This is a genomic window from Ruegeria sp. MALMAid1280 (assembly GCF_049195285.1).
Taxonomy (GTDB): Bacteria; Pseudomonadota; Alphaproteobacteria; order Rhodobacterales; family Rhodobacteraceae; genus Ruegeria.
The window spans coordinates 278,377-389,795 of sequence record NZ_JBMIRT010000049.1 but is presented as its reverse complement, the minus strand read 5'-3'; the positions used below and the strand labels follow the sequence as shown (position 1 = coordinate 389,795).

Here is a 111,419-nt window from a genome sequence, read left to right as displayed (position 1 = left end):
ACGCGCCCCTCGAACGGTCCCCGCCATCAGCCCCCCCCGCTGTGGCGGGGTTCTTCATTTATAGTTCTGGAAACACGAATATTCCCGGGCTGTTCCTCTTTCGGTCAGCCCGGCCATCCACTAATCTTGCTGAAATCGAAAATGGATCGGGATTAAAGGCCACAAATGGGTTTCGTTTTTCGCTGGCTGTTGCGCCTTACAACGGGTCTGATCCTGCTGGCCCTGGCCGCTGTGGGGCTGGTGTATTTCCTGGCCAGCCAATCCCTGCCGGATTATGACCAGACCGTTGAAGTCAACGGACCAACCGCCCCGGTCGAGATCATCCGCGACACCGCCAACGTCCCCCATATTCTGGCCGAAACCGACCCGGACGTGTTCTTTGGCCTCGGCTATGCCCACGCGCAGGACCGCCTGTGGCAGATGACCGTGATGCGCCGCACCGCTCAGGGCCGCCTGTCCGAAGTGTTCGGCACCCGCACCGTCCATATCGACAAGCTGCTGCGCCGGCTGGATCTGTACGGGCTGGCCCACCGCTCGGTCGAGGTGCAGGATGATTACACCAAGGCTGCGCTACGGGCGTATGCCGCCGGAGTGAATGCAAGGCTGGATGAGATCAACGAGGCCGCCCTGGGCCGTGGCGCACCCGAGATGTTTCTGTTCAACGCGCCGGTGTCCCCGTGGCAGCCCGGCGACAGCATCGCCGTCATAAAACTGATGAGCCTGCAACTGTCCGGCCATCTGGAGGACGAGGTGCTGCGGGCCCGCACATCGCTTATGCTGAACGATACCGCACGCCTGGCCGACATCCTGCCAAACGTTCCGGGTGCTGGCATCGCGGCTCTGCCCGAATACGCCTTACTGTTTCCCGGACTGCCCCGCTATGCCCGCGGTACGCCGATGCCCGACAATCCGCTGTCACCCTTCCCCAAACGCGGGCTCGCCGGGGCATCGAACGCATGGACTGCTGCGCCTTCACGCTCGGCCAGCGGCGGCACCTTGCTGGCCAATGATCCACATCTGGGCCTCACAGCACCGGGTGTCTGGTATCTGGCCCGGCTGGAACTGGCAAAGGGCGGCGTGATCGGTGCGACCATTCCCGGCATTCCGGCCATCATGGCCGGACGCAGTGACCGGCTGGGCTGGGGTCTGACCTCCTCGTATCTGGACGATCAGGACGTGCATATCGAGCAGCTGAACCCCGAAAACCCCGAGGAATACCTGACGCCGGACGGCTACAGAGAATTCCGCTCCCGCCCCTCGATCATCGAGATCAAGGATGAAGCCCCGATCACCCTGACCCTGCGCTGGACGGAAAACGGCCCGGTCCTGCCTGGCAGTCACTATGATCTGGAAACGATCACTCCACCGGGTCATGTCGCGTCACTTTCCTGGACGGCGCTCAGCCCGAGGGATACGTCGATGACGGCCTCGATGGCATTGATGAACGCCGACACTGTCCGACAAGGCATCGACGCGGCCGAACTCTTCATCGCACCCTCGCAAAACCTGTCACTTGTGGACAAGGACACGATCGGCCTCAAACTGATCGGAGCCATGCCGAAACGCGACCTGCGCAACCAAAGCCGGGGCCGCATCCCGACACCCGGCTGGCTGGCCGAAAACCTTTGGCAGGGTCGCCTGCCTTATACCGACAACCCGGAATTCGTTGCCCCTGCGGGTGGCATTCTGGGCAACACCAACAACAAGATCATCGACCGCCCCTTCCCTGAACATGTGTCCTATGAATGGGGTGACACCCAGCGCGTGCACCGCTGGGAGCGTCTGATGCAATCGCGCGAGGTGCACACCCGCGACAGCTTTATCGAGGCACAGCTGGATACGGTCAGCTTCACCGCCCGCTCACTGTTGCCGCTGATCGGGGCCGACCTTTGGTTTACCGGAGCCTCCGCCCCCGAGGGCACGCCCGAACGCCAACGCCAAATCGCTTTGTCCCTTCTGGCCGAGTGGAATGGTGAGATGAACGAACACCTTCCGGAACCGCTGATCTACGCCGCATGGCTGCGGGCGTTGCAGATCCGTCTGATCTCGGACGACCTCGGACCGCTGGCAGCCGAATACAAACATGTTCAGCCCTTGTTCATCGAGCGCGTCTACCGCGATATCGAAGGTGCCTCGGTCTGGTGTGACGTGCGCCAGAGCGCCCCGACCGAGACCTGCACCGACATGGCGCGGCTGGCGCTGGACGATGCAATCATCTGGATTTCCGAGAACTACGGCAGCGCGCTGGAATCCCTGCGCTGGGGCGATGCGCATCAGGCCACCCATGACCACCCCGTTTTGGGCACGGTCCCGGTGCTGCGGTTCTTTGTCAACATCCGCCAATCGACCAGCGGCGGCGACAACACCCTGCTGCGCGGGCGTACCGCTGGCGAAGGCAGGAACCCGTTCCGAAACGTGCACGGCGCGGGTTATCGCGGGGTCTATGATTTTGCCGACCCGGACAGCTCGGTCTTTATCACCGCCACCGGTCAGTCCGGCCATTTCCTGTCGCGCTACTACGACGATCAGGCGCAGCTGTGGCGACGCGGAGAGTATATTCCGATGTCTCTGGACCTCGACCTGGCGCGCGCCGCTGCCGTCGGTGTGACGCACCTGATCCCGCGCTGATTTCGCTTGTTTCGGCAAGACCTTGCCCCTTTTTTGGCCGGTCGTGGACGCCGACCCGCCTTTTCGCCTACGATCTGGACACCAACAAGTTGGGACCGGGGGCACAAATGGCAAGTATACGGGATAGGCTGAACAATCTCGCACGCGATTACGCAATCGCCTGGAGTTCGGGCGACCCGAACGCGGTGGCCGATTTCTTTGCGCGTGACGGGCAGATTTCGATCAACCGGGATGAGCCCATGGTCGGTCGCGCGGCGGTTACCGACGTTGCGCGCGGGTTCTTTTCCGACTTTCCCGATCTGGAACTCAGATGCGATATGCTGCGATGGGCCGGCGCGCACGCAATCTTTGTCTGGACGCTGGAAGGCCATCACGCAAAAACCGGCAATCTTGTGGTCACCCGTGGTTGGGCCGAGTGGGAGCTGACCCCGGACCACAAAATCCAGTCCTCGTCCGAGTGGTTCGACGCAGACGATCACCAAAGACAGATAGACGGAGCCTGACCGCTAAAGCGCCGCGAACTGCGCCGCCTGTTTGTCGGTCCACAGCACGATGATCTCGAACCCGTCCTCGGTCTGCTTTTCGGACCGCACCACATCCTGCCGGAACAGCCAAGCGCGCTTGTTGCCCTCGGCAAAGCCCAGCGTCAGCGTCTGTTCGTGGCGCGCGCCCTGCAGTATTGTGGCGATCTCGGCCAAAAGGGGCTCGACCCCTTCACCCGTCACTGCCGAAATGGCAAAGATCGACGGGTCACGGTCTGCGCGTTTGAAGGCGGCTTCGCGCTCTCCCTCGTTCAGCAGGTCGATCTTATTCCAGACCTCAAGCCGGGGCCGTTCGTCATCGACACCCAGCGAGGTCAGGATCGTCTCGACATCCTGCGCCTGTGCGTCGGTTTCTTCGTGGCTGATGTCCCGGACGTGAACCACGATATCGGCGCCCAGAACTTCTTCCAGCGTTGCCCGGAAGGCCGCGACAAGTTCCGTCGGCAGGTTCGAGATGAACCCCACCGTATCCGACAGGATCACCTCGGGTCCATCGGGCAGCTCGACCCGGCGCATGGTCGGGTCCAGCGTGGCGAACAGCATGTCCTTGGCCATCACCTCGGCCCCGGTCAGGCGATTGAACAGCGTCGACTTGCCCGCGTTGGTGTACCCAACCAAGGCAACAATCGGATAGGGCACCTTGGCCCGTGCCGCGCGGTGCAGCGTGCGGGTCTTCACCACTTTTTGCAACTGACGCCGCAGACGCACCAGTTGTTCGTCGATGGCACGGCGGTCGGCCTCGATCTGGGTTTCACCAGGACCACCGACAAAACCCAAACCGCCCCGCTGACGTTCAAGGTGGGTCCAGGCCCGGACCAGACGAGTACGCTGATAACTGAGCGCGGCCATCTCAACCTGCAGCACACCTTCGCGGGTGCGGGCGCGGTCGCTGAAAATCTCGAGGATCAATCCAGTTCGGTCGAGGATCTTGACCTTCCACGCCTTCTCGAGGTTGCGCTGCTGAACGGGCGATACCGGGCCGTCGATCAGCACAAGTTCAATCTCGTTGTCGTGCAGACGTTCGGCCAGTTCCTCAATCTTGCCGCTGCCGAACAACAGGCCGGGCTGGGCGCGTTGCAGGCGCACGATCTCGGACCCGATCACGTCAAGATCGGGCAATGCGGCGGCCAGTGCCACCGCCTCTGCCAGCGCCGGTTCAGGGACACGGCGCTGTTCGTCTGATTTGATTTCCGGATGCAGCACCCAAGCGCGGGTGCGCATCCTGTCATGTTCCATCAAGAGGCGTCTTCGCCCTCATACAGGCTGATCGGCTGCGACGGCATGATGGTCGAAATCGCGTGCTTGTAGACCAGCTGCGACTGTCCGTCGCGGCGCAGCAGCACGCAGAAGTTATCGAACCAGGTAATCACGCCCTGCAATTTCACACCGTTGATCAGGAAAATTGTGACCGGTACCTTTGCTTTCCGTACATTGTTCAGGAACGCGTCCTGAAGATTCTGTCTGTCCGAAGCCATATTTTTTTATCTCGCCATTGTTCTTGCTACGCGCTGCGGACCAACGCGCTCCCTCCGGCTGAGTATGGAGTGGAGTTAACCGAGTTTCCAGATCAAAAATCAGTCATTGCGCGACTGTTTAATCTTAATCCCGCCAGAGGCTTGGCGTAATCAACGCGATGATCGCCAGCGTTTCCAGCCGCCCGATCACCATTGCCGCACACATGGTCAGCTTGGCCCCCGCAGAAAGGTCAACGATCCGGATCGGTATATCCGTGGCAAGTTCGATCAGCGGACCCGTGGTGCTGAGCGACGCGACGGTCAGCACCATGGCCTGTTCGAACCCCGCCCCCATCAACCCAAGCAGCAGGTTGAACAAAGCCGCCGTCAGCGCGAACATCATCAGGAAGATCCACGCGATGAAGGCACCATCGCTTTGGATGCGCCGGTTGCCGCCGCCCTCGCCGCTGACCGACGAGGGATAGATCAGGCGGTCGATCTCGCGCGCACCGTTCAGGTAAAGCGCGAACACCCGCAGCAATTTAACCCCGCCTGCGGTGGTTGCGACGCCGCCGCCGATCAGGGCCAGCCCCATCAGGATCAGCCCGGGCGTACCCAGCCCTGAAAGCTGCTGCGCGTCGTTCCAGTTGGCGCTTTCAAACCCGGCGGTGGTCAGGAAAGACAGCGCCGTGAACGTCATCCCCCAGAATACCCGAACGGCGTCAAAAGGGTTCAGCGTGCCGCCGATTTCGTTGACTCCGGCCCAGGCGCGGAAAAACAGCAGGGTGGCAACGGCGATCACGATCATAAGGCCGATCCGAAACTCCGGGTCCTTGTCCAGCCGCGAATACCCCGTTGTGGCGGTATCGGTCGAAAAGGTCAGCCGCGACAGCGCGAAAAACAGAAACAGGAAGAGGATCGCCTCACCGGTGAAACCGGCCTGGGCGCCCTCCAGTCCGCCGACCGGCGAAATACCGGACGTGGCCATCGTGGACATGGCATGGCAAATGGCGGTCAGCCCCTGCTCGCCCGCGATCAGCAGCAGCAGCCAGATCACCGCTGTCAGCCCCGCATAAACCGGTGTCAGAGTCTGTGTCACCCGGATCAGGCGCCCGCGCGGGTCGACCTTTTCACTTTGCGCCACGCCCGAGACCGGCCGGCCGGGCTGTCCGCGCGCGGTTACCTCAAACCCACCCAGCGACAGTGGCGCCAGGATCGCCGCCGCCGAAATCCACATCAGCAGACCACCCATCCAGCCCACCAGCGCCCGCCACAGATGTAGAGGCGCGGTCAGGCGGTCGGGATCGGGGAAAATGTCGGCGCCCGTGGTCGTCAGCGCGCTGACCATATCGAAATAGGCGTTCGGGAACGTCGTGTTTCCCAGCGCATCATGCAGCGGGATGGCAAGGAACACCGGCAAAACGGTGAAACATCCCAACAGAACCGCCAACTGTCCCAGTGTCCCGCGACGCGGCACCCGGCTAGACGACGCCATCGCAATCGTCCCCACCACGAACAGGCCCAACAGGCCCGAGTAGAAAAACGACCGCGAAGCGTCGTGGTTATCCAGCGCCAGCGCATAGATCGCTGGTATCCACATGGACAGGGAAACAACACCCCAAATCAGCAGAAACAGCGGCAAGCGCCGCACCAGCCCGATCCGTTGTGTCCTTGCCCGCATCATCAGAAGAAATCGATCGAAACCTGCATCAGCCGCTCGACCTCGGGGACGTCCTTGGCCATGGCGAAGATCGCCAACACGTCCTTTTCCTCGATCCGCAAACTGCCGGTGGGGCGCAGCAATTCGTCACCCTTGCGGACCGCGCCCACCAGAACGCCCTCGGGAAAGTCGATGTCGCGCAGTTTCTGACCGGCCATGGGAGAGGTCGACAGTACCTCGGCCTCGATCACCTCGGCCTCGGCATCGCCGATTGAATAGACCTGACGCACCCGCCCGTGCCGGATGTGGCGCAGGATCGAGCTGACCGTGGTGGCGCGCGGGTTGATATAGGCGTCGATCCCAAGCGGGCCCATCAAAGCCACCATGCTGGGATCATTGATCAGCGCAATCGCCAGCGCACAGCCCTCGGCCTTGGCGCGCACGGCGGCCAGCATGTTGGCGCGGTCGTCATCGGTAACCGCCAGCATCGCATCCGCGCGCTCAATCCCGGCCTCGCGCAGCAGGGCGGCATCCAGACCGTCGCCGTTCAGAACAATGGTGCGCTCCAGCGCTTCGGCAGCCAGTTCGGCACTGTGGCGGTCACGCTCGATGATCTTGGCGCGTACCCGGCTTTCGCGTTCCTCAAGCGTCCGCGCGACCTCGAGCCCGACATTGCCGCCGCCTACGATCACGACACGATCCTGTTTCTTTTGCGTCTTGCCAAAGACCTCCATCGTGCGATCCACGTCTTTGACATTGGTAAAGACATAGCATTCGTCGCCGACAAATAGCTGGTCCTCGGATTCCGGGGCAAACAGACTGCCGTCGCGCCGGACACCCACGACAATCGAACTGAGCGTTGAAAACAGATCCGTCAACTGGCGCAGCGGCGTGTTTATGATGGGGCAGTCTTCATCGATACGGATGCCCAGCAACTGTGCCTTGCCATCCATGAAGGTCTCGGTATCGAAGGCTGAAGGCGCGGACAGGCGGCGCATGGCGGCGGCAGCAACCTCGCGCTCGGGGCTGATCACCACATCGATAGGCAGGTGGTCGCGGCGGTACAGGTCCGAATGGATCGCCTCAAGATAGGATTTCGACCGCAGGCGGGCGATCTTGCGCTGAATCGAAAAGACCGAGTGCGCCATCTGGCAGGTGACCATGTTCACCTCGTCCGAATGGGTCGCGGCGATGATCATGTCGGCATCGCGGGCCCCTGCCCGGTTCAGCACGTCCGGATAACTGGCGAACCCGGCGATCCCCTGCACATCCAGCGTCTCGGTCGCGCGGCGCACCAGGTCGGGGTTGTTGTCCACCACCGTTACGTCGTTAAGTTCGCCCGACAGGTGCCGTGCAATCTGCCAGCCAACCTGACCGGCACCGCAAATTATGACCTTCATGTTTTTGGCCCTTCTGCCTGAAATCTTTGAATGACAGATGCCCTCATAGCGGTCAATTGAATTGTCATACTCACAAAGCTAAGGCAGGATTAGCCCATGAAATCAGTGCTTCGATTGCTACTTCCAGTGATGTTTCTGTCCGCGTGCAGCGGCCCGCTTTCGCTGTATTACCGCGAGGGCGAAAGCGTATCGCGCGTGCAGTCCGAAACCACCCAATGTCAGGTTCTGGCGCTTGAGGACGTGCCGGTGGCCAATCAGGTGCGGCAAAGCCCGCCCACCTACTGGCCCGGTCGCACCTATTGCGATGGCCGAGGCCGGTGCTATCGCTCGCCCGGCTGGTGGCAACCCGGACGGGTCTATACCGTTGACGTTAATCAGGGGCTGCGCAACCAGGTGGAACAACAGTGCATGGCCCAAAAAGGCTTTCGCCCGGTCAGTCTGCCGCCATGCAAACAGAACGTAAAGTCACGGGTCGCCGCGGTGCCCACGACAAAACTGCCGTCGCTGAGCACCCAGTCCTGCTACGTGAAATTCGACAACGGGTCGTTCCAGATCATCACGCCCGGTCAGGCCGGGTAACGGCCCGGCGGATTATTCCGCCGGTTCCGGTTCGTCCAGTTGCGCCACCCGTGCGCCGGATTTGTTCGAGGTCACCACACCCAAGGATTTCAGCTTGCGATGCAGCGCACTGCGCTCCATCCCGACAAAGCTGGCGGTGCGGCTGATATTGCCGCCAAATCGGTTGATCTGGGTCAGCAGGTATTCCCGCTCGAACGCCTCGCGTGCTTCGCGCAGCGGCAGCGTCGCCAAGGCACCCGACAGCACGACGCGGCCTGAATCGTCGGTCTTTTCCTCTTCGGTCGGCAGTTCCTTGGCCTCGATCGGGCCAGAGCCATCGCCCAGGATCAACACCCGCTCGACCAGGTTCTTGAGCTGACGTACGTTGCCCGGCCAGGTCATGGTCTGCAGCAAAGCGACCGCCTCTTCCGAGATTTCACGCAGGGCCAACCCCTGAGATTCGTTGCACATTTCGATGAAGTGTTGCGCCAGAACCGGGATATCCTCGCGCCGTTCTTCCAGCGACGGAACCGCAATCGGCACCACGTTCAGGCGGTGGTACAGCTCTTCGCGGAAACGGTCGGCGACGATTTCATCTTCAAGATCGCGGTTGGTCGACGAGATCACCCGCAGATCAACACGCACCTTGTCAGATCCACCAACGCGTTGGAATTGTTGATCGACCAGCACCCGCAGGATCTTGGATTGCGTGCCCAGCGGCATATCCGCGACCTCATCGAAATAGACCACACCGCCGTGGGCTTCTTCCAGCAGGCCCGATTCAATCCCGCGTTCCGAGGACTCACGCCCAAACAGGACCTCTTCGACCCGTTCCGGTTCAATCCCCGCACAGTTCACCGTCACGAAAGGCGCGTTAGCGCGGTTGGAATGGGCGTGAATGTACCGCGCGGCAATCTCCTTGCCCGACCCGGCCGGACCGCTCAGCATCACACGGCCGTTGGATTTGGTCACCTTGTCCAGCTGGCTCTGCATCGCGCGGAAGGCGGCGGATTTGCCTATCATGTCCGAACTGGTGACCTCTTTGCGTTTCAGCGAGGCATTCTCGCGGCGCAGGCGAGAGGTTTCCATCGCCCGCCGGATCACCACCATCAACTGATCGATGTTGAAGGGCTTTTCGATAAAGTCGTAAGCCCCCTGCTTAATTGCCGCCACCGCAATTTCGATGTTGCCGTGGCCGGAAATGATCACAACCGGCACATCCGGGTTGTCGCGCTTCACCGATTTCAGGATGTCGATCCCGTCCATGCGGCTGTCCTTCAGCCAAATATCCAGAATCAACAATCCCGGCGGTTCGGAATTGATTTCAGCCATGCACTCGTCCGAGTTGCCGGCCAGCCGGGTTGAATAGCCTTCGTCCTCCAGAATGTCGGACACCAGTTCGCGAATATCGCGTTCGTCATCTACGATCAGAATGTCACTCATCTTTGGCCTGCTTTCAGTTTATTGGTTTGAATTGCCTGCTTTTGTGGCGCTGCGGTCGGAGAGAACTTGCCCCCCGGCAAACGGATTACGGCCATCGCACCGAAATGGTCCTGTCCGTCAAAGACGGGCGCATCTTCAAGTGTGAGCGCTCCGCCGTGTTCTTCGATGATCTTCTTGACGATGGGCAGGCCCAAACCTGTGCCCTCGTCCCGTGTGGTCACGTACGGCTCGAACAAGCGCGCCCGATCTTCGGGCAGGCCGATGCCGTTATCCGCAATGGTAATGACCGTCCCCGCATCGTCGCTGATCACGTCCACTTTGATCTGTGGCTTCAGATTGTCTGGCGGGCCTTTTTTCTTGAGGGTCTCAATGGCCTCACCTGCATTCTTGATCAGGTTCGTCAGTGCCTGATTCAGCATCGTCGCGTCCAGATCCGCCAAAATCGGGTGATCCGGCAAAGAGGCGTCGATCTGAACATCCGGCTGCCCGGCCTGTTGCAACAACACCGCTTCTCGCACCAGCCCGACAACGTCTTCTTCGCGCCGATCCGGTTCCGGCATCCGCGCGAATTTCGAGAATTCATCCACAATCCGCCGAAGGTCGTTGGTTTGCCGTACGATCACGTCGGTCATGGATTCGAGGCTGTCGCAATCCTCTTCATTCAGCTTGCGTGAGAATTTGCGCTTGATTCGCTCGGCGCTCAGCTGGATTGGTGTCAGCGGGTTCTTGATCTCATGCGCGATCCGCCGGGCCACATCGCCCCACGCAGCCATCCGTTGCGCGCTGACCAGATCGGTAACGTCGTCAAAGGCGACCACGTATCCTTCCAACCCGCCATCTTCGCCGCGTCGCGTGGCCATGCGTACCAGCAGGTTTTCCAACTGCCCCTTGCGGGTGACCTTGATCTCACCCTGAACTGCCTCCTGCCCGCTGTCCTTGAGGCTTTCGAACAGCGGCAGGAACTCGGGCACTGCGATACCGATCGACAGCTTCTCGTCCACATGCGCCCAGTCCAGCAGCCTTTCGGCCGAGCGGTTTACAAAGGTCACGCAACCATCCGGGTCTACCCCGACCACGCCAGAGGTTACCGAGCTGAGCACCGAATCAAACAAGCGCCGACGACGTTCAATCTGGCGGGTGTTCTCAAGCAGAGTATCACGCTGCCCTTTAAGTTGTCGGGTCATCTGGTTGAAATAACGGCCTAACATGGCGATCTCGTCATCGCTGGCCTCTTCGATCACCTGCACGCTCAGGTCGCCCGCTCCAACGCGCTGCGCCGCAGTGGTCAGCCGTCCGACCGGCCGCGACAGGCGCTCGGCGAACCACATGCCCAGCGACATAGCCGCCAGAATTAGAATCACCGCGAATCCCAGATAGAGCAGGCCAAACTCGAACAGCACCCGCCCCCTGTCGTTTTCAAGCTGTTGGTAGAACTGCACCGTTTCCTTGGTGTCATCCAGCAGCGTCAGCAACTGGCCATCCACCTCGCGGCTGACATAGAGATACCGGTCCAGATAGGCCTGTAACGGAACCAGCGCGCGGAACTCGCTATTTTGCCAGTCGGCGATGATCAACAAGCCAGTATCCGTGGCTTCGACCATCTGCTCGGGCGTGGGCTCTTCGTAGTTGAACAGATAGGACCGATCCCCGCGTGACCGGATTTCTCCGCTGCCATCAATGACATAGGCTTCGCGCAGGCCGCGCTGAATCTGAGCCTGGCCCTGCGCCAGAACCTCGCGCAGTTCCGCATCCGAGATGTAATAATCCCGCGCACGGGCGTTATCCAGAAACCGCGCCAACACAACGGCATCCTGCTTCAGGCCTTCGCGGTGCTCCTGCTCATAGGCCTCGGCCGCAGTCAGGGACGAGCCCACAACCTGCCGCACACGATCCGAGAACCACCCCTCAAGCCCGATATTCACTGTCAGGCCCGCAAAGATCGCAACGGTCACGGTCGGCACCAGCGCCAACAGCGTAAATGCGCCGATCAGGCGAAGGTGCAGACGCGATCCGGCAGATTTCGCCCTGCGCGCGGCGATCAGACTGCCGACCTGCCCCAGAACAAGCGCGGCAACGACAAGCACATAAACCAAGTCTGCAAGAAGGATCAGGCGCAGCGTGGGGGCCGTTGCCCCAAGATCAAACGGACCAATGACAAGATAGGTGGCCAGCGCCAAGGCAGGGCCTAGAAGAACCAGCCCCAAAGTGCCGATATTGCGCAGTTTTCGGGATTTCCGCCACCGATTGATCGCTGGAATCGGCCCGCTCTGTGCCCGGGTTGCCACCGTCTGCCCTCATCCTGATGTGTCGCTTGCGCGACGTACCGCCATATGTCGTGGTCCTTGCCGGGCGCAAACCCGGATGCCACAATTTGTGTGGCGATATTACATCAGTTTGCGTCGACGTGTCACCTGAATATCGAGATCTGTGATTTTTTTCCGCAGCGTATTTCGGTTGATCCCCAGAAGATCGGCACATTTCGCCTGATTTCCGCCGGTTGCGTCCAGCGCCAGCTCAATGAGCGGCGCCTCAACCTCGCGCAGAATGCGTTGATACAGGCCCGGAGGGGGCAACAAATTGCCGTGCAGGTCGAAATACCGCCGCAGATGGCGCGCCACCGAGGCCGACAATTTCTCGCGCTCAGCGTCGCCCAGAATCGGTTCGGCCTCGGGCTGGCTGCCCAACACCATCTCGACCTCGGCCTTGGAGATTTCGTCGACGCGGCTGGTCAGGCTTAGACGGCGAATGGCGTTTTCCAGCTGCCGCACGTTGCCCGGCCAGGAATAGCGCCGCACCAGTTCCACCGCTTCAGGGCTGAGCCAGCGCTTGGCGCCATGCTCGCGTTCCTCCCGCGCCAGAAAATGATCGGCAAGCAGCGTGATATCGTCCACCCGTTCCCGCAGGGCCGGCACATGCACGGTCGCGCCGCACAAACGATAGTAGAGGTCCTGACGCACCCGTCCGCTCTCCATCGCTTCGGTCAGGTCCGACTGGCTGGTGGCCATGAAACGCGGCACGTGATCGCCCGGCGTGTCCATCATGCGGACGATGCGAGCCTGCAACTCGTCGTCAATATCCGCGATCTCATCGATCAGCAGCGTACCGCCACGCACCCGCGCCATCACCCGCGCGGGGCCTTCCAGATCGCGCAGATCCGCCGCCGTCGCCGTCACAAACGGCAATGTGCGACGATCTGAAAAATCGTGAATAGCGCGGGAGATCAGAGACTTACCAGTTCCACTTTCACCAGAAATCATCACCGACAGATCGGTATTCATCACCCGCGCGACCAACCGATACAAAGCCTGCATTACCGGCGTTCGGCCGACCAAAGGCAGTTCCTCAGGGCTATCTTGGGTTGTTTCAACCGCTTCGGTCTGCACACGCTGTTTCTGCTCTAACGCCCGCGCGGTGCGCTTCATCAGGTCGGGCAGATCGAACGGTTTGGGCAGATAATCATAAGCATCCGCCTCAGCCGCCTGAATCGCCGTCATGATCGTGTTCTGGGCCGAGATCACAATGACCGGCAAACCGGGCCGATCCTGCGCGATCTTGGGCAGCATCTCCAACCCGTTGCCATCCGGCATGACCACGTCCGAGATCACCACGTCCCCCTTGCCTTCGCCGACCCAGCGCATCAGCGTGGTCAGAGAGGATGTCGCGTGCACCTTGCACCCCGCGCGCGTCAGGGCCTGAGTCAGAACGGTGCGGATCGTGCGGTCGTCATCTGCGACCAGTACTGTGCCATCCATCGGGTGCTCTCCTTATATTTCTGCTCTTACCGGCTGTTTCAGGTTGCGTCTTTCGGTGCTCGCCTCAGCGAGATGCGGAACACCGTGCGGCCCGGCACCGAGTCGGCGGAAATCCAGCCGTCATGGTCCGAGATGATCTTGCTCACCAGCGCCAGCCCAAGGCCGGTGCCGTTTTCCTTGCCCGAAACGAACGGATCGAAAATATCGCCGCGGATTTTCTCGGGCAGCCCCGGCCCGTCGTCGATGATCTCAATCTGCAGCGGCAGGGAATGACCGGAGCCGTCACTGCGCCGCAGCCGGAAGGAATGTTCGAAATAGGTGCGCAGGCGAATGGTTCCGCCTTTGGGATCGGCGGCTTCCGAGGCATTCTTGAGCAGGTTCAGCACCACCTGCAGAAACTGATCCGGGTCTCCATAGGCCAGCGGTAGCGAGGGGTCGTAATCCTCGATAATTGTCATATGCGCGCCAAACCCCAGCAGCGCCGAGCGGCGCGCGCGGTCCAGAACGTCGTGAATGTTGACCGGCTTGAAATCGGGCTGCGACAGGTTGCCGAACTGCTCGACCTGCTCCAGTAACTTCACGATGCGGCGGCTCTCAGCTACGATAAGGTCAGTCAGTTCAAGGTCTTGTTGAGAGATATTCATGCTCAGCAACTGCGCCGCCCCGGTGATCCCAGCCAACGGGTTCTTGATCTCATGCGCCAGCATCTCGGCCATTCCGATGGCCGATTGCGCGGCGGATTTCACCGTATTGCCCCGCGTCATCCGCCCCGCCAGTTCGCGTGGCGAGATGATCATGATCATCGACCCCAGTTGCCCCACCAAAGGCGCGATCTGCAATGCACATTGCAGCGGTGCACGGTTGCCCGACCCGGCATCCACGTCGTTGACGAACAGCGGCGTACCATGGGCACGCGCGCGCTCAAAAGCTTCTTCCAATGGCGCGTCCACGGCGATCTGATCCCAGACCGGATGCCCGATCACCGATTTGCGCGAGGCGTTCAGAAATCCCTCACCGGCCGAGTTCACATCGGCAATCCGATCTTCGGCGTCGATGATGAAGGCCGGAACCGGCAGCGAGGTCCAGATGTTTTGATCCGAGGTCATGCTGCGGCCTCCGCATCGGTACTCAGTGCATCGCCCAGCAGACGCATCACCTCCTCCGTATCGCGCGAGGTCAGAACGGCGCGGCGCAGGGCGGCGGGGGTTCCGGCCTCATCCATGTACCAGCCCAGATGCTTGCGCGCGACACGCAGACCCAGATCGGTGCCGTAGAATTCAAGCATCGACTGATAATGCGCGCGCACCATGTCGATCAGATCGTCACCCGTGGGAATATCAGGGGCCGCGGAGCCGTATAGGTCGTGACAGATTTGGGCCAACAGCCACGGTTTTCCCTGCGCCCCGCGCCCGACCATAACCCCGTCTGCGCCAGACTGCTCCAACGCCGTGCGCGCGGTGTCGGTATCCACTATGTCACCATTGGCGATGACGGGGATCGAGACCGCCTCTTTCACCGCCCGGATCGCTTTCCAGTCGGCGTGCCCCTTGTAGAACTGACAGCGGGTACGGCCGTGGATCGTGACCATGCGGATACCGGCCTCTTGCGCCCGTCGCGCCACGTCCGGGGCGTTCAACAAGGTGTCGTCCCAGCCCAAACGGGTCTTCAGGGTCACCGGAACATCGACAGCCTCGACCACCGCCTCGATCAGGGTCAACGCGTGATCCGGCGTTTTCAAAAGCGCCGAGCCGGAATAACCATTGGTCACCTTCTTGGCCGGGCAGCCCATGTTGATATCGATCACCCGCGCGCCGCGATCGGCCACCTGCCGCGCAGCCTCGGCCATCCAATGCGCCTCGCGCCCGGCCAGTTGCACGGCGGTGTTTCCCACATCCGCCGACAGCTCGGCCCGCTCGCGCACGCCGGGCTTGGCCTGCACCATCTCCTGGCTGGCGACCATCTCGCTGACGACCATGCCTGCGCCAAAGCGCATCACCAAATCTCGGAACGGCCGATCGGTGATTCCGGCCATCGGAGCCAGCAGCACCGGCGGATTCAGGTCTTTGTCGGCGAGTTGAAGGGTCAACGTGCTTAATCCTTGGGCAGTTGCGGCTTTGATATCGAATTGAGCGCATATGAACAACAAAACGGCGGCCATCAAGCCCGCAAAATCATCACATGCCTAATTTTTGGGCAGATTGACGCGGGTGATTGCCTCTGCATTCACCGCACCCTAAACATTGCCCTCGAAACACCGGAGTGAATGCCCTCATGATAACCGCCGCCATCATCGTCGCCGCAGGACGCGGGTTGCGCGCCGGAGGGGGGATTCCCAAGCAATGGCGCCCACTGGCCGGGCTTCGCGTTGCAGACTGGACCATTGATCGCTTTCGGGGTCAGGTGGATCACATCGTACTGGTCCTGTCCGAAGATGACGGCCCTGCGCGGGCTGAATTCGAAAACACCGACCTGATCCTCACCACGGGCGGCAGCGACCGGGCTGGGTCGGTCCGAAACGGCCTTGCTGCCCTTGCAGAGCTTACGGTCGATCATGTCCTCATACATGACGTCGCCCGGCCCTGTGTCGGGCAGCCAATCATTCAACAGGTTCTTGAGGCCCTGAATGCGCACGCGGCGGCCGCTCCGGGGCTGGCGGTGACCGATGCGCTTTGGACCGGAAACGGAGCCATCGTGACCGGAACGCAGGATCGCTCGGGCCTGTTTGCGGCGCAGACACCGCAGGGCTTTCACTATGATGCCATTGTCGCGGCCCATGCGGCCCATCCCGGAGGGGCTGCCGATGACGTCGAAGTCGCCCGCGCCGCCGGGCTGGACGTGGCCATCGTGCCGGGCGATGCGGACAACATCAAAATCACACGGCCCGAGGATTTTGCCCGGGCGGAACGCATATTGGGAACGGATATGGATGTAAGGCTGGGCAACGGGTACGATGTGCATCGGTTTGGCGACGGGGATCACGTGATCCTGTGTGGCGTGAAGGTACCGCATGGGCGCGGCCTGCAAGGGCATTCTGACGCCGACGTGGGAATGCACGCGGTGACCGACGCAATCTATGGCGCATTGGCACAGGGCGACATCGGTCAGCATTTCCCGCCGTCGGACCCGCAATGGAAGGGTGCTGCAAGCGAGATTTTCCTGCGTCACGCGGTCGATCTGGCCGGAAAGATGGGATACGCCATCTCGAATGTCGACTGCACGCTGGTCTGCGAATACCCCAAGATTGGCCCCCACGCGCCCGCCATGCAAGACGAGATGGCGCGGATCATGGGGCTGAGCGCCGATCAGGTCTCGGTCAAGGCGACCACATCGGAACGGCTGGGGTTTACTGGGCGTAGTGAGGGGATTGCCTCGCTCGCCACAGCCTGTCTGGTGAAGTCATGAATGCCGCGCGCCTGATCGGAACCGTCTGTGGTGTCGGATATCTGCGCCCGGCGCCAGGGACATGGGGATCGCTGGCCGCCCTGCCCTTGGCATGGCTCCTACATACGTTGGGCGGCTTTCCGTTACTGGCAATCGCAACACTTGCCGTGTTCTTTGGCGGCCTATGGGCCACGCGCGTGATGACGGCGGGCCAGGACAATCACGACCCGTCCGAGATTGTCATTGATGAGGTCGCCGGGCAATTCACCGCCTTGTGGGCGATTTCCTATCCGGCCTGGGCGTATGGGATCGATATCACGGCACTCTGGCCCGGCTGGATCGCCGGTTTCCTGCTGTTCCGCCTGTTCGACATTACGAAACCCGGCCCCGTCGGCTGGGCCGATCGGCGCAATGACCCGATGGGTGTGATGCTGGACGACGTGATCGCTGGCATGTTCGCGGGCGTCGGAGTCGTGATCATTGCCGGTATCTCACACGGAGTTCTGGGCCTTTGACCGTCGCCACGCTTCTCGAACAAGCCAAGGCGCAAGGGGTGATGATCGCCACCGCCGAAAGCTGCACCGGCGGCATGGTCGCTGCGGCGCTGACCGACATCCCTGGCAGTTCCGCCGTGGTCGAGCGCGGCTTTGTCACCTACACCAACACCGCCAAACAGCAGATGCTGGGCGTGCGGGCCGAAACGCTGGCGGCATATGGCGCCGTCTCGGAACAGGTCGCCGGTGAAATGGCCGAGGGTGCGTTGAGGAATTCCGACGCCCAACTCGCCGTTTCGGTCACCGGTATCGCGGGGCCTGGCGGGTCCGAGTTCAAGCCCGAGGGGCGCGTCTGCTTTGGACTTGCCGCGGGCGGCAAACCCACCCGCACCGAAACGGTGGAATTCGGCGCGCTTGGCCGTGACAAGGTCCGCCGCGCAGCGCGGGATCATGCGTTGGAGCTGCTCTTGCAGGGGCTTTTGACCATCGCCCGGAAATAGGGCAACCGGCCTTTTGATGCGCATTTGATCGCCAGTCGACAAAAGCGGTGAAAACACTGCGTTTGCCGCTCAGTTCCCGACTTTTCTCCGCTTGAAGGCGCGCTACGCCGCCGCACAATTCAGGCCATGTGATGATCGGGGCGGCGAAGCTGCGGGCTGGCTGGTTCGACCTCAACGGTGGTTCGCAACTTGCGGCTGATGGCGGCGCTGCGATGGCAGTGACCGTAACACATATCCCGGTCGCGACCACCTCGCACAGCCGGGTGGTCTGGTGATCGTGGGTGCCCTTACGTCAATCGTGACGTTTATCCTGATCAAGAGTATTGCGCCTGTAACGCCGCTTCGCGTGGACGCCGAGACCAAGGCAAACCGGCTCGATCTTTCGGTACATGATGAGCGCGCTTATGACATGAGCAGCTGAGCCCACCTTGGCTGCCATGTGCCCGCAAGGGCCAAAGCGGACCTCCTGGCGGGGTCCGCTTTTCTTTTGCGTGCAAGCCTCTCGACTCTGGGTCAATGGTCGGGCTATCAGCCCGCAACGTCAATTTGTCCCGAGGTTGCACCATGATCCCCAGTTCCTTTCCCGACAGCACCGAAATCGCCCGCCTGACCGCGCGGATGCTGCTGGAGATCAAGGCCGTGCACTTCAATTCGCGCGAACCGTTCACGCTAGCCAGCGGCCTGCCCAGCCCGACCTATATCGACTGCCGCAAGCTGATCTCGTACCCGCGCATCCGTTCGACCCTGATGGATTTCCTGACCGTCACCGTGATGCGTGACGCAGGGTTTGAGGCGTTTGACAATATTGCGGGGGGCGAGACTGCGGGCATTCCATTTGCGGCAATGGTCGCCGAGCGTATGGCGCTGCCGATGACCTATGTGCGCAAAAAGCCCAAGGGTTACGGCCGCAACGCCCGCATCGAAGGTGCCATGAGCGAAGGGGAACGTGTGCTGCTGGTCGAGGACCTGACCACCGATGGCGGTTCGAAACTGTCCTTTGTGGATGCGATCCGCGAAACCGGTGCCACCTGCGGGCACACGGCGGTCATCTTCTACTATGGCATCTTCCCCGAGACCGAAAAAACCCTCGGCGATCACGGTGTGCAACTGCATCACCTGTGTACCTGGTGGGACGTTCTGGCCGAAGCCAAGGCGCAGAAAGCCTTTGACCAAGAGACACTTGACGGTGTCGAGGCCTTCCTGAACGACCCGCGCGGCTGGCAGGAAGCCAACAAAGGCTGACGTTACGGCATCTGCCGAACGAATTGGAACGCCATCCGGCAGGACGGTGAAATCCACACAATATGTTGACGAACCGCCCCTTCATGTTTCAACATGATGGGGCCCGGAGATATGCACAGTCTATCCCCAGAAACATACAATTTGCCCCGACTCAGGGGGCTCGGGTATGGACAGTGCCCAACAGGCATAGAGAGCAGCAATGAACGAGATCAGCAGCATCGAGCAGGCAGCGGCGCAGATTCAGAATGCCGAAACCATGCCGCACTCCATTGAGGCCGAGCAGCAGCTTCTGGGTGCGATCCTGACCAATAACGACCTCTATGACCGGGTGGCCTCGATCATCGGGGCCGAGCATTTCTATGACCCGGTTCACTCACGGATCTACGAAGTCGCGGCCACGCGCATCGCCAAGAATGCGCTGGCATCTCCCGTCACTCTGAAGTCGTTCATGGCCGAGGATGAGGGTCTGAAGGAACTGGGCGGCCCGGCCTATCTGGTCAAACTGGCCGGTGCCTCGATCAGTGCGTTTGCGGTGCATGACTATGCCCAGATGATCTATGACCTTGCCATCCGGCGCGAGTTGATCCGGCTGGGGCGGGACATTTCGGACAAGGCGGCGCGGGTCGATGTGTCCAGCGAGCCCAAGGAACAGATCGTCGAGGCTGAACAACAGCTTTATCAGCTTTCCGAGCAGGGCCAGACCGAACAGGGTTTCCAATCCTTCCTCAAGGCGGTCACAGAAGCCGTCAACGTCACCAACGAAGCATACCAGCGCGGTGGCGGCATGGCGGGGATTTCCACCGGTCTGGCCGACTTGGACAAACAGTTGGGCGGTCTGCACCCGTCAGACCTGATCATTCTTGCGGGGCGTCCGTCGATGGGGAAAACCTCGTTGGCGACCAACGTGGCGTTCAACGTGGCCAAGGCCTATAAGCGCGGCACCAAGCCGGACGGCTCCGAAGGTGCGATTGACGGCGGCGTTGTCGGGTTCTTCTCACTTGAGATGAGCGCCGAACAGCTGGCGGGCCGGGTTCTGGCCGAAGCCTCCGAGATTTCGTCGCACAAAATCCGTCAGGGCGACATGACGGAATCCGAGTTCCGCCGCTTCGTCGATGCTGCCAAGGAACTGGAGGCCTGTCCCCTGTTCATTGATGACACCCCGGCCCTGCCGATCTCGCAGCTGGCCGCCCGCGCGCGGCGGCTGAAGCGGACGCACGGGCTGGACCTGTTGGTGATCGACTATCTGCAGCTCTGCCGCGGTATGGCCGACAATCGCGTGAACGAAATCGCCGAAATTTCGATGGGCATGAAAGCCATCGCCAAAGAGCTCAACATCCCGGTGATCGCGCTTTCACAGTTGAGCCGTCAGGTCGAAAGCCGCGACGACAAGCGCCCGCAGCTGTCTGACCTGCGGGAATCGGGCTCGATCGAACAGGATGCCGACGTGGTGATGTTCGTGTTCCGCGAGGAATACTACAAGGAACGCGAAAAGCCCGGCGATCACGAACTGGACAAGATGGAAGAGTGGAAGCAGGCCATGGAGCGCCTGCATGGCAAGGCCGAGGTCATCGTCGGCAAGCAACGCCACGGCCCCATAGGCACGGTCGAGCTGTCCTTCGAGGCGCAGTTCACCCGCTTTGGCAACTTGGTCAAACCCTGGCAGCAGGACGGCCAGATCGAGAACTACTGACCTACCACAATTCGGGCCTGTTGAACGCGCTGACACAGCGCGACGGGCCTTCTATTGGTGTCTGATCGCCACTCAGAGATTGTCCGATCCATCCCTGCGGCATACTCAGCGGCATGGGCGGACGGGCAACCGTTTCGGTGATCGGCTGAAACCCGGTTTTACCGTAATAGACCGGGTCACCGTAGGTCACGACAAAGTCCACACCTTGCAGACGCAACTTCTCCAGCCCGAAACCGATCAGCTTTTGACCGATGCCTGATTTCTGCCGGTCCGTCCGCACCGCCACCGGAGACATCAGGAACACCTGACGCGGGTCCAGGTCGTAGTGAAGCCGGGAAAACAGGATGCACCCGGCCAGCACGTCGCGATCCACAGCCAGCACCCCCAGCAGATCATCCTCGGGGGTCGTGTTCAACAGATCAGCCGCCAACGCACCGACCGCGCGCCCCTCGTCCTCGCCCTCGGACGCGGTAAAGACATCCCGGAACAGCCCCGGCAACTCGGCGGTTCGAGCTTTGAACTCGGCGGTCAGGTTCAACATTTTCAACTCCAATCCAGCAGCATCGACAGTCCCTTTAAACGCCCGTAGTTGATCACAGCGCGAACACAATGACGAGACACAGGTCAGGGCCACAAAGGCCTTTTTTCGCCAAGGCTTTGCGGCACTGGCCGAAAGCTGCGCGGTATCGCAACGATATGCACAAGAATTACCGCATTCCCCCTTGACCTGCCGCGTTCCAATGTCATGAACAGCACCATGAGTACCGCACGTTTGACGATCAATCTTCAGGCGCTGGCCAGCAACTGGCGGGCGCTCAACGCAAAAACGGATGTCGAGACCGGCGCCGTGGTCAAAGCCGACGCCTATGGTCTGGGTTCCGGGCCGGTTTCCGCGACCCTGGCCGAGGAAGGTGTTCGCAAGTTTTTTGTCGCCGTCGCCGAGGAAGGCGTCACCGTGCGCAAGGCCGTTGGCCCCGGTCCGCTGATCGGCGTGTTCTCGGGGCATATGGAAGGTGACACCGATCTACTGCGCGATCATGACCTGACGCCGCTGATCAATTCCCCCGAACAATTCCTGCGTCACCAGCAGGCGTTGCCGGATCATCCCTTTGGCATTCAGCTGGACAGCGGCATGAACCGGCTGGGTCTAGAGCCTGCCGACTGGGCCGAACTGCGCCCCAGGGCCGAACCGCTGAACCCGGCCGTGGTCATGTCGCACCTCGCCTGCTCGGATGAACCCGACAACCCGATGAACCGCCAGCAGCTAAAAACCTTCCGCGAGATGACGGACGGCGTCACCGCGCCCCGGTCACTGGCAGCCACCGGCGGCACGCTGCTGGGCCCCGAATATCATTTCGACTTCTGCCGCCCCGGTGTTGGCCTTTACGGCGGCATGCCCTTTGCCGACGCCAAACCCGTGGTGACGGTCGATCTGCCCGTCGTTCAGGTACGCGCGGTCGAGGTCGGAGAATCCGTCGGCTACGGCAACAGCTGGGTCGCCCGGCGCCCCTCGCGTATCGCGACTGTAGCTGCTGGTTATGCCGACGGTCTGCACCGCGCAATTGGTGGCGGTATCGACACCTTCGCGGGTGGCAAGCCCTGCCCCGTGGTCGGCCGGATCTCGATGGACCTGATCACCGTCGACGTCACCGACCTGCCCGAAGACCCCGAACGCCTGCGCATCTTGAATGGTCACCAGACCGTCGATGACCTGGCCGAGGCGGCGGGTACCATCGGCTACGAAATCCTCACCTCGCTTGGCGCGCGTTATTCACGGGGCTACGTGGAATGAAGCTTCTGTCTCCGCTGGGCGGGCTTGGCCGGGCGGTCCTGGCGCTGTTCGCCACATTCGGCAAAGTTGCGCTGTTTTCGGTGGATGCGATTTCGCACATCTTCCGCCCCCCCTACTACCCGCGTGAGTTCATGGTTGCGCTGATGAATATCGGCTGGCTGTCGCTGCCGGTCGTCGGCATGACCGCCATTTTCACCGGTGGCGCGCTGGCCCTGCAAATCTACGCCGGTGGCGCCCGCTTCAATGCCGAGGCCGTGGTGCCGCAGATCGTCGCCATCGGTATGGTGCGCGAACTGGGCCCGGTTCTGGTCGGCCTGATGATCGCGGCCCGCGTGACCTCATCCATCGCGGCCGAGATCGCCACCATGAAAGTGACCGAGCAGATCGACGCGCTGGTCACCCTGTCGACGCATCCGATGAAATACCTGACCGCCCCGCGCGTTCTGGCCGCACTGATCACCGTACCGTTGCTGGTCGGAATCGGAGACATCATCGGCATCGCGGGCGGCTATGCGGTCGCGACACAGAATCTGGGTTTCAATCCGGCAAACTACTTGTCGAACACGGTCAATTTCCTTGAGGCCCGTGACATCGTCTCATCGCTGGTCAAAGGGGCCGCCTTCGGCCTGATCGCAGCGATCATGGGCTGCTACTACGGCATGGATTCGGGCCGCGGCGCGCAGGGCGTGGGCCGGGCCACCAAATCCTCGGTCGAATCCGCCGCAATCATGATTCTGGCCGCCAACTTCATTCTGACAGGGGTGTTCTTCTCGCTATGATCCGGATGGAGAACGTACATAAGGCTTTCGGCAACAACCATGTGTTGCAGGGCATGAACCTTGAGATCCCCAAGGGCACCTCGATGGTCATCATCGGCGGCTCGGGCACGGGGAAATCCGTGGCGCTGAAATGTATCCTGGGCCTGATCAAGCCCGACAGCGGCATGATCTATGTGGATGGCAAAGACGCCACCAAGGGCGACCGGGACAGGTTCCTGGCCCGCTTTGGTATGCTGTTTCAGGGGGCGGCGCTGTTTGACTCGCTGCCGGTCTGGCAGAACGTTTCCTTCCGCCTGCTGCGCGGCCCGCTGAAACGCCCTCCGGAATACGCCCGCGAGATCGCCATCGAGAAACTGCGCCGCGTGGGTTTGAAATCGGACGTGGCCGACCGCTTTCCGTCGGAACTGTCGGGCGGGATGCAAAAGCGCGTCGGCCTCGCCCGCGCCATCGCCGCCGAGCCCGAGATCATCTTCTTCGATGAGCCCACCACGGGTCTGGACCCGATCATGTCCGGCGTCATCAACGATCTGATCCGCGAGATCGTGACCGAGATGGGCGCCACCGCCATGACCATCACCCACGACATGAGTTCCGTCCGCGCGATTGCCGACAACGTCGCCATGCTGCACGGAGGCGTCATCCAGTGGACCGGTCCGGTCAGCCAGATGGACGCGTCGGGTGATCCCTATGTCGAACAGTTCATCAGTGGCAGTGCCGAGGGGCCGATTGAGGCGGTGCGGTAAAAACGCCAAGGCCTTATCGACTAACGCAGTCAATTTTCTACTGATAATTGCTTTACCAATTGTGTTTCACCTGCTTCAATTTATAGGCGATCGTCGCGCCCTGTAGACACCAAAGAACAAGAACGTTTGGAGGAACAAGAACTTGAAGTTGTTTCTCTTGATAGCAAAAGAATTTGCCGCCTGTTATTCGGTTCCACTTCGGATGCTAGTCTGTTGCTTGCCAGTTTTAGCGTGGAAGCTCCTTTTTCCCCACAGTTATTATGAGTCCGCGTATTCTGCGTACGCCGATTTTCTCATTGTGGTGGTCATTCCATTGACTATTCTTTTTATGTTCTGGGACTTCTTCAATCTAAAACGGACGAATTCGAAGAAAAGAAATTCAAGCAAAGACACTTAGGCTCAATATTTATGTACCCGCGTGAATTGCGAAAATGGCAATGACCCTCCGCCTAGCCACCCTCTCGCTCCTGATCCTCTACCCCATCGCGTGGTTTGCCCCGCTGATGCGCGCGGGGCTGCTGCCGATCTTCGGCCTCAACGAAATCAGCGTCATCACCGGCCTCCAATCCCTGTGGAAATCCGACGTCTTTCTGGCGCTGATCGTCACCGTCTTCGCCCTCTTCGCACCCTATATCAAAACCATCGGCACCGCGCTGATCCAATGGGACCTGCTGGATGCCCGCGTCCAACCCGCGCTGAACATCCTTGGAAAACTGGCCATGGCCGACATCTTCCTGATCGCGCTTTACATCACACTGGCCAAAGGCATCTCTTACGCGACCATCGAGACCGCATGGGGCCTCTACCTGTTCACAGCCTGTATTCTGGCCTCGATCGCACTGGGCCAGATTACCGAAATGACACGCAGTTCACGAAATCCTCAGAGCTAATTGATTGAAAACACTCATCTGAGTATCATCTTAGTATTTCGAGCAGTAAAAATTTGTAGTTTACGGGTCCGCAGCGGATCATTCTGTGTGTTTTAGGTGTCTCCGCTTGGACCTGGTGTTAACCGGTTCTAGAAGGAGTTCGTCGATCATGACAGCCCTCCACAATGTGACATTGCAATTTCAAAATGCCTTTTTGAGACTGACCTTTTTTCTGATATGCGCGGCCGCATTACTATCCGTTTCAGCCACACTTCTGTCCGCTTTGGGTGTATTGCCCTGGCTCTCGATTCAGGCCGGGTTCGGTGACGGCACGGTAACCGACGCCGGGATGTACGTTCAGATCGGCCTGACCGTGCTGATTCTGATGCTGGCGTTCTACTTGCCAGCCAATGCGCGGATGATGGCGCTGGAAAACAACCATCGAAAATTCGCGCTGAACATGCACGATATCTCTTCGGCCTATCAAATGGCCCATGCCGCAGATCGCGAGGGGCTGTTCATGATGTCGTCCGAGTTCGACGCCGTCAAAGAGCGGATGGCCTTTTTGCGCCAGCACCCCGACCTGCAGACGCTTGAGCCCGAGATCCTGGAGCTTGCGGCTCAGATGAGCCAAATCAGCCACGAGCTGGCCGAAACCTATGGCAACGCCAAAATCTCGCGCGCGCGGATGTTCCTGCAACAGCGTCAGGAAGAGATCGAACAGTTCCAGAAGCGGATCGAAGAGGCGCAGGTAATCCAGAACGAACTGCGCCAATGGACTCACGACGTCGAGATGGAGGAATCCATTGCCAAGTCGCAATTGGCCCGCCTGCGCGACGAGTTGTTTGAACTGCTGCCGGAACTATCGGCGCAGTTGCAGACACCGCCCAAGGATAAAACGTCCCAAGCGTCCAGCGTCATCGCAATGTCGCCCCCCCGCGCCGCGGAATAGGCGCGTCAGTGCCTGCCTCGGACGATGGCCCCTTGGGGCCTGAGGACGCGGCACCCCATCGGCGGAGATGAAAGCCCTGCAAGGGCTTGAAGAACCGCCCGTCCTCGGGCACCAAGGCGGCATGGCAAAGACGACTTTTTCCTGCTCGGCCTGCGGCGCGACACATTCGCGCTGGTCCGGGCGCTGCGACGGATGCGGTGAATGGAACACCATTTCGCAGGACGTCCCCCTATCCGCTGGTCCCGCCAAGAAATCCCTGGGCGGGAAACGTGGCCAGTCCATTGCTCTCAGCGACCTATCCACCGAGGAAACCCCGCCACCCCGCACCCTCTGCGGCGTCGAGGAACTGGACCGCGTTCTGGGCGGCGGCCTCGTCCCGGCCTCAGCCCTTCTTGTGGGCGGAGACCCCGGCATTGGCAAATCCACTCTTCTGCTGCAAGCCGCCGCGCGGTTTTCCCGTGCGGGTGTGAAAACCATCTACGTCTCGGGCGAGGAAGCCAGCGCGCAGGTTCGAATGCGCGCCCGCCGTCTGGGGCTCGAGGACGCGCCGGTGCAACTGGCGGCCGAAACCAATCTGCGCAACATTCTGACTACGCTCGAGGCGGAAAAACCCGGCCTTGCCATCATCGACTCGATTCAGACCATGTGGGCAGACAACGTGGACAGCGCGCCGGGCTCGGTGTCACAAGTCCGGGCTGCAGCGCATGAATTGACCACGTTTGCGAAACGACACGGCGTCTCGATCATCATGGTCGGCCACGTCACCAAAGAAGGTCAGATCGCTGGCCCCCGCGTGGTCGAGCACATGGTTGATACCGTGCTCTATTTCGAGGGCGAGCGCGGCCACCAGTTCCGCATCCTGCGCGCCGTGAAAAATCGCTTTGGCCCCGCGGATGAGATTGGCGTGTTTGAAATGACCGGCAAGGGGTTGGCACAGGTCACCAACCCCTCGGCCTTGTTCCTGTCGGAACGCGGCACCCCCAGCCCCGGTTCGGCCGTGTTTGCCGGGATCGAAGGTACCCGCCCCGTTTTGGTTGAATTACAGGCACTTGTGGCCCCGTCACCGCATTCTCAACCCCGCCGCACGGTGGTCGGATGGGACAGCGGACGGCTGGCGATGATCCTCGCCGTGCTTGAAGCCCGCTGCGGCATCCCCTTCGCGGGACTCGATGTCTATCTGAACGTCGCCGGAGGGCTGAAGGTCAGCGAGCCCGCAGCCGACCTTGCGGTAGCTGCCGCATTGCTGAGTGCCCGCGAAGACACAGCCCTGCCCGCAGATACCGTTGTTTTCGGAGAAATCTCGTTATCCGGGGCACTTAGACCCGCCCCGCAGACCGAAAACAGGTTGAAAGAAGCCCAAAAACTTGGTTTCACATCGGCAATTGCTCCGGCAGGTGGCAAAACCGGCACTGTGGCAGGTCTGACACTCACCCGACCCTCTGATTTGGTGGGGTTTGTTGGCGAAACCTTCGGAGCAGGTTAAGGTAAAGCCTTGAGGGGCTGAAAAAAATACAGGCGAGGGCCATGGAAGGTTTTACAATAATCGACGGGGTGGTTGCCCTGATCATCGTCGTGTCGGGCCTGCTGGCCTATTCACGCGGTTTTTTACGTGAGGTTTTGGCCATCGCGGGCTGGGTCGCAGCCGCTGTTCTGGCCTTCATTTTTGCACCCCAGGCCGTACCGCTGGTAAAAGAAATCCCGGTGGTCGGAGATTTCCTGCGCGACAGCTGCGAATTGTCGGTGATCACCGGTTTTGCCGCCGTCTTTGCCATCGCGTTGATCGTCGTCAGCATCTTTACACCGCTGTTTTCGTCGATCGTTCAGCGCTCGGCCATCGGCGGGCTGGATCAGGCGCTTGGGCTTTTCTTCGGCATCGCCCGCGGCATCCTGTTGGTGGCCATTGCTTTCTTTGTCTACGACACCGTGATGACCGGCCAGTCTTATACGATTGTCGATGAAAGCCGCTCGGCCAAAGTGTTCGAACAGTTCAGCGACCGGATCGAAGAGCAGAATCCCGAACAGGCTCTGGGCTGGGTCACCCGGCAATATGAAGAGCTTGTGGCAAGCTGCAACGGCAGCACGGACACTACGGAACAACCGACCGCCCCGGATACAACCGAACCGGCCACCACTGAATAGGAAAAAACGCCCGGCTTTGTCCGGGCGTTTTTTTCTGCGTCTGCGCGGCAGGTTCTGTCAGACAAACCCCTCGCCCGCGCAAACCGTGCATCTGATGTTCTTCAGACCGAAACACCCGTCACAGCGGCTGTAAAGAGGCTTACCAAAGACATCCCGGCTTTTGACAACCTCTCCCGCCCCGCTACAAATCTGACAGGCCGAGCGCCCCTGACCGCGGCAGCGGTGGCACCGGCGCTTAACAGGTTCTTCCTTTTTAGTTCCTTGCTTGTGTTGCCACATGGCGAAGCCCCTATCGAACCCGGTTTTATGAAAAAACTCATGACTTTCGCCATGACAGCACATGCCTGCACCTGTGTCACCTTTTGATGCCGTGTCAGGTAAAATACACCTGCAGGAACCGACAATTGTGATCCTTTGATGACACAGGCCCCGTTAGGCATTATGTGGATGCCGAGCTGACATGGAATCGGAGCCACCGATCTTGCTGATCCTGTTTACTTTCGCGCCCGCCCTCGTGACGATGGCGCGTCTGCACCAGCAGCCGGGATGGCTGCAAGGCGTACAGGTACACCTATGCAGATGTTCAGATCATCATCGCCAGTCAAAACGTCGTAGAAGTTGGAGCCCGTAGATGTGTGGGATTTTGGGGATCGCAAGCAGAACTCATGATGTCTTTGCGGAAATCTATGACGGGCTGCTGATGCTGCAGCACCGGGGTCAGGACGCTTCGGGCATCGTCACCTATAACGATGAGTTCTTCCGCGAGAAGAAAGCCAACGGTCTGGTCAAGGATGTGTTCAACGCACAGGACGCCGAAACCCTGTTGGGCAAGATCGGCATGGGCCATGTGCGCTATCCCACCGCCGGGTCGCTCAGCGCGACCGAAGCGCAGCCCTTTTTCGTGAACGCGCCTTATGGCATCTATCTGGTGCATAACGGCAACATCACCAACACCGCCGAACAGCGCGAGAAGGTCACAGCAAAATACAGCCGCCACCTGCGCACCACTTCGGATTCCGAGATTCTGCTGAACGTGCTGGCCGACAAGGTTGCCGACGCGATCAAGGTGAATGGCAATGCCGAGCCGATCCGCAACCTCTTTGCCGGTGTGAAGATGACGATGGAGCGGGTTCAGGGCGCCTATTCGGTGATTTGTCTGGTTGCCGGTGTTGGTATGCTGGCCTTCCGCGATCCCTATGGCATCCGCCCGTTGTCCGTTGCCAAACGCGATGTAGATGGCGACAGCGGCGACTATGCCTTTGCCTCGGAAGATGTGGCCTTTGGCATCAACGGCTTTGACAAGCTGCGCGACGTAAAACCCGGTGAGGCGATCCTGATCGATCTGGATGGCAAAATGCACACCTTCCAAGCGGTCGAAGGGCAACTGACGCCGTGCATCTTTGAATATGTCTACCTTGCCCGCCCGGATTCGCTGCTGGACGGTGTCTCGGTCTATAAGACCCAGATGCGCATGGGCCAGACACTGGCCCGCCAGATCGAGGCCGCCGGTCTGGATATCGACCGCATCATCCCCGTACCCGACAGCGCCCGCCCGGTCGCGCTTGAGGTCGCCAAGGCGACGGGCATCCCCTATCGTGAGGGGCTGGTCAAGAACCGCTATGTCGGTCGGACCTTCATCATGCCTGGCCAGGAAGAGCGTCAGAAATCCGTGCGCCGCAAGCTGAACGCCGTTCCGCTTGAGTTCAAGGGCCACAACGTGCTGCTGATCGACGACTCGATCGTGCGCGGCAATACGATCAAAAAGATCGTCCAGATGTGCCGTGAGGCCGGAGCCAAGAAGGTGTTCATCGCCAGCGCCTCTCCGCCGGTGAAATTCCCCAATGTCTATGGCATCGACATGCCCACCAAGCATGAGCTGATCGCCAACGGCAAAGAGGTCGAAGAGATCCGACAGGAGCTGGGCGCCGATGCTTTGTTCTATCAGAACCTCGACGACCTGATCTGGTCCGCCAAGGAAGGCAACCCCGAGATCGAGGCCTTCGACTGTTCCTGCTTTGACGGCAACTACATCACCGGCAGTGTCAGCGACGACTATCTGGACAGCCTCGAAAACAGTAGCCGCGTCAGCAAAAAGCGCGAGGACATGCAGGTGCCCGGCGGTTCGTGGAACAGCGCGAAACTGGCTTCGGGATAAGTCCAGACTCGAATCAATACAGTTTTTGGCCCGCACAGCTTTGGTGATGCGGGTCTTTTTCTGTCTGGCTCTCAGGCACATGAGTGGGTTTTCGCGCACAACCCTCCGATGAAGAATTTGCAATCGCAAAGGCTTCGCCCGAGTCGTCCACCCTGACGATCTCGTGACCCTGAGGTGGGGTTTAACTCTGTGGTCCGGTTTGCTAGGCCGCCAGCTGCCAACCACTCACAATAAGGGGCTGGGCCACAACGGCCGGGTCGGAATTCATGTCGAACGCAACCGTCAAAAGCGTGGCCACACAAAAGGGTGCGCTGAACAAAAGTTCCGTGTCCGTGCTGGGGGTCTTCGGGCCAAAGTCGGATATGCGCGCGCTGGTGCGCATGTCGTCTGGCCGAGTGAAAGAGGTCAAGCCCGGCAGCCGGGTATCCTCAGGCACCGTGGTCGCCATTGATGACGAGGGTGTGATGCTGCGACAAAGCGGCCAGACCAAACGGATCGCCATACCCGGCAGTTAAACTGGCTTGACGCCCTGCGCGCAGGGGTTCAAACCGCTGTTATGACCGATCAGACCAAAATTGCCCTCGTAACCGGGGCCTCTCGTGGGCTGGGCGCCGCCCTGGCCGAGGCGCTGGCACCCGAATTTCATATCGTCGCCGTTGCCCGCACCACCGGCGGGCTGGAAGAGCTGGATGACCGCATCCGCGCCAAAGGCGGCGCAGCGACGCTTGCCCCTATGGACATCGCCGATCCGAACGCCATGGCCACCCTGTGCCGTGGCATCCATGACCGCTGGGGCAAGGTCGATTTGTGGCTGCATACGGCAGTCCATACCTCGGCGCTGACGCCGACGCATTTTGTCGACCCCAAGGAATGGACCAAAGCCGTCAACACCAATGCCACGGCCACGTCGGTCCTGATCCCCTACATTGCCCCCCTGCTGGGCGAGGCCGGACATGCCGTGTTCTTCGATGACCCGAAAGCGGGCGAGAAATTCTATGGCATCTATGGTGCGACCAAGGCGGCGCAGATGGCGCTGGCACGCAGCTGGGCGCTTGAGACCGAACGCACCGGTCCGCGCGTGACAATTGTCGAGCCTGCCCCGATGCCAACGGCTGTACGCGCACGTTTCCACCCAGGCGAGGATCGGGATGTGCTGACCAGCACGGCGGATGAAGCCGCGCGCATTTTGGCACTGCTGTAAGGAAAGGCCCTTTAGGCCATGCCTCCGGCGGGAGTATTTGGGAAAAGATGAAGCGGGCGGGTTTACGCGATATGCACGCCGTTGCGCCCGGCCAGATCGACGAAGAACTGCCACGCCACGCGGCCCGAACGTGCGCCGCGTGTGGCCTGCCATTCGATGGCTTCGGCGCGCAGGGTCTCGGGGGTAATTGAGACACCGTAGGCCGCGCAATAGCGGTCGATCATGGCCAGATATTCATCCTGATCACAGGGGTGGAAACCCAGCCACAAGCCGAAACGGTCGGACAGCGAGACCTTTTCTTCGACCGCCTCGGACGGGTTGATGGCGCTGGAGCGTTCGTTCTCGATCATGTCCCGCGGCATCAGGTGGCGGCGGTTCGACGTGGCGTAGAAGACGACGTTTTCCGGGCGACCTTCGATGCCACCGTCCAGCACCGCCTTGAGCGATTTGTAGTGCTGGTCATCGTGGCTGAAGGACAGGTCATCGCAGAACAGGATGAACCTGTGCGGCGCGGCGCGCAGGTGGTTCAGCAGGCGCGCGACCGAGCCCATGTCCTCGCGCTGCAGTTCGACCAGTTTCAGGTCCGGGAAATCCGCCTGCAACGTGCCATGCACCGCTTTGACGAGGCTGGATTTGCCCATCCCTCGCGCGCCCCAAAGCAAGGCATTATTGGCCTTGAAACCGGCCGCGAACCGCCGTGTGTTGTCCAGCAACGTATCGCGGGATCGGTTGATGCCGACCAGCAGGTCCAGATCGACCCGGTTGACCTGCGTGACCGGCTCCAGCCGGTCCGGCTCCACATGCCAGACAAAGGCCGGGGCGGCGGTGAAATCGGGGGCGGCCAAAGGGGCTGGCGCCATGCGGTCCAGCGCGTCAGCGATGCGGTTCAGGGCTTGGTCGTCCATAATGGCCTCCGGTCGTGTCTTGCAGGGTTCAAACCATGTTCCGCCCACCGCAACAAGAGCCGCAAATGAAAAAGGCGCGCCGTGCCGGGCGCGCCTGATCCTTAGAGTCCGACCAGATTACCTGCCGTCTTCTTCCGCCACGATCTCTTCGTCTGCCTCTTCTTCGTCGTCATAGTAGCCGTCTGCGCGCAGTTGTTCTTCGCGCTTTTTCTCGACCCGGGCGACGAGGAAGATCGACACCTCATAGAGCCCATACACCACCACGAACAGGATAATCTGAGTGATCACGTCTGGTGGTGTCACCAGCGCGGCCAGCACCAGAATGGCGACCACGGCGTATTTACGTACCGAGCCCAGCCCTTCGGCGGTGACCAGCCCCGCCTTGCCCATCAGGGTCAGCAGAACCGGCAGTTGGAAGCACAGGCCAAAGGCCACGATGAACTTGATCGTCAGGTTCAGATATTCCTGCGCCGAGCCCTGGAACACCACGCTCAGCGGAGCTGCGGTTGCGCCCTCGGTCACGGCTTCGCCTTCGGCCCCGAACTGCTGGAAGCCCAGGAAGAAGTCATAGGCCAGTGGTGTGACCACGTAGAAGGCAAAGCTCGCCCCCAGCAGGAACATGAAGGGCGAGGCCAGCATGAACGGCAGGAACGCGTTTTTTTCCGACTTGTACAAGCCCGGCGCCACAAACCGCCACATCTGCATTCCGATGTAAGGAAAGGCCAGAATGAAGCCACCCAGCAACGATACCTTGATGGCGACAAAGAACCCCTCCTGCGGCGAGATGAAGATCAGCCCGCAATCCTGCCCGCGTTCAGCCAAAACACTGCACAAAGGGTTAGTCAGGAAATTGAAAAGCGGCGTGGCCACCGTAAAGCAAATGATCATCCCGACCAGAAACGCCACGACGCAGTGGATCAATCGCGTGCGCAGTTCCGCCAGGTGCTCGATCAATGGGGCCGAGCTGTCCTCGATCTCGTCGGTTTTGGTCATGTCTTGCTTTCGGTTTTCAGCGCGGCTTCGGCCTCTTCAGCCTTGGCCAGCGCGTCAGCAGCTTCCTTGGCCTTGCGTTCAGCAGCGGCCCGCGCGGTCGAGGCCTGGATCTTCTTGGCCTGCTCGGCCCGTTCAGCGGCCAGCTTGCCGGTCTCGCTTTCAGGGTCGAACTTGGTCGGGTCGATGCTTTTCGCCAGGTCCTGCGCGGCTTCTTTCACGCCGTCCATTGCGGTGCCGACAGGGTTGGCGGCCGCGTTGAGACCCTTCTTGATCTCGTTCACGCCCGCCTGATCGGCAGCCTCGTTCATGGCGCTGGAAAACTCGCGCGCCATGCCACGGGCCTTGCCGACAAAGCGGCCGACATTGCGGAACAGCACCGGCAGGTCCTTTGGCCCCACAACGATCAGGGCAACAACGCCGATGACCAGAAGCTCGGTCCAGCCCAGATCAAACATCTGGACTTAGGCCTTGTCTTTGTCGGTCTCGGGGGTGACGTCCTTGGCCACTTCGGCTGCGTCCTGCTCCAACTCGTCCGCGCCTTCCTTGACGCCCTTCTTGAACGAGGTGATGCCCTTGCCCACTTCGCCCATTAGCGAGCTGATTTTGCCGCGGCCAAACAGCACCAGCACCACAACAGCGATCAGCAGAAGACCGGGAAGGCCGATATTGTTAAGCATGTCTCTTCTCCTTGTACGTCGGCGCCACGCGCCGGGAATGTCGTCTGGGACCGTGTCTACGCCTGCAAGGCCGTCTGAAAAAGTGAGGCAGATCAAATCCACGTCAAATTGTGAACGGATCGTACGTTTTTTACGGGCTGGCCTTTCACAACTGACAGGTTTATGTCAGTTGCAGATGGCTAGGAAGAGGGCATCGAAACCTGATCAACGGAGATTCACATGACCCATGTTGCAGAAATCGTCACCTTCACCCTTGCCAATGGTACCTCGCCGGAAGAATTCGTGAAACTCAGCCAGGCCTCCGAGTCGTTTGTCCGCTCGGCGCCGGGCTTTGCCCACCGACAGCTGAGCCAGGGTGAGGATGGCCGCTGGACCGACTATGTCGTCTGGACCGATATGAAGGCCGCAAAAGACGCCGCTGCACAGTTCCCCCAACAGGACTTCTGCGCAGGCTTGATGGCCGCCATCAACCCTGAAAGCATCAAGATGCGCCATGAGAACGTTCTATGGAACATGACCGCCTAGGCGCGGTCCGGACGGCGTGACATGCGCCGCACGGATCGCCTGTTCGATATCATCCAGATCCTGCGCGACGGCAAGCTACACCGCGCGCAGGACATCGCGGATCGGCTCGAGGTCTCGGTCCGCACGATCTACCGCGACATGGATACACTGGTCGCCTCGGGGATTCCGGTCGAGGGCGAACGCGGCGTCGGCTACATGGTCCGCGAGCAGATCACCCTTCCCCCGCTGAACCTGACCCCGGCGGAACTTGAAGCTCTGAACCTAGGAATGGCCATTGTGGCCGAGGCCGCCGACCCGGACCTGAAAGCAGCGGCTGAGTCACTGGCGGACAAGATCGATGCGGTGCTGCCCACTCAGGTCGTGGCCGAGGCCGACACCTGGAAATTCGCCGTCTACCCCTTTGCTGATGCCGCACGTGGTCTGGCGCATATGGCCCCGATCCGCGCCGCCATCAAATCCCGCCAAAAGCTGCGCCTGTCCTACCGCCGCATCGACGGCGTTGCGACAAACCGCACTATACGTCCCTTACACATGGAATACTGGGGCCGCGTCTGGACCCTCACTGCTTGGTGCGAATTGCGCGAAGGCTTTCGCGTCTTCCGCATCGACCTGATCGAAGCAGTCCAGCCATTGCCCGAAATTTTCGCGGACGAACCCGGCAAACGCCTGGACGACTTCGACCCGCACGCCTGACCGACTTCATCTTTTCCCAAATACTCCCGCCGGAGGCATGGCCCGGAACGGGCCGTTTCCATCACTTCAGGTAAGGTTCGGGATCAACCGACTCAAACCCTTTCCGTACCTCGAAATGGACATAGGAGTTATCCCCGCCCCGCAAGGAAGCGATCTGCTGACCACGGCGCACGCGGTCGCCTTTTTTGACACTGGCTTTGTCGACATTCGCATAAACGGTAAGGAGGTCGCTGTTGTGCTTGATCACGATGATCGGCACCTGATCGGCATCTGCGGTGATCGCCGCGACGGTCCCGGCCTCGGCCGCCTTTACGGCAGAGCCAGGTGCTCCGGCAATATCGATTCCTTCGTTCTTACCCTTGTCATAGGTACGGATGATCGTCCCGGTGACCGGTAGCCCAAGGGCCGAGTTGCTCTGGCTGGTCGGCGCTTCTGCGGTCACGTCAGGCGCAGGTACGGCAGCGGCGATTTGCTCGTCCGGCAGAGGTTGCGTCGCGCTTGGTGGAGTCGGCGTCGGCGACCCCTGCCCCGGCTGCGTCACATTCGTGGCTGGCACAGCGGCCTGTTGCGGCGCAGGCTGGTTCTTGATCGGGATCAGCAGGAACTGATCTTCCCGCACGGTAAAGTCCGAATCCAACCCGTTCCACTCGGCCAGAGCGTTGACCGGAACATCGTACAGGCGCGAGATCGTAAAGGCCGTCTCACCCCGTTTGACCTTGTGACGGATCGGCTCAGGCCCCGATGCCGCAGGCGGCGTCGGCGCAGGCGCCGCAGCGGGTTGCGCGGGTTCCAGCGTCGATGTCCGAACCGAGCCGTCCGCCGGCGCCTCATCAATGGCCGTCCCGGCAATGGTGGCGATATCCACGGTACTGGCGGCTGCAACCGTCCGCGGCAATGCGATTACTTCGCCATCGCGCAGTTGGTCGTCGGGTTGCAACCCGTTGAACCTCGCCAACTCACCCGCGGGCAAGCCGATACGCCCGGCCAAGTCATTGACCGTATCCCCACGGCGTGCGACGGCCACTTGATAATTCGGGTAGGTAATCACCCCCCGCGCGTCCGGGGTCGGACGGTTGGTGGTCGCGGATTGCGCGGCATCTGCGGTCGTAAAACCGCCTACATTGCCCCGCAGATCATAGTCGAACGGACCTTCGCATCCGGCGAGGAACGCCACGGCTGCCACCCCTGTCGCACAGCGGAGCATCGCTGATTTGGAAACTGCTCTCATCTTACTGTCCTCAACACCTGCCCCTGTTCTCCGGGGTTCCCGTGCATATTGCAGAATATCTAGTTACGCCCCGTCCCTGCCAAGCCCCTCCAATAAGGGCACGAAACGAACGGGCAACAATTCGTCATAGTCCAGACCGGTTTCAGTACGCCGGACCCGGATCAGGGTCTGAACCGCATCCGACTGTCCCACCGGCAACACCATGATACCGCCGATTTTAAGCTGCGCCAAGAGCGGCCCGGGCGGGTCTTCTGCCGCAGCAGTCACAATAATTCGATCAAACGGGGCCTGTTCGGACAAACCGAAGGACCCGTCCGACAGCATCGCGGTGACATTGGTCAGCCCCAACTCGCGAAACAGCGCCCCGGTTTCGCGCACCAGACGCTTGTGGCGTTCCACCGTATAGACCCGGCGCGCCAGCTTTGACAGGATCGCCGCCTGATAGCCCGAGCCGGTTCCGACCTCGAGCACCGTATCCCGCGGAGTGACCTCGAGCGCCTGCGTCATCAACCCCACGACCGACGGCTGGCTGATCGTCTGTCCGCAGGCAATCGGCAGAGGCGTATCCTCATAGGCGCGTTCGGCAAACAGGCCTTTGACGAACCGGCCCCGGTCGACCTGCTCCATCGCCGCCAGCACGCGCGCATCCGTTACGCCCCGCGACCGCAGGGCGAACAGGAACTGCATTTTTGTTTCGGGATCCAGTCCGGTCATTCGATTGTCTTCAGTGCCTCAAGCGCATCATGCGCTGTCAGATCGGCCCGCATCGGCGTGACCGAGATATAGCCGGCCAGATTGACCGCCGCATCCGTGCCCGGCGCAGTCGGGTTGTGTTGATAGCCACCCTTGATCCACAGGAACCGCCGCCCCGAGGGCGAGCTGTGCGGTTCCACCGAGAAATGGGTATCGCGGCGATAGCCCTGCGGAGCGACCCGCGTGCCCAGCACCTCATCTGCGGGCACCGGGGGAAAATTCACGTTGTAAAACAGACGGTAATCGCCCTGCTCTACCGGGGTGGCATCAAGGATTTTCCGCACCAGATCGGCGCCGAAACGGCTTGCGGCCTCGAACGGGTCGTCCAGCCCCAGATTGCGCGGGCCGAAATACTGCGACAATGCAATCGCCGGGATGCCTTGCAGTGCTGCCTCCATCGCGCCGCCCACGGTGCCGGAATAGAGTGTATTTTCGGCCGAGTTGTTGCCCCGGTTCACCCCCGACAAAACCAGATCGGGCCGCGCATCCTTCATCACGTCATGCAGCCCGGCCAACACGCAGTCGGCAGGAGAGCCCTCGGCGGCAAAGCGACGCTCGCCCAGCTTGGAGACCATCATCGGGTGGGTATAGCTGATGCAATGGCCGACACCCGACTGTTCAAAGGCGGGGGCGACGACCCACACCTCTCCATCCGGTCCGGCCAGATCGGCCGCGATTGCATCCAGGGCGATCAGACCCGGCGCGTTGATGCCGTCGTCATTGGTCAAAAGAATACGCATATGCCCCATCCACCGCTGCGTTTTGACCTTGATAGACCCGCCCCCGCGCGGCGGCAAGCAAAGCGAACCCGCAATCTGCGGCATTCGCGCACCACTTGGGCCAAAACTGTGACTTCAGACCCTAATCCGGGAAAACAAAGCACCGATCCCGGCGCACGGTCAGCCACATGACCCGCCCCGGATTGGGCACAAAGACATTCGGGACGGTCGCCTTCAGGACCGAGCCGTCATGGTCCATCCGAAACTCCACCAGGCTTTCATTGCCGAGAAACCGCGCCCGCTCGACCACGCCACGGGCAGCGACACCGTCGGTTACCGTGGGCAATGGTCCCTTGCCGTTGCGATCGAAATCCAACCGGACGTGCTGAGGCCGAAAAACAATCTCGACATCCGTGCCATCGGGGACCCCCGGCGCCAGGAACTGACCAAATGGAGTTTTCGTCAGCGCGCCCTCAACTCTGCCGCGCAACACGTTGACATCGCTAAAGAATGCCACTGCAGCCTTGTCGACCGGGCGAGTATAAACATTGTACGGCGCGCCTTGCTGCACGATCTTGCCGCGCCGCATCAGGGCGATTTCATCCGCCATGCGCATCGCCTCTTCGGGCTCGTGCGTTACCAGCACGACGGCGGCATCTTCTTCCTTGAGGATCGCCAGAGTCTCATCGCGGATACCGTCGCGCAACCGGTTATCGAGGCCCGAGAACGGCTCATCCATCAGCATGATACGCGGGCGCGGTGCCAGCGCGCGCGCCAGCGCCACACGTTGCTGCTCGCCCCCCGACAGGTGGTGCGGAAACTTGTCGATGAAATGGATCAGATCAACCTTGCGCAGCAGTTCTTCGACGCGGGTGCGTTTTTCCTCTTTGTGACCCTTCAGGCCAAAAGCCACGTTGTCGGCGACATTCAGATGCGGGAACAGGGCAAAGTCCTGAAACATCAGGCCGATCTCGCGGCGCTCGGGCGGCACGCGGAACACCGTGTCGCAGATCAGCTTGCCGTCGACATAGATCTCGCCCGACTCCTGCATCTCGACCCCGGCGATCATGCGCAGCGTGGTCGACTTGCCGCAGCCCGACGGCCCCAGCAGACAGGTCACCTTTCCCGCTTCGACCGTCAGTGAGACATTGTCCACAACAACCCGCCCCTCGTACCGGGCGATCAGATTGCGGATTTCCAGACGAGGAGGAGTTGCGTCAACTGTCACCGATGGACCCCATTGCCTTTTCCCGATCAAATTCATCGGGCTTCAGGCGGGGATAGCAACCCCGCCCATCAGGCGCAAGGGATCAGCAGCACCCGCCCGAAGTGGCCTCGCCGTTCGCTTCGAACGGGCTTTCGCCGCCGCAGCCTTCGAAGATGCCGTAATGGGTCGAGAAATCGCCGATGAAGTCGAAATGCCGGGCAAACCGCGTGTTTTTCAGCATCATCCAGGTGTTGCCGCAGACCGGAAAGACTTTGCCAGCCTGAATCGCGTGGTGGTCGTCCAGTTCGAACAGATGCGGCGCGTTGGGAATGGTGCCTTTGTAAATCACCGCCTGGCCATAATCCTCACAGGCCGGTTCCAGTTTGGAAAGCTTGAACAGCCGATACGTGGCCGAGAGGAATTTCAGCGGCGCCACACGCTCCTCCAACACCGGGTTTTCGATGGTCAGCGGACGGTGTGTGACGCGGCGCGGATCGCCGAAGCCCGCCTTGCGCGAGATCGACAGGAAATCGTTCCAATAGAGCGCACCTGACAGGCACTCGCCATACAGCACCTCGTCTTCTGCCATCGCCCGCGGAATACGGCGGTCGGCGTAGACGTCCGAGAAAAACATCTCACCGCCCTCCTTCAAAAGACGATGCGCGCCGCGCAGAACGGCCTCTTTATCGGTGGCCAGATTGATCACGCAGTTCGAAACGATGATGTCGAAGGACCCGGGCTCAAGGTCCAGTTCGTCCAGCTTTTCGATATAGCCGTGATGGAATTCCACATTGCTGGCCGAATGACCAAACGCCTGTGCGTGATAGTCCTGATGCGCGCGGGCGACGTCCAGCTGCTCGGACGTCATGTCCACGCCGACGACGCTGCCCTTTTCGCCCACCATCGCAGACAGAGCATAGACGTCGCGCCCCGCACCGCAGCCCAGATCGAGGATGCTCATCCCCTCCAGATCCAGCGGCGCGATCAGGCCGCAGCCATAGTAACGGGTCAGCACATCGTCATGAATTTTCGAGAGAATCTTTTTGACATGATCCGGCATGTCGTCAGGTGTGCAGCAGGCGTTAGTTTGCAAATCCGCGCTGCCCTGCAGGACCTCTCCATAATAGTTCTGCACCGATTCATGCTTCATCGCGGCTATCCTTTTTCTCAGTGGATGCACCGCAGCTAATGCAGCGCAGGCCCCGGTGCAATCCGGGCATGTCAGATTTGACCAAAGCGTTACAATACCGGGCTACTCCAGCAGATCGAAATCAACGCCTGCGCGCACCCGCCCGTTCACCTGAATTTCAAGCCGATGCGCACCGGGGACCAGTTTGAACGTGGTCGCATTGCCCTTCAGCTTGTGTTTCTTGTTCAGCTTCAGCGCGCCATCCTGCAGAGCGGCCTGTTTCAGCTTATGAACCTTGGTTGAGGTTTTACCCCCAGGCCTTTGAAAGTGAATGATATAGTCCACCAATACCGGCTGATCCCCGGCCCCGTTCAAGGTCACTTCGAATTCCAGCGCCTCACCGATCCGGGCGTCTCCGTTGATCTGCACGTCCGTGGTGACCCTGGCATCGGGATCATAGCCCAGCATCTTCATGGCGCCCGGGTGGCCAGACTTCACCAACCCCCGCAAGGTATGTGAGGTCATCCAGCGCAGCTCGTCCTGCCTCTGCTGCCCAGCCGAGGCCCACACCTGCAGCCGATCCAGCACCAGTTCGGGATTCTTCTTGGTAATGTCATTCAGATGGTTCGCCACCGACCGCGTGACATAGCGCGTTGGGTCGCCATGCAACTTGTCCAGCAAGGGCAGCGGGTCGGTCATCTTGAGCCCCACCGCCTGCCCCCACGGCAGCCGTGGCCGCGTGCCTTCGCTGACCAGACGGCGCACGTGGTAACTGTCGTGCCCGCACCAGAGCTCCATCCGCGCCATCACATGATCCGGATGCTGGTTAAGAAAGGGACGGATGGCCCATTCCATCGAAAACCGCTGGGTCAGGTTTTCCAACACATCCAGCGCCAGATCGGGATGGTCCAGCCCGACATTGACCACCCAATCGCCCAGAGGCGCAAAGATGAAATCGCCGAAATCGTCATCTGTCTTGCTGGGGTCCAGCGGGGGTGGCAAAGCGCTCAGCAGGGTCGGCGCGATGTCTGGAAGGTCACCGGGCACAGCCCGCTGCAGACATTCGGCGATCCAGGCCATGCGTTCCTTCAGCTCAAGGTCCAACAGACGGGACATCACCTGCCCTACGAATGCCTCAGCATCAAAGGTTGGGTCAGCCCCGGCAAAAAGCCCCGCCAGATAGCGGGTCTTTTCGGCGTTAAACAGCTGGTCTTTCAAGGAAAAGCTTTCGGCCATGGTCACATCGTCAAATTGGTCGCGCCACCGTCCAGCAGGATGTTCTGACCCACGATGAAGCCAGCATGCTGCGAACACAAGAACGCACAGGTTGCACCAAATTCCTGCCGCAACCCATAGCGCCGCGCCGGAATTGTCGCGGCACGCTGCGCGCGCGCCTCATCAATAGATACCCCTTGTTGGGTTGCGACACCGCCATCCAGCGAATCCGCGCGGTCGGTGGCATGAATACCCGGCAGCAGGTTGTTGATCGTCACGCCATGCGGTGCCACTTGCCGCGAGGTTCCAGCCACATATCCGGTCAGCCCGGTGCGGGCCGCATTCGACAGACCCAACACCGCGATTGGCGCACGTACGGATTGCGAGGTGATGTTCACCACCCGTCCCCAGCCCCTGTCCATCATCCCCGGAATCAACGCTTTCATGAAGGCAATCGGCGTCAGCATATTGGCGTGCAGCGCCTTGATGAAATCGTCACGCTCCCAGTCGGACCACATTCCCGGAGGTGGGCCACCGGCATTTGTCACAAGGATATCCACGCCCTGCGCTGCCTCGATCACCTGCGCCTGCCCGCCGGCCGAGGTCACATCACAGGTCACCGTCCGCACATCCACACCGTGCTCGGATCGCAAGCGGGCGGCTTCGGCCTCCAACGCCTCGGCGCCGCGGGCGTTCATTACCAGATCGACACCCGCCGCGGCCAAAGCCTCGGCACAGCCCAACCCCAACCCTTTGCTACTGGCGCAGACCAGAGCGCGCTTTCCGCGAATTCCCAAATCCATTCTGATCCTCCCTGTCCTCGCCACACATCTAGCACCGGCCCGGCAAGGAAGACCAGAATCAGGCTGCGTCAGTAAAAGAATTCTTCCCGCACGATCTTGCCATCGGCGACGTGATAAACGCCCACCTCGCGCATATCAAAGCTCTCGCCGCTTTCCTTCACCTTGCCCTGAACCTCGAAGATCACGGCAAAACGGTCGTCGCCATGCAGGTACGGGTCGCTGACCGTTGCGCTCGAAACTTCATGCGCGCCTTCCCACCATTCATGCTTGCCCCGGATCGCGTCGCGGCCCTGCACTTCCTGGCCCATACCCGAATAATCCACCGCCTCGACTGAGACAGCATCCGACGCATAAAGCTTATCCAGATTTTCCTTCGCCCGATCCTCGCGGCAGCCTGCGACCAGTTCGTCGGCAATCTCTTTCAAATTCATTGGTCCACTCCACTATTTGTTCACTATATGTTCTTATTGCCATAGACGTACGATTCGAACCACCCCCTTTGTCTTGCCTCGGCGGGTTTCCCCGCCTATACGCGCGCTTATGCTTGATACCTCGAACCAACCCGCATTGCCGCCCGAGATTGCGCGGCGCAGAACATTCGCCATCATCTCGCACCCCGATGCGGGCAAGACGACGCTGACGGAAAAGTTCCTGTTGTACGGGGGCGCGATTCAGATGGCCGGTCAGGTGCGCGCCAAGGGTGAGGCGCGGCGCACGCGGTCAGACTTCATGCAGATGGAGAAGGATCGGGGCATCTCCGTTAGTGCCTCGGCAATGTCGTTTGATTACGGCGACTTCCGGTTCAACCTGGTGGACACGCCCGGTCACAGCGATTTCTCGGAGGATACCTATCGCACGCTGACCGCCGTTGACGCCGCCGTCATGGTGATCGACGGCGCGAAAGGTGTGGAAAGCCAGACGCAGAAACTGTTCGAGGTCTGCCGCCTGCGCGATCTGCCGATCCTGACCTTCTGTAACAAGATGGACCGTGAAAGCCGCGATACGTTCGAGATCATCGACGAAATTCAGGAGATGCTGGCCATCGACGTCACGCCCGCCGCATGGCCGATTGGCGTGGGCCGGGATTTCATCGGCTGCTATGACATGCTGCGCGACCGGCTTGAGCTGATGGACCGCGCCGACCGCAACAAGGTAGCCGAAAGCATCGAAATCAACGGCTTGGACGATCCCAAGCTGGCAGAACACGTCCCCGAACATCTGCTGGACAAGCTTCTGGAAGAGGTTGAGATGGCGCGCGAGCTGTTGCCTGCCCTCGACCCGCAGGCGGTGCTTGAGGGGCACATGACCCCGATCTGGTTCGGCTCGGCGATAAATTCCTTCGGTGTCAAGGAATTGATGGAAGGCATCGGTGCATACGGCCCTCAGCCGCAGGTCCAGTCCGCTGAACCCCGACAAATTGCGCCAAATGAAAAGAAGGTTGCCGGGTTTGTCTTCAAGGTGCAGGCGAATATGGACCCCAAGCACCGCGACCGGGTGGCGTTTGTCCGTATGGCCTCGGGCCATTTCAAACGCGGCATGAAGCTGACCCATGTGCGGTCGAAAAAGCCGATGGCGATCTCGAACCCAGTGCTGTTCCTTGCCTCCGACCGCGAACTGGCCGAAGAGGCCTGGGCCGGAGACATCATCGGCATCCCCAACCACGGCCAGCTGCGCATCGGTGATACCCTGACCGAGGGCGAGGCGCTGCGCGTGACCGGCATCCCATCGTTCGCGCCGGAACTGCTGCAAACTGTTCGCGCGGCAGATCCGTTGAAAGCCAAGCACCTTGAAAAGGCTCTGATGCAATTTGCCGAGGAAGGCGCGGCCAAGGTGTTCAAACCTTCGATTGGTTCGGGCTTTATCGTCGGCGTCGTCGGCGCGCTGCAATTCGAAGTGCTCGCCAGTCGGATCGAGATGGAATACGGCCTGCCTGTGCGGTTCGAGGCGTCTCAGTTCACCTCGGCCCGCTGGGTCAGCGGCGACAAGGCCGAGGTCGAGAAATTCGTCAACGCCAACAAGCAGCACATTGCCCATGACCATGACGGCGACATCGTTTACCTGACCCGCCTGCAATGGGACATTGACCGGGTCGTCCGCGACTATCCTGCGCTGAACCTGACGGCGACCAAGGAAATGATGGTTTGATCCGGGTCTTGTAGTTTGGGCAGCGTTCACTAGGGTTCCGAGCATGGCGGACTTAGATCAAGAAAACTATCCCGGCGGCTTCTATTCGGTGATGCGCCATCTGGAACGCAAAGAGGTTCCTTATCGCGATCCACATCGAGTTTTGCCGCCGCTGGACGTTGATCTGAGTGGGCTTGCCAAAACGCCCGCGGAAAAACCTGACTCGGACGCGAGCTTTGAACACCGGCAGGACGCGCGCAGGAAGTACCACGCGCTTCAACAGGAATTTGCTGGCCAGTCGAAGCTGCATCTTTTTCACGCCATGTGCATCGCATTGCTGCGCCGACACCCGTCACCGGAAGATGCACGAGCGCTGTTTCTGCGGATGTGGCGGGAAAAGGGTTCCGACCTTGCGCGTGAGCTACCAGTACGCTGGCTTATTTCCTCGGCAACCACTTTCGCAGACCACGGCGAAACTTTGGATCAACGTCTGGGGGGTCAGGGTCTTTACATGCTGTTCGACCTGATCAAACTGCATGATAGTGAACGCCGGGTCTCTCTTCGCCCGAATGATCAAGCCTTTAAGATGCAGGGTGAGAAACACCATGACGTTCCCATGGCTTTCGGAATGGCAGGGTATTCGCTGAGAAACGGCGATCTGGATCGAAACCTCTTGGCACGCCTTTGGCGTCATGCAGAAAACGACGCGGTGCTGCGTCCGCTAGGGTATCGGATGCTGAAACTGGTGATGTATGACCCGCGCAGTATTTTCGGGCGAATCCAACAGTATAAAACCCGGCAATCTCTTCTGGATCATTTTGACAACTGACGCACTGTCTGGGGCTTTGTTTCAACTTTTCGATGCCCTGTCCGGATATCCAACCCTGATGTGGTGGCATGAACGAATTGCACAGCTACATCGAAACCGAAAGCGGCTTGGGTAGTCTGCGCTATTTCATTGACGAGTTCATCGGCGCTGATCCCAGCGTACGCGCCCGCATCAAACAACAGGATCTGATCCGGCACCGACCGCTGGGACTGGACGAAAAACTCGGGAAACATTTTCCCGGAAGTGCCTGAATTGTTGCGAATAATCCGCACCCCCTGATGACGAAAAACCCTAAAGGGGTCTTCATTTGACCCCGACCAACGTTTTTGTTATGTCCCCCCTCAAGTCGAAATTACGCAATGACGCGTATGGCCATCCGGGCCCGGCAAACCTCTGACGCGCGGGCCAGGTCTAGTGTCCGCATGAACCGGACATACATGACAAAATTTAACGAACTGAACCTGAACCCGAAGGTCCTCAAAGCCATTGAGGAAGCCGGATACGAAACCCCCACCCCGATCCAGGCCGGTGCGATTCCGCCTGCGCTTGAGGGCAAGGATGTTCTGGGCATCGCGCAGACCGGCACCGGCAAGACCGCCAGCTTTACCCTGCCGATGATCACGCTGCTGGCCCGTGGCCGCGCCCGTGCGCGGATGCCGCGTTCACTGGTCTTGTGCCCGACACGGGAACTGGCCGCGCAGGTGGCCGAAAACTTCGACACATACGCCAAAAATGTGAAACTGACCAAAGCGCTGTTGATCGGCGGCGTCAGCTTCAAGGAACAGGACGCCCTGATTGACCGTGGCGTTGACGTGCTGATCGCCACTCCGGGCCGTCTGCTGGACCACTTCGAACGCGGAAAGTTGCTGCTGACCGGTGTTCAGATCATGGTGGTGGATGAGGCCGACCGGATGCTGGATATGGGCTTTATCCCTGATATCGAACGCATCTTCTCGCTGACGCCGTTCACCCGCCAGACCCTGTTCTTCTCGGCCACCATGGCGTCCGAGATCGAACGGATCACTGACACGTTCCTGTCCGCCCCCGCCCGGATCGAGGTTGCCCGTCAGGCCACTGCATCCGAGACCATCGAACAGGGCGTGGTCATGTTTAAAGCCGGCCGCCGCGACCGCGAGGCCAGCGCCAAGCGCAAAGTTCTGCGCGCGCTGATCGATGCCGAGGGTGAAAAGTGCACCAACGCGATTATCTTCTGCAACCGCAAGACGGATGTGGATATCTGCGCGAAATCGTTGAAGAAATACGGCTACAACGCCGCCGCGATCCATGGCGATCTGGACCAGTCGCAGCGGATGAAAACGCTGGACGGGTTCCGTGATGGCTCGCTGCGGCTGCTGGTCGCCTCGGATGTGGCCGCGCGTGGGTTGGACATTCCGTCGGTCAGCCATGTTTTCAACTTCGACGTCCCCGGCCATGCCGAGGATTACGTCCACCGCATCGGCCGCACCGGCCGCGCCGGGCGCGAGGGCAAGGCAATCACGATTTGCTCGGGCCGTGACGAAAAGGCTCTGGATGCAATTGAGAAGCTGATCCAGAAGGACATCCCGCGGCTCGACACCCCCTTGCAGGAAGAGCCGAAGGACGAGGCCCCCAAGCGCGAGAAAAAGGCAAAGCCGTCGGACGACAAAAAGACCGACAAAAAGATCGACAAAAGGTCCGACCGCAAAAAGGACAAAGAACCGCGCGGCCGTGGTCGTCGCGATGACAGTGGCCCCGCCGTTGTGGGCATGGGCGATCACCTGCCCAGCTTCATCGCGCTGAGCTTTGACGAGCGCCGCGCTGGCTAGTCGCGTTTGATTGCATAGAACCGGTTCTCGCTGCCTCTCGCCTGACGGCTCGAACGCAAAAAACCGGTGCTTCTGCGACCTTGAAATCAAACACGACCTAAATTGCCAGCACCAGCGCCAGAATAGAAACACCAAGCAACGTCATCCCGGCGATCTCGCGCCGGGTGATGGTTTCACGAAAAAACAAGAGTGATGCGAACAGGCTGAGCAGCAGCTCGACTTGCCCGAGCGCCTTGACATAAGCCGCGTTCTGCAGCGTGAAGGCCAGAAACCAGCAGAACGAGCCGCACAGGCTGGTCAGGCCGACAAACACGCTGGTTCGGCGGGTCTGCCACACGGCAACCAACTCGGCGCGGTCGCGCCACAGCAGCCAGATCCCCATGCTGAGGAACTGAAACGTCACCACCACGGCCAGCGTCACCAGCGCGCGGAACCAAGCGTCGATATCGCCCAGCTCCAGCGATGCACCGCGATAACTGACCGAGGAAAACGCAAACAAAACCCCCGACCCCAGCCCAAGCCGCGAGGCACGGTTGGTCAGATGCTTCCACCACGCTCCGTCGCCTCCGGGTGATTTCGAAAGCAACAGCACCGCCAGCAGACCAAGGAAAATTGCCACCAACGCCCCGGCCGAGACGCGATCACCCAGCACCAGGAACCCGACAATGGCGGTCTGGATCACCTCGGTCTTCTTGAAGGTTATACCGACGGCAAAGTTGCGTTGCTTGAACAGGGCCACCACACAGATGGTGGCCAAAATCTGCGCCGTTCCTCCGATGACGGCGAACAGAAAGAACTTAGCTGTCAGAGGCGGCAGGCTGAACCCGGTCACCTGCAGCGCCACAAACAGCCCCAGCAGCGCCAGCGGCAGGGAATAGGCGAACCGGGCAAAGGTCGCGCCTGCCGCGGTCAGCTTGACGGTGCTGAGCGATTTTTGCAGCATGAACCGCACGGTCTGGAAGGACGCGGCGGCGATGGTGACGGGAATCCACAAACTCATGGCGCCCCTTGTGTCGTGAAATCAACCCTTTGGCCAGAGAGGATGCGCCACCGGGTCTTTTGCCCGCAGGAAATACGCGCGGAAAATCTGCGCGTAAGAGCGATAGATATAGGCCTCATTCCGGGTCTGATACAGCTCTTTTCCATCCTGGTACAGCGCGGGCAACCGATACCACGGCGCGCCGGGGCTCATGTGATGAACGACGTGCAGGTTGTTGTTCAGAAACAGAAAAGCCAGCGGGCCGCGATCTTCGATGATCACCGTGCGAGCACCAGAGTTTTCATGCGCGCGGTGTTCCAGAAAGGTGCGAATTTTGACCAGCCCCAACCCGAGATAGACCGACAGCACATAGGCCCAGATCGGCATATGGGATTGGGCCACAATCCACAGCACCGCCACAACTCCGGGCAGATGCAGCGCCCAGGCCTGCAGAACATCCCGCCCACCGCGTAACTCGTTGCGCATGAAAGCGATTTGCCCGAGGGCCGGGCCCAAGACGATCCGTCCCAGCAACGTATTGTTCACACTCAGCAACCGCCGTTGCCAACCGGGCAAGGTGCCCCACACCTGCGGGTCCAGATAGTTGGATTCGGGGTCGTCATACGGATCGGTCAGCGTCTCATCCCGGTGATGCGCCAGATGCAGGTCGCGGAACCGCTGATACGGGATGAACAGGGTCAACGGCAGCGCCATCAGCGCCTCGTTCCGCCACCTGGTGCGGAACGGATGACCATGGAGCGCCTCATGCGTGAGTGAAGAATGCAGTGCGGCCACAACCGCCATCGCCGGAACCGCCAACCACAGCGGCAGCAGGAACGCCACCGCCAGCCACGCGCCGTAACACGCAGCGATCAGGGCCAAAGTGCCCCACTCTGGCGCCGCAGACCTAGACATTGCGGCCCCACGAGATACCCGCCCAGATACGTTCGTAAATCACATACATGGTCAGGCCGATGGCCGTATTCACAATCGCCAGCGTGCCGCCAATCGCAGCCGACCCGGTGGCTAGCAGTCCCACCAGCGTCATCACGATCAGTCCCATCACATTCCACAGCACCGCCTTCACGACTGATCTTCGTCGTGTCTCCATTCCGTCACCCATATTATTGTTATGTCTTTAAAATTACGGGTCCCGGGTTTAGTTGAAAATTCTGAATATGATTAACAAAACTCATCATCTGTGATATTTACAAACAAATGCAGGATAAAATCGACAAACGAGACCGCGCAGCACAGTTCCGGCTGCGACTCGCCCGCGCCATGGAAGAGCGTCACGTCAGCCAGAGCGCGCTGGCGCGGCATATCGGCGTGGACCGCTCGACCGTTTCGCAGCTGTTGACGGATGAGGGCGCGCGGTTGCCAAATGCGCATGTGGTGGGCAGTTGCGCCTCGGCCCTTGGGGTGTCGGCGGATTGGCTGTTGACCCTGTCCAACCGGCCGGAAAGCGCGGCGGAACTGCTGGCCAGTTCCTTGACCGTGACCGAAGCCCCTCGTGCCCTGGTAGATGAGCGTATTTTCGAATGGCACCAAGAGGCCGCGGGTTATAAAATCCGTTATGTTCCAGCAACTTTGCCCGACATGTTGAAAACCCGCGCCGTGCTGGAATGGGAATACGCGCCGCATCTGGGCCGGACTGCAGATCAGGCGATCGGCGCCTCGGAGGACCGGCTGACATGGATGCGCAGCGCCCAGTCGGACTATGAAATTGCCATGCCGCTGTATGAAATCGACAGTTTCGCCCAGGCCTCGGGTTATTACGAAGGGCTTTGCCCCAAAATCCGGCTGGAACAAATCGACCACCTGCTTGAAATCTGCGAACAGCTCTATCCGCGCCTGCGGATCTATCTGTTCGATGCAAAACGGCTCTATTCGGCCCCGGTGACGATTTTCGGTCCGCTTCTGTGTGTCTTCTACGCCGGCAGCCACTATATGGCCTTTCGCGACCGCGACCGGATCGAGACATTTGCCCGCCATTTCGACCGTTTGGTGCGCGAAGCTGACCTGACCGCGCGCGACTTTCCCGACCATCTCAGACGGTTGCGTGCGGCAATTTCCGGCCCACCCCAGGGTTGAGGATGCGCCGACGCCTTTCTTGTGCTATCGTCATTCGGCGCGAACCTTCGGGTATTCCGATCACAGACGGGAGGACGATAGGAATGGACGCAATTCAAACTGCTCAATACGCTCGAGCGCTCTATACCGCCCATGGCGATCAGGCCGAGGCGGAAGCTGCCAAGAAGATGCGCGAATGCGAAGCCGCCGGGAATATGCAGCAGGCGCAGGACTGGCAGGCGGTCCGCCAGACCATCCGCCAGATCCGTGGGCCAAACCAGGGCTGATACGGTCTAGATTTTCGGGTCAGGATTCACCGTATGGCCGTCCACGGCAATCACCTGACCCGACACAAGCCGCGCCGCATCCGAGGCAAGGAAAACGGCCATATTGGCAATATCCTTCCCTTCGACGAACCGCCCCATCGAGGTACCAGCCGCATAGCCGTCATAGACCTGATCGCGGGTCATGCCCTTGGCCGTCGCTTCGCGGGCCAGCACGCCCTCCATCCGCGGGCCTTCGACCGCGCCGGGGCAGATGACGTTGCAACGCGCACCGTGTGAACCAAGCTCCATCGCCAGCGTCTTGCCCAGCCCGATCACCCCCCATTTCGCCGCCGCATAGGGTGCGCGGTTCGGATAGCCGAACTGCCCGGCGGTCGAGGACGTGATCACCACTGACCCGCTGCCTTGCCGCTTGAATATCGGCGCGGCGTATTTCGCACACAGGAATGCGCCTTCAAGGTTAACCGAAAGACAGAACCGCCAATCCTCCAGCGTCACGTCCTCGACCAGAGCGGTTGGCCCTGCGACACCAGCATTGGCGCAGAGCGTGTCCAAACCACCCCATGCGGCCTCGATCTCTGCGAACAATGCGGCCACGGCAGATTCATCCGCTACGTTCACTTCAGACCGGTTCCAATGCGCCGGACATCCGTCCAAGGCTGCTTGGTCCACATCTGCGACCCACACCTGCGCTCCAGACGCATCGAAGGCGTCGGCCATGGCCCGACCGACGCCCGAAGCACCGGCCGTAATCAGAACGCGCCCGCTCATGCCGGTTTACGAATCGCTGCACCGGCGCCTTCCGGATATGGCAAACCGGCCTGCGCTTCGGCGATACGGGCCATTGCGGCCTCAATTTCGACCGAGGGTGCACTGGGGCGACGGGTTTCAAGGCTGACATGCAGCAAAAAGCTTTCGCCCGTGGCGATCAGCTTGTCGCCCTCGTACATGCTGTGGAAGACATGCAGTTTCTTGCCCTGCCCCAGCAGCATCTGCGTGCGAACCTCGATCCTGGCGCCAGCGTGGACTTCGTCGATGTAGCGGATGTGGTTCTCGGCGGTGAAATAGCTGCCACCCGAGGCGATATAATCCGCGTCACAGCCGATGATCTCCATGAACCGGTCGGTCGCGTCGGCAAAGGCCTCAAGGTAGCGCGCCTCGTTCATGTGGCCGTTATAGTCGGCCCAATCCAGCGGCACCGCGCGGGATACTGTCAGGATCGGCTGGCTCAGATCCGCCTGCTCCATCGTGGGCAGCGCACCGGGTTTCAACAAGGCGTCATGCTGGTTCAGCACCGCACCCGCACCCCAGTTCTGCGCCTTCAGGGCCCGCATCATGCCAACAAGGTTGTTGTCACGGATACGTTCCAATTCGCGGATCGAATGCATCCCCGATTGCGCATCCGACTGATCGGCAATCATGTCGACCAACTCATCAGTGAACTCGGGCACATCCATCAGCTTGGTCCAGGGCCATTTCAACGCGGGCCCGAACTGCGCCATGAAATGCCGCATCCCGGCCTCACCACCCGCCACGCGGTAGGTTTCGAACAGACCCATCTGCGCCCAGCGGATGCCGAACCCCATGCGGATCGCCTCGTCGATCTCTTCGGTGGTGGCGATGCCGTCCTTGACCAGCCACAGCGCCTCGCGCCAGACGGCTTCGAGAAAGCGGTCGGCGATATGCGCGTCGATTTCCTTTTTGACGTGCAGCGGAAAGAAACCGACCGATTTCAGCAGCTCCTGCGCGCGTTCAACCATCTCAGGCGGGTTCTTTTCTGTCGGCACCAACTCGATCAGCGGCAACAGATAGACCGGGTTGAAAGGGTGCGTCACCACGATCTGTTCGGGACGCAACGCGCCCTCCTGCAACTCAGACGGTTTGAATCCGCTGGTCGAAGACCCGATGATCGCCTGCGGGTCACACGCCTCTTGCAACCCCTTGTAGACCTTGAGTTTCAGGTCCAACCGCTCTGGCACGCTTTCCTGAATCCACGCGACACCCTGCACCGCCTCGCCCAAGTCATCATGAAAGGTCAGCGCGCCTTCGGGTGGCAGAGGCACATTGCTCAGCCCCGGTAGCGACCGCCGGGCATTGTCCAGAACCTCACCAATCTTGCGCGCGGCCTCGGGGTCCGGATCGAACACCCGGACGTTCCACCCATTCAGCAGAAACCGCGCGGCCCAACCGCCGCCGATAACACCACCGCCAATGATAGCTGCCGTTTTCATCACTCTTCCTCCAGCCTGAAAGCCTCTTCAAGCTCACTCAGGCATCACGTCTTCATCTTTTTCCAAATACTCCGGGGGTTTGGGGGCTGGCCCCCAATCCGCCTAAGACAAGCGTCCCTAGGCAGCCACCGGCGCCCGTTTCACCAACCCCAACTTCTCACGCACTTCCTGCGGGCCAATCACCCGCGCGCCCATGTTCGACACCACGGTGCTCGCGCGTTCGACCAGTTGCCAGTTCTCGGCCAGCACGCCCTTGTCCAGCCACAGGTTGTCTTCAAGTCCAACGCGCACATTGCCGCCCGCCAGAACTGCAGCCGCCGCATAGGCCATCTGGTTGCGCCCCAGCGCAAAGGCGCTAAAGGTCCAATCGTCCGGCACGTTGTTCACCATGGCCATAAAAGTGTTCAGATCGTCCGGCGCGCCCCACGGCACCCCCATGCACAGCTGGACCAGAGCGTTGGGTTCCAGAATCCCCTCTTTCACCAACTGCCTGGCAAACCACAGATGGCCGGTGTCAAAGGCCTCAATCTCAGGCTTCACGCCCATGTCGGTCATCATCTGCCCCATCGCCCGCAATGCGCCGGGGGTGTTGGTCATGACATAATCGGCCTCGGCAAAATTCATGGTGCCGCAGTCCAGAGTGCAAATCTCGGGCAGGCACTGAGCGATATGGGCCACACGTTCCGAGGCCCCGATCATATCGGTGGCGGCCTCGTTAACCGGAAACGGGCTTTCTACACCGCCGAACACGATATCGCCGCCCATCCCTGCGGTCAGGTTCAGAACGACGTCCACGTCAGCGTCGCGAATGCGGTCCGTCACCTCGCGATACAGGTCCAGACGTCGGCTGGGCGCACCGGTCTCGGGGTCGCGCACATGGCAATGCACCACGGCCGCTCCGGCTTTGGCCGCGGCAATCGCACTGTCCGCAATCTGCTGCGGCGAGCGTGGCACGTGCGGGCTGCGATCCTGCGTCCCCCCCGAGCCCGTGACGGCGCAGGTGACAAAGACTTCGCGGTTCATTTCCAAAGGCATGACGTTCTCCCCAAGTTATACCCGGTTTTGCCCGGGTTTTCCCCAGGCTTCTCCACGGATTCCGATTTGCGTTCGGGGCCGAGTTTGACGCAGCCTTGTGCAAACACTTGCCAGAATGCGAATCGAACTTGATGAAATCCGCAAAAAACATACTGCAACCCGAACATCGCGCTCTGAAAACAGCGGTGCTTGTGCTGGACGAATGCAACACGCTCAGCTTCGCATCCGCCGTCGATCCGATGCGCGCGGCCAACCGTCTGGCGGATCGTCCGGCGTTCGATTGGGATTATGTCACCGCCACGGCAGAACCCGCGATGCTGACCAGCGCACTGCAGGTTCCGGGCATCCCCCTGGCCCGCCTGGAAAGCTGCGACCTGCTGATCGTGGTCGCAGGCTTCCAACTGGCGCGTCACGCGACCCCAAGCCTGCTGGCCGGCCTGCGCCGCATCGCGGGCACCGGCGCCACGATGGCTGGCATTGACGGGGGGCCTTGGCTGCTCGCCGAGGCCGGATTACTCGACGGCCACGCCGCCACGACCCATTGGGAAGACAAAGAAAACTTTGCCGCCCGTTTTCCTGAGGTCGACGTGCGCTCCGACCGCTATGTTGTTTCTGGAAACCGTCTGACCTCGGGCGGCGCCATGCCAGCAATCGAGATGATGTTGCATATTATTTCCGCCCGTCATGGTTCCGGATTTGCCGCCCGTGTCTCCGGGTTGTTCCTGTATGATGACGCACCCGTGCCGACAAAGCCGCAAAGCCGCACCGGCGCCCCGCATCGCCACACCGCCCTGACCGCAAAGGCAAACGCGCTGATGGAGGCATCGCTCGACGACCCCCTCCCCCTCGCCGATATCGCCGACACCCTCGGCACCAGTCCCCGTACGTTGCAGCAGCAGTTTCGACTGCGTCTGAACACCACGCCGCAGGACCACTATCTGCAACTGCGCCTGGCCGAGGCCCGCCGTCTTGTTTCAGACACCGACATACCGCTGATGGATGTGGCGCTTGCCACGGGATTCGCGTCTCAGTCCAGCTTCGCGCGCGCCTTCCGTACCGCACACGGTCTGTCGGCCCGCGACCTGAGGCAAGAGCGCGTGCAGCCCACCCATCACTGACAGGATCCGCTTCATCTGGCCCAAATTGCCTCGGGGGAGGCGGGCGCGGCGGGCGCAGAGCCCCCTAATACGGCATTGGATGCGCGCGGTGGGCCTGATCAATCTCGGCTACGACATCATCCGAAAGCCGCAGGTCGTTATCCGCCAGAATATGCTCCAACTGCGTAATGGTCGTTGCTCCGAAAATGGCAGACATCATGAACGGTCGCGTCCGGCACCAAGCCAACGCCATATGAACCGGGTCCAGCCCATGTCGTTCGGCAACCGTAAGATAGGCCCCAACAGCATCCAGAACCCGGTTTGATTTCCGTCCACCCATGCTGGGGTTCAGCGACATACGCGAGGCGTCCGGGATGGCACCTCCCTGGTATTTACCGGTCAGGTACCCGGTCCCCAGCGGCGAAAACGCCATCAACCCCACATCCTCGTGCGCGCTCAGTTCCGCCATGTCGGTATCGAAATGGCGACAAAGCAGCGAGTATTCATTCTGTACCGAGGCCACCCGTGGCGCGCCCATCTGCTCGGCAATCCGCAACCATTGCGCGGTGCCCCAAGCACTTTCGTTCGAAAGGCCAAAGGCGCGGATATTGCCCTTGTCCACTTGTGCCTGCAACGCCTCAAGGCAGTCCTGCATGTTGTCCAGAACTTCGTTGGTGTTGTGGCCCGAGGGCGCATAATTCCAGTTCTGCCGGAACATGTAACTGCCCCGGTTCGGCCAGTGAAACTGGTAGAGGTCAATGCAGTCCGTCCGCAACCTCCGCAGCGAGCCTTCGATCGCCTTGGGAATGGTCTCACCCGAAATCCACGCACCATCGCGGGCATGGGCAAACCCCGCGCCCGAATGTTTGGTCGCCAGAACATAGTCGCCCCGCCGCGATGGGTTGGCGGCGTTCCAGTTGCCCAAAATCTCTTCGGTCCGACCCACGGTTTCTTTCGAGATCGGGTTCACCGGGTACATTTCGGCGGTGTCGACGAAATTGATCCCGGCCTCCAGCGCCATGTCCAGTTGCTTATGACCATCGGCCTCGGATGTTTGCGTGCCAAACGTCATCGTGCCAAGGCACAGGTCGGTCACCCTGATTCCAGTGCGACCCAAAGGCTTCATTTCCATCCGCCACCCTCCCGATACTTAACTTAAATTCAGCGACTTAGGCCTCGGCCTTTTTCTCCCACCGACCCGATTCCTCGGACCAGTATTGCGCCGCGCAGCCCGCGCCGGTCAGGGCCTTCCACTGCCCGCGCGCGTGCTGAACGGCGTCGCCATTATTGCCGTCGAACAGGATGCAAACCCGCTCCAGCGCCGCCACTTCTTCCGGCTCCACAGCCGCACCGTCCACGACCATGATACAGGCCGGATCGTTGGCGGCCTCGGGTCCGGTGGTCAGCAAAATGGGCTGCGCCGCGTCATGCGGGCCGCCTTCGCGTCCATGGGGCAGGAAATCCTCTTCCCGCCCCAACCACAGTTTTTCATCCAGCCAGTCCATCCGTGCGGGATCAGTGCCCCGCACGGCAATCTTCCACCCGGCTTGCCGCGCCTTATCCAGCAGCACCGGCAAGGTGTACTCCAGCGGCTGACGGGTCAGGTGGTAGAAATAGACAGCGCCCATGGGGTTACTCGAAATTGTCCTGCACAAGGCGGCTGAGCGCACGGACACCCCAGCCGGTGGCCCCTTTGGGCGCATAAGAGGTCTCGGACGACACCGACGCCACGCCCGCGATATCAAGGTGAATCCACGGCGTGTCCTCTTTCACGAACCGCTGCAGGAATTGCGCCGCGGTGATCGAACCCGCCGGACGACCGCCAACGTTCTTCATGTCGGCAATGCGCGATTTCAGCTGCTTGTCATAGGCATCGCCCAGCGGCATCCGCCATGCGCCCTCATCCTCGGCCTTGGCCGAATTCAGGAAGGCATCGCAGAAGGTGTCGTTGTTCGAGAAGACCCCGGCGTTCTCATGCCCCAGACCGATGACGATCGCGCCGGTCAGCGTGGCAAGATCAATCATGCCAACAGGCTGGAACCGCTCTTGCGCGTACCACATCACGTCGCACAGAACCAAACGACCCTCGGCATCGGTGTTGATGATCTCGACTGTGTCGCCCTTCATCGACTTGACCACGTCACCCGGACGGGTCGCGTTGCCCGAGGGCATGTTCTCGACCAACCCCACAAGACCCACGACATTGGCCTTGGCCTTGCGCTTGGCCAGCGCGCGCATGGTGCCAGAAACAACGCCCGCGCCGCCCATGTCCATTGTCATGTCTTCCATGCCCGCGGACGGCTTTAGCGAGATACCACCAGTGTCGAACACAACGCCCTTGCCAACAAGGGCCAGCGGCGCGTCGTCCTTGTCGCCGCCATTCCACTGCATCACCACAACCTTCGAGGGGCTGACCGAGCCCTGCCCCACGCTCAACAACGTGCGCATCCCCAGATCTTCCAGCTTGTCCTCATCCAGAACTTCGACCTCAAGGCCCAGGTCCTTCATCTCGACCAGACGGTCGGCGAATTCGGTGGTGGTCAGAACGTTGGCCGGTTCGTTGGTCAGATCGCGGGTCATCCGTACACCATCGGCCACTGCATATTGCGGGGCAAAGGCGGCTTCGACCTCATCGGCTTTCTGGTGGCTGATGGTGACGGTTCCGACCTCGTTCGATTCCTTGGTCTTGTGCGCGTCGAAATCATAGCTGCGCAGGGCGATACCCATCGCCAGGTCTTCGGTGCGCACCTGATTGCCCGCCATCACCAGCAGGTCCTTGCCATCCGCCAGCTTGGCCAGCGCGGCACCGGCCTTGCGCGCCTCGGCCGCGTCGGGGCGGCGCGGCAGGATCAGGATATCCAGCGACTCGGCGGCCATACCGCCTGGCCATGCCAACGAGATCACCTCGCCCGCTTTGACCTTTTCGAACCGCGCGCTTTCGATCAGCCGGGCAACCGCGCCGCGGGTCAGTCGATTGGCGCGACGCACCGCGGGGCTCATCTTGCCCTCGGGCGAGACGATCACAGCCACGCGCCCTTCGGCCTGCGCCATCACGTCCACGTCAAAGGGCTGAAACCGGATCGGTACAAGACTGCTCATTGCAAACTCCTCAAAATCTGTTCCCCAAGACCTAGCCCGCCCCGGACGGCTTGACCAGATAGCAGTTTTCCCCACGCGCCAATTGCATTACAGTCTCCGAAAAATTCCGGCAGGATCGGGGGAGAACGAGTTGGCAAGACAGGGCAGGCATAAGCCGGTGTGCAAACGCGCAGGCGACGGTGACTTCGGCCCGATGATCGCCCATTTTCCCAAGGATATTGTCTGGGCGGAGGCACATTCGTGATCCTTGACCGCTATTTCGCCCGCCGGTTCATTCAGAGCTTTCTGGTCATCGGCGGCATTTTCCTGACCCTGCTGATTCTGATCGATCTGGTCGAGCAGGCCCGCCGTTTCGACTCGGAAAACCTGTCCTTTGGCACCCTGCTGCACCTGACCCTGCTGAATACACCGGCGGCGATCAGCGAAATGCTTCCGCTGCTGGTGATCCTGTCCACCATCGCGCTGTTTGTCGGGATGGCGCGCAGTTCCGAACTTGTTGTGACCCGTGCCATCGGACGGTCGGGTATCCGGGCGCTGCTGGCACCGGTGTCGCTGGCCGTAGTGATCGGCACCCTTGCAGTGGCCTTGCTGAACCCGATTTCCGCCGCCACATCCGAGGAGTTTCGGCGCCTGTCCGACACCTACAAGAACAAGGGCGAATCCGCCCTGTCCATCACCAGCGAAGGACTGTGGCTGCGGCAGGGTTCGGCGGACGGACAATCGGTCATTCACGCCCGCGGCACCACCAATGCCGACGCGCTGGAGCTGACCTGGGTGACGATCATCTCGTTTTCACCGGATGGCAAACCGACGCAGCAGATCGTCGCAGACCAGGCGCGGCTTTCAAACGGGTCGTGGGTCCTGTCCAACGCAAAGATCTGGTCTCTGGCCGATGACGTAAACCCGGAAGCCGCGGCCGAGGTCCACCGAGAGATCGAACTCCCGACCTCTCTGACGCGGCAACGCATTCTGGATACGCTGGGTCAGCAGGATTCGGTTTCGGTCTACGACCTGCCTCAACTGATCCGCGACCTCCGCGAGGCTGGGTTTTCCACCAAACAATACGAGGTCTGGCTGCAGGTTCAGCTGGCGCGGCCCTTCTTTCTGATGGCGATGGTGATGATCGGCGCGGCCTTTACCATGCGCCACGTGCGCTTTGGCGGCACCGGCATCGCCGTTCTGTCCGCCGTTCTGCTGGGCTTTGCCATCTATTTCGTTCGCAACTTTGCCCAAATACTCGGGGAAAACGGTCAATTGCCAATCATCGTCGCGGCCTGGGCGCCACCCTTTGCTGCCATTCTTCTGTCCCTCGGCCTTCTGCTTCATGCGGAGGACGGCTGATGCGGATCATATCCCACCTTCTGCTGTCAGGCGCCGTAGCGCTGGCATTGCCAACCGCTGCTGCGGCTCAGGCCCAGCCCGCCGCCGATCCGGCGCAGGATGTTCAGCAGCAAGACCAGCCCGCCCTGCTGGTGGCAGATGAGATTTTCATCACGCCCGAACGTGTGCTGGTGGCCGAAGGCAATGTCGAGGCCTTTCAGGGTGACGTCAAAATCACTGCCGATCGCATCACCTATGACCGCGAGAACGGCGCGCTGACGCTCGAAGGCCCGATCCGCATCGATCAGGCCGGAGCGACGACGATCCTGGCGGATTCGGCGGAACTGGATGACAGCATTCAGAATGGCCTGCTGATCGGCGCCCGGATGGTGTTCGACCAGCAGGTTCAGATCGCCTCGGTTCAGGCCACCCGCGCGGTGGGCAGATATACGCAGTTCAGCAAGGTCTCGGCCACTTCGTGCCATGTCTGCGCCAACGGCAAACCGCCGATCTGGCAGATCCGCGCCCGCAAGGTCACCCATGATCAGCTGGAACGGCAGCTTTATTTCGAGGGGGCGCAGCTGCGGGTGCTGGACGTGCCCGTCTTTTATTTCCCCTACCTGCGGCTGCCGGACCCGACCCTGGATCGCGCCACCGGATTTCTGGTGCCTTCAGTCCGGACCACATCGCAGCTGGGAACCGGCGTTCAGGTGCCCTATTTCATCAAGCTGGGCGATCACAAGGACCTGACGCTGACGCCCTATGTCTCGTCCAAGACCAAGACCCTTGGGCTGCGTTTTCGGCAAGCGTTTAAGAACGGCCGCATCCAGCTTGAGGGCGCCTATACCCGTGACGACCTGCAAGAGGGCGAGGACCGGGGATACCTGTTCGCCAACGGTTGGTTCAACCTGAACGACGGCTACCGGTTCCTGTTCAACATCAGAACCACGTCCGACGATGCTTATCTGGCGGATTACGGCCTGCCCGATCTTGACCGCCTGCGCAGCGAGGTCGCCCTTGAGCGGATCAAGCGCGACACCGCGTTCCGCACCAGTTTCATCCACTATAAAACTCTGCGCGACAGCGAAAACCAGGATGAAATCCCATCGCGAATTTTCGATCTGTACTACCAGAAACGCCTTTTCCCAACCTCCCTCGGCGGTGAGGTCCGGCTTAGCTTCATAACACACGCCCATGAACGCACCAGCGACGAGGACATCGTTGGCCGCGATATTGCTCGCGCAACCTTTGATGCGGAATGGTTGCGCAACTGGACCTTCGCGTCAGGCCTACGGGCCGAGGCGCGCGTGGGCACGTCCGTCGATACGTTCAACATCCGCCACGACAGCAATTTCCCCGATCAGGTGACCCGGGCCACCCCCCGCGCGGCACTGACGCTGCGCTATCCGATGCGCAAGCGGGAAACGTCCGGGGCGACCCAGATTCTTGAACCGATTGCCCAGGTCGGCTGGACACATGTGACCGACGACGATGTGCCCGACGACGAAAGCACCTTTCAGGAATTCGATCAGGGCAACCTTCTGTCACTGTCCAGGTTCCCTGCCCCGGACCAGCGCGAAGATGGCCTAACCGGTGTCATCGGCGTTAACTGGTCGCGCTATTCCGCGGGCAACTGGCGGGCTTTGGCCACGATCGGTCAGGTCTTTCGCGCCAATGCGGACCCCAATTTCAACCTGACCTCCGGTTTGCAGGGCACGACCTCGGATCTGCTGCTGGCCGGTCAGATTCAGACGCCAAACGGCTGGTCTCTGGCCGGGCGTGGCCTGCTGAACGGGGATTTCAGCTTTGCCAAGGCCGAACTCCGCGCCGCATGGCAGAAACCGACTGTGGGCGTCACCGGCAGCTATGTGTGGCAAGAGCCCGATCCGGCAGAAAACGTGGACGACGAGATTTCCGAGGTCTGGTTGACCGGACGTTACCTTGTCGATCAGAACTGGAACACAACCGCCCTGGCACGCTATGACCTGAGCGAGTCCGAACCGATCCGCTATGGGTTGGGGGTCACGTATCAGAATGAATGTGTGCAGGTTAACATGAACGTCAGCAGGCGCTTTACCTCATCATCAAGTATTGAGCCTTCGACAGAATTCGGCTTTACCGTAGCCCTGACGGGATATTCCGTTACCAGTGGCGGCCAACAGTACAAGAGAAGATGCAGTTGATTTCAGGTTTCACCAGTTTCCTTCGCTCCGGTTGGCTAAAACCGGTCGCCCCCGTGCTGTTCGGGGCAATGCTGGCCACGACGTCGCCTCAGGCCGATGCGCAAAGCTTGTTTTCGCCGGCGATCAAGGTCAATCAGGATATCATCACCTGGTACGAGTTGAGCCAGCGGCAACAGTTCCTGACCGCTCTGGGTGCGCCCGGCGCCTCCGATGAGGAAGTGCGCAATGCTCTGATCGACGACCGGCTGCGTCGGCAGGCCATGCGCGAGGCGGGGATTCAGGCCGCACCCGAAGACATTCAGGTCGGGATCGACGAATTTGCCGCGCGCGGGCAATTGTCGACCGATCAGTTCCTGCAATTGCTGGCCGATCAGGGCGTTGATCGCGAAACCGTCCGCGATTTCGTCGCCGACCAGATTACGTGGCGCGACTATGTCAGCGCGCGTTTCCTGTCGCAGGCCCGCCCGACCGATGACGAAATCAACCGCGCGCTGGGACAGACCGACGGCGGCGGCCTGCAGGTGCTGTTGTCCGAGGTCATCATCCCGGTGAACCAGCAGACCGTTGCTCAGGCGCAGCTTTTGGCAGAAGAAATCTCTGAGTTGGAAGGCTTTGATGCCTTTTCGGCGGCAGCAACGCAGTATTCGGCGGCCGCCACGCGCGACAACGGCGGACGGCTGGACTGGCTGAACATCTCAAGCCTGCCGCCGGCGTTGCAACCGGTGATCATCGGACTGAAGAACGGGGATATCACGCAACCACTGACTCTGCCCAACGCCATCGCCCTGTTCCAGATGCGCGGCCTGCGCGAGGTTGCGACAGGCACCACCCGCTATTCCGAGATCGACTATGCGATCTACAACATGCCCGGCGGCCGCAGCGCCGACACCCTGGCCAAAGCTGCCAAATTGAGGGAAGAGATCGACACCTGCGATGACCTTTATGGCATTGCCAAGGAGCAGCCCGCCGAAGTGCTGCAACGCATTCAGGCCAGCCCGAGCGAGATCCCCCGCGACGTAGCGCTGGAACTTGCCAAGCTGGACCTGAACGAAGTGTCCACAACGCTGACCCGCAACAACGGCCAGACGCTGATGTTCCTGATGCTCTGTACCCGTACCCGCGATCTGGGTGAAGAGACGACGCGCACGGATGTTGCCAACGCGCTTACCCAACAACGGCTCGAGGCATTTGCCAGCAGCCTGCTGGCACAGCTGCGCGCCGAAGCGACCATCGTCGAGCAATGACAGCCCCGATCGCGCTCAGCTGCGGCGATCCGGCTGGTATAGGCCCGGAAATCGCAGCCAAGGCGTGGTCGGACCTGCGCGACACCTGCCCGTTTTTCTACATCGGTGACGTCGCCCATCTGCCGTCCGATACACCGGTTGCGCGCATCTCGAACCCGTCAGAGGTTGCTGACGTCTGCGCCTCAGCCCTGCCGGTTCTGCAGCTGGACTTCCCGGCCCCCAACGTCCCGGGCCAGCCGGACCCGGTCAACGCGCCCTACGTCATCGACGCCATTGAACAGGGTGTCACGCTGGTGCAGTCCGGCGCCGCATCGGCACTATGCACCGCACCCATCCACAAGAAGGCGCTGATCGATGGGGCCGGGTTTGCCTATCCCGGCCATACCGAGTTTCTGGCCGCCCTCGCCGATCGCAAGCGGGTGGTGATGATGCTGGCCTCGGACCAGTTGCGCGTGGTGCCCGCAACCATCCACATCCCCCTGTCGCAGGTCCCTTCGGCCCTGACGCCGGACCTGCTGCGCGAGACGATTTCCATCACCGCCGAGGGCCTGCGCCGCCAGTTCGGCATCGCCCATCCCCGCATCGCAATAGCGGGCCTGAATCCACACGCGGGCGAAGGTGGTAAGATGGGGCGGGAAGAGCTGGACTGGATCGCCCCGCTGATCGAAGGCCTGCCCACCGACACCTATACGGTCACCGGCCCGCACCCGGCAGATACGCTGTTCCACGCCGCCGCCCGCACGCACTATGACGCGGCGATTGCGATGTACCACGATCAGGCGCTGATCCCGATCAAAACGCTGGATTTCGACCGCGGCGTGAACGTGACGCTGGGCCTGACCTTCATCCGCACCTCACCCGATCACGGCACTGCACTGGATATCGCAGGCAAGGGCATCGCCACCCCCACCAGCCTGATCGAGGCGCTGAAACTGGCCCAACGCATGGCACAAAGCTCTTGATCCTTCACCTGGCTCAAAATATCCCCGCCGGAGGCAAAAAATCTCTGGCGCATCAACCCCAGCCCGCGCCACGGTAACCGGATCATGAGCGCAATCGACAATCTCCCCCCTCTGCGCGAGGTCATCGCGACACACCAGCTCTCGGCGCGTAAGTCGCTGGGCCAGAACTTCCTTCTGGACCTGAACCTGACCGCCAAGATCGCGCGCCAGGCCGGAGACCTGACGGACTGCGACGTGCTGGAAATTGGCCCCGGCCCCGGTGGTCTGACCCGCGGGCTGCTGTCCGAGGGCGCGCGCAAAGTTGTGGCGGTGGAAAAAGACACCCGCTGCATCGCCGCCCTGAACGACGTCGCCGCTGCTTACCCCGGCCGGCTTGAGGTGATCAATGGCGACGCGCTGGAAATCGATCCGCTGGCGCACCTGACACCGCCGATCCGCATTGCGGCCAACTTGCCATACAACGTGGGCACCGAACTTTTGGTTCGCTGGCTGACTCCCCCCGAATGGCCGCCCTTTTGGCAAAGCCTGACCCTGATGTTCCAGCGCGAAGTGGCCGAGCGTATCGTCGCCCAACCCGGCAGCAAGGCCTATGGCCGCCTTGCCATCCTCGCCCAATGGCGGGCCGAGGCGCGGGTCGCCATGTCCCTGCCCCCCGGCGCCTTCACGCCTCCGCCCAAGGTCTCCAGCGCGGTGGTCCAACTGACCGCCCTGCCCGAACCGCGCTACCCAGCCGACGCCGCGACCCTGTCCCGCGTCGTTGCCGCGGCCTTCAACCAGCGCCGCAAGATGTTGCGAGCCTCATTGAAAGGCGTTGCCCCGGATATCGAAGATCGTCTGCTGGCGGCTGGTATCCAACCCACCGAACGCGCCGAGCAGGTCCCGCTCGAGGCGTTCTGCGCGCTGGCTCGCGAAGTCAAAAAAAGCTGAGCACAAAAAAGCCCCGGCAAAACCGGGGCTTTTGCAATTTCTGTACCAGCGCTTACTCGGCCGCTTCCGGCGCATCGCCGTCCGTCTTGGGTGCATCCTCGGCAGGTGCTGCTTTCGGCTTGCGTGCCCGTGGCTTGCGCGCAGGCTTTTCCCTTTTCTCCGGTGCCGGGGTGGGCTCGGCCCCTTTGCTTTCCGGCGTCTCAACCAAACCGCTTTCGGGTGCGGCCTCGGGCGTGCCGAAATCCATCACATCGGGCTGCGGCGCATCGGCCGGGTCCGCCTGACGGGCGGCGTCACGTTCCTGACGCTCGGCGCGTTCGCGGTCACGCTCGGCCTGACGCTCGCGATTCTGGCGCTCCTGCTCTTCGCGGCGCGCTTCGATCTCGCGCTGCGCTTCGCTCAGCAGGCGCAGGTAATGCTCGGCGTGCTGCTGAAAGTTCTCGGCCGCCACGCGGTCATTCGACAGCTGGGCATCGCGCGCCAGCTGGTTGTATTTGTCAATGATCTGCTGGGGCGTACCGCGCACCTTGCCTTCGGGACCCGAGCTGTCAAAAACCCGGTTAACAACGTTGCCGCCAGAAGGACGATTGCGGTTATTCTTGGCCCGCGAGCGGGATTTGGAAGATCTCATCTTACTTTACGTCAGCCTTGTCATTCGGTGCCGATAAGTCGCGTCCTGCACTGCTCAATGGCTTTAGCCGTCACGCGATGTCGACTTTTTTGGGCTTGGCGTCAGGGGCCCGCTGAAACAGCGTCAACCTCTCCGACTATCTCTGAGTAAGCATGTCCAGAGCGCGCAGACAAGAGGTTTGTCAGATAATTCGCAGCTTTTTTACATTAATCGGCGTTTTTCGGCCTCACCTGACGGCGTATTTACAGCATTCTGGCCAGAACAACACGATCACGGCCATCCAGATCGGGAATGATCCGCGTTTCGGCCAGGCCCGCGGCCTGGAACAGGGATGCGACGCTTTGACCCTGCGTTGGGCCAATTTCGACCAGAATTCGTCCCCCCGGCATCAGAAAATCCGGCGCCGAGGCTGCGATATGGCGGTACGCGCCAAGCCCGTCGCCCTCATCCGTCAGGGCCATGCGCGGCTCGTGCTCACGCACTTCGGGGGACAGGTCGTTCATTTCGGACAGCGAAATATAGGGCGGATTTGAAACGATCAGGTCGAATTCGCCTTCTATGTTCTCAAACCAGTCCGAGCGCAAAATCTCGGCCCTCTCCTGCACTTTGTGCTGCACCGCGTTGGCGCTGGCTTGCAGGCAGGCGGATTCGCTCAAATCCGCACCTACGCCCGAGGCGCTGGTACGCTCGGCCAGCAGCGTGATCAGAATACAGCCTGAGCCGGTGCCCAAATCCAGTACATGATCGAACGGTTCACTCAGCGCCGCTTCGATCAGTGTTTCGGTTTCGGGGCGTGGGTCCAGTACATCGGGGCTGACCCGGAACTGGCGGCCATAGAATTCACGCTCGCCCAGCAAATGCGACACTGGTACCCGAATGGCCCGCAATGAGATCAACTGGTCATAGCGCTCGGCAATTTCGGGCGAGAGTTCCTCGGGCGCGATCAGCGTGACGCGGCTGGCCTCGATCCGTGCGGCATGGGCCAGCAACACCCGCGCATCCCGTGCCGGATCGGCCACCCCTGCGGCCCGCAGGCGCGCGGTGGCGGCGACCATTGCCTGTGCGGCTGTTAACGCCGCAATCATTGTGCCATCTCCGCCAGCAGACGCGCCTGATCGTCGGCGGTCAGCGCGTCGATCACCTCGTCCAGATCGCCCTGCATCACCTGATCCAGCTTATACAACGTCAGATTGATGCGGTGATCGGTCATGCGGCCCTGCGGGAAGTTATAGGTTCTGATCCGCTCTGACCGGTCGCCCGAACCCACCTGACTGGCGCGGTCCGCCGAGCGTTCACTGTCGATCCGCTGGCGTTCCAGATCATAGAGACGCGTTTTCAGCACCTGCATCGCGATCTCTCGGTTACGGTGCTGGGATTTCTCGGAACTGGTCACCACCAGCCCCGTCGGAAGGTGTGTGATCCGCACTGCCGAGTCGGTGGTGTTCACGTGCTGCCCACCCGCGCCGGAACTGCGCATGGTGTCGATGCGAATGTCATTGGCGTCAATCTGGATGTCCACATCCTCGGCCTCGGGCAGAACCGCTACGGTGGCCGCCGATGTATGAATGCGCCCGCCGCTTTCGGTTTCGGGCACACGCTGCACCCGATGCACACCGGATTCGTATTTCATCCGGGCAAAGACATTGTCACCCTTGATATGGGCCACGACCTCTTTGATCCCACCGAGGTCCGAAGCCTGTTCTTCAATAATCTCGAACTGCCAGCCGCGCCCTTCGGCGTACCGCTGATACATGCGCAGCAAATCCCCAGCAAACAGCGCCGCCTCGTCGCCGCCCGTGCCGGGGCGGATTTCCAGCATCGCAGGCCGCGCATCGGCCTTGTCCCGTGGCAGCAATGCCAGTTGCAGGGCGTGCTCGGCCTGCGGGATGCGGGCCTGCAGGCCCGGAATTTCCTCTTCGGCCAGTTCTTTCATGTCCGGGTCGGCCAGCATGACCTCGGCCTCGGCCAGATCGGCGACCAGCTGCCGCCAGGCCATGATCTGATCGACCACCGGCTTGAGGTCCGAATACTCTTTGGCCAAGGCCGCAATATCCCCACCCGAGGCGCCATCGGCCATGGCGGCTTCGAGGTACTGGAATCGCTGGGTTATCTGTTCAAGGCGTTCTTCGGGGATCATCCGCGCGGTGTCTCTCAATCCGGGGCTTTGGTCAAGGCCCATCGCTGTGCTATGCTGACGCGTATGACACGTTTAGCGCTTGTTTTACTGCTGTGCGCGGCCCCTGCCATGGCTGATGTTGTCGGCCCCAAAGGCAAGGTTCAGGACTGTTATTGCACCGATAAATCGGGATCGCGTATAGAACTGGGCGAGATGATCTGCCTTCAGGTCGATGGACGCATGTTCACGGCCCAGTGTCAGATGTCGCTGAATGTACCGATGTGGCGCGAGGTGCAGGAGGGGTGCCTGTCGTCACGGTTGCAGAGCAGCCAACCACCCATCAACGCGATTTCGGTTTACCCCAAAATCTGAGCGTCCAAAACGTAGGCGGGCGTGGATACGCAGCGTGTCTCCCTCCTGTTGAACCGTGGTGTAATCGGGAAAGCCGATCACCTTGGTTCGGGTGATGTAGGTGACCATCCCTTTTTCAACAGAACCCGCCAGAACCGCCGTGCGTGGCGTCGCTTGGGCAATAGCGTCCAGTTTCGCCAGACCCTCAGGCCCGGTTTCCATCACCCGAAGCACACCACCTTTCATGTCCAGATCGGCCTTACCCACGGGTGCCACATGCCACGTCCCGGGGTCGGATGGGGCCAAACGAATATAGGCGCCCACAAGCACCACCAGACCAATGACCAGCCAAAACACCGTTTTCTTCATCCCGACCCCGTACTTTTCGCAAACAATATGCGCAATGACGCGTCGGACAAGATGACGATCCCCCTACCGTGACGTCACACCCGGCAGGATGCACAACATCTCGAACAACAGGTTCGCGGCGGTTAGCGCCGTGTTGCCCGTGGGATCATAGGGCGGAGAGACCTCGACCAGATCGCACCCCACCACATTCAACCCGGCCAGCGCGTGGATCAGTTGCAGCGCTTGCGGTGTTGTCAGTCCGCCGATCTCGGGCGTTCCGGTGCCGGGCGCGAAAGATGGATCAAGGCTGTCGATGTCATACGAGATATAGACGGGGTGATCCCCGACGGTTTTTCGGATTTGCGAGCCGATCTCGGTCAGGTTTTGCTGCCACAGCTCCCACGCAGGGAACTGGCGGAAGCCCCAACCCTTGGCCTCGGTGAAATCGCTGGCCGCATAGCCCGAGCCGCGAATGCCGATCTGAAAGGTCTTGTCGGCGACAATTAGACCCTCTTCGTAGGCGCGGCGGAAGACGGTGCCGTGGGTTTCCTTCTCGCCGAACATCTCGTCATTCACGTCCGCATGGGCATCCACATGCACCAGCGCCACCGGACCGTGCTTGGCAGCAATCGCCCGCAGAATCGGCAGGGTGATCGAGTGATCGCCGCCCATCGCAACAGGCGTTACCCCCTGTGCCAGAATGGCATCATAGCTTTCTTTGATAATTTTCAGACTTTCAGCCAGCGAGAAGGTATTGATCGCCAGATCGCCGATATCCGCGATTTGCAGACTGTCGAACGGAGCCGCTGAATTGGCCATGTTATAAGGCCGGATCATCGCGCTTTCGCTGCGGATTTGTTTCGGCCCGAATCGCGTGCCTGATCGCCATGAGGTTCCGATATCCATCGGAATACCCAGCACGGCCACATCCAGCCCGGCCAAGGTATCCGCCTGCGGCAGGCGCATGAAGGTGTTCGGCCCCGAAAACCGCGCCAGATCATTGCCGCTGATGGGTTGGTTAAACTCTGTCATGCCCGTATGTCTCCCGTCCGGCCTTTTGGTTAACCTGATAGCGGAAAGATGGCTAACCAATGGTTAAGGCACCAGCTTGTTCCACCCCAAAAGGCAAACAATCTGGGTCGCCACATGGGCCCCGGCAATCGCGGTCGCGCCGGACGTGTCGTAGGGCGGAGAGACCTCGACCACGTCACCGCCCTTGATGTTGATCCCGGCGATGTCGCGCAGGATAATCTGCGCCTGGATCGAGCTTAACCCACCCCAGACGGGCGTGCCGGTGCCGGGGGCAAAAGCAGGGTCCAGACCGTCTATGTCAAAGCTCAGATAGACCGGACTGTCGCCCAGAATGCCTTTGATCTTCTGCGCTACGGCCGCGGGTCCGGATTCGTAAACCTCGCGCGCGTCGATGATGTTGACGCCCAGCGTGTCCTCGTTGGTGGTCCGGATGCCGACCTGAACCGAGCGTTTCGGGTCCACGATCCCCGACTTTACCGCCTTGTAGAACATGGTCCCGTGATCCACGCGGGTCATGTCGTCATCGGCCCAGGTGTCGGTATGGGCATCGAATTGCAGCAGCGACATTGGGCCGTATTTCTCGGCATAGGCTTTGAGGATCGGGAAGCTGATATAGTGATCCCCGCCCAGCGAAACCGAGGCCACATCGGCCGCCAGAATGGTGCGGATATGGTCGGTCAGCGTGTCGGGAAAGGCCGGAATGTTGGCATAGTCATAGGCCACATCGCCATAGTCCACGATAGCCAACTCACTGAGCGCGTCAAAGGGCCAACCATAGGGCGCGTCCGGTGATTGCAGCGCGCTGGCCTCGCGGATGGCGCGCGGTCCCAGCCGGGTGCCGGGGCGGTTGGTAACCGCCTGATCGAACGGCACACCGGTCACGGCAATATCAACACCCTTCAGGTCCTTGGTGTAAAGCCGCCGCAGAAACGAGGTAGCGCCGCCAAAGGTGTTCTCGAATGACAACCCTTTGAGGTCCGGATTGGTGAACGCCTCATCCACCTGATTTTTTGCGTCTTCCAGTGCCATGTCTTTCCCCTATCAACCCAGCGGCTGCGCCTTTTCCACGATCCGTGCAAAGAACGAAGCCCCCACCGGCGCGATCTCGTCGTTGAAATTGTATTTCGGATGGTGCAGACCAGCTCCCTCGCCCTGCCCAAGGAACAGATAGGCGCCCGGTCTAGCTTGCAGCATGTACGAGAAATCCTCGGCCCCCATCTCGCGACCCGCATTGGCAGTCACGCGGTCAGCGCCTGAGATTTCGCGGGCCACGCCAGCGGCGAAACCTGCCTTTTCAACGTCGTTGATCGTGGCGGGATAGTTCACCTCATAGTCCAACCGCGCCTCAACCCCGTAGGATGCCGCCTGCCCCTGCACGATCTGCTCCATCCGTTCCATCACCATTTTTTGCACGGTGGGATCAAAGGTACGCACGGTGCCGTTGATATAGGCAGTATCCGGGATCACGTTGTTCACCGTACCGGTGTGGATCTGCGTGACCGAGATCACCAGATCGTCCAGCGCGTAATTGTTGCGGCTGACAATGGTCTGAATCGCCTGCGCAATACCGCAGGCCGCCATCACCGGATCGCGGGTTTCATGCGGCATGGCTCCGTGCCCGCCGACGCCCTGAATGTGAACCTCGAACGTATCCACGGCTGCCATGATCGGGCCGGGTGTGGTCTGAAAGGCGCCTTCGGGATTGCCCGGCGCGTTGTGCAGCGCATAGACCTGAGCGATGTCGAACCGGTCCATGATCCCCTCTTCGACCATTACACCTGCGCCACCGCCATCTTCCTCGGCGGGCTGAAAGATCAGTGCCACGCGGCCTGCGAAGTTCCGCGTCTCGGCCAGATAACGCGCGGCGCCCAACAGCATCGTGGTGTGCCCGTCATGACCGCAGGCGTGCATCCTGCCGGGGTTCTTCGAGGCGTAGTCAACACCCGTCTCCTCGGGGATCGGCAGCGCATCCATGTCGGCGCGCAGGCCGATGGTCGGCCCCTCACCCTGCCCGTTGATGATGGCCACGATGCCCGTTTTGGCGATACCTTCATGCAATTCATCCACCCCAAACTCGCGCAAACGCTCGGCGACAAAGGCTGCCGTTTCAAAGCACTCGAACTCCAGTTCAGGGATCGAATGCAGGTGCTGACGCCATGCGGCCATATCGGCGGCAAAATCAGCAATTCGGTTGACGACGGGCATCTGGGGTGGACTCCTGATCCTGACTGCGGAATGGATGCATCTGACACCGGAACGAAAGGGTTCGCAATGGCCGAAAATCCTCTGATCCATGACAGCGATGCGGGTATCGAGCGTCTGCTGGAAATCATGCGCCGCCTGCGCGACCCGCAAACAGGCTGCCCGTGGGATATCGAACAGGATTTCGCCACTATCGCCCCCTATACGATTGAGGAGGCCTATGAGGTCGCCGACGCCATCGAGCGCGAGGCCTATGACGAGCTGAAGGGAGAGTTGGGCGACCTGCTGTTCCAGTCCGTCTTCCACGCGCAGATGGCTGAAGAGGCCGGGCATTTCACCTTTCAGGACGTGGTCCGCACCATGTCGGACAAGATGGTCGACCGTCACCCGCACGTGTTCGGCAACGAATCCCGCGACAAATCGGCTGATCAGCAGACCGTGGACTGGGAGACCATCAAAGCCGCCGAACGTGCAGGCAAGGAACAGAAAGGCGCGTTGGACGGCGTTGCGGCCAACCTTCCCGCCCTGCTGCGCGCGCACAAGCTGCAGAAACGCGCCGCCCGTGTCGGATTCGACTGGCCCGACGCCAGCCACGTGCTGGCCAAGATCACCGAAGAGGCCGCCGAACTGGAAGAGGCCCGCAACAGCATGGACGCCGACGCGCTGGAGGATGAATTCGGCGATCTGCTGTTCGTGATGGTCAATCTGGGCCGCCATCTGGGGATCGAGCCCGAGGCCGCGCTGCGGCGCACCAACGCCAAGTTCACCCGCCGGTTCGAACAGGTCGAAGCACGGCTGGCCGCGCGGGGAAAAACCCCGTCTCAAAGTGACTTGGCCGAAATGGACGCGCTGTGGGACGAGGTGAAAACCGAGGAACATCGCGCCAACGGCAAACTCCCGCCTGTGGACGCCGCAACAGGGGCCTGAAACCGCTGGACAAGCGCGGTGACACTTGCGAGTGTCCGCGCTTCAAGACCCCGGAGGGATAGCATGGCACCCCGCAAAATCATCATCGACACCGACCCAGGACAGGACGACGCTGTCGCCATCCTGCTGGCGCTGGCCAGCCCGGAAGAGATTGATGTTCTTGGGATCACTGCCGTCGCCGGCAACGTGCCGCTGGAACTGACCGCCAAAAACGCGCGGATCGTCTGTGAACTGGCCGGACGCACGGATGTTCCGGTCTTTGCCGGGTGCGACCGCCCGCTGAACCGGCCTCTGGTCACTGCGGAACATGTGCATGGCAAGACCGGGCTGGATGGGCCCGTCCTGCCCGATCCGCAAATGCCTCTGGCCGAGGGCCACGCGGTTGATTTCATCATCGACACCCTGCGTGGGCATGAGCCCGGAACCGTGACGCTCTGCCCGCTGGGGCCGCTGACAAATATCGCCACCGCCTTTCAGAAAGCGCCCGACATCGTTGATAGGGTTCAGGAAATCGTGCTGATGGGCGGGGCGTATTTTCAGGTTGGAAACATTACCCCGGCGGCGGAATTCAACATTTACGTTGATCCCGAAGCCGCTGAAATCGTTTTCAAATCCGGCGTTCATATCGTGGTGATGCCGTTGGACGTGACCCATGACGCGCTGGTCACCAAACACCGCAATGACGCGTTCCGCGCATTGGATTCAAAAGTCGGTCATGCGGTTGCCGAGATGACGGATTTCTTCGAGCGGTTCGACATTGAGAAATACGGCTCCGAGGGCGCGCCGCTGCACGATCCCTGCGTGACCGCCTATCTGATCCGCCCCGAGCTGTTCTCGGGCCGTCACATCAACGTGCAGATCGAAACACAGTCGGAACTGACAATGGGCATGACCGTCGCCGATTGGTGGCGCGTCACGGACCATGCACCCAACGCCATGTTCATGGGTGAAATCGATGCCGACGGATTCTTTGACCTGCTAACAGAAAGGCTGGCCCGCCTATGAGCGCCGCACTGAAACTCGCCCGCCCCTCAGACCTGGATCGCCTGATGGGGCTGGTCACCGCCTTTCACGCCGAGACAGGTATCGAACAGGATATCGATCAGACCCGCAACGCGTTGGCCCCCCTGCTAGAGGGCATACCACACGGTTGCATCTACCTGATCGGACCCGGTCGCGCGCCGCTGGGCTATATCGTCCTTACCTTCGGCTGGTCGGTCGAGTTCGGCGGCATGGACGGATTCGTCGACGAGATTTACATCCGCCCCGCCGTCCGGGGCCGCGGGATCGCGACCGAGGTGCTGCTGGACCTGCCCAAAGCCCTTGCCGGGGCAGGTCTGACCGCGTTGCATCTGGAAGTCGATCGTAGCAACGAAGTCACCCAGAAGCTGTATCTGCGCACCGGTTTCAGACCGCGTGAGCGTTACATGCTGATGTCCAGAAAGCTCTGACGAACGTCCCCATCACGACCGCAAAGACCCATGATCGGTTCAATCGCTCCTAGCGGGACTCGCCGCGGAAGACATATGTAGGCATGTCCATATCCTGAACCGGATCATTCGCAGACACCGGATCACCGGTTATCGGGTAAGTGCCCGGCCCTGCGCAGGCCGCCAAGAATACAGTGCTGATCACTGAGGCTACGAGAAGGAATTTCGAACCAGTCATGGTATGCTCCTTTCTGCAATGCCGTCACAATAGGTCAGCTCAATTTGATACAAATAGGAAAAAGTTCACACATAACCTGATTTATGTCGGCCATGAATCCGCTTTATGAAAAAGCAGTCGCCTTTTCAAAATGTTACGCAAAAAATTTTTTTGACCGCGGCCCGTTTTATCCGAGCCTGCCCGCCAGTTCCATAAAATCTTCGGCGAAAATATCCCAATTCCCTTCGGCCTGCAGATAATGGGCTTGGGACGGCCCGCACTCGGTCGGGCGGGCCACAAAAGCGGTTTTCAAACCTGCCTGCCGGGCAGCGTACAGGTCATTGTTATGCGCAGCGACCATCATGACCTGATCGGGGGGCAGACGCAGCGCGGCACAACTGGCCAGATAGACTTGTGGCTTGGGTTTGTAGGTCTTGGCGATCTCGGCCCCCAAGATGCAGTCCCAGGGCAGTCCGCCATATTTCGCAAGCCGGGTCATCAGCGCGATCGAGCCGTTGGAACAGGGCGCGATGATCCTGTTGTGCTTTAGGGCCTGCAATCCAGGCACTACGTCAGGCCAGGGGTCCAGCCGTTCCCATGCGGCGGTCAGATCGGCGGGATTTGGGGGCGTGACGCCAAAACGAGTGGCGACGACCTCAAGGTTTTCGCGGTGCAGGTCATCCAGAGGAACATAGCCCCTGCCCCCTTCACGAATGGCCGCCATCGAGGGGTCGTACTCAGCCCGCCACGCATCGGCGAATTCCAGGGCGTCCAGATCCGGCAGAACCGCTGCCACTTCGCGTGCGATCGAACTGCGCCAGTCAACGCAGGTACCGAACACGTCAAAGATCAGCGCTTCTACCATGCCCAGCCCTTCATCCTGACATGCCCTGCCTGGTTTCAGGCAGGGCTGTTTTTTGCCGGATCAGCGCTTGAGGATCGAAGCCCCGGCAAATTCCGCAACCTCGCCCAGCGATTCCTCGATGCGGATCAGTTGGTTGTACTTGGCCAACCGGTCCGACCGCGCCAGCGAGCCGGTTTTGATCTGACCGCAATTGGTGGCGACGGCCAGATCGGCAATGGTGGCGTCCTCGGTCTCGCCCGAGCGGTGCGACATAACGTTGGTATAGCGCGCCCGGTGCGCCATATCCACGGCGCGCAGGGTTTCGGTCAGCGAGCCGATCTGGTTCACCTTAACCAGCATCGAGTTGGCGCAGCCGCGCTCGATCCCTTCCGCAAGACGCTCGGGGTTGGTCACGAACAGATCGTCGCCCACCAGTTGAACCTTGTCGCCGATCGCGTCGGTCAGGGCCTTCCAACCGTCCCAGTCATCCTCGGACATGCCGTCTTCGATCGAGATGATCGGATAGTCGTTGACCAGCGCCGCCAGATAGGCCGCGTTTTCGTCCGAAGTCAGGCTTTTGCCCTCACCCGACAGAACGTATTTGCCGTCCTTGTAATATTCGGTCGCGGCGCAGTCCAGCGCCAGGTGGATTTCCTCACCCGGCTTGTAGCCGGCCTTTTCAATGGATTTCAGAACAAAATCCAGCGCTTCGCGGGTGCTGGCGATGTTCGGGGCAAAGCCGCCCTCGTCACCGATCCCGGTGCTGAGACCTGCGGCGGACAGTTCTTTCTTCAGTGTGTGGAAAACCTCGGACCCCATGCGTACTGCCTCGCGGATATTCGCGGCCGAGGTCGGCATGATCATGAATTCCTGAATATCGATCGGGTTGTCGGCGTGTTCGCCGCCATTGATGATGTTCATCATCGGCACCGGCAGAACCCGCGCCGAGGTGCCGCCGACATAGCGGTACAGAGGCTGCGTGGTGAAATCCGCCGCTGCCTTGGCAGTGGCAAGTGAAACACCCAGAATGGCGTTTGCGCCCAGACGGCCCTTGTTTTCGGTGCCGTCCAGTTCGATCATTGCCTCGTCGATGGCAACTTGCTCGGTTGCGTCGAAGCCCACCAGTTCCTCGGCGATCTCACCGTTCACAGCAGCGACGGCTTCCAGCACGCCCTTGCCCATGTAGCGGCTTTTGTCACCGTCGCGCTTTTCCACCGCCTCATAGGCACCGGTCGATGCACCCGAGGGCACCGCCGCGCGGCCCATGGTGCCGTCTTCCAGGATCACGTCCACTTCGACGGTCGGGTTGCCCCGGCTATCCAGAATCTCGCGCGCGTGAATGTCGATGATGGTGCTCATGAGGCCCGTCCCTGTGGCTGAAAACAATTGCACGCCTCATAGCATCATCGGGTAAAAAGTAAACCGGTCATGTTATCGCTAACATGTATATAGCCGGAGCTTTAGGGCTAACAGGTTGCTGTTTGCGCCAACGTGCGACGATCCGTCAGGCCGCGATGGCCAGTTCACGGGCCAGTTTGCGCTCTCGGATAAAAGTGTACATGCCCGACCCCATGATCAACGCCGCCCCGGCGAAGGTCAGGAAATCAGGACGCTCCCCAAACATCAGCATCCCCGCTATGATCGAAAAGATCAGCCGGGTATAGCGGAACGGCATCAGCGCCGAAGCCTCGCCGATCCGCATGGCGGTGACGATGCCATAGTAGCCCAGAACGCCAAAACCGACGGCACCAAGATATGGACCGATCTGCGCCGATTGCAGCGCAGTGACGGGTTGTCCGGTAAACAGCATCAGCGCCACACCCGACACGGCCACCGCAAAATAGGCCTGCAATGCCACCACCGACGATGCAACCCGCGGATCTAACTTGCGGGTCAGCAGGTCCCGAGCAGCGATGGCTATCACGGTTGCAACTACAAACAGAGAGTCGGGCTGGAACCCTTCGAAACCTGGTCGAATGATCATCAGAACGCCGATGAAGCCCAGCCCGACGGCGCTCCAACGACGCCAGCCGACCTTTTCGCCCAGAAACAGCGCCGCGCCCATGGTAACGGCCAGCGGCATCGCCTGAAACACGGCGGCCACGGTGGACAGTTCCACCAACGACAGGGCTGTGACGAAGGACAGCGCCCCAACCATCTCGGTCGCGGCACGGGCCAGCGGCAGGGGCTGCCACGCCACAGGATCAAAGATGCGTTTGCGGGTGGCCACAGCCAAAATCGCAAACACAAGACCACAGACCACGCCCAGAACAACCATGATCTGGCCCGTCGGCACCGTAACCGACAACAGCTTGATGAACATGTCCTCAAGCGCAAAAGCCGCCATCGCGCCGACGACCAGCAAAATGCCGTTTACGTTATTCATGGTCATTTCCGTAAATTCCAGCGGCCCAATTCGCCGCCCCTTACGTCACCCAAAACGCAAGACACCCGTTCAGGCAAGTATTATCAGGCCGAATTACATGATTTCCCGTGGGCCTGCCGTTCGCGTTTGGTGATGGGTCAGTCCTGATCCAGCGGCACGCCGTACAGTTCCAGCCGGTGGCCCTTCAGCTTATAGCCCAGCTTGGCCGCGATTTTTTCCTGCAGCGCTTCGATCTCGGGGTCGACGAATTCGATCACCTCGCCCGATTGCATGTCGATCAGGTGATCGTGATGATCACGCTCGGCATCTTCATAACGCGCGCGGCCGTCGCCGAATTCCAGACGCTCGAGAATCCCGGCCTCTTCGAACAGCTTCACAGTGCGATAGACGGTGGCAATGGATATCCCAGAATCCACCTGCGAGGCGCGGGAATACAGCTCCTCGACATCCGGATGATCTTCGCTTTGCTGCAAAACCTGCGCGATCGTGCGGCGCTGGCCGGTCATGCGCAGGCCTTTGGCTTCGCAACGGGCGATGATCGTGTCGGACATATATGATCCCCAAAGTAGTTCGGGTTTCTGTCTTAATACGTCTATGCGGCTGGCGCTACCGCGGAATCGCGGTTTCCCGCGCTGGCCTCAAATCGGCCCAAATCGGCAGATGGTCGGATGCGATATGCGCAGGCCGCGCGTCGTGCACCCCATGCACCACCGCCTCAAGCCCCGCGCCCAGCGCGATCCGGTCCAGCGCTCCCAAGGGCTGCGCGGCCGGAAAGCTGGCAACGGGCGGCAAAAAGCGCATATCCGGGGCCAGATGGTCCAGCACCGGCTGCCGCGACCATTCGTTGAAATCCCCGGCCCAGACGGTGGGCATCTGACTCAATTCTTCGTCGAAACGGCGGATATGAGTGATCTGCTGGCGCCGGGATGCGGGCAACAGACCCAGATGCATCCCCATCACGCGCAGCGGTCCAATATGGGTATCGAACTCCACCCGCACCGCGCCGCGGGGTTCCAACCCCGGCAGATCGTGATGTGCAGTCTGCCGTACCCGGATTGCGTCCCCTCGCCAGATCACCGCGTTGCCGTGCCACCCCAGACTGCCCGCACCGCCCAGATCGACGATCTGCCACCCGGCCTCGTCCAGCAAAAAATGCGGCAAGGCGGCAGGACGCGGCGGCAGGCGTTTGTCGGCCTCTTGCAGCACGACGATATCGGCTTTCATGCTGTCGATAACCTGCATGATGCGCTGCGGCTGCCGCCGGAAGTCCAGGCCAACACATTTCTGGATATTATAGCTGGCAATGCGCAGGGTTGAGGCTTGGGTCATGGACATCCTGTGATTGGCAAGAAGCGGTGCGCGGCTATCCGATTACTCTCAAAACTGCGTGACCATCAAATTGACAGGCTCGCCCCCTTCGGCAGAGGAGGCATGGCCTGTTCCGGTGATATCCTCTGCCCAGAACAGATCACCGGCGGTAAAGTCGCGGACCTCACCCGACCCTGCCTGAACACGAAACGTCCCCGAAAGAACCGTCGCAAGCTGCCGCTTGGGAGAGCGGTGCGGTATCCCTTTCCACCCCGCAGGCAAAGTAAGGAAGACAAAGCGCGAGGCTTCATATTCCCCAGAAACGTGAAACGCGGCTGCGGGCGGAGCAAAGGTCTTGAGTTCAAGGTCAACGTCCCGGTCTTCAAAATACGAGACGCCTTCTGCGTCTTCCAGCAATATGGAGTAGCGCATTCCGTGCTCCCTAAATCAAATCTGAATATTCCCCTGGAACACCTATTATGCAGCATTCTTCCCTGATGGTAAGGCGCAGGGTGATTTGAAGTGACAGTTTTCCTGCGCCCGGTCCACGGGTTGCCACGGGAGGATGCCAAATCACCCCCTCATTTCGGCGCGGTGACGTCTGAGGTTCAAAAAGGGCGTCATTGGCGATCCGGCAGTTTGCGTTGCGACATCACTTCACTGATCTCATCTCCGGACATTGCATCACGGGCATAGTCGAAGGTTCCGTTGACCCTGACTTCACGCGCGGCTCGCTGTAACGCTCCGAATGCCGCGCGGGCAAACGATCCCCCCACGCTGATCCGCCTGACCCCGGCCTCCGACAGCTGCGCGACGGTATAAGACGGAGCCTGCAACCCCATGACAACATTCACGGGCTTGTCCAGAGCGCTGCAAACGGTTCGGATCGCGTCGATATCCGGAAGCCCGGGCGCGTATAAAACATCGGCACCCGCGTCCGAGAACGCCTGCAGACGCTTGATTGTTTCTGACAGGTCTTTTCGACCCCAAAGAAAACCCTCGGCCCGGGCGGTCAACAGAAAGGGTTTTCCCCGCACAGCGTCTGCAGCCGCACGAATACGATCGACCGCAATTGGCAGCGCGTAGATCGGATCATTTTCATCACCCGTCGCGTCTTCGATTGAACCGCCGACCAAGCCAATATCGATTGCCTGCCTGATTGTTTCAGCGCAGGTTTCAGGGCCGGCGCCAAAACCGTCTTCCAAATCCGCAGCAACCGGCAAATCCGTTGCCTGAACAATCTCGGCCGCATTCAACAGAATTTCGTCCCGACCAAGGCTGGCAAATGAATCCCGCTTGCCCTTGGAAAAGGCATATCCGGCACTTGTGGATGCCAATGCATCGAACCCCATGCTGGCCAGCAACCGCGCAGACCCCGCATCCCAAGGGTTAGGAATAACAAATGCTTCATCCTTGTCGTGAAGCGCTTTGAAGCGTTCGAATTTAGTCTCCTGATTCACATCACATCCTCTCGGCTGCTGGAAGCATAACTAAACCGAACTAGCAGAGAACCGTTTTCTCGACCGTTTGAAGCCCAACTCACGTCCCGCAGAACGTCGCGTGGACCACTTCCTTTTCGGTCGGAGGATAGGTCAGGTCGGCCGCCTCGGGCTGATCGGTGTAGGGTTGCGCCAGAACCTTGGTCAGTCGATCGAACGGGGCATAGTCGCCCTGAACGGCCGCCTGTATCATCTGCTCGACCCGGTGATTGCGCGGGATGAAGGCAGGGTTGGCGGCTGTCATCACCAGCTGAGCGTCCTGTTCCCGCTCCAACCGCGCTTGCCAGCCTTCGGCCCATGCGTCATAGGCGTCCGGCGTCAGGAACTGATCGCGGGCGTTATCGCCGCCCAGTTCCCGGAAGGTATTGGTGAAATCGGCGCGGCTTTCGGCCATGCGGGTCAGCAGATCAGTGATCAAGGCTTCGTCGCTCTCCTCTTCGGTAGTCAACCCAATCTTGGCCCGGAACCGCCCCAGCCATTCGCTATGGATCAGACCCGGCATGGCGTGCACGATCTCGGTTGCCTCTTCGACGGCGGCCTCGGGGTCATCGACCTGCTGGATCAGCGCCGTAGCCAGTTGCGCAAGGTTCCACACCGCAATGTCAGGCTGATTGGAATAGGCATAGCGCCCCATCTGGTCAATCGAGCTGTAGACCGTATTCGGATGATAGCTGTCCATGAACGCACAAGGCCCATAGTCGATGGTTTCACCGGCGATCGAGCAATTGTCAGTATTCATCACCCCATGAATGAACCCCACGCTCATCCATTGTGCGATCAACTGCGCCTGCGCATCCCGTACCGAACGCAGCAGGCCCATTGGCCCATCGGCATTCGGGTAATGTCGGGCAATGGAGTAATCGGTCAGTTTCCGCAGGTTGTCGGTTTGCCCGCGCGCAGCAAAGACCTGAAACGTTCCCACCCGCAGATGGCTTTGGGCCACGCGGGTCAGAACCGCGCCGGGCATCGGGCCTTCGCGCAATACGATCTCACCGGTTTCAACCGCTGCCAGCGCGCGGGTGGTCGGGATGCCCAGCGCGTGCATCGCCTCGGACACCACGTATTCGCGCAGCACCGGCCCCAGCCAGGCCCGGCCATCCCCCCTGCGGCTGAACGGCGTGGGACCCGACCCCTTGAGCTGTATGTCCCGCCGGACACCATCCGCTCCGACCGTTTCCCCCAACAGAACCGCGCGCCCGTCGCCAAGCTGAGGGTTATAACTGCCGAATTGATGCCCCGAGTATAGCTGCGCAATCGGTTCAGCCCCTTGGGGCAACGTGTTGCCCGCAAAGGCGTCGGCCATCTCATGCACGTCACCGGGCGTGATACGCAGGATTTGCGCCAATTCATCGTTAAACGCCACCAGCCGTGGCGCGCGCACGGGTATTGGCGCCTGCCGCGCATAAAAGCTGTTGGGAAGCCGGGCGTAGCTGTTGTCAAACGGGATCGTCAGGGTCATGCCGCAAACATATTGCTGAACCACACGAATACCATAGCGGATCGCGCCTCTGCGTGCATAATCGCGCCAAACAACGCCGAGGCCCCCATGACCGCGCAAGAGATCATCGACCACCTGAAGCTGTCCCGCCACCCCGAAGGGGGCTGGTTCCGCGAGACATGGCGCGCTGATAACGAGGGCCGCGCCACCGGCACCTGCATCTATTTCCTGCTGCAAAAGGATGAGCGCAGCCACTGGCACCGCGTCGATGCGACAGAAATCTGGCTATATCACGCTGGCGCGCCGCTGACCTTGTCGCTCAGCCCCACGGATGATGGCCCCGCGGCCGACCATCTGCTGACCCCGGACCTGACCAAGGGCGCACCGCAGGTCATAGTGCCCGAAAACCACTGGCAATCGGCGCAAACCACCGGAGATTATACTCTGGTCAGTTGCACCGTCTCACCGGGGTTCGAGTTTGACGGGTTCGTGCTGGCCAAACCGGGTTTTGATATTTCCCGTACCTAAGGCATGGATCACCGCGACCTCATATCGTCAATACCGCCCCCGGTGAAAGCCAGACTGCAGCGTCGATCGAACGCGGCCGGGCTATGGCATCTTGCGCTTTACCTTGCTGGGCTGACGGCTACGACCACCTGTATCGCGCTCAAGGTTCCGTTTTGGCCTGTTTTCTTGATGCCCCTGGGGGTGCTGTTGGTCTTCCTATTCACCCTCAGCCATGAATGTACTCACAAGACACCGTTTCGCAACGGGTGGCTGAACGAAATCATCGGGCATCTGATCTCGATCCCCATTGCCCTGCCTTTCACATGGTTCCGGTATTTTCACCTGGCGCACCACAAATGGACCAACCACCCCGAAAAAGACCCCGAGCTTGCGGGTAAACCGCGGCCAGACAACTGGCCCGAGTTACTGATCTATCTCAGTGGCTGGCCCTATTGGACCGGAATGGCGAAGACGCTGCTGCAAAACGCTTTTGGCCAGGTCGATGCGCCCTACCTGCCCGCCCCCCAACACCATGCCATGCGGACCGAGGCGCGGCTATTGTTGGCTCTTTACACTTTCGCCTGTGTCAGTCTGTTCTACACGCCGCTTTTGTTCTGGGTGTGGTTCTGTCCGGTCCTGATCGGGCAGCCTTTTCTGCGCCTCTACCTGCTGGCCGAGCACGGGTTATGCCCCCCGGTCGCCAACATGCTGGAAAACTCGCGCACCACCTTTACCAACCGAATCGTCCGATTTCTGGCCTGGAACATGCCGTATCATGCGGAACACCATGCCTTTCCCAACGTGCCTTTCCACCAATTACCGGCCCTGCACGACTGGACGCGAGCGCAGCTGCTATCCACCTCGGACGGGTATTTGGACTTTACGGGTGAGTATGTCCGGTCTCTCAGATGACTATTCAAACTGATGTGCCGTTTCACGCCCCCCCAGAGGATGGCATCCTGAAACGACCGTGCCCATTTTTACGCGCGTCGGTTCCACACCGGTCTGGCGTCTGGTGACTTCAACAACGCATGTTCCTGTTCGACATAGTCGACACAAGCCCGCCATCTGAAAGTAACGCGGCCACCTGCGGATAAAATGGAATTGATCTTCGCGTTGGTTCGGCACTTTTGCAGTTGCCCCCCCTTAAACGGATGCCGCGGGGAAACCGTGCCGTATTGAACGCTTAGGCGGTTATGCAGATTCTTCGCTCGACCAATGTAAACAACGACTTCTTCAGCTAAGATCCAATAGATCCCCGAGGTTTTCGGTGCGTGGATTTTAAACGAGCAATAGAGCGCATCGTATTCCGCCCCGAGGGCATAACCTTTTGGATTCGAAAAACGATCCTGCGGTCTGAGGTTCAGGTCTGCGATTACGCTCTGTTCACCATCAAAATCCATCTCTCGACCTCAAACCGCACTCACCACGCCGCCCCCAACCAGCGCCTTGACGCCCGTCGTACCCGGGCATGAGGTCGGCAGACCACGCGCCACCCGCACGGCCAGATAGGCAAAGGCCTGCGCCTCGAGCATGTCTCCGTCCAGCCCCACGGCCTCGACCGGTTCGACCGGGCAATTGAGCGACACGCGCAGCATCTCCATCAGCACCGGGTTATGGCGCCCGCCTCCGGTCACCAGCAAGCGGGAAGGAGGTTTGGGGCAATGCTCCATCCCCTGCACCACGCCGGCTGCGCACATGCCCGTCAGGGTTGCAACGGCATCAGAGTTGGAAAGCTCCTGCACCAGCCCGATCATCTCGGCAAAGTCGTTGCGGTCCAGAGATTTCGGCGGGATGCGGGTAAAGAAGGGCTCGGCCAGAAACAGCTCGAGCGCGCCGGCTTCGACCGTGCCGCCCCGCGCCACCGCGCCGTTACGGTCCATCGGCAGGCCAAGCCGAGCCTGCATCAGATCGTCCACTGGCGCGTTTGCGGGCCCGGTGTCGAAGGCCAGCAGCGCGCCGGGAATCTCTGGCCCGTCAAAGCTGGGATCAACGTAAGTCAGGTTTCCAACGCCGCCGAGGTTGAGGAAACACAGCGGTTCGGTCGCGCCGATCCATTTGGCACAGGCAAAGTGGAAGAACGGCGCCAGCGGGGCGCCCTCGCCCCCCATCGCCACATCATCGCTGCGGAAATCCCAAACCACCGGCACCCCCAGCGCCTGCGCCAACCCCTTGCCATCACCCACCTGCAACGTGCCCTTCCCGCTTGGTTCATGCGCAAGGGTCTGGCCGTGGAAGCCAATCAGATCGACCTCTTCGAATTCCGACAGCGCCTCGGCATGGGCAAAGGTCACCAGCTCGGCCGCGTTGTCCACCGCAGGTCCGTGCCACTGACCAAGGGCGGCGCGCAGGTCGGCGCGTTCGGCGTCGGTATAGGCGCGATAACCGCTGGGACCAAAACCGATGATCCGCTGCCCGTCGGTTTCAACCACCGCCGTATCCACACCGTCCAGCGATGTGCCAGACATCGCACCCAGGGCCTTGATCGGCCCGCTTTTCCTGATGGCCCGGTTCACGCTCACCTCTTGTGTTTATTGGCGTCGACTGCCCGACGCGGCGCGCCAAACCTGCACGTTTCCCGCAGCCGAAGGCAAGCCGGAACGCACCTTCCGCGTGTATTTTTGACGCCATGTGCGCGCTTGCAACCACATCAAACCAAGGGGGCAGTTGCATGACTGCGTGGGCTGAGTAACCATTGCGGCCATCTGCATCCCGAACGGACGGCCATGACGGACACCGAGACACCCAAGCAACCCGCCGAAGGGCGCAATTACCAGCTGATCTTCTGGTCCGGGTCGCTGGCGACGATTGGCGGGCAGTTGGTGAACCCAAATCTGGTACTGCCGTTCCTGTATCTGGCCTTGGGTGCACCGACGTTTTTTGCAGGTCTGCTGCTGCCATTCGTGACCGGATCGCGGTTGATCGCCGAGATTTTCATGTCGCCGTTCATCAACCGGGTGACCCGCGCAAAGCTGGCAGTCTACGTACCCAACATCCTGACTGCCGCGATTCTGGCCATCGTAGCCCTGTTCGCGACCAATCTGCCCAATGTGATGATCGTGCTGCTGTTCCTGACGACCGCATTGATCATGGGGCTGTGCCAGGGCATCACCAGCCTGGGCACAAGCCAGATTTACGGCATCTCGGTCCCAAATGAGAAACGCAACCGGATGGTGTTTGCACAGGCCACGATCTCGGGCATTCTGGCCATTCTTGTCGTCTGGATAACCCGAGACCTTCTGGCCTCGGACCAGCCGATGCAGCGCCATATCGTTGTGCTTTGGTGCGGGGTCATTGCCATGTTCGCCGCCGGGATCAGCTTTGCAGGTGTCCGCCTGCTGGAAGAGGAACAGGCCCACGCGCCCGTCCCGAGGGCAAAACCGAAACCGCTGGCTGAACTTGTGACCGGGTTCAAAACCGGCATGGCTTATGAGTGGTATCGCAAGTTCCTGACCGCCCGGCAGATCTTTGTCTCGGTGGAACTGGCGATGCCGTTCTACACCATCCACGCCGCGACCTTTCATGTGGGGACCAAACACTCGCTGAGTTACTTCGTCATGGCCGCAAGTCTTGGGATGGTGCTCGGCTCGATCATCTGGGGTTGGCTCAGCGGGCGGATCTCGGTCAAGCCGGTGATGTGGCTGGGCTGCCTGATCTCGGCGGTTTCGGCCCTAATGGCGTTGGCCTTCACCTTCATGGGCTATGCGCAGAATGTCTGGATTTATGCGCTGGTCATCCTGCTGCTGTCGCTGGGCGGGAATGGGGTGATCTACGGGCGCTACCTCTACATCATCGAAATGACCTCGGAAAAAGAGCGTCCTTATCTGGTCGCCCTCGGAGATGTCAGTGCCGGTCTGGTCGGCATGGTCTTTGCCGCAATCCTTGGCGCGGTGGCGCATCTGCACGATCCGGTGACGCCGATCATTGCGCTGGCGGTGCTGAACCTGATTGCAATGGTCTATGCCTTCCGCCTGCCCCCGACCAAAAGCTGACATCCCAGCGCTTTCGATGAAAACGTGCCTTTTCCTTGCCTGAAGCGCCGCCTATACAGTGCCCCGCAACTTCAACCCAAAGGGCACACTATGACCTACCATCCCAAATCGGATTTCATCGCCACGATGATCGAGCGCGGCTTTCTTGCCGACTGCACCGATTATCAGGGCCTTGACGAAGCGCTGATAAGTGGGGTGCAAACAGCCTATATCGGGTATGACGCGACCGCACAGTCGCTGCACGTGGGTCACCTTATGAACATCATGGTGCTGCGCTGGTTGCAAAAGACCGGCCACAAACCGATCACCCTGATGGGCGGCGGCACCACCAAGGTGGGTGACCCGTCGTTCCGCTCGGACGAACGCCCATTGCTGGGCCCTGAACAGATCGACGCCAATATCGCGGGAATGAAGCAAGTTTTCGCGAAATACCTGTCTTACGATGACAGCGAAACCGGCGCGCTGATGCTGAACAATGCCGAGTGGCTGGACAACCTGAATTACCTTGAGTTTCTGCGCGATATCGGACGGCACTTCTCGGTCAACCGGATGTTGAGCTTTGAATCGGTAAAATCGCGGCTGGATCGCGAGCAATCGCTAAGCTTCCTCGAGTTCAACTACATGATCCTGCAGGCTTATGACTTCCTTGAACTGAACCGCCGTTACGGCTGCATTCTGCAGATGGGTGGCTCGGACCAGTGGGGCAACATCGTCAACGGTGTCGACCTCTCCCGCCGGGTACTGGATCACGAGGTCTACGGCCTGACCACGCCGCTGCTGACCACCAGCGATGGCCGCAAGATGGGCAAATCCCAGGGTGGCGCCATCTGGCTGAACGGTGACATGCTGTCGTCTTACGAGTTCTGGCAGTTCTGGCGCAACACAACAGATGCGGATGTGGGCCGGTTCCTGAAAATCTTCACCGAACTGCCCGTCGATGAATGCGACCGTCTGGCGGCGCTGCAGGGGTCCGAGATCAACGAGGCCAAGATCCGTCTTGCCAATGAGGTGACCACCCTGCTTCACGGGGCCGAGGCTGCGGCCACCGCCGAGGCCACCGCCCGCGAAGTGTTCGAAAAAGGTGGCATTGGGGGCGATCTTCCCACCCTGACCCTCAGCGCGGCCGAGTTGGGCGACGGCATGTCCATCGTGCAGTTGATCGTGAAATCGGGTCTGGCCAAATCGGGCAAAGAGGCCAAGCGTCTGATCGCCGAAAACGGTGCCAAGCTGGATGACGCCCCGCTGACCGATGCCGGATTGATGATCGACGCAGGTGCACTGTCATCGCCGATCAAGCTGAGCGCGGGCAAGAAGCGTCACGCGTTGGTGCAACTGGGCTGATACCAATCGCCTCTAAAGGAACTAACGGCCACCCAATCGGGTGGCCGTTTTAATTGCCGTTGGCAAAACGGGTGTGGTGTCCCGGGCAGGATTAGCGCTTACCGCCGCCTTTGCCGCCACCACTGTTTCCACCGTTACCTTTGCCGCCTCCGTGACCGCCTTTGCCGCCACCTTTTCCGTCGCCGCCGTTGTTCCCGCCGTTGCTATTGCCGCCGTCGTGGCCACCGCCGTTATTCCCGCCGTTGCCGTTGCCGCCGCCGTGGCCACCGCCGTTATTCCCGCCGTTGCCATTGCCGCCGCCATGGCCACCGCCGTTATTCCCGCCGTTGCCATTGCCGCCGCCATTGCCACCGCCGTTATTCCCGCCGTTGCCGTTACCGCCGCCATTGCCACCGCCGTTATTCCCGCCGTTGCCGTTGCCGCCGCCATTGCCGTCGCCGCCGCCATTGCCGGGATCACCGCCGTCACCGGGATCGCTACCGCCGTCTCCAGGGTCGCCACCACCGTCACCGGGGCCGCCGCCATCACCGGGGTTGCCTCCTCCGCCACCACCACCCGAGCCCGAGTCATTTCCGTTGTCCGAATCGAACCCCGCAAACTGATCATTGCCGCGCGCCTCGCCCGGATTTCCCGATGCGCTGATTGTTCCTGTGGGCTGATCGGTCAGCAATGCCGCCAATCCCGGGCATTGTGCGGACGTATTGCGCAATGTCGTTGGGAAATCCGACCGCACCTGCAATCGCTTCAGAAAGCTGGGCGTCACCTGCTGGCAATCGCACATTGTCTGATAGTCTCCGCGGTTTGCCGCATCCCGCGCCGTTTTCCAGTTGCACACTTCGGGGGCTGCGGCTGCACTGCTTGCGGCCATCACAGTCAGAAACGGTACTGTCACCAGCACGGGAAATCCAACCTTCAAACTCTTAACCATAACGATTGTCTCCTTGCACGACGCCTCGTTGGCGCGTCATTTCGCCTGGTATCGATGTGAGACCCACGCATTAAGCAGACTTAAAGGTCTTCTGAGAAAGACTTGAGAAACGCCGAAATCGTAGAAAGCGGGCGCCAATAAAGATGGACATCACCTAAATCGTCAGATTAAATGAACGTACGTTCATATTCTGATGCGAAGGAGCCGTCATGCAATTGTCCACCACAGCCGCGATCGTCACCGGCGGGGCCTCGGGCCTGGGTGAGGCCACCGCCCGCCATTTTGCGGAACAGGGCGCGAAGGTCACCATTCTGGATCGGGACGCCGAACGCGGCGCGCGGGTTGCCTCGGAAATCGGTGGGCATTTCGCGGAAACGGACGTGACCGACGAAGCCTCGGTCGCGGCAGCAATTGCGCAGGCAACGGACAAGATGGGCCGGATTACGGCGGCGGTGAATTGCGCCGGAATTGCCTATGGCATCAAGACGGTTGGCAAGGACGGCCCGCATCCTCTGGACGCGTTCCAGCGCACCATCGACATCAATCTGGTCGGCACTTTCAACGTCTCGCGCCTGGCGGCGGCTGAGATGGCCGGGAATGACCCCGATCCCGATGGCGCGCGTGGAGTGATCATCAACACCGCGTCAATCGCAGCGTTTGACGGGCAAAAGGGACAGGCGGCCTATGCGGCCTCGAAAGGGGGCGTGGTGGGCATGACCCTGCCGATGGCGCGCGATCTGGCCTCGACCGGGATCCGGGTAATGGCCATCGCGCCGGGCATTTTCATGACCCCGATGCTGGCCGGTCTGCCCGAAGAGGTACAACAGCAGCTGGCCGCCGATGTCCCTAACCCGGCCCGTTTGGGCGACCCGAATGAATACGGCCGGCTGGCCGGGTTCATCGTTGAAATGGGGTATCTGAACGGAGAGGTCATCCGCATCGACGGCGCCCTGCGGATGCGTTAAGTCCAGCACATGACTGAGCGGGACAAGATGCAGGCGGGGCAGTGGTATTGCTGTCTGGACCCGGAACTGGACGCCCTGCGCGCACAAGCCCGACGCGCGGTTCATGCGCATAACACCTGCCCCCCGGATAGCCGTAGCGCAATGGCACCGGAGCTACAGGCGCTGTTTGCCAGCACCGGAGCAGATTGCTTTCTCGAAGCTCCGTTCCACTGCGCCTATGGAATGAACATCCACCTCGGCGCGCGGGTCTATTTCAATGCCGGATGCGTGGTCCTGGACACCGCACCGGTACGGATCGGAGATGACACGATGTTCGGCCCGCATGTGCAGATTTATTGCGCCCAGCACGCCAAAGATCCGTCTGAGCGGGCGCAGGGTCTGGAAATCGGGCTACCGGTGACCATCGGCAGAAATGTCTGGGTCGGCGGAGGCGCCATCCTGATGCCCGGCATCACCATCGGCGACAATGCCACCATCGGCGCGGGCAGCGTCGTGACCAAAGACGTCGCGGCCAATGAAACGGTGGTTGGCAACCCTGCCCGTCCGCTACCCTAAGCGCCCTCGGCCTTCTCTTCCAAAGCCAGCCATTCTTCCTCGGCCGCGGTCAGCTTTTCCTGCCGCTCAACCAGAGCCTCGGTCGCTTTCTGGAACTTGACTGGCTCACGGGTGAAAAGCTCGGGATCGGACATGAGCTCTTCCAGCTTGCCGATCTCGGCCTCAAGGCGTTCGATCTCGGCGGGCAGCTTTTCAAGCCGGTGCTTCTCCGAAAAGGACAGGCCGGATTTCTGCTGAGCCTCTTGCTTTACCTTCGGCTTGGAGGGCTTTGTTTTTTCTTCCTTCTTCGGCAGAATATCGCCCCTCTGCGCGATATAGTCCGACCATCCGCCTGCATAGACAGTGGCGCGACCATTCCCCTCCATCGCGACAGTCGTGGTAGCGACCCGGTCCAGAAAATCCCGGTCGTGACTGACCAACAGAACGGTGCCGTCGTAGTCGTCCAGCAACTCCTGCAACAAATCCAGTGTTTCCACGTCCAGATCGTTAGTCGGTTCGTCCAGCACGAGCAAATTCGAGGACTTGGCCATAAGCTTGGCCAACAGCAACCTTGCTTTTTCACCACCTGACAGAGATTTGACGGCCGCTCTTGCCTGCCGTTCGTCGAACAAGAATTCCTTGAGGTAGCCGACCACATGCTTCGGCTGACCGCCGACCATCACTTGATCGGCCTTGCCGGATACGCGCATCGCGGGGTCGCCGGTCAGGCTGTCCCACAGACTCATTTCCGGGTCCAATTGCGCGCGGGTTTGGTCGAACACGGCGATCTCAAGATTGGTGCCCAGTGTCACCGAGCCTTCATCCGGTTGCTCCTGCCCCAGCAGCATCTTCAACAAGGTCGTTTTGCCCACACCGTTGGGGCCGACAAAGGCCACGCGGTCACCGCGCTGCACCAGCAGATCAAAGTTCCGAACGATCTGCTGCGCGCCAAATGACTTGGCCACGCCCTTGGACTCAATCACCTTTCGCCCGGATTTCGGCCCTGCCTCCAACGTCATTGCCGCCGAACCCTGACGTTTGATCTGCGCCGCCTTCTCGGCCCGCAATGCCTGCAGCGCCCGTACCCGGCCCTGATTGCGCTTGCGTCGGGCGCTGATTCCTTCCACGGCCCATTTGGCCTCGGATTTGATCAGGCGGTTCAGCTTGTGGCGTTGTTGATCCTCTTCGTCCCAGACCTTATCGCGCCACGTTTCAAACGCATCAAACCCCTGCTCTTGCCGCCGCACGGCGCCGCGGTCGATCCATAGGGTGGCGCGAGTCAGCGCGCGCAGAAACGCCCGGTCATGCGAGATCAGGACAAACGCCGCGCGGGTCGATCCCAACTCGCGCTCCAGCCACGCGATGGCTTCGATATCCAGATGGTTGGTCGGTTCGTCCAGCAGCATCAGGTCCGGTGCCTCGGCCATCAGCTTGGCCAGCGCCGCACGGCGGCGTTCCCCGCCCGAGGCGGTTTCGACCGCACGAGACGGATCGAACTTCAGCCCTTCACCGGCGCGCTCGACCTTATACAGCTCACCCGGCTCCAACCCGCTCGAAGCATAGTCGCCCAGCGTGGCAAACCCCTCCATGCCTGGATCCTGCTCCATATACCCAACAGACTTGCCCGGAGGCACCACGATGTCGCCGAGATCAGGTTCAACCAGACCGGCCATCACTTTCATCAGCGTGGATTTACCGGACCCGTTCCGTCCCACCAAGGCAACGCGGTCACCTGGCTGAACCACCAGATCAAGCTCGGAAAACACCGGATCACCCCCAAAGGTCAGGGAAATGCCGGACATCTGCAACAAAGGAATTCTCGCCATGCCCGCCAGCTAAACCGGTGGGCAGAAGGCGTCAACGCCCCTGCTTCATCTTTTCATAAATACTCATTCTACCCGGCCACCGCCCGCAGCAGACGTTTTCGGGCTGGGGGAATCGCGCCGATCTCGAGCCCGGTGAAGACATGCAGCGTGTTCATATGGCGGTCCACCACCGCATGATCGCTGACCCAGCCCCCCATCAACAGGTAAGTACGCAGCAAGGGCGGCATCCGCAGCATCGCCTTTTTCGCATCCGGTTTGCGTCGCAAACGGGTAGCGAACCGGAACACATTCGGAGCCTTCACCCGTGGCAACCAGCGTTTTGGCGCCAGATGCCGGTGTTTGAGCATGGCAAACGCGTCGAGGTAATCCTCGGTCTCGGTTCCGGCAAATGAGGAACAGCCGAACAGCATCTCGACCTTGTTCCGATCGACATATGCTGTCATCGCACCCCATGCGACGCGCAGGATGTCCGGGTCGATCCGGTCCGGGTGAATGCAGAATCGCCCCATCTCGACCATCCGCCCCTCGAACCCTTGCAGCGCCGAAAGGTCGTAAAATTGCGCCGAATAGCTGCGGGCGATCTCAGTGCCGTTTTCCATCGTCAGCATACGGAAGCAGCAGACCAACTGTCCGTCGTCGCGCATGTCTTCGACCAGGATATGGGCGCAGACCGGATCAAAATCGTCCTGATCGGTCTGATCCGTGCCAAATGCCAGCGTACGCAAACGCTGCGCAGCCGCCACATCCTGCGACGATTGCGCCAGCCGGGCGCGATAGCGGCCTTTGCCAAGCAATAGTGCCATGGTCGCATCCTCCGCGGTTGCTGACCCGTTACGTCTTGCTACGTCACTATCACACCATGTGTGACTGTCATGTGACCATAGCAAGGTATGGCTTTCGTTACTGCGACGCGCCGGGGATGTTGGCCGGGTTGAAGTTGCCGATATTACCCAACAGCTGACGGATAAAGCCCTGACCCTGAATGGTCGATTCGGTCACGCGGCGATCCAGCTGAACGACGATGCCATCCTCAAGCCCGAACCGTTCGATATTTCGGACGACACCTCGGTCATCAAAGCTGATCGCGACCAGCTCGCGCGAGATGACTTCGGGTTTCTTCGGTCCGTAATGCCGAACGCGGGACCGAACATAGTAGAACCCGGAATCGCGCACCACACCGGATGAGCTGGGCGCGCCAACGGTTTCGAGCACACTGTCGCGGGTATCGACGCCGACTTTGATCTCGGCCAGGTCTTCCGCAGGAGGGATATACCCGTGATTCTTGAAGACCGGGGTACACGCGCTGGCCGCTGCCAGACAGGCCGCCAAGACAAGCGTTCTGGACGCCGGTTTCAACCTGTTCACAACCTTCAACATTTACACCCTCTTGCCTTGGCCCTATGCGGACCCTATCCGCTTACATCAAACCGCAGCCCCGGTTCAACACAGGAAAGGGTCACGAATGAGCAACCAGACATCTCTGCGGGTGGCCGACCTGCCCCAAAACGCCCCGACCCCCTTTGACTTACGCCCGGACAGCAAGGCGTTGGAGGCAATCCGGGACGATCTAGGCCTGCTGGGCCTGCGCAAGCTCAGCTTTACGGGTGACGTAAGGGCACATGGCAAACGCGACTGGGCGCTGAGCGGAAAAATGGGCGCCACGGTGATTCAGCCCTGCGTCGTGACACTGGAACCGGTGACCACGCGCATCGACATTCCTGTCACGCGGATCTTTGTGGCGGACTGGTCGGACCCCGATGAGGAAGAGTTCGAGATCCCGGAAGGCGACGAATCCGAACCTCTCGGCCCCGAGATCGACCCATCCCTGGTGATGATCGAGGCGCTGTCTCTCGCCCTGCCCCAATACCCGCGCAAGGACGGGGCCGCGCTGGACCAGGCTGACTTTACCGAGCCCGGAAAACAGGCGATGACGGACGAAGATGCCAAGCCCTTTGCCGGGTTGGCAGGTTTGCGCGATGCGTTGAAAAAAGACGAGTGACATAGGTCTGTTTTCCTGTCATAGCAGGCGCTCAGAAAAATCGCTTGAACATGTCGAGAATCGCAGTATTTTCGCGCGCTCATCGGAATTTGGGTTGGACAACGTGGGGCTCGTACCCTAAACGCGCGTCAAACCACGAGAAAAACGAAGAATGAAACCCGGCCGCAGCGAATCTGTTGGCCCTTAGTTAGACAAAGGTTGAGACCATGGCCGTCCAACAGAACAAAGTTTCCAAGTCGCGTCGCAACAACCGCCGCGCACACGACGCTCTGGTTGCTGCAAACCCGAACGAATGCCCGAACTGCGGTGAACTGAAGCGCCCGCACCACGTCTGCGCATCCTGCGGTCACTACGATGATCGTGAAGTCGTCGCACAAGCCGACGAAATCGATCTGGACGAAGACGCGGCCTAAGCCTTTAACAGCGCAGGCAAGGCATGACGGAACAGCCCACGCACGCCGGACGGATTACCATCTCGGTTGACGCTATGGGCGGAGACTCGGGACCCGCAACCGTGGTTGCGGGCATTGCCAAATCGGCAAACAAGAACCCCGATATCGCCTTCGTCCTGCACGGGCCTGAACAGGTTCTGCGCAAACTTGTCGCCAAACGGCGTGTCCTGCAGGGGCGCGTCGTTTTTCGTGATTGCCCCGATGTGGTCACGATGGAGGACAAACCCAGCCAGGTTGTTCGCAACGGCAAGCAGACCTCGATGTGGTCGACGCTGGATTCGGTCCGCAATGGCGAGGCCCACGGTGCTGTCTCCTGTGGCAACACCGGCGCACTGATGGCGCTGTCGATGATGCGGCTTCGCAAACTGCCGGGCGTGAACCGTCCGGCAATTGCGATTCTGTGGCCGTCACGCAACCCGCAGGGGTTCAACGTGATGCTGGATGTGGGTGCGGATGTGCGCGCCGACGCCAAGGATCTGCTGCAATACGCGCTGATGGGGGCCTCTTACGCCCGCAACGGCATGGCGCTGGAACGCCCGCGCATCGGCCTGCTGAATGTGGGCACCGAAGAACACAAGGGCCGCGCCGAACTGAAAGAGGCCCACGCAATGATCGCGGAATTCGCAGAGCAGGCGAATTTCGACTTTGTCGGCTTCGTCGAAGGCAGCGACATTCCCGGCGACAAGGCGGATGTCATTGTAACCGATGGCTTTACCGGCAACGTCGCGATCAAGACCGGTGAAGGCACCGCCAGCCTGATCGGCGATCTGCTGCGCGAGGCGTTCAAATACTCACCGCTGTCGCGCCTGGCCTCGGTGCTGGCGATCACGTCGCTCAATCGCCTCAAGAAACGTATCGACCCGCGCCGTGTGAATGGCGGGGTCTTCCTTGGCCTCAACGGTACCGTGGTCAAATCGCACGGTGGCGCCGATGCCACCGGAGTCTCGGCGGCAGTCAAACTGGCCTTTACCCTGGCCCAGTCTGGTTTTGCCGAAAAATTGGCGGCACGGGTTGCATCAACAGCCGAGCTTGCACAAGATGCCGCCCACACGCCGCCAAAGGCCGGCGAATAACAAAAAAGGCAGTACCCAAGCATGGCAGGCCGTTCAGTTGTCGTAGGTGTCGGACATTATTTGCCAGAGCGCATCGTTCCGAACTCTGAGTTTGAAAAGACGCTCGATACAACGGATGAGTGGATCAGAACCCGTTCGGGGATCGAACGCCGCCATTTTGCTGCCGATGATGAATCCACTTCGGATCTGGCCACCAAGGCGGCCGAGGCCGCGCTGGCCGATGCGGGCCTGACGGCGGACGATATCGACGCGATCATCGTGGCAACTTCGACCGCTGATCTGACCTTTCCGTCCGCGGCAACCATGGTTCAGGCGCGGCTGGGCATGACCAAGGGCTTTGCCTTTGACGTTCAGGCCGTCTGCGCCGGGTTTGTCTTTGCGCTCAGCAACGCCAATGCACTGATCCTGTCCGGTCAGGCCAAACGGGTTCTGGTCATCGGGGCCGAGACTTTCTCGCGAATCATGGATTGGACCGACCGATCGACCTGCGTTCTGTTTGGCGACGGGGCGGGTGCGCTGGTGCTGGAACTGCAAGAGGGCGCAGGCACCTCCGATGATCGCGGCATTCTGGCCACCGACCTGAATTCGGACGGTCGATACAAGGACCTGCTGTATGTAGATGGCGGCGTGTCGACCCAATCGACCGGCCATTTGCGAATGCAAGGCAATCAGGTCTTCCGCCATGCCGTTGAAAAACTGGCGAAAACCGCAGAAACCGCATTGGGCTCGGCGGGTCTTGGAAATTCGGATATCGACTGGATCGTGCCGCATCAGGCTAATATCCGCATCATTCAGGGCACCGCCAAGAAGCTGGGCCTTCCGATGGATAACGTGGTCGTCACCGTGCAGGACCACGGCAACACCTCGGCGGCATCGATTCCGCTGGCCCTGTCCGTGGGCAAGCAGCGCGGTCAGATCAAGCAAGGCGATCTTATCGTGACCGAGGCGATTGGCGGCGGTCTGGCCTGGGGCGCCGTTGTCCTGCGCTGGTAACCGGCGCAAAACGGCTTACACAGAGACCTGCAATTCATTGATATTGACAGCGAATTTCCCCTCGCCCTATTCTCTGTTATCAACAGGGGAAATGGTATGGGCGACAAAACACTGACCCGAATGGATCTGAGCGAGGCCGTCTTTCGCGAGGTTGGCCTGTCACGTAACGAAAGTGCGCAGCTGGTGGAAAGCGTTCTGAACCACATGTCCGACGCCTTGGTGCGCGGCGAACAGGTGAAGATTTCGTCATTCGGCACCTTCAGCGTTCGGGACAAAACCGCCCGCATTGGCCGCAACCCCAAAACCGGCGAAGAGGTTCCGATTCAACCCCGCCGGGTTCTGACTTTCCGCCCGTCGCACCTGATGAAGGATCGCGTCGCGGCAGGAAACCGAAAGTAAGATCAGGACGGCACGGTCATGAGCAAGTCCCCCGACGCGTTTCGCACAATCAGTGAAGTTGCGGATTGGCTGGGCGTTCAGGCTCATGTCCTGCGATTCTGGGAAAGCCGTTTCAATCAGGTCAAGCCGGTGAAACGCGCCGGTGGTCGGCGATATTACCGGCCCAATGACATGCGCCTTCTGGGCGGCATCAAGAAACTGCTGCACGAGGACGGCATCACCATCAAGGGCGTTCAGCGCATCCTGCGCGAACAAGGCGTGGCGCATGTCGCGGCGCTGTCGCAGGGGCTGGATGAAGTGGCCGAGCCGGAAACCCAGAAAAACGACAGCGTTGTCGTACCCTTCACGTCGAAACCTGCCCCATCCAGCGAACAGATCAATCTAGATTTGGGCGATGCTGCCCCGCAGTCCACGCCCCCGCAGGCGGATCCCGCAGCACCGGAACAGATCGCGGCAAAGGCCGAGCCGGAATATATTGATGAAAGCCCCCTGTTGGGTGGAATCGCAACGCAGGCGTGGAATCGCACTGAATTTGACGACCAGTTACTGAAACAGATCGCACCGGTGGCAAAGGACTTGCGCGCCGTTCTGAACCGCATTGAAAACCGATCGGCGGGATAAGAAAAAAAGGCGATGATTTCCTCTTGCCCCTGCCGGGAAAGTCTTTATGAACACCTCAACGTCGGGCTATGGCGCAGCCTGGTAGCGCGTCCGTCTGGGGGACGGAAGGTCGCAGGTTCGAGTCCTGCTAGCCCGACCAAATCACACCGACGTTTATGGCAAACAGGCCAGATCCCGCTCTGGCATCAGGGGGGATCGGAATGACAGGTGTATGCCCAAACCAGCAGATCGAAGGCATGATTGCGCGCGGTGAGATCACCGCCAGCCCCGAGGTCATTTCGGCGCAGGTTCAACCAGCCAGTCTTGATTTGCGCTTGGGAACAGTGGCTTACCGTGTGCGCGCATCCTTTCTGGCGGGCGAAGGGCGATCGGTCGCCGACCGTCTGGCCGAGTTCGAGATGCACCGCATCGACATTTCTGACGGCGCGGTTCTGGAAAAGGGCTGCGTCTATCTGGTGCCGCTGATGGAATCGCTAGCTCTGCCCGAAACCGTGACAGCTGTCGCCAACGCCAAAAGCTCGACCGGGCGGCTGGACCTTCTGACCCGCACCATCACCGATGGCGGCACCGAGTTCGACCGGGTGCCTGCGGGTTATACCGGGCCACTTTATGCCGAGATCTGCCCCCGCTCCTTCTCGGTTCTGGTACGTCCGGGAATGCGGCTGAACCAGATTCGCTTCCGTCAGGGTCAGGCGGTGCTCAGCGACGCGGAACTGACGGCGCTGCACACCGACTCGCCGTTGGTCGATGGGCCTGCGGTGATTCAGGACGGGCTGGGATTCTCGGTCGATCTGCAACTGCCTGATACCGATCTGGTGGGATACCGCGCCAAGCCGCATACCGGCGTGATCGATCTGGACCGGATCGGCGAATATGACCCGCAGGAATACTGGGAAGAAGTGCGCACCCGTGATGGCCGCATCATCCTGGACCCCGGCGCGTTCTATATCCTGGTCAGCCGAGAGGCCGTCCACATCCCGCCGATGTACGCCGCCGAAATGGCCCCTTATCTGGCAATGGTCGGTGAGTTCCGTGTGCATTACGCAGGATTCTTCGATCCCGGCTTTGGCCATGCCGAAGCCGGTGGCGCGGGGTCGCGCGGTGTGCTTGAGGTACGCTGCCACGAGGCGCCCTTCGTGCTGGAGCACGGTCAGGTCGTCGGACGGCTGGTCTATGAGAAGATGGCCCAAATGCCCACGCAGCTATACGGCGCGGGCATTGCGTCGAACTATCAGGGACAGGGGTTGAAACTGTCCAAGCACTTCAAGGCAGTTGGTTAAGAGCGGGCACCCGCGCCTGATCTGGCTTCAACCGCGGTTGTTGGAATTTCCGTGACCCGCATCCGAGTCATCCTGCCGGGGCGACGGTTGATTGGCCTTGCGCCCCACCCGAGCGGCCATGTCAAACCCCTTGTTCACGCCCGAATTGACAAGGCGGCGCATAACCTGGCGCACGATCATATTGATGATCTGATTGGCGTTCATTGCTCAACTCCGTTTTCTGAGCCCCAACATAGGTGATTTATGCGGCAACAAAAGGGCTGCGCGATCACTCTTCCTCGAACAGTTCGGTCTGATCTTCGTCTTCTTCATCCTCGCGCCCTTCCCCCATGGGGATGGTCCCCGGCGGAGGCCGGTTTTCCAGCAAACCTGCAGCGCGCAATTCCTTGAGACCCGGCAGGTCGCGGGCGTTTTCCAGCCCGAAATGATCAAGGAATTGAGGGGTCACCACAAAGGTCACCGGTCGGCCCGGAGTCATGCGACGGCGACCCAGCCGGATCCACTCCATTTCCAACAACTGGTCGATGGTCCCGCGCGAGACCGATACCCCACGGATTTCCTCGATCTCGGCTCGGGTGCAGGGCTGGTGATAAGCGACGATGGCCAGTGTTTCGATCGCGGCCCGGCTGAGTTTCCGGGTCTCGACTGTTTCCTTCTGCATCAGGAAACCCAGATCGGGAGCCGTGCGGATGGCCCAGGCCTCACCCACGCGGACCACGCGCACACCGCGCCCCTCATAGCGTTTTTGAAGCATTTCAACCGCTTGCGCCGCGTCGCTGCCATGGGGCATCCGTGCCTCAAGATCACCAATCGTCACCGGCTCGGCGCTGGCGAACAACACGGCTTCGACCATGCGTTCCTGTTCCGCAATGGGGGGCGCTTCGAACAGGGTGCCGGTGCCTTCGTCTTGGGGGGCGTCACTCACGTGTGTCAGTCCTCTTGCGCAGATGGATCGGGGCAAAGGTTTCGCTCTGCTTGATCTCCATATGTCCTTCTTTCACCAGCTCCAGCGAAGCCGCAAAGGTCGCCGCCGTTGCCGATCTACGACGCACAGGATCAGCATCCCAGCCGTCGGGCAGATAGGTCTCCATATCCGTCCAGGTGCCTGCGAACCCGATCAGTGGGCGCATCCGCTCCAGCGCCTGCTCCATCGTGAACACGGCGTCACGGTCCATCACAAACGGGCGGAATTCGTCTCGGGTGCGAATGCGGGCATAACCCTGCATCAGGTCCAGCAGCGTGGCGGAGTAGGTGACGGTGCGGATGCGGGTGATATCCTCACCCTGCCCGCGTTTGAAAAAGTCGCGGCCCAGCTGGTCGCGCGCCATCAGACGGGCGGCAGAGTCACGCATGGCCTGCAGGCGTTCCAACTGGAAGGCCAGGTGCGCGGCCAGTTCCTCGCCCGAGGGGCCTTCGTCGTCCGGGTCGGGCGGCAACAGCAAGCGAGATTTCAGGAACGCCAGCCACGCGGCCATCACCAGATAATCCGCCGCCAGTTCGATCCGCAGCGCACGCGCCTTTTCCACAAAGGTCAGATATTGCTGTGCCAGCGCCAGAACCGAGATTTTCCGCAGGTCGACCTTTTGTGTGCGCGACAGGGTCAGCAGCACGTCTAACGGGCCTTCAAAGCCGTCGACGTCAACGATCAGGGCTTCGGCCGCAAGGCGATCCGCGACCGAGACCGGGTCTTCGCTGAAAAGATTATCGTTCATATACCTGCCCGCCCATTAGGGCAGATAGTTCCGCCTCGGCGGCCTGGATGTCAAGTTCCGCAGGCTCTTGCCGCATCGCCAACGCCTTTTCTGCGCGCTTCCCGGCCTGTTCGGTCATTTCCCCTGCGGCCTCCAGCACACTGGCGCGGGCGTCGAACGTGCCATTGCAGTGCAGAACCACATCACACCCGGCGTCCAGCGCCTGACGGGCGATGTCTTCGGGCGCGCCGCTGAGCGCCTTCATCGAGATATCATCGGTCATGATCAGCCCGTCGAACCCGATGTTTTCGCGGATCAGGCCTATCATGGTGGGCGAAATCGTTGCCGGCTGCGGGTCGATCCGGTCATAGACCAGATGTGCGGTCATCCCCATCGGCAGGTCGTTCAGATCGCGGAACGGCGCGAAATCGGCCTGTTCCAGCGCGTCCTGCGTCAGGTTCACATGCGGTAGGTCGTGATGGCTGTCGAGCGTGGACAGACCATGCCCCGGCATGTGTTTGATGACGGGCAAAACGCCACCATCCAGATGGCCTTTTGCAACGGCCCGTCCCAACCGGGAAACCTGTTTGGGATCAGATCCATAGCAACGGTTTTTCAGAAACGCATGCGTGGCATCCCGCGCCAGATCGACCATTGGCGCGCAGTTGCTGTCGATGCCCAGCCCGAACAACTCGTCCGCAATCAGACGATAACGCAGGTACATTGCCCGTTCGGCCTGATCCCCAGCCCGTGCGGCGTGATCCAGTGGCGGCAGCCATTCGCGGGCCAGAGGCGCGCGCAGGCGCTGCACCCGGCCGCCCTCCTGATCGATGGTGATGGGGCAATTGCGGCCTACGGCCTCGCGGAAATCATCGCACAGAGCGCGAACCTGATCGGCGGTGTCGATATTGCGCGCAAACAAAATGAACCCGAAGGGGTTCATCTCGCGGAACAGTCTCTTTTCCTGAGGCGTCAGGCGCAGGCCTTCGGCGTCGGTGATGGCCGCACCAAAGCTCACCGAGCGGCCACTGGGATACAATCGGCACCGCGCGCCTCGAGCGCGGCACAGAACTGCCGTGAGTCGCTCAGATCATCAAACCCCAGCACGCGCAGGCGATAAAAGGTTCGTCCTCCGCGTGAGGTCTTCTGGATAACGCGCTGTTTTCCATCCATATAATCGCCGAAGCGACTGTTCAAACGATCCCATTCAGCGCGCGCGACATCCGAGCTTTCATAGGCCCCCAACTGCGCCATGCGGGTGCCTTTGGACAACGTGTCGGGGTCAATATCCACACCAACGGCGGCTTTGACGGCAGCATTGATCGCGGCTTCGGTGCTGCTGTTCGACGTAATGCTGCTGGGCGTCGCGCGGGCCGGGCGCGTGATCGGACGCAGCGACCGGCGCACCCCAGGCAATGCGGCCAGTTCCGGATCCGGCAGTTGTGCGGCCAGATCGGCGGGATCGATTGCAGGCTCTTCGTCGGGCAATGACAGGGCGGCCAGTTGCACGCCCTGTTCCGTCGGCTCGTCAATCCGGGCTGCATCCCCTGCGAGTTCAGAAACCAGCGCGTCCACCGTGCCCTGACGCAGCTGCGCGGCCTCTTGGTTTGAGATCTCTTCCTGAACCACATGTACGGCCGGAGTAGGCTTCAGCGGTTCAACCGGCGTGTCTTCGTCGGTCAGCGACACCGGGCGCGGTGCAAGGATCAGGCGGTCTGCAGGCGGTGCAGCCGTTCCCACCGCGGCCACGGCATTAACGGCCAGACCCTGATGATCCGCGGGCGTTCCGCCGGGGTTTTCGGGTTGAATGCGCATCGGCCCTTCGATGGCGCGCACGACCGGCACGCCGGACACATCGCGCATCACCAGTTTGTAGCCCCAGACGCCGATCCCGGCGACCAGAGCCAGGGATGCAACCGCGCCCATCGCGTTGAAGATACGGCTCAGCCCCGCTGTGCGCGGCGCCTCTTCATATCCGTGCATGTCGTCGGAATACTCGTACCCATCCTGAGGATGCGGTTGATTCGTGTAATGCATCTGCTCGGGGCGCATCTGCCCCGAGTAATCGTAACTTGCCATGTCCGCCTCACCGCCCGATTGCGCCTGAAAACGTGGCGCGCGGGTCATTTCTTGCCTACCTCGAACCGGTGCTTCGGGCGGTGTTAGTTACCGCATCTCCTGCGCCGGTGTGACGCCAAGAATACCCAAGCCCGCTGAAATCACAACAGAAACAGCCCGGGCCAATGCGATTTTTGACTGGCTTGTGGCAACATCGCCATCCTGAATGAACCGCAATTGCGTCTCATCGTTGCCCTTGTTCCACAAAGCGTGGAAATCCCCTGCAAGTTCATACAGGTAAAAGGCAACGCGGTGCGGCTCGTTGGTCCGCGCCGCGATTTCGACCAGACGGGGCCATTCGGCCAGCTTCTTGGCCACGGTCAGTTCCGAGGCATGGTCGTTCTTGCTCAGATCCGCCCCGCCAAGGGCCGCATCATCGGTGGCAATCCCGGCCTCGGCCGCGCGGCGCAGCACGCTCATCACGCGGGCATGGGCGTATTGCACGTAGAACACCGGGTTTTCGCGGCTCTGCTCCAGCACCTTGTCGAAGTCGAAATCCAAAGGCGCGTCGTTCTTGCGGGTCAGCATCACGAAACGGGTCACATCCGGACCCACCTGATCGACCACATCGCGCAGTGTGACAAAATTCCCGGCCCGTTTGGACATCTTGAACGGCTCACCATTCTTCCACAGCTTCACCAGCTGCGTCAGCTTGATGTCCAGCGGCACCTTGCCATCGGACAGCGCCGACACGGCCGCCTTCATCCGCTTGACATAGCCGCCATGATCCGCGCCAAACACGTCGATCAGCGCGTCAAAGCCACGGCTCACCTTGTCATAGTGATAGGCGATATCCGGGGCAAAATAGGTCCAGCTGCCGTCGGATTTCTTCACCGGGCGATCCACGTCATCGCCATGCTCGGTGGACTTGAACAGAGTCTGCTCGCGCGGTTCCCAATCCTCGGGCTTCTTGCCTTTCGGCGGCTCCAGAACGCCCTCGTAGATCAGGCCCTTGTCGGTCAGCGATTGCAACGCAGCCTCGATCCGGCCCGTGCCGTAGAGCGATTTCTCGGAGAAGAACACATCCATCTCGACGCCCAGCGCCTTCAGATCGGCGCGGATCAAGTCCATCATCGCGTCAGTGGCAAAGTTGCGCAGCTCTTCCAGCCATTCGCTTTCCGGCTTGTCGATCAGGCTGTCGCCGTATTTCTCTTTCAGCGCCTCACCGATCGGGATCAGGTAATCGCCCGGGTACAGCCCCTCGGCAATCTCGGGGCTCAGCCCGTTGGCCTCGCGATAGCGCTCATAAGCCGAGCGCGCCAGCACATCCACCTGGGCGCCACCGTCGTTGATGTAGTACTCGCGGGTCACGTCATGGCCGGAATAGGCCAGCAGGCTGGCCAGCGCATCGCCGAACACCGCCCCCCGGGTATGCCCCACATGCAGCGGACCGGTGGGATTGGCCGAGACATATTCGACGTTGACCTTCTGCCCATGACCCATGGTCGAGCGGCCATAATCGGTGCCCTTTTCCAGCACCGCCGCCAGCACACCTTGCCAAACGACAGGCGCAAGACGCAGATTCAGAAAGCCCGGCCCGGCCACCTCGGCACTGGTAATCCGGTCATCGGCCGCCAGTTTCCCAGCCAGGACATCGGCAATGTCGCGCGGCTTCATCTTGGCCGGTTTCGCCAGTACCATCGCAGCGTTGGTCGCCATGTCGCCATGCGCGGCATCACGCGGCGGTTCGACCGCCACGTTGTCAAAGCTCAGCCCCTCGGGCAGCGCGCCTTCGGACTGCATCTGTGCCAGCGCATCCAGTACAAGGCCGCGGATCTCGGAAAACAGGTTCATTTCGGATGTCCTTTTGCTTGCCCGGCGGTTTACCACGCAAAGCGGCAAGGTCAATGCAAGCGATCAGTTTCCGCTTGGATTAACCGTAAACGGGGCTAAGGTCTCAGGAAATACCAACCCGGAGACCGTTTCATGCGCCTAGCCCTGCCCCTTGCCATCGCCCTGACCATTTCGTTGCCGGCCTGGGCCGAAATGCCTGCGCCGCAAGGCCACGTTTTGTTGACGCTGGGCGGCGCGGTTACCGAAGCCAACCTGCCGGCCCGGGGCGAGGATGACGGCGGCCTTCTGGGCTATCTCGAAGTCCAGCACGACGGGGCCGCCGGGTTCGACGCCGCCATGCTGGATGGTCTGGACCAGATCGAGATCACCATCACCTACGGCCCCGAAGGCAGCCAGCGCGAGATCGCTTTTTCAGGCCCGCTTCTGTCTGACGTGATGACGATGGCAGGTGCCGCGGGCAAAACGGCAAAACCGATGGCGCTGGACGGCTATCAGTCGGAAATTCCGTGGCAGAGCATCACGGCGCATCAGCCAATTGTCGCGACTCATGCGGATGGCAGCCCGATGGGGATTGGTGGCTATGGTCCAACCATGATCGTCTTCCCCCCGACTGAAGATGCGGAACAGGCACAGAAACAGGCTGGGCAACAGGTGTGGGCGCTGGCCTATATCGGGGTCGAATAATTAGCCGCCCGTCAGCCGTCTGTGATCCTGCAGGGCAAACCGGTCTGTCATTCCGGCAATATAGTCCGACACAATTCGAGCCAGCGCGGTTTCGTCCTGCGCGGCCTCGATATCGCGGTGCCAGCGCGCAGGCATCTGTTTGGGATCATTGAGGTATATCGGAAACAACTCCTGCACGACTGCGCTGACTTCGGCGCGCACTTCCATCACGCTGGGGGCCCGATACATCCGTGTGAACAGGAATGCGCGAATTTCCCTGAGTTGCGCCCATAGTCCGTTCGAGAACTGAACAACCGGATAGCCGAGGTATCGGATGTCTTCGACCGTCTGTGCCCCTGACGCGGCGATCAGCCCACGCGAAGTGTCGATCACATCGGACACCATAACCCCAAACACCCGCCGCAACGCCTCATGTCGGCGGCGGTACGGGTCTAGTCCGGGATATTTGCGATCCACCTCTGCATAGCAGTCGCCCACAACCGGTAATTGCAGGATTTCGTCGTCTGTAAACAGGTTGGCGCGCAGACCATCCAGCAGATCATGGTTGTTGTAGGCGATGTCGTCCGATAGCGCGGCCACCTGCGCTTCGGCACTGGCATGGGTGTGCAGTTCCAGATCGAAGCACTCATTGCACTCGTCCAGAGCCCAAGGCAGTTCCCCCTCGACCGGCCCGTTATGCTTGGCAATGCCCTCAAGACACTCCCACGTCAGGTTGCAACCATCGAACTCGGCATAGTGGCGTTCCAGCTTGGTGACGATCCGAATGGCCTGCGCGTTGTGGTCGAAGCCGCCATAAGGCGCCATCAACGCATGCAGAGCATCCTCCCCTGTATGTCCAAATGGTGTGTGCCCCAGATCATGGGCCAGCGCCACCGCCTCGGTCAGTTCGGGGTTCAGGCCCAACGCCCCGGCAATCGTGCGCGCCACTTGCGCAACTTCGATCGAATGGGTCAAACGGGTGCGGTAACTGTCGCCCTCATGCTCAACAAAGACCTGCGTCTTGTGTTTGAGCCGACGAAACGCGCTGGCATGAATGATACGGTCGCGATCACGCTGAAAGCATGACCGGAAACTGCTCTCCTCCTCAGGCACAAGCCGCCCCCGTGCGCGGCCTGGGTCCGAGGCAAAACCCGCTCTGTCCAAAGGTCTTGTCCTTGTCGCCTGTCGTTAGGTTTCATATATTGTACTGCGGCAAATAAATAAACCTTTGGAGTCCGGCATGAATCTGCCCCCAACAGTCACAGAACGCGCCTTTGATCGCCTGGCCGAGATCGGCGCCGCAGATCAGGGACAAGCCCTGCGCGTCGCGGTGGAAGGCGGCGGATGTTCCGGTTTTCAATACGAAATCGCGCTGGATGAGCCAAAAGACGGCGACCTTGTACTGGAAGGCAAAGGCCAGAAAGTCGTCGTGGATTCAATTTCCCTGCCGTTTCTGGAAAACGCGGTAATCGATTTCACGCAGGAACTGATCGGCGCGCGCTTTGTGATCGAGAATCCAAACGCCACTTCATCCTGCGGCTGCGGAACATCATTTTCGATGTAAACGCTGGTGGGGGCTTTGCCCCCACACCCCCAGGATATTTATAGCCAGATGAAGCAGGGATCCACTCTCCGATCATCCGCCGGAGAGCTTCACCTGGCGCGGTCATCGGCGTCCCCGCCTGTACCGCAAGACTCTTATCAACAAATTTGGTTAAGAATCCGTTTCTTCATCTGGCCAAAAATATCCCGGAGCGCGAGGCAGAGCCTCGCACCCCAACCATCCGCCTTGCCGTTGGACAGGTTCTGGGCGATAGGTTGCCTTAAGCCAACGGAGGATCGCGCATGAAAATCGCCACGTTCAACATTAACGGCATCAAAGCGCGGGCCGAGGCCCTGCCCCGGTGGCTTGACGAGGCGCAGCCGGACGTTGTTCTGCTGCAAGAGATCAAGTCGGTCGACGAAAACTTCCCGCGCGAGATTTTCGAAGAGCGAGGCTATAACGTCGAAACGCACGGGCAGAAAAGCTTCAACGGCGTGGCGATTCTGTCTAAGTTACCGCTGGAAGACGTATCCCGTGGCCTGCCGGGCGATGTTGAAGACGAACAGGCGCGTTGGATCGAGGCTACGGTGGTTGGCAAACAGGCACTGCGTATTTGCGGACTGTACCTGCCCAATGGGAACCCGGCCCCCGGTCCGAAATACGACTACAAACTGGCCTGGATGGAGCGGCTTTATCATCGCGCGTGCGACTTAATGACCAACGAAGAACCGGCATTGATGGCAGGTGACTACAATATTATTCCACAGGCCGAAGACGCGGCCCGCCCGGATGCTTGGCGCGAAGACGCCCTGTTCCGCCCCGAAAGCCGCGCCGCGTTTCGCAAGATTCTGAACCTCGGGTTCACCGAAGCCTTCCGCGCGCGCACGCAGGGACCCGGTCATTATTCCTTTTGGGACTATCAGGCCGGGGCGTGGAACAAGAATGACGGCATTCGCATCGACCATTTTTTGCTGACGCCGCAGGCTGCTGATCGGATGCGTGACTGCCAGATTGACTCAGCGGTGCGCGGGCACGAAAAGCCCTCAGATCACGTGCCGGTGTGGGTTGATCTCGACTTTTGACGGGTCACGCGGTGGCGTCATAGCTGTAGATCCACTCGTATTTCTGGGACAGTTTAGCCCCAACGGCCATCAGCGCCATCTGCGCCGCCAGTCGCATGGGGCCACGCAGGTGAAAGTTGCGCGCATTTGCTCCGGCGGCGGCGACCACTTGCCTTGCCCTTGGGCGGCGTTGGGTTTCGTAGGCGGCAAGGGCTTGTTTAACCCCCGATTGGTCTTTGAACGCGCGGGCCAGAATCCACGCATCCTCCAGCGCCAGACATGCGCCCTGCGCCATGAAGGGCAGCGTTGGATGCGCGGCATCGCCCAGCAGCGCGAGGCGCCCGCTTTGCCAGCTTTGTGCAACGGGGCGCAGGAACAGGGCCCAGAGGTTGGTTTCTGTCACTTCGGCCAGAATGTCGCGCACCGGACCTCCAAAATCGGCGAAACGCGCGCGCATATCGTCCGGGTCGCCTTGCAGGCGCCAGCCTTCCTCTTGCCAGTCCGAACGCTCCTCGATCGCCACCACATTCATCAGACATTGGTCACGCAACGGATAGGTGACCACATGGCGCCCCGGCCCCATGGTCAGCGACGCGCGCGGCATCTCTTTGCGCTGCGACCAGGGGATCGTTGCGCGCCAGGCGACCTGATGGGTGAACTTGGGCGTTTCGGTGCCGTTCAGGATCGGGCGGATCGTGCTGCGCCCTCCGTCTGCGGCAATGACGCATTCCGACCGCAGCCGCTCGCCGCCGTCCAGCACGACATCGGCCTCGCTTGGGTATTTGACCACCTGCGTCACGCGCGCGCCCAGCCGGATATCGACACCTGCATCCCGCGCCGCCCGGTGCAGCAGGTCCAACAGATCGGCACGGTGATAATAATATGTTGGACCGGCCGCAGGCACGGGCACCTTGCTGACCACACGGCCTTTTCGGTAGTCACGCAGAATCGTTCCGTGCGACAGCTGCCCGTACTCGGGCTCGGGCCCCGCCACGCCAAGCGCCCGCAGAACCGCCATGCCGTTGGCGCTGATCTGCAACCCTGCGCCGACCTCAGTCAGGGCCGGAGCCTGTTCCAGAACCGTAACCTGCGCGCCGCGTTGCCGCAGCGCCAGCGCGGCCGCCAGCCCGCCGATGCCACCGCCGATGACACTGAATTTCCGACCGTCGATATTCATGGCACCGCCTTAACGCAAAAACGCCGGAGCGACAGGCCCCGGCGTTCGAGTTTTCCCGAATCTTCCAGCGATCAATCGTCGCGGTGGACCTTCTCGCGGCGCTCGTGGCGCTCTTGTGCCTCAAGCGTCATGGTTGCGATCGGACGCGCATCCAGACGTTTCAGCGAGATCGGATCGCCCGTCATCTCGCAATAGCCGTACTCACCTTCGTCGATGCGGCGCAGGGCCGAGTCGATCTTGGCCACCAGCTTGCGCTGACGGTCACGGGTGCGCAGCTCAAGCGCGCGGTCGGTTTCCTCGCTCGCGCGGTCAGCAACGTCCGGAATGTTTCGGGTGTTGTCCTGCAGCCCTTCAATCGTGTCGCGGCTGCCCGCCAATAGTTCGTTCTTCCAATCCAGCAGCTTGCGACGGAAATACTCAAGCTGACGGTCATTCATGAAAGGCTCATCTTCGGCCGGACGGTAGTCCTCCGACAGAAAAACTTCCTGCTTCATCTTTGCTCCCTCGGTATGGCCAGAAACGTCGGTAGCGGTTGTTTCACCTGACATTTGGCTCTCCCTTCTGCGGAGCGTTTATCTGACGCGCATGGGAATGTCACTACACAAACGCCGTGTTGATTCGTCACGCCTCTGGCCTTGTCTAAATATGAGACATGTAACAACAAAACCTTGTTTTTCTGCGGAATTCGTTGGGCATTTCTGTGGCAAACCACAACCAGCGGTGCATCCGATAGCCCCCGAATCAAGCAAAAGGGACCAGAGTCGCTGCGAAGTTCGCGGTTCGGGACGCCGCGGCCCGCTTGTCAAAATCATCGCCTCTCTGTAACCCCAACGGCACAGATCGCGCGAAACCACACGAGGGGCCCATGACCGCACGTTTCCAAGGCACCGCAGAATATGTTGCCACCGATGACCTGACGATTGCGGTAAACGCTGCCGTGACGCTGGAACGCCCCCTGCTGGTCAAGGGTGAGCCCGGCACCGGCAAGACCGAACTGGCCAAACAGGTGGCCGGTGCGCTGGGTCTGAAGATGATCGAGTGGAATGTGAAATCCACCACCCGCGCGCAGCAGGGTCTGTATGAATATGATGCGGTCAGCCGTTTGCGCGACAGCCAACTGGGTGACGAGCGCGTGCATGATGTGTCGAACTATATCCGCAAGGGCAAGCTGTGGCAGGCGTTCGATGCCGACGAAAAGGTTGTTCTGCTGATTGATGAGATCGACAAGGCCGATATCGAGTTTCCCAACGACCTGCTGCAGGAGCTCGATAAGATGGAGTTCCACGTCTACGAAACCGGCGAGACGATCCGCGCCCGGCATCGCCCCATCGTGATCATCACCTCGAACAACGAAAAGGAACTGCCCGACGCGTTCCTGCGCCGCTGCTTCTTCCACTATATCCGTTTCCCGGATGAGGCCACGATGCGCCGGATCGTCGAGGTACACCACCCCGGCATCAAGGATGCGCTTCTGACCACTGCACTGACCCAGTTCTATGAAATCCGCGAGACGCAGGGGCTGAAGAAAAAGCCTTCGACATCCGAGGTTCTGGACTGGCTGAAGCTGCTGCTGGCCGAGGACCTGACCTCCGAGGACCTCAAACGCGATGGCGCCAATGCCCTGCCCAAGCTGCATGGGGCGCTGCTGAAAAACGAACAGGACGTGCATCTGTTCGAACGTCTGGCCTTCATGGCGCGCGCCAAACGCTGAGGTTGTAGAACCTTCGGTGATCGCCGCTTGCCTTGGGCAGATCAGCCTGTCAGCATTGCAGGTAGCGGCCCGGTGCAATCGGGCTATGTATGACCGGACAAGACGGGGCAATCTGATTGGCTGACACTGTGACCATCCGCGCGTTGCGGTCCGAAGACCGCGCTGAATGGTCCGACATGTGGCGGGACTATCTGGCATTTTATGAAACGGCCGTGCCGGATGAGGTCTATGACACCACCTTTGCCCGTCTGCTGGGCGACGATCCGCATGATTTTTCGTGCTTTGTGGCCGAGGCCAACGGGCAACTGCTGGGTCTGACCCACTACCTGTTTCATCGCCACGCATGGAAAGTCGAATCCGTCTGCTATCTGCAGGACTTGTTTGCCCGACCCGAGGCACGCGGCACCGGCATCGGGCGGGCCCTTATCCAGGCGGTGTATGACGAGGCCGACCGGCAAGGCGCCCCCTCCGTCTATTGGCTGACGCAGGATTTCAACCACACGGCCCGCAAGCTGTATGACCGCATCGGCAAGCAGACCCCGTTCATCCGGTATCAGCGCCCATGACGCGATGGGCCGCCATCCTTGCCGCCTTGGCGATGGCAGGCTGCGCGGCGGTAGAGCCGATCGAGGTTCCGACCCGTGTTCAGGCGATTGAAGAAAAACTGCCGCCGACCAAGTCTTTCACCCGTTCGGCCCCGACGCCCCCTGGCCGCTCGAACACCAATATCGCAACCGATTTCGTCTCGTTGCATTTCGCGCTGGAGGGCGGCGCGCAACTGCCGGTGTTCACCCGGTTCGAAACCCCGATCACCGTGCGTCTGACCGGCGCCCCCACCCCGTCGATGCAGCGCGACCTGACCCGCTTGCTGAACCGCCTGCGCAATGAGGCCGGGATCAACATCCGCCAGGTCTCAAGCGGCACGGCCAACATCACCGTCGAGGCCGTCAGTCAGGAACAGATCCATGCCATCCTGCCGCAGGCGGCCTGTTTCGTGGTGCCGAATTCCTCAAGCTTCGAGGAATACCGCCGCGACCGGCGCAAACAGAAAAGCAGCTGGTCCCGCCTGCGCAGCCGAGAACGTCTGGGGGTGTTCATCCCCTACGACGTCAGTCCGCAGGAAAAGCGCGACTGCCTGCATGAAGAGATCGCGCAGGCGCTGGGGCCGTTGAACGACCTCTATCATCTCCCGGATTCAGTGTTCAACGACGACAACATTCACACCGTTCTGACCGGGTTCGACATGCTGATCCTGCGCACCGCCTATGCGCCCGAACTGCGCAGCGGCATGACCCGCGAACAGGTCGAAGCTGCCCTGCCCGGTATTCTCAGCCGCCTGAACCCGCGCGGAGACGCCCTGCCCGCACGGCCGGCTTCCGACACCCCGCGTGAGTGGATCAACGCGATTCAGAAATCTCTGCGGCCGACACGCGGGGCACAGAGACGTCTGAAAGACGCCCAAAAAGCCGCCCGGATCGGACAGGAACAGGGATGGACGGACCACCGCCGCGCCTATCCGTACTATGTGATGGGCCGCATGGAGCAGTTCGACAACCCGCAGAAGGCATTGCGCAACTACCAGACGGCCCTGCAATTCCTGCGCGCCACC

At 60.7% G+C, this 111,419-nt stretch carries 115 protein-coding genes, 1 tRNA gene and 1 pseudogene (1 of these 117 running past the window's edge); 56 read left to right on the top strand and 61 right to left on the bottom strand.

Annotation, left to right across the window (positions count from 1 at the left end):
- Positions 1-165 precede the first annotated feature (165 nt).
- Positions 166-2,628 (top strand): penicillin acylase family protein, encoded by a 2,463-nt coding sequence (locus tag ACOQFT_RS13745; RefSeq protein ID WP_421598459.1) that lies wholly within the window; start codon positions 166-168, stop codon positions 2,626-2,628.
- Between the two features lie 107 nt (positions 2,629-2,735).
- A complete protein-coding gene (locus ACOQFT_RS13740; protein ID WP_421598458.1) occupies positions 2,736-3,131 on the top strand; it encodes a nuclear transport factor 2 family protein in 396 nt (131 codons plus the stop codon).
- A gap of 3 nt (positions 3,132-3,134) precedes the next feature.
- On the opposite strand, the gene hflX is transcribed toward ACOQFT_RS13740, so the two are convergent.
- The 4 genes from hflX to trkA all read right to left on the bottom strand — a co-directional run bounded on the left by hflX (position 3,135) and on the right by trkA (position 7,684).
- A complete protein-coding gene (gene hflX, locus ACOQFT_RS13735) occupies positions 3,135-4,406 on the bottom strand; it encodes a GTPase HflX (RefSeq protein WP_421598457.1) in 1,272 nt (423 codons plus the stop codon).
- Complete coding sequence (gene hfq / locus ACOQFT_RS13730) at positions 4,406-4,645, bottom strand: RNA chaperone Hfq (RefSeq protein ID WP_010440340.1); 240 nt, start codon at positions 4,643-4,645, stop codon at positions 4,406-4,408. Before hfq ends, hflX begins: the two co-directional genes overlap by 1 nt.
- A gap of 124 nt (positions 4,646-4,769) precedes the next feature.
- Positions 4,770-6,308, bottom strand: a complete 1,539-nt coding sequence (locus ACOQFT_RS13725) for a TrkH family potassium uptake protein (RefSeq protein WP_421598456.1) — start codon at positions 6,306-6,308, stop codon at positions 4,770-4,772.
- A complete protein-coding gene (trkA, locus tag ACOQFT_RS13720; RefSeq protein WP_170443695.1) occupies positions 6,308-7,684 on the bottom strand; it encodes a Trk system potassium transporter TrkA in 1,377 nt (458 codons plus the stop codon). The genes ACOQFT_RS13725 and trkA overlap by 1 nt, the downstream gene beginning before the upstream one ends.
- A 96-nt stretch (positions 7,685-7,780) precedes the next feature.
- On the opposite strand from trkA, the gene ACOQFT_RS13715 reads away from it, so the two are divergent.
- Positions 7,781-8,263, top strand: a complete 483-nt coding sequence (locus ACOQFT_RS13715; RefSeq protein WP_421598455.1) for a hypothetical protein — start codon at positions 7,781-7,783, stop codon at positions 8,261-8,263.
- A gap of 12 nt (positions 8,264-8,275) precedes the next feature.
- On the opposite strand, the gene ACOQFT_RS13710 is transcribed toward ACOQFT_RS13715, so the two are convergent.
- From ACOQFT_RS13710 to dusB, 5 genes are all read right to left on the bottom strand, one after another.
- Positions 8,276-9,685, bottom strand: coding sequence for a sigma-54-dependent transcriptional regulator (locus tag ACOQFT_RS13710; protein ID WP_421598454.1), 1,410 nt, complete (start codon positions 9,683-9,685; stop codon positions 8,276-8,278).
- Positions 9,682-11,970, bottom strand: a complete 2,289-nt coding sequence (locus ACOQFT_RS13705) for an ATP-binding protein (RefSeq protein WP_421598453.1) — start codon at positions 11,968-11,970, stop codon at positions 9,682-9,684. The genes ACOQFT_RS13710 and ACOQFT_RS13705 overlap by 4 nt, the downstream gene beginning before the upstream one ends.
- A 99-nt stretch (positions 11,971-12,069) precedes the next feature.
- Positions 12,070-13,437: a response regulator gene (locus tag ACOQFT_RS13700; protein WP_421598452.1), complete on the bottom strand. Its 1,368-nt coding sequence runs from the start codon at positions 13,435-13,437 to the stop codon at positions 12,070-12,072.
- Between the two features lie 38 nt (positions 13,438-13,475).
- Positions 13,476-14,543, bottom strand: a complete 1,068-nt coding sequence (locus ACOQFT_RS13695) for a two-component system sensor histidine kinase NtrB (protein ID WP_421598451.1) — start codon at positions 14,541-14,543, stop codon at positions 13,476-13,478.
- A complete protein-coding gene (dusB, locus tag ACOQFT_RS13690) occupies positions 14,540-15,523 on the bottom strand; it encodes a tRNA dihydrouridine synthase DusB (RefSeq protein ID WP_421598450.1) in 984 nt (327 codons plus the stop codon). The genes ACOQFT_RS13695 and dusB overlap by 4 nt, the downstream gene beginning before the upstream one ends.
- Positions 15,524-15,708: 185 nt before the next feature.
- Between dusB and ACOQFT_RS13685 the strand changes: the two genes are divergently transcribed.
- The 6 genes and pseudogenes from ACOQFT_RS13685 to ACOQFT_RS13660 all read left to right on the top strand — a co-directional run bounded on the left by ACOQFT_RS13685 (position 15,709) and on the right by ACOQFT_RS13660 (position 20,744).
- Positions 15,709-16,839: a bifunctional 2-C-methyl-D-erythritol 4-phosphate cytidylyltransferase/2-C-methyl-D-erythritol 2,4-cyclodiphosphate synthase gene (locus ACOQFT_RS13685; RefSeq protein ID WP_421598449.1), complete on the top strand. Its 1,131-nt coding sequence runs from the start codon at positions 15,709-15,711 to the stop codon at positions 16,837-16,839.
- The gene (locus tag ACOQFT_RS13680; protein ID WP_421598448.1) at positions 16,836-17,333 is read left to right on the top strand and encodes a phosphatidylglycerophosphatase A; all 498 of its coding nucleotides are present in this window, start codon (positions 16,836-16,838) and stop codon (positions 17,331-17,333) included. The genes ACOQFT_RS13685 and ACOQFT_RS13680 overlap by 4 nt, the downstream gene beginning before the upstream one ends.
- Positions 17,330-17,812: a CinA family protein gene (locus tag ACOQFT_RS13675; RefSeq protein ID WP_421598447.1), complete on the top strand. Its 483-nt coding sequence runs from the start codon at positions 17,330-17,332 to the stop codon at positions 17,810-17,812. The genes ACOQFT_RS13680 and ACOQFT_RS13675 overlap by 4 nt, the downstream gene beginning before the upstream one ends.
- Before the next feature lie 98 nt (positions 17,813-17,910).
- A pseudogene (locus tag ACOQFT_RS13670) lies at positions 17,911-18,233 on the top strand (hypothetical protein); the annotation flags it as partial.
- A gap of 143 nt (positions 18,234-18,376) precedes the next feature.
- A complete protein-coding gene (locus ACOQFT_RS13665; protein ID WP_170399384.1) occupies positions 18,377-19,054 on the top strand; it encodes an orotate phosphoribosyltransferase in 678 nt (225 codons plus the stop codon).
- A 199-nt stretch (positions 19,055-19,253) separates the two neighbouring features.
- Complete coding sequence (locus ACOQFT_RS13660) at positions 19,254-20,744, top strand: replicative DNA helicase (RefSeq protein ID WP_170443671.1); 1,491 nt, start codon at positions 19,254-19,256, stop codon at positions 20,742-20,744.
- Position 20,745: 1 nt separating this feature from the next.
- Here the strand turns inward: ACOQFT_RS13660 and ACOQFT_RS13655 are convergent, their stop codons facing one another.
- A complete protein-coding gene (locus ACOQFT_RS13655) occupies positions 20,746-21,285 on the bottom strand; it encodes a GNAT family N-acetyltransferase (protein WP_421598446.1) in 540 nt (179 codons plus the stop codon).
- Positions 21,286-21,501: 216 nt separating this feature from the next.
- On the opposite strand from ACOQFT_RS13655, the gene alr reads away from it, so the two are divergent.
- From alr to ACOQFT_RS13605, 10 genes are all read left to right on the top strand, one after another.
- The gene (alr, locus tag ACOQFT_RS13650) at positions 21,502-22,536 is read left to right on the top strand and encodes an alanine racemase (RefSeq protein ID WP_421598445.1); all 1,035 of its coding nucleotides are present in this window, start codon (positions 21,502-21,504) and stop codon (positions 22,534-22,536) included.
- Entirely contained in the window at positions 22,533-23,315 is a 783-nt protein-coding gene (locus tag ACOQFT_RS13645; protein ID WP_421598444.1) for an MlaE family ABC transporter permease, read from the top strand. The genes alr and ACOQFT_RS13645 overlap by 4 nt, the downstream gene beginning before the upstream one ends.
- Complete coding sequence (locus tag ACOQFT_RS13640; RefSeq protein ID WP_421598443.1) at positions 23,312-24,058, top strand: ABC transporter ATP-binding protein; 747 nt, start codon at positions 23,312-23,314, stop codon at positions 24,056-24,058. The genes ACOQFT_RS13645 and ACOQFT_RS13640 overlap by 4 nt, the downstream gene beginning before the upstream one ends.
- A 437-nt stretch (positions 24,059-24,495) precedes the next feature.
- On the top strand, positions 24,496-24,948 hold the full coding sequence (locus ACOQFT_RS13635) for a paraquat-inducible protein A (protein WP_421598442.1): 453 nt from the start codon (positions 24,496-24,498) through the stop codon (positions 24,946-24,948).
- A 148-nt stretch (positions 24,949-25,096) separates the two neighbouring features.
- A complete protein-coding gene (locus ACOQFT_RS13630) occupies positions 25,097-25,879 on the top strand; it encodes a DNA repair protein (RefSeq protein ID WP_421598441.1) in 783 nt (260 codons plus the stop codon).
- Positions 25,880-26,000: 121 nt separating this feature from the next.
- Positions 26,001-27,362 (top strand): DNA repair protein RadA, encoded by a 1,362-nt coding sequence (gene radA, locus ACOQFT_RS13625; RefSeq protein WP_421598440.1) that lies wholly within the window; start codon positions 26,001-26,003, stop codon positions 27,360-27,362.
- A gap of 41 nt (positions 27,363-27,403) precedes the next feature.
- Positions 27,404-28,018: a CvpA family protein gene (locus ACOQFT_RS13620; RefSeq protein WP_421598439.1), complete on the top strand. Its 615-nt coding sequence runs from the start codon at positions 27,404-27,406 to the stop codon at positions 28,016-28,018.
- Positions 28,019-28,649: 631 nt separating this feature from the next.
- Positions 28,650-30,173 (top strand): amidophosphoribosyltransferase, encoded by a 1,524-nt coding sequence (gene purF / locus ACOQFT_RS13615; RefSeq protein WP_421598438.1) that lies wholly within the window; start codon positions 28,650-28,652, stop codon positions 30,171-30,173.
- Between the two features lie 266 nt (positions 30,174-30,439).
- On the top strand, positions 30,440-30,688 hold the full coding sequence (locus ACOQFT_RS13610; RefSeq protein WP_170443651.1) for a hypothetical protein: 249 nt from the start codon (positions 30,440-30,442) through the stop codon (positions 30,686-30,688).
- Between the two features lie 41 nt (positions 30,689-30,729).
- Complete coding sequence (locus ACOQFT_RS13605) at positions 30,730-31,374, top strand: SDR family NAD(P)-dependent oxidoreductase (RefSeq protein WP_421598437.1); 645 nt, start codon at positions 30,730-30,732, stop codon at positions 31,372-31,374.
- Positions 31,375-31,436: 62 nt separating this feature from the next.
- Here ACOQFT_RS13605 and ACOQFT_RS13600 read toward each other — a convergent pair whose 3' ends face one another.
- The 4 genes from ACOQFT_RS13600 to ACOQFT_RS13585 form a co-directional block, all read right to left on the bottom strand.
- The gene (locus ACOQFT_RS13600; protein WP_421598436.1) at positions 31,437-32,279 is read right to left on the bottom strand and encodes an ATP-binding protein; all 843 of its coding nucleotides are present in this window, start codon (positions 32,277-32,279) and stop codon (positions 31,437-31,439) included.
- A gap of 117 nt (positions 32,280-32,396) precedes the next feature.
- Positions 32,397-33,272 (bottom strand): twin-arginine translocase subunit TatC, encoded by an 876-nt coding sequence (gene tatC, locus ACOQFT_RS13595; RefSeq protein WP_421598435.1) that lies wholly within the window; start codon positions 33,270-33,272, stop codon positions 32,397-32,399.
- Positions 33,269-33,727 carry a Sec-independent protein translocase protein TatB gene (gene tatB, locus ACOQFT_RS13590; RefSeq protein ID WP_421598434.1) on the bottom strand — a complete coding sequence of 153 codons (459 nt, stop codon included), beginning with the start codon at positions 33,725-33,727 and terminating at the stop codon, positions 33,269-33,271. The genes tatC and tatB overlap by 4 nt, the downstream gene beginning before the upstream one ends.
- 6 nt (positions 33,728-33,733) lie before the next feature.
- On the bottom strand, positions 33,734-33,949 hold the full coding sequence (locus tag ACOQFT_RS13585; protein WP_170348913.1) for a twin-arginine translocase TatA/TatE family subunit: 216 nt from the start codon (positions 33,947-33,949) through the stop codon (positions 33,734-33,736).
- Between the two features lie 219 nt (positions 33,950-34,168).
- On the opposite strand from ACOQFT_RS13585, the gene ACOQFT_RS13580 reads away from it, so the two are divergent.
- Positions 34,169-34,474, top strand: coding sequence for a hypothetical protein (locus ACOQFT_RS13580; RefSeq protein ID WP_421598433.1), 306 nt, complete (start codon positions 34,169-34,171; stop codon positions 34,472-34,474).
- 21 nt (positions 34,475-34,495) lie between these two features.
- Positions 34,496-35,167, top strand: a complete 672-nt coding sequence (locus ACOQFT_RS13575; RefSeq protein ID WP_421598432.1) for a helix-turn-helix transcriptional regulator — start codon at positions 34,496-34,498, stop codon at positions 35,165-35,167.
- Positions 35,168-35,228: 61 nt separating this feature from the next.
- Here the strand turns inward: ACOQFT_RS13575 and ACOQFT_RS13570 are convergent, their stop codons facing one another.
- The 8 genes from ACOQFT_RS13570 to ACOQFT_RS13535 form a co-directional block, all read right to left on the bottom strand.
- Complete coding sequence (locus tag ACOQFT_RS13570) at positions 35,229-36,395, bottom strand: peptidoglycan DD-metalloendopeptidase family protein (protein WP_421598431.1); 1,167 nt, start codon at positions 36,393-36,395, stop codon at positions 35,229-35,231.
- A gap of 63 nt (positions 36,396-36,458) precedes the next feature.
- The gene (locus ACOQFT_RS13565) at positions 36,459-37,109 is read right to left on the bottom strand and encodes a protein-L-isoaspartate(D-aspartate) O-methyltransferase (protein ID WP_421598430.1); all 651 of its coding nucleotides are present in this window, start codon (positions 37,107-37,109) and stop codon (positions 36,459-36,461) included.
- Positions 37,106-37,888: a 5'/3'-nucleotidase SurE gene (surE, locus tag ACOQFT_RS13560; RefSeq protein ID WP_421598429.1), complete on the bottom strand. Its 783-nt coding sequence runs from the start codon at positions 37,886-37,888 to the stop codon at positions 37,106-37,108. The genes ACOQFT_RS13565 and surE overlap by 4 nt, the downstream gene beginning before the upstream one ends.
- 121 nt (positions 37,889-38,009) lie before the next feature.
- On the bottom strand, positions 38,010-39,131 hold the full coding sequence (locus ACOQFT_RS13555; RefSeq protein WP_170443631.1) for an ABC transporter ATP-binding protein: 1,122 nt from the start codon (positions 39,129-39,131) through the stop codon (positions 38,010-38,012).
- A gap of 46 nt (positions 39,132-39,177) precedes the next feature.
- Positions 39,178-40,224, bottom strand: coding sequence for a methyltransferase domain-containing protein (locus ACOQFT_RS13550; protein WP_421598428.1), 1,047 nt, complete (start codon positions 40,222-40,224; stop codon positions 39,178-39,180).
- Between the two features lie 102 nt (positions 40,225-40,326).
- Positions 40,327-41,439 carry a hypothetical protein gene (locus ACOQFT_RS13545; protein WP_421598427.1) on the bottom strand — a complete coding sequence of 371 codons (1,113 nt, stop codon included), beginning with the start codon at positions 41,437-41,439 and terminating at the stop codon, positions 40,327-40,329.
- 2 nt (positions 41,440-41,441) lie between these two features.
- Complete coding sequence (locus tag ACOQFT_RS13540; protein WP_421598426.1) at positions 41,442-42,221, bottom strand: SDR family oxidoreductase; 780 nt, start codon at positions 42,219-42,221, stop codon at positions 41,442-41,444.
- A gap of 68 nt (positions 42,222-42,289) precedes the next feature.
- A complete protein-coding gene (locus ACOQFT_RS13535; RefSeq protein WP_170671771.1) occupies positions 42,290-42,652 on the bottom strand; it encodes a nuclear transport factor 2 family protein in 363 nt (120 codons plus the stop codon).
- Between the two features lie 109 nt (positions 42,653-42,761).
- Here ACOQFT_RS13535 and ACOQFT_RS13530 point away from each other — a divergent pair, with 109 nt between their 5' ends.
- From ACOQFT_RS13530 to ACOQFT_RS13515, 4 genes are all read left to right on the top strand, one after another.
- On the top strand, positions 42,762-44,366 hold the full coding sequence (locus ACOQFT_RS13530) for a peptide chain release factor 3 (protein WP_421598425.1): 1,605 nt from the start codon (positions 42,762-42,764) through the stop codon (positions 44,364-44,366).
- 43 nt (positions 44,367-44,409) lie between these two features.
- Positions 44,410-45,174: a hypothetical protein gene (locus tag ACOQFT_RS13525; protein ID WP_421598424.1), complete on the top strand. Its 765-nt coding sequence runs from the start codon at positions 44,410-44,412 to the stop codon at positions 45,172-45,174.
- 68 nt (positions 45,175-45,242) lie between these two features.
- Positions 45,243-45,425 (top strand): hypothetical protein, encoded by a 183-nt coding sequence (locus ACOQFT_RS13520; RefSeq protein ID WP_421598423.1) that lies wholly within the window; start codon positions 45,243-45,245, stop codon positions 45,423-45,425.
- A 186-nt stretch (positions 45,426-45,611) separates the two neighbouring features.
- A complete protein-coding gene (locus tag ACOQFT_RS13515) occupies positions 45,612-46,979 on the top strand; it encodes a DEAD/DEAH box helicase (RefSeq protein WP_421598421.1) in 1,368 nt (455 codons plus the stop codon).
- Positions 46,980-47,076: 97 nt separating this feature from the next.
- Here the strand turns inward: ACOQFT_RS13515 and ACOQFT_RS13510 are convergent, their stop codons facing one another.
- The 3 genes from ACOQFT_RS13510 to ACOQFT_RS13500 are packed head-to-tail and all read right to left on the bottom strand — an operon-like array spanning position 47,077 to position 49,069.
- Positions 47,077-47,979 (bottom strand): EamA/RhaT family transporter, encoded by a 903-nt coding sequence (locus ACOQFT_RS13510; protein ID WP_421598420.1) that lies wholly within the window; start codon positions 47,977-47,979, stop codon positions 47,077-47,079.
- 21 nt (positions 47,980-48,000) lie between these two features.
- Positions 48,001-48,873: a fatty acid desaturase gene (locus tag ACOQFT_RS13505; protein ID WP_421598419.1), complete on the bottom strand. Its 873-nt coding sequence runs from the start codon at positions 48,871-48,873 to the stop codon at positions 48,001-48,003.
- The gene (locus tag ACOQFT_RS13500; RefSeq protein WP_170443612.1) at positions 48,866-49,069 is read right to left on the bottom strand and encodes a DUF2061 domain-containing protein; all 204 of its coding nucleotides are present in this window, start codon (positions 49,067-49,069) and stop codon (positions 48,866-48,868) included. The genes ACOQFT_RS13505 and ACOQFT_RS13500 overlap by 8 nt, the downstream gene beginning before the upstream one ends.
- Before the next feature lie 107 nt (positions 49,070-49,176).
- Between ACOQFT_RS13500 and ACOQFT_RS13495 the strand changes: the two genes are divergently transcribed.
- Complete coding sequence (locus tag ACOQFT_RS13495) at positions 49,177-50,052, top strand: helix-turn-helix domain-containing protein (RefSeq protein ID WP_421598418.1); 876 nt, start codon at positions 49,177-49,179, stop codon at positions 50,050-50,052.
- Between the two features lie 83 nt (positions 50,053-50,135).
- Positions 50,136-50,318 carry a hypothetical protein gene (locus ACOQFT_RS13490; protein ID WP_170325170.1) on the top strand — a complete coding sequence of 61 codons (183 nt, stop codon included), beginning with the start codon at positions 50,136-50,138 and terminating at the stop codon, positions 50,316-50,318.
- Positions 50,319-50,324: 6 nt separating this feature from the next.
- Here the strand turns inward: ACOQFT_RS13490 and ACOQFT_RS13485 are convergent, their stop codons facing one another.
- The 3 genes from ACOQFT_RS13485 to ACOQFT_RS13475 form a co-directional block, all read right to left on the bottom strand.
- Complete coding sequence (locus ACOQFT_RS13485; protein WP_421598417.1) at positions 50,325-51,086, bottom strand: SDR family oxidoreductase; 762 nt, start codon at positions 51,084-51,086, stop codon at positions 50,325-50,327.
- Positions 51,083-52,549 carry a carnitine 3-dehydrogenase gene (locus tag ACOQFT_RS13480; RefSeq protein ID WP_421598416.1) on the bottom strand — a complete coding sequence of 489 codons (1,467 nt, stop codon included), beginning with the start codon at positions 52,547-52,549 and terminating at the stop codon, positions 51,083-51,085. The genes ACOQFT_RS13485 and ACOQFT_RS13480 overlap by 4 nt, the downstream gene beginning before the upstream one ends.
- 114 nt (positions 52,550-52,663) lie before the next feature.
- The gene (locus tag ACOQFT_RS13475; RefSeq protein ID WP_421598415.1) at positions 52,664-53,581 is read right to left on the bottom strand and encodes a 3-keto-5-aminohexanoate cleavage protein; all 918 of its coding nucleotides are present in this window, start codon (positions 53,579-53,581) and stop codon (positions 52,664-52,666) included.
- 131 nt (positions 53,582-53,712) lie between these two features.
- On the opposite strand from ACOQFT_RS13475, the gene ACOQFT_RS13470 reads away from it, so the two are divergent.
- Positions 53,713-54,699, top strand: a complete 987-nt coding sequence (locus tag ACOQFT_RS13470) for a GlxA family transcriptional regulator (protein WP_421598414.1) — start codon at positions 53,713-53,715, stop codon at positions 54,697-54,699.
- Between the two features lie 64 nt (positions 54,700-54,763).
- On the opposite strand, the gene ACOQFT_RS13465 is transcribed toward ACOQFT_RS13470, so the two are convergent.
- The 3 genes from ACOQFT_RS13465 to ACOQFT_RS13455 are packed head-to-tail and all read right to left on the bottom strand — an operon-like array spanning position 54,764 to position 57,777.
- On the bottom strand, positions 54,764-55,810 hold the full coding sequence (locus tag ACOQFT_RS13465) for an aldo/keto reductase (RefSeq protein WP_421598413.1): 1,047 nt from the start codon (positions 55,808-55,810) through the stop codon (positions 54,764-54,766).
- Between the two features lie 37 nt (positions 55,811-55,847).
- Positions 55,848-56,306 carry a DNA polymerase III subunit chi gene (locus ACOQFT_RS13460; protein ID WP_421598412.1) on the bottom strand — a complete coding sequence of 153 codons (459 nt, stop codon included), beginning with the start codon at positions 56,304-56,306 and terminating at the stop codon, positions 55,848-55,850.
- Between the two features lie 4 nt (positions 56,307-56,310).
- Positions 56,311-57,777, bottom strand: a complete 1,467-nt coding sequence (locus tag ACOQFT_RS13455) for a leucyl aminopeptidase (protein WP_421598411.1) — start codon at positions 57,775-57,777, stop codon at positions 56,311-56,313.
- Between the two features lie 240 nt (positions 57,778-58,017).
- Between ACOQFT_RS13455 and lptG the strand changes: the two genes are divergently transcribed.
- The 5 genes from lptG to rsmA all read left to right on the top strand — a co-directional run bounded on the left by lptG (position 58,018) and on the right by rsmA (position 64,413).
- Positions 58,018-59,118, top strand: a complete 1,101-nt coding sequence (gene lptG / locus ACOQFT_RS13450) for an LPS export ABC transporter permease LptG (RefSeq protein WP_421598410.1) — start codon at positions 58,018-58,020, stop codon at positions 59,116-59,118.
- Positions 59,118-61,280, top strand: a complete 2,163-nt coding sequence (locus ACOQFT_RS13445) for an LPS-assembly protein LptD (RefSeq protein WP_421598409.1) — start codon at positions 59,118-59,120, stop codon at positions 61,278-61,280. The genes lptG and ACOQFT_RS13445 overlap by 1 nt, the downstream gene beginning before the upstream one ends.
- The gene (locus ACOQFT_RS13440; protein WP_421598408.1) at positions 61,271-62,524 is read left to right on the top strand and encodes a peptidylprolyl isomerase; all 1,254 of its coding nucleotides are present in this window, start codon (positions 61,271-61,273) and stop codon (positions 62,522-62,524) included. Before ACOQFT_RS13445 ends, ACOQFT_RS13440 begins: the two co-directional genes overlap by 10 nt.
- Positions 62,521-63,486, top strand: a complete 966-nt coding sequence (pdxA, locus tag ACOQFT_RS13435; protein ID WP_421598407.1) for a 4-hydroxythreonine-4-phosphate dehydrogenase PdxA — start codon at positions 62,521-62,523, stop codon at positions 63,484-63,486. The genes ACOQFT_RS13440 and pdxA overlap by 4 nt, the downstream gene beginning before the upstream one ends.
- Positions 63,487-63,570: 84 nt before the next feature.
- Positions 63,571-64,413 carry a 16S rRNA (adenine(1518)-N(6)/adenine(1519)-N(6))-dimethyltransferase RsmA gene (gene rsmA, locus ACOQFT_RS13430; RefSeq protein ID WP_421598406.1) on the top strand — a complete coding sequence of 281 codons (843 nt, stop codon included), beginning with the start codon at positions 63,571-63,573 and terminating at the stop codon, positions 64,411-64,413.
- Between the two features lie 52 nt (positions 64,414-64,465).
- On the opposite strand, the gene ACOQFT_RS13425 is transcribed toward rsmA, so the two are convergent.
- The 7 genes from ACOQFT_RS13425 to ACOQFT_RS13395 form a co-directional block, all read right to left on the bottom strand.
- Positions 64,466-65,044 (bottom strand): DUF4167 domain-containing protein, encoded by a 579-nt coding sequence (locus ACOQFT_RS13425; protein ID WP_421598405.1) that lies wholly within the window; start codon positions 65,042-65,044, stop codon positions 64,466-64,468.
- Between the two features lie 242 nt (positions 65,045-65,286).
- Positions 65,287-66,129, bottom strand: coding sequence for a peptide chain release factor N(5)-glutamine methyltransferase (gene prmC, locus ACOQFT_RS13420; protein ID WP_421598404.1), 843 nt, complete (start codon positions 66,127-66,129; stop codon positions 65,287-65,289).
- Entirely contained in the window at positions 66,126-67,181 is a 1,056-nt protein-coding gene (prfA, locus tag ACOQFT_RS13415) for a peptide chain release factor 1 (RefSeq protein WP_421598543.1), read from the bottom strand. The genes prmC and prfA overlap by 4 nt, the downstream gene beginning before the upstream one ends.
- Positions 67,182-67,472: 291 nt before the next feature.
- Positions 67,473-67,880 carry a DUF1499 domain-containing protein gene (locus tag ACOQFT_RS13410; protein ID WP_421598403.1) on the bottom strand — a complete coding sequence of 136 codons (408 nt, stop codon included), beginning with the start codon at positions 67,878-67,880 and terminating at the stop codon, positions 67,473-67,475.
- A gap of 63 nt (positions 67,881-67,943) precedes the next feature.
- Complete coding sequence (speB, locus tag ACOQFT_RS13405; protein WP_421598402.1) at positions 67,944-68,891, bottom strand: agmatinase; 948 nt, start codon at positions 68,889-68,891, stop codon at positions 67,944-67,946.
- 63 nt (positions 68,892-68,954) lie between these two features.
- A complete protein-coding gene (gene speB, locus ACOQFT_RS13400) occupies positions 68,955-69,920 on the bottom strand; it encodes an agmatinase (protein ID WP_421598401.1) in 966 nt (321 codons plus the stop codon).
- 12 nt (positions 69,921-69,932) lie between these two features.
- Positions 69,933-71,096 (bottom strand): M20 aminoacylase family protein, encoded by a 1,164-nt coding sequence (locus ACOQFT_RS13395; RefSeq protein WP_421598400.1) that lies wholly within the window; start codon positions 71,094-71,096, stop codon positions 69,933-69,935.
- 66 nt (positions 71,097-71,162) lie between these two features.
- Between ACOQFT_RS13395 and mazG the strand changes: the two genes are divergently transcribed.
- The 3 genes from mazG (at position 71,163) to ACOQFT_RS13380 (ending at position 73,471) form a co-directional block, all read left to right on the top strand.
- Complete coding sequence (gene mazG, locus ACOQFT_RS13390; RefSeq protein WP_421598542.1) at positions 71,163-72,020, top strand: nucleoside triphosphate pyrophosphohydrolase; 858 nt, start codon at positions 71,163-71,165, stop codon at positions 72,018-72,020.
- A gap of 63 nt (positions 72,021-72,083) precedes the next feature.
- Entirely contained in the window at positions 72,084-73,025 is a 942-nt protein-coding gene (locus tag ACOQFT_RS13385; RefSeq protein ID WP_421598399.1) for a nucleoside hydrolase, read from the top strand.
- Positions 73,022-73,471 (top strand): GNAT family N-acetyltransferase, encoded by a 450-nt coding sequence (locus ACOQFT_RS13380; protein ID WP_421598398.1) that lies wholly within the window; start codon positions 73,022-73,024, stop codon positions 73,469-73,471. Before ACOQFT_RS13385 ends, ACOQFT_RS13380 begins: the two co-directional genes overlap by 4 nt.
- A gap of 383 nt (positions 73,472-73,854) precedes the next feature.
- Here the strand turns inward: ACOQFT_RS13380 and ACOQFT_RS13375 are convergent, their stop codons facing one another.
- The 8 genes from ACOQFT_RS13375 to ACOQFT_RS13340 all read right to left on the bottom strand — a co-directional run bounded on the left by ACOQFT_RS13375 (position 73,855) and on the right by ACOQFT_RS13340 (position 81,163).
- A complete protein-coding gene (locus tag ACOQFT_RS13375) occupies positions 73,855-74,532 on the bottom strand; it encodes a haloacid dehalogenase type II (protein ID WP_421598397.1) in 678 nt (225 codons plus the stop codon).
- Positions 74,533-74,592: 60 nt separating this feature from the next.
- Positions 74,593-75,870, bottom strand: a complete 1,278-nt coding sequence (gene eno / locus ACOQFT_RS13370; RefSeq protein ID WP_421598396.1) for a phosphopyruvate hydratase — start codon at positions 75,868-75,870, stop codon at positions 74,593-74,595.
- A 145-nt stretch (positions 75,871-76,015) separates the two neighbouring features.
- A complete protein-coding gene (locus ACOQFT_RS13365; RefSeq protein ID WP_421598395.1) occupies positions 76,016-76,897 on the bottom strand; it encodes a DMT family transporter in 882 nt (293 codons plus the stop codon).
- 137 nt (positions 76,898-77,034) lie between these two features.
- Positions 77,035-77,448 (bottom strand): Fur family transcriptional regulator, encoded by a 414-nt coding sequence (locus ACOQFT_RS13360; protein WP_170671801.1) that lies wholly within the window; start codon positions 77,446-77,448, stop codon positions 77,035-77,037.
- 55 nt (positions 77,449-77,503) lie between these two features.
- Positions 77,504-78,232, bottom strand: coding sequence for an endonuclease/exonuclease/phosphatase family protein (locus ACOQFT_RS13355; protein WP_421598394.1), 729 nt, complete (start codon positions 78,230-78,232; stop codon positions 77,504-77,506).
- 42 nt (positions 78,233-78,274) lie between these two features.
- Positions 78,275-78,637 carry a cupin domain-containing protein gene (locus tag ACOQFT_RS13350; RefSeq protein ID WP_421598393.1) on the bottom strand — a complete coding sequence of 121 codons (363 nt, stop codon included), beginning with the start codon at positions 78,635-78,637 and terminating at the stop codon, positions 78,275-78,277.
- Between the two features lie 188 nt (positions 78,638-78,825).
- Positions 78,826-79,665: an isocitrate lyase/PEP mutase family protein gene (locus tag ACOQFT_RS13345; RefSeq protein WP_421598392.1), complete on the bottom strand. Its 840-nt coding sequence runs from the start codon at positions 79,663-79,665 to the stop codon at positions 78,826-78,828.
- Positions 79,666-79,744: 79 nt separating this feature from the next.
- Complete coding sequence (locus ACOQFT_RS13340) at positions 79,745-81,163, bottom strand: protein adenylyltransferase SelO (RefSeq protein ID WP_421598541.1); 1,419 nt, start codon at positions 81,161-81,163, stop codon at positions 79,745-79,747.
- A gap of 87 nt (positions 81,164-81,250) precedes the next feature.
- Here ACOQFT_RS13340 and ACOQFT_RS13335 point away from each other — a divergent pair, with 87 nt between their 5' ends.
- Both ACOQFT_RS13335 and ACOQFT_RS13330 read left to right on the top strand, forming a co-directional pair.
- Positions 81,251-81,670 (top strand): cupin domain-containing protein, encoded by a 420-nt coding sequence (locus tag ACOQFT_RS13335; protein ID WP_421598391.1) that lies wholly within the window; start codon positions 81,251-81,253, stop codon positions 81,668-81,670.
- Between the two features lie 3 nt (positions 81,671-81,673).
- Positions 81,674-82,561, top strand: a complete 888-nt coding sequence (locus tag ACOQFT_RS13330; protein WP_421598390.1) for a fatty acid desaturase — start codon at positions 81,674-81,676, stop codon at positions 82,559-82,561.
- Positions 82,562-82,629: 68 nt separating this feature from the next.
- Here the strand turns inward: ACOQFT_RS13330 and ACOQFT_RS13325 are convergent, their stop codons facing one another.
- Complete coding sequence (locus ACOQFT_RS13325; RefSeq protein WP_421598389.1) at positions 82,630-83,052, bottom strand: hypothetical protein; 423 nt, start codon at positions 83,050-83,052, stop codon at positions 82,630-82,632.
- Positions 83,053-83,061: 9 nt separating this feature from the next.
- The gene (locus ACOQFT_RS13320; RefSeq protein ID WP_421598388.1) at positions 83,062-84,165 is read right to left on the bottom strand and encodes an anhydro-N-acetylmuramic acid kinase; all 1,104 of its coding nucleotides are present in this window, start codon (positions 84,163-84,165) and stop codon (positions 83,062-83,064) included.
- A gap of 210 nt (positions 84,166-84,375) precedes the next feature.
- Between ACOQFT_RS13320 and ACOQFT_RS13315 the strand changes: the two genes are divergently transcribed.
- On the top strand, positions 84,376-85,641 hold the full coding sequence (locus ACOQFT_RS13315) for an MFS transporter (protein ID WP_421598387.1): 1,266 nt from the start codon (positions 84,376-84,378) through the stop codon (positions 85,639-85,641).
- Positions 85,642-85,731: 90 nt separating this feature from the next.
- On the top strand, positions 85,732-86,982 hold the full coding sequence (gene tyrS, locus ACOQFT_RS13310) for a tyrosine--tRNA ligase (protein WP_421598386.1): 1,251 nt from the start codon (positions 85,732-85,734) through the stop codon (positions 86,980-86,982).
- Positions 86,983-87,073: 91 nt separating this feature from the next.
- Here the strand turns inward: tyrS and ACOQFT_RS13305 are convergent, their stop codons facing one another.
- Positions 87,074-87,910: a hypothetical protein gene (locus tag ACOQFT_RS13305; RefSeq protein ID WP_421598385.1), complete on the bottom strand. Its 837-nt coding sequence runs from the start codon at positions 87,908-87,910 to the stop codon at positions 87,074-87,076.
- Between the two features lie 209 nt (positions 87,911-88,119).
- On the opposite strand from ACOQFT_RS13305, the gene ACOQFT_RS13300 reads away from it, so the two are divergent.
- The gene (locus tag ACOQFT_RS13300) at positions 88,120-88,875 is read left to right on the top strand and encodes an SDR family NAD(P)-dependent oxidoreductase (RefSeq protein WP_421598384.1); all 756 of its coding nucleotides are present in this window, start codon (positions 88,120-88,122) and stop codon (positions 88,873-88,875) included.
- 9 nt (positions 88,876-88,884) lie between these two features.
- Positions 88,885-89,430: a sugar O-acetyltransferase gene (locus tag ACOQFT_RS13295; RefSeq protein ID WP_421598383.1), complete on the top strand. Its 546-nt coding sequence runs from the start codon at positions 88,885-88,887 to the stop codon at positions 89,428-89,430.
- Here the strand turns inward: ACOQFT_RS13295 and ACOQFT_RS13290 are convergent.
- From ACOQFT_RS13290 to ACOQFT_RS13280, 3 genes are all read right to left on the bottom strand, one after another.
- Positions 89,427-91,235 (bottom strand): ABC-F family ATP-binding cassette domain-containing protein, encoded by a 1,809-nt coding sequence (locus tag ACOQFT_RS13290; protein ID WP_421598382.1) that lies wholly within the window; start codon positions 91,233-91,235, stop codon positions 89,427-89,429. The two genes, ACOQFT_RS13295 and ACOQFT_RS13290, sit on opposite strands and share 4 nt — an antisense overlap.
- Before the next feature lie 68 nt (positions 91,236-91,303).
- Positions 91,304-92,038, bottom strand: a complete 735-nt coding sequence (locus tag ACOQFT_RS13285; RefSeq protein ID WP_421598381.1) for a GNAT family N-acetyltransferase — start codon at positions 92,036-92,038, stop codon at positions 91,304-91,306.
- Positions 92,039-92,135: 97 nt separating this feature from the next.
- The gene (locus tag ACOQFT_RS13280) at positions 92,136-92,612 is read right to left on the bottom strand and encodes an outer membrane protein assembly factor BamE (protein WP_421598379.1); all 477 of its coding nucleotides are present in this window, start codon (positions 92,610-92,612) and stop codon (positions 92,136-92,138) included.
- Between the two features lie 85 nt (positions 92,613-92,697).
- On the opposite strand from ACOQFT_RS13280, the gene ACOQFT_RS13275 reads away from it, so the two are divergent.
- The 8 genes from ACOQFT_RS13275 to ACOQFT_RS13240 all read left to right on the top strand — a co-directional run bounded on the left by ACOQFT_RS13275 (position 92,698) and on the right by ACOQFT_RS13240 (position 98,052).
- The gene (locus tag ACOQFT_RS13275; RefSeq protein ID WP_421598378.1) at positions 92,698-93,234 is read left to right on the top strand and encodes a YceD family protein; all 537 of its coding nucleotides are present in this window, start codon (positions 92,698-92,700) and stop codon (positions 93,232-93,234) included.
- A 206-nt stretch (positions 93,235-93,440) separates the two neighbouring features.
- Positions 93,441-93,647 (top strand): 50S ribosomal protein L32, encoded by a 207-nt coding sequence (gene rpmF / locus ACOQFT_RS13270; protein WP_008756996.1) that lies wholly within the window; start codon positions 93,441-93,443, stop codon positions 93,645-93,647.
- 23 nt (positions 93,648-93,670) lie between these two features.
- Positions 93,671-94,759, top strand: coding sequence for a phosphate acyltransferase PlsX (gene plsX, locus ACOQFT_RS13265; protein WP_421598377.1), 1,089 nt, complete (start codon positions 93,671-93,673; stop codon positions 94,757-94,759).
- A gap of 21 nt (positions 94,760-94,780) precedes the next feature.
- The gene (locus ACOQFT_RS13260) at positions 94,781-95,752 is read left to right on the top strand and encodes a beta-ketoacyl-ACP synthase III (protein WP_421598376.1); all 972 of its coding nucleotides are present in this window, start codon (positions 94,781-94,783) and stop codon (positions 95,750-95,752) included.
- Positions 95,753-95,848: 96 nt separating this feature from the next.
- The gene (gene ihfA, locus ACOQFT_RS13255; protein ID WP_008755922.1) at positions 95,849-96,151 is read left to right on the top strand and encodes an integration host factor subunit alpha; all 303 of its coding nucleotides are present in this window, start codon (positions 95,849-95,851) and stop codon (positions 96,149-96,151) included.
- An 18-nt stretch (positions 96,152-96,169) separates the two neighbouring features.
- Positions 96,170-96,772 (top strand): MerR family transcriptional regulator, encoded by a 603-nt coding sequence (locus tag ACOQFT_RS13250; protein WP_421598375.1) that lies wholly within the window; start codon positions 96,170-96,172, stop codon positions 96,770-96,772.
- Between the two features lie 62 nt (positions 96,773-96,834).
- A tRNA-Pro gene (locus ACOQFT_RS13245) sits at positions 96,835-96,911 on the top strand.
- A 61-nt stretch (positions 96,912-96,972) separates the two neighbouring features.
- On the top strand, positions 96,973-98,052 hold the full coding sequence (locus tag ACOQFT_RS13240) for a 2'-deoxycytidine 5'-triphosphate deaminase (RefSeq protein ID WP_421598374.1): 1,080 nt from the start codon (positions 96,973-96,975) through the stop codon (positions 98,050-98,052).
- A 27-nt stretch (positions 98,053-98,079) separates the two neighbouring features.
- Here the strand turns inward: ACOQFT_RS13240 and ACOQFT_RS13235 are convergent, their stop codons facing one another.
- The 6 genes from ACOQFT_RS13235 to argS form a co-directional block, all read right to left on the bottom strand.
- Positions 98,080-98,256 (bottom strand): hypothetical protein, encoded by a 177-nt coding sequence (locus ACOQFT_RS13235; RefSeq protein ID WP_421598373.1) that lies wholly within the window; start codon positions 98,254-98,256, stop codon positions 98,080-98,082.
- 64 nt (positions 98,257-98,320) lie between these two features.
- Positions 98,321-98,977 carry an SMC-Scp complex subunit ScpB gene (scpB, locus tag ACOQFT_RS13230; RefSeq protein WP_421598372.1) on the bottom strand — a complete coding sequence of 219 codons (657 nt, stop codon included), beginning with the start codon at positions 98,975-98,977 and terminating at the stop codon, positions 98,321-98,323.
- A complete protein-coding gene (locus tag ACOQFT_RS13225) occupies positions 98,970-99,764 on the bottom strand; it encodes a segregation and condensation protein A (protein WP_421598371.1) in 795 nt (264 codons plus the stop codon). Before ACOQFT_RS13225 ends, scpB begins: the two co-directional genes overlap by 8 nt.
- Positions 99,754-100,761 (bottom strand): beta-N-acetylhexosaminidase, encoded by a 1,008-nt coding sequence (gene nagZ, locus ACOQFT_RS13220; RefSeq protein ID WP_421598370.1) that lies wholly within the window; start codon positions 100,759-100,761, stop codon positions 99,754-99,756. Before nagZ ends, ACOQFT_RS13225 begins: the two co-directional genes overlap by 11 nt.
- Positions 100,758-101,870, bottom strand: coding sequence for an SPOR domain-containing protein (locus tag ACOQFT_RS13215; protein WP_421598369.1), 1,113 nt, complete (start codon positions 101,868-101,870; stop codon positions 100,758-100,760). The genes nagZ and ACOQFT_RS13215 overlap by 4 nt, the downstream gene beginning before the upstream one ends.
- A 39-nt stretch (positions 101,871-101,909) precedes the next feature.
- Positions 101,910-103,655: an arginine--tRNA ligase gene (argS, locus tag ACOQFT_RS13210; protein WP_421598368.1), complete on the bottom strand. Its 1,746-nt coding sequence runs from the start codon at positions 103,653-103,655 to the stop codon at positions 101,910-101,912.
- Positions 103,656-103,787: 132 nt separating this feature from the next.
- Between argS and ACOQFT_RS13205 the strand changes: the two genes are divergently transcribed.
- Positions 103,788-104,339 carry a hypothetical protein gene (locus tag ACOQFT_RS13205; RefSeq protein WP_421598367.1) on the top strand — a complete coding sequence of 184 codons (552 nt, stop codon included), beginning with the start codon at positions 103,788-103,790 and terminating at the stop codon, positions 104,337-104,339.
- On the opposite strand, the gene ACOQFT_RS13200 is transcribed toward ACOQFT_RS13205, so the two are convergent.
- Positions 104,340-105,482 (bottom strand): deoxyguanosinetriphosphate triphosphohydrolase, encoded by a 1,143-nt coding sequence (locus ACOQFT_RS13200; RefSeq protein ID WP_421598366.1) that lies wholly within the window; start codon positions 105,480-105,482, stop codon positions 104,340-104,342. It abuts the gene before it with no gap.
- 76 nt (positions 105,483-105,558) lie between these two features.
- On the opposite strand from ACOQFT_RS13200, the gene ACOQFT_RS13195 reads away from it, so the two are divergent.
- Both ACOQFT_RS13195 and xth read left to right on the top strand, forming a co-directional pair.
- Positions 105,559-105,882: a HesB/IscA family protein gene (locus ACOQFT_RS13195; RefSeq protein ID WP_421598365.1), complete on the top strand. Its 324-nt coding sequence runs from the start codon at positions 105,559-105,561 to the stop codon at positions 105,880-105,882.
- A 281-nt stretch (positions 105,883-106,163) separates the two neighbouring features.
- Complete coding sequence (xth, locus tag ACOQFT_RS13190; protein WP_421598363.1) at positions 106,164-106,943, top strand: exodeoxyribonuclease III; 780 nt, start codon at positions 106,164-106,166, stop codon at positions 106,941-106,943.
- Positions 106,944-106,947: 4 nt separating this feature from the next.
- Here the strand turns inward: xth and ACOQFT_RS13185 are convergent, their stop codons facing one another.
- Both ACOQFT_RS13185 and dksA read right to left on the bottom strand, forming a co-directional pair.
- Entirely contained in the window at positions 106,948-108,099 is a 1,152-nt protein-coding gene (locus ACOQFT_RS13185; protein WP_421598362.1) for an FAD-dependent monooxygenase, read from the bottom strand.
- A gap of 71 nt (positions 108,100-108,170) precedes the next feature.
- Positions 108,171-108,593, bottom strand: a complete 423-nt coding sequence (dksA, locus tag ACOQFT_RS13180; RefSeq protein ID WP_170443495.1) for an RNA polymerase-binding protein DksA — start codon at positions 108,591-108,593, stop codon at positions 108,171-108,173.
- 371 nt (positions 108,594-108,964) lie between these two features.
- Between dksA and ACOQFT_RS13175 the strand changes: the two genes are divergently transcribed.
- The 3 genes from ACOQFT_RS13175 to ACOQFT_RS13165 form a co-directional block, all read left to right on the top strand.
- On the top strand, positions 108,965-109,810 hold the full coding sequence (locus ACOQFT_RS13175; RefSeq protein ID WP_170671843.1) for an AAA family ATPase: 846 nt from the start codon (positions 108,965-108,967) through the stop codon (positions 109,808-109,810).
- A 116-nt stretch (positions 109,811-109,926) separates the two neighbouring features.
- On the top strand, positions 109,927-110,376 hold the full coding sequence (locus ACOQFT_RS13170) for a GNAT family N-acetyltransferase (RefSeq protein WP_421598361.1): 450 nt from the start codon (positions 109,927-109,929) through the stop codon (positions 110,374-110,376).
- Positions 110,373-111,419 carry the 5' portion of a DUF2927 domain-containing protein gene (locus ACOQFT_RS13165; protein ID WP_421598360.1) on the top strand. The gene runs 321 nt beyond the window's last position, so 1,047 of the gene's 1,368 nt are visible here — the first part of the coding sequence; the start codon lies at positions 110,373-110,375; the stop codon falls past the right edge of the window. The genes ACOQFT_RS13170 and ACOQFT_RS13165 overlap by 4 nt, the downstream gene beginning before the upstream one ends.

What these genes read in the sequence shown, in the direction of transcription:
- radA (WP_421598440.1), top strand. Translation starts at nt 26,001, where the DNA reads ATGGCAAAGACGACTTTTTCCTGCTCGGCCTGCGGCGCGACACATTCG.
- plsX (WP_421598377.1), top strand. Translation starts at nt 93,671, where the DNA reads ATGACGGAACAGCCCACGCACGCCGGACGGATTACCATCTCGGTTGAC.
- ACOQFT_RS13280 (WP_421598379.1), bottom strand. Translation starts at nt 92,612, where the DNA reads ATGTTGAAGGTTGTGAACAGGTTGAAACCGGCGTCCAGAACGCTTGTC.
- hfq (WP_010440340.1), bottom strand. Translation starts at nt 4,645, where the DNA reads ATGGCTTCGGACAGACAGAATCTTCAGGACGCGTTCCTGAACAATGTA.
- ACOQFT_RS13410 (WP_421598403.1), bottom strand. Translation starts at nt 67,880, where the DNA reads ATGAAGAAAACGGTGTTTTGGCTGGTCATTGGTCTGGTGGTGCTTGTG.
- prfA (WP_421598543.1), bottom strand. Translation starts at nt 67,181, where the DNA reads ATGATCCCCGAAGAACGCCTTGAACAGATAACCCAGCGATTCCAGTAC.
- ACOQFT_RS13565 (WP_421598430.1), bottom strand. Translation starts at nt 37,109, where the DNA reads ATGACCGGACTGGATCCCGAAACAAAAATGCAGTTCCTGTTCGCCCTG.
- ACOQFT_RS13710 (WP_421598454.1), bottom strand. Translation starts at nt 9,685, where the DNA reads ATGAGTGACATTCTGATCGTAGATGACGAACGCGATATTCGCGAACTG.
- ACOQFT_RS13540 (WP_421598426.1), bottom strand. Translation starts at nt 42,221, where the DNA reads ATGGATTTGGGAATTCGCGGAAAGCGCGCTCTGGTCTGCGCCAGTAGC.
- ACOQFT_RS13655 (WP_421598446.1), bottom strand. Translation starts at nt 21,285, where the DNA reads ATGTTGAACCTGACCGCCGAGTTCAAAGCTCGAACCGCCGAGTTGCCG.
- ACOQFT_RS13525 (WP_421598424.1), top strand. Translation starts at nt 44,410, where the DNA reads ATGGCGGACTTAGATCAAGAAAACTATCCCGGCGGCTTCTATTCGGTG.
- ACOQFT_RS13440 (WP_421598408.1), top strand. Translation starts at nt 61,271, where the DNA reads ATGCAGTTGATTTCAGGTTTCACCAGTTTCCTTCGCTCCGGTTGGCTA.
- ACOQFT_RS13680 (WP_421598448.1), top strand. Translation starts at nt 16,836, where the DNA reads ATGAATGCCGCGCGCCTGATCGGAACCGTCTGTGGTGTCGGATATCTG.
- ACOQFT_RS13425 (WP_421598405.1), bottom strand. Translation starts at nt 65,044, where the DNA reads ATGAGATCTTCCAAATCCCGCTCGCGGGCCAAGAATAACCGCAATCGT.
- ACOQFT_RS13325 (WP_421598389.1), bottom strand. Translation starts at nt 83,052, where the DNA reads ATGGATTTTGATGGTGAACAGAGCGTAATCGCAGACCTGAACCTCAGA.
- speB (WP_421598402.1), bottom strand. Translation starts at nt 68,891, where the DNA reads ATGACAGAGTTTAACCAACCCATCAGCGGCAATGATCTGGCGCGGTTT.
- ACOQFT_RS13585 (WP_170348913.1), bottom strand. Translation starts at nt 33,949, where the DNA reads ATGCTTAACAATATCGGCCTTCCCGGTCTTCTGCTGATCGCTGTTGTG.
- eno (WP_421598396.1), bottom strand. Translation starts at nt 75,870, where the DNA reads ATGAGCACCATCATCGACATTCACGCGCGCGAGATTCTGGATAGCCGG.
- ACOQFT_RS13260 (WP_421598376.1), top strand. Translation starts at nt 94,781, where the DNA reads ATGGCAGGCCGTTCAGTTGTCGTAGGTGTCGGACATTATTTGCCAGAG.
- ACOQFT_RS13500 (WP_170443612.1), bottom strand. Translation starts at nt 49,069, where the DNA reads ATGGAGACACGACGAAGATCAGTCGTGAAGGCGGTGCTGTGGAATGTG.
- argS (WP_421598368.1), bottom strand. Translation starts at nt 103,655, where the DNA reads ATGAACCTGTTTTCCGAGATCCGCGGCCTTGTACTGGATGCGCTGGCA.
- ACOQFT_RS13185 (WP_421598362.1), bottom strand. Translation starts at nt 108,099, where the DNA reads ATGAATATCGACGGTCGGAAATTCAGTGTCATCGGCGGTGGCATCGGC.
- prmC (WP_421598404.1), bottom strand. Translation starts at nt 66,129, where the DNA reads ATGATTGCGGCGTTAACAGCCGCACAGGCAATGGTCGCCGCCACCGCG.
- ACOQFT_RS13365 (WP_421598395.1), bottom strand. Translation starts at nt 76,897, where the DNA reads ATGAATAACGTAAACGGCATTTTGCTGGTCGTCGGCGCGATGGCGGCT.
- ACOQFT_RS13530 (WP_421598425.1), top strand. Translation starts at nt 42,762, where the DNA reads ATGCTTGATACCTCGAACCAACCCGCATTGCCGCCCGAGATTGCGCGG.
- ACOQFT_RS13715 (WP_421598455.1), top strand. Translation starts at nt 7,781, where the DNA reads ATGAAATCAGTGCTTCGATTGCTACTTCCAGTGATGTTTCTGTCCGCG.
- ACOQFT_RS13445 (WP_421598409.1), top strand. Translation starts at nt 59,118, where the DNA reads ATGCGGATCATATCCCACCTTCTGCTGTCAGGCGCCGTAGCGCTGGCA.
- ACOQFT_RS13620 (WP_421598439.1), top strand. Translation starts at nt 27,404, where the DNA reads ATGGAAGGTTTTACAATAATCGACGGGGTGGTTGCCCTGATCATCGTC.
- ACOQFT_RS13285 (WP_421598381.1), bottom strand. Translation starts at nt 92,038, where the DNA reads ATGGCACTATTGCTTGGCAAAGGCCGCTATCGCGCCCGGCTGGCGCAA.
- ACOQFT_RS13290 (WP_421598382.1), bottom strand. Translation starts at nt 91,235, where the DNA reads ATGGCGAGAATTCCTTTGTTGCAGATGTCCGGCATTTCCCTGACCTTT.
- ACOQFT_RS13640 (WP_421598443.1), top strand. Translation starts at nt 23,312, where the DNA reads ATGATCCGGATGGAGAACGTACATAAGGCTTTCGGCAACAACCATGTG.
- rsmA (WP_421598406.1), top strand. Translation starts at nt 63,571, where the DNA reads ATGAGCGCAATCGACAATCTCCCCCCTCTGCGCGAGGTCATCGCGACA.
- ACOQFT_RS13740 (WP_421598458.1), top strand. Translation starts at nt 2,736, where the DNA reads ATGGCAAGTATACGGGATAGGCTGAACAATCTCGCACGCGATTACGCA.
- ACOQFT_RS13610 (WP_170443651.1), top strand. Translation starts at nt 30,440, where the DNA reads ATGTCGAACGCAACCGTCAAAAGCGTGGCCACACAAAAGGGTGCGCTG.
- tatB (WP_421598434.1), bottom strand. Translation starts at nt 33,727, where the DNA reads ATGTTTGATCTGGGCTGGACCGAGCTTCTGGTCATCGGCGTTGTTGCC.
- ACOQFT_RS13485 (WP_421598417.1), bottom strand. Translation starts at nt 51,086, where the DNA reads ATGAGCGGGCGCGTTCTGATTACGGCCGGTGCTTCGGGCGTCGGTCGG.
- ACOQFT_RS13535 (WP_170671771.1), bottom strand. Translation starts at nt 42,652, where the DNA reads ATGAATTTGAAAGAGATTGCCGACGAACTGGTCGCAGGCTGCCGCGAG.
- ACOQFT_RS13515 (WP_421598421.1), top strand. Translation starts at nt 45,612, where the DNA reads ATGACAAAATTTAACGAACTGAACCTGAACCCGAAGGTCCTCAAAGCC.
- ACOQFT_RS13225 (WP_421598371.1), bottom strand. Translation starts at nt 99,764, where the DNA reads ATGAACGATAATCTTTTCAGCGAAGACCCGGTCTCGGTCGCGGATCGC.
- ACOQFT_RS13645 (WP_421598444.1), top strand. Translation starts at nt 22,533, where the DNA reads ATGAAGCTTCTGTCTCCGCTGGGCGGGCTTGGCCGGGCGGTCCTGGCG.
- ACOQFT_RS13685 (WP_421598449.1), top strand. Translation starts at nt 15,709, where the DNA reads ATGATAACCGCCGCCATCATCGTCGCCGCAGGACGCGGGTTGCGCGCC.
- ihfA (WP_008755922.1), top strand. Translation starts at nt 95,849, where the DNA reads ATGGGCGACAAAACACTGACCCGAATGGATCTGAGCGAGGCCGTCTTT.
- ACOQFT_RS13465 (WP_421598413.1), bottom strand. Translation starts at nt 55,810, where the DNA reads ATGGAAATGAAGCCTTTGGGTCGCACTGGAATCAGGGTGACCGACCTG.
- ACOQFT_RS13355 (WP_421598394.1), bottom strand. Translation starts at nt 78,232, where the DNA reads ATGTCCATGACCCAAGCCTCAACCCTGCGCATTGCCAGCTATAATATC.
- ACOQFT_RS13175 (WP_170671843.1), top strand. Translation starts at nt 108,965, where the DNA reads ATGACCGCACGTTTCCAAGGCACCGCAGAATATGTTGCCACCGATGAC.
- trkA (WP_170443695.1), bottom strand. Translation starts at nt 7,684, where the DNA reads ATGAAGGTCATAATTTGCGGTGCCGGTCAGGTTGGCTGGCAGATTGCA.
- purF (WP_421598438.1), top strand. Translation starts at nt 28,650, where the DNA reads ATGTGTGGGATTTTGGGGATCGCAAGCAGAACTCATGATGTCTTTGCG.
- ACOQFT_RS13745 (WP_421598459.1), top strand. Translation starts at nt 166, where the DNA reads ATGGGTTTCGTTTTTCGCTGGCTGTTGCGCCTTACAACGGGTCTGATC.
- ACOQFT_RS13295 (WP_421598383.1), top strand. Translation starts at nt 88,885, where the DNA reads ATGACTGAGCGGGACAAGATGCAGGCGGGGCAGTGGTATTGCTGTCTG.
- ACOQFT_RS13350 (WP_421598393.1), bottom strand. Translation starts at nt 78,637, where the DNA reads ATGCGCTACTCCATATTGCTGGAAGACGCAGAAGGCGTCTCGTATTTT.
- ACOQFT_RS13475 (WP_421598415.1), bottom strand. Translation starts at nt 53,581, where the DNA reads ATGCCTTTGGAAATGAACCGCGAAGTCTTTGTCACCTGCGCCGTCACG.
- ACOQFT_RS13695 (WP_421598451.1), bottom strand. Translation starts at nt 14,543, where the DNA reads ATGACCTCGGATCAAAACATCTGGACCTCGCTGCCGGTTCCGGCCTTC.
- ACOQFT_RS13520 (WP_421598423.1), top strand. Translation starts at nt 45,243, where the DNA reads ATGAACGAATTGCACAGCTACATCGAAACCGAAAGCGGCTTGGGTAGT.
- ACOQFT_RS13580 (WP_421598433.1), top strand. Translation starts at nt 34,169, where the DNA reads ATGACCCATGTTGCAGAAATCGTCACCTTCACCCTTGCCAATGGTACC.
- ACOQFT_RS13335 (WP_421598391.1), top strand. Translation starts at nt 81,251, where the DNA reads ATGACCGCGCAAGAGATCATCGACCACCTGAAGCTGTCCCGCCACCCC.
- ACOQFT_RS13470 (WP_421598414.1), top strand. Translation starts at nt 53,713, where the DNA reads ATGAAATCCGCAAAAAACATACTGCAACCCGAACATCGCGCTCTGAAA.
- tyrS (WP_421598386.1), top strand. Translation starts at nt 85,732, where the DNA reads ATGACCTACCATCCCAAATCGGATTTCATCGCCACGATGATCGAGCGC.
- ACOQFT_RS13395 (WP_421598400.1), bottom strand. Translation starts at nt 71,096, where the DNA reads ATGCCCGTCGTCAACCGAATTGCTGATTTTGCCGCCGATATGGCCGCA.
- ACOQFT_RS13490 (WP_170325170.1), top strand. Translation starts at nt 50,136, where the DNA reads ATGGACGCAATTCAAACTGCTCAATACGCTCGAGCGCTCTATACCGCC.
- ACOQFT_RS13505 (WP_421598419.1), bottom strand. Translation starts at nt 48,873, where the DNA reads ATGTCTAGGTCTGCGGCGCCAGAGTGGGGCACTTTGGCCCTGATCGCT.
- ACOQFT_RS13205 (WP_421598367.1), top strand. Translation starts at nt 103,788, where the DNA reads ATGCGCCTAGCCCTGCCCCTTGCCATCGCCCTGACCATTTCGTTGCCG.
- xth (WP_421598363.1), top strand. Translation starts at nt 106,164, where the DNA reads ATGAAAATCGCCACGTTCAACATTAACGGCATCAAAGCGCGGGCCGAG.
- rpmF (WP_008756996.1), top strand. Translation starts at nt 93,441, where the DNA reads ATGGCCGTCCAACAGAACAAAGTTTCCAAGTCGCGTCGCAACAACCGC.
- ACOQFT_RS13495 (WP_421598418.1), top strand. Translation starts at nt 49,177, where the DNA reads ATGCAGGATAAAATCGACAAACGAGACCGCGCAGCACAGTTCCGGCTG.
- ACOQFT_RS13385 (WP_421598399.1), top strand. Translation starts at nt 72,084, where the DNA reads ATGGCACCCCGCAAAATCATCATCGACACCGACCCAGGACAGGACGAC.
- ACOQFT_RS13600 (WP_421598436.1), bottom strand. Translation starts at nt 32,279, where the DNA reads ATGGACGACCAAGCCCTGAACCGCATCGCTGACGCGCTGGACCGCATG.
- ACOQFT_RS13360 (WP_170671801.1), bottom strand. Translation starts at nt 77,448, where the DNA reads ATGTCCGACACGATCATCGCCCGTTGCGAAGCCAAAGGCCTGCGCATG.
- ACOQFT_RS13630 (WP_421598441.1), top strand. Translation starts at nt 25,097, where the DNA reads ATGACAGCCCTCCACAATGTGACATTGCAATTTCAAAATGCCTTTTTG.
- ACOQFT_RS13275 (WP_421598378.1), top strand. Translation starts at nt 92,698, where the DNA reads ATGAGCAACCAGACATCTCTGCGGGTGGCCGACCTGCCCCAAAACGCC.
- ACOQFT_RS13455 (WP_421598411.1), bottom strand. Translation starts at nt 57,777, where the DNA reads ATGAGCAGTCTTGTACCGATCCGGTTTCAGCCCTTTGACGTGGACGTG.
- ACOQFT_RS13235 (WP_421598373.1), bottom strand. Translation starts at nt 98,256, where the DNA reads ATGAACGCCAATCAGATCATCAATATGATCGTGCGCCAGGTTATGCGC.
- pdxA (WP_421598407.1), top strand. Translation starts at nt 62,521, where the DNA reads ATGACAGCCCCGATCGCGCTCAGCTGCGGCGATCCGGCTGGTATAGGC.
- ACOQFT_RS13215 (WP_421598369.1), bottom strand. Translation starts at nt 101,870, where the DNA reads ATGACCCGCGCGCCACGTTTTCAGGCGCAATCGGGCGGTGAGGCGGAC.
- ACOQFT_RS13635 (WP_421598442.1), top strand. Translation starts at nt 24,496, where the DNA reads ATGACCCTCCGCCTAGCCACCCTCTCGCTCCTGATCCTCTACCCCATC.
- ACOQFT_RS13660 (WP_170443671.1), top strand. Translation starts at nt 19,254, where the DNA reads ATGAACGAGATCAGCAGCATCGAGCAGGCAGCGGCGCAGATTCAGAAT.
- ACOQFT_RS13305 (WP_421598385.1), bottom strand. Translation starts at nt 87,910, where the DNA reads ATGGTTAAGAGTTTGAAGGTTGGATTTCCCGTGCTGGTGACAGTACCG.
- tatC (WP_421598435.1), bottom strand. Translation starts at nt 33,272, where the DNA reads ATGACCAAAACCGACGAGATCGAGGACAGCTCGGCCCCATTGATCGAG.
- dksA (WP_170443495.1), bottom strand. Translation starts at nt 108,593, where the DNA reads ATGAAGCAGGAAGTTTTTCTGTCGGAGGACTACCGTCCGGCCGAAGAT.
- ACOQFT_RS13665 (WP_170399384.1), top strand. Translation starts at nt 18,377, where the DNA reads ATGATCCCCAGTTCCTTTCCCGACAGCACCGAAATCGCCCGCCTGACC.
- ACOQFT_RS13315 (WP_421598387.1), top strand. Translation starts at nt 84,376, where the DNA reads ATGACGGACACCGAGACACCCAAGCAACCCGCCGAAGGGCGCAATTAC.
- surE (WP_421598429.1), bottom strand. Translation starts at nt 37,888, where the DNA reads ATGCGTATTCTTTTGACCAATGACGACGGCATCAACGCGCCGGGTCTG.
- alr (WP_421598445.1), top strand. Translation starts at nt 21,502, where the DNA reads ATGAGTACCGCACGTTTGACGATCAATCTTCAGGCGCTGGCCAGCAAC.
- ACOQFT_RS13550 (WP_421598428.1), bottom strand. Translation starts at nt 40,224, where the DNA reads ATGAAGCATGAATCGGTGCAGAACTATTATGGAGAGGTCCTGCAGGGC.
- speB (WP_421598401.1), bottom strand. Translation starts at nt 69,920, where the DNA reads ATGGCACTGGAAGACGCAAAAAATCAGGTGGATGAGGCGTTCACCAAT.
- ACOQFT_RS13460 (WP_421598412.1), bottom strand. Translation starts at nt 56,306, where the DNA reads ATGGGCGCTGTCTATTTCTACCACCTGACCCGTCAGCCGCTGGAGTAC.
- ACOQFT_RS13545 (WP_421598427.1), bottom strand. Translation starts at nt 41,439, where the DNA reads ATGGCCGAAAGCTTTTCCTTGAAAGACCAGCTGTTTAACGCCGAAAAG.
- ACOQFT_RS13605 (WP_421598437.1), top strand. Translation starts at nt 30,730, where the DNA reads ATGACCGATCAGACCAAAATTGCCCTCGTAACCGGGGCCTCTCGTGGG.
- ACOQFT_RS13575 (WP_421598432.1), top strand. Translation starts at nt 34,496, where the DNA reads ATGCGCCGCACGGATCGCCTGTTCGATATCATCCAGATCCTGCGCGAC.
- ACOQFT_RS13570 (WP_421598431.1), bottom strand. Translation starts at nt 36,395, where the DNA reads ATGAGAGCAGTTTCCAAATCAGCGATGCTCCGCTGTGCGACAGGGGTG.
- ACOQFT_RS13240 (WP_421598374.1), top strand. Translation starts at nt 96,973, where the DNA reads ATGACAGGTGTATGCCCAAACCAGCAGATCGAAGGCATGATTGCGCGC.
- ACOQFT_RS13510 (WP_421598420.1), bottom strand. Translation starts at nt 47,979, where the DNA reads ATGAGTTTGTGGATTCCCGTCACCATCGCCGCCGCGTCCTTCCAGACC.
- ACOQFT_RS13700 (WP_421598452.1), bottom strand. Translation starts at nt 13,437, where the DNA reads ATGGATGGCACAGTACTGGTCGCAGATGACGACCGCACGATCCGCACC.
- ACOQFT_RS13250 (WP_421598375.1), top strand. Translation starts at nt 96,170, where the DNA reads ATGAGCAAGTCCCCCGACGCGTTTCGCACAATCAGTGAAGTTGCGGAT.
- ACOQFT_RS13725 (WP_421598456.1), bottom strand. Translation starts at nt 6,308, where the DNA reads ATGATGCGGGCAAGGACACAACGGATCGGGCTGGTGCGGCGCTTGCCG.
- hflX (WP_421598457.1), bottom strand. Translation starts at nt 4,406, where the DNA reads ATGGAACATGACAGGATGCGCACCCGCGCTTGGGTGCTGCATCCGGAA.
- ACOQFT_RS13555 (WP_170443631.1), bottom strand. Translation starts at nt 39,131, where the DNA reads ATGAATTTGATCGGGAAAAGGCAATGGGGTCCATCGGTGACAGTTGAC.
- mazG (WP_421598542.1), top strand. Translation starts at nt 71,163, where the DNA reads ATGGCCGAAAATCCTCTGATCCATGACAGCGATGCGGGTATCGAGCGT.
- ACOQFT_RS13195 (WP_421598365.1), top strand. Translation starts at nt 105,559, where the DNA reads ATGAATCTGCCCCCAACAGTCACAGAACGCGCCTTTGATCGCCTGGCC.
- ACOQFT_RS13330 (WP_421598390.1), top strand. Translation starts at nt 81,674, where the DNA reads ATGGATCACCGCGACCTCATATCGTCAATACCGCCCCCGGTGAAAGCC.
- ACOQFT_RS13380 (WP_421598398.1), top strand. Translation starts at nt 73,022, where the DNA reads ATGAGCGCCGCACTGAAACTCGCCCGCCCCTCAGACCTGGATCGCCTG.
- ACOQFT_RS13300 (WP_421598384.1), top strand. Translation starts at nt 88,120, where the DNA reads ATGCAATTGTCCACCACAGCCGCGATCGTCACCGGCGGGGCCTCGGGC.
- ACOQFT_RS13375 (WP_421598397.1), bottom strand. Translation starts at nt 74,532, where the DNA reads ATGGTAGAAGCGCTGATCTTTGACGTGTTCGGTACCTGCGTTGACTGG.
- ACOQFT_RS13340 (WP_421598541.1), bottom strand. Translation starts at nt 81,163, where the DNA reads ATGACCCTGACGATCCCGTTTGACAACAGCTACGCCCGGCTTCCCAAC.